The organism is Gloeotrichia echinulata CP02 (assembly GCA_038087035.1).
Lineage (GTDB): Bacteria > Cyanobacteriota > Cyanobacteriia > Cyanobacteriales > Nostocaceae > Gloeotrichia > Gloeotrichia echinulata.
This window is the reverse complement of the sequence record CP051187.1, coordinates 6,726,445-6,841,787: the sequence shown is the minus strand read 5'-3', so window position 1 is coordinate 6,841,787 and position 115,343 is coordinate 6,726,445. Positions and strand designations below refer to the sequence as shown.

Genomic DNA, 115,343 nt, shown 5'->3' with positions numbered 1-115,343 from the left:
ACTAATTCTACAAGGTCTGTTTGTTGATTAATGACTTCCTCTATCGGCTTATAAGCACCAGGAATTTCATCTAATACACCCTCATCTTTGCGGCATTCTACGCCTTTGGTTTGCTCAATTAAATCATCGAGAGTGTAGACATTTTTTGCCTTATTTCTAGACAATAAACGCCCAGCACCGTGACTGCAAGAACAAAAGCTGTCAGCATTTCCTTTACCTTTAACGATGAAAGATTTTGCTCCCATTGAACCAGGAATAATCCCATAGTCTTCTATTTCGGCGCGGACTGCACCCTTGCGAGTCACATACACATTTTCGCCAAAATGTACTTCTTTTTCGGCATAATTGTGATGACAATTTACTTGCAATAAGGGTTTAGCTGCTTTCCCTCCTGCTAAATGTTTTTCAACGATGCGCTTAAATCTCGCCATCATCACATCACGGTTAACACGCGCATAATCTTGCGCCCACTGTAAATCATGCCAGTAAGCTTGAAATTCTGGTGTCCCAGCGACGAAATAAGCTAAATCTGGGTCAGGTAAGTGATTACCTGCCATTTTCGCTAATTCTTTAGCTGTGTGAATGTGGCATTGAGCGAGATTATTACCGATGTTGCGTGAACCAGAATGCAACATCAGCCAAACTTGGTTCTCTGTATCAATGCATACCTCTATAAAGTGATTTCCCCCACCGAGAGAACCCATCTGTTTCATCGCTTTGCCTTGCAAGTCTTGCACCCCTCGATGTAAGTCTGAAAAATCAGCCCAGCGTTGCCAGTTGGTGACGGTTTTTTCAACGTCTTTGTTTTCGTTGAAACCAGTAGGAATTGCTGCTTCAATATCTAAGCGGATTTTCTTCAGTTTACCTTCTAGTTGTTCTGCAGTAAATGGGGTTTTAATGGCACTCATCCCGCAATTATGAACAAATACCCCAGCTTTGAGAGCAAAGTTATGGTATTCCGGTACTGTTAAGCAGTAAACATTTTCCGTGTAATTTAGGGTAATTACTGCTACAACTTTGTGATTGCATTGATGTTCTTTACGGCGGTGGTTGTGCAGTCCAATAGGTGTTTTGATTTCTGCACCACAAATTTCACAGGTGTAGTATCGGTTGGCAATTTCTTTTGATTTTGCTCTCCCTTTTTCACTTGTGTTATATTCCACTAAATATTGCTTACCGCGATTACCATTACCTGCAACTGCATTTTTAAAATGTTCTGGTTGCTGTTGCATATACTGAAGGATATTTTTGGTTCCCCGTTCAGCATAGTACTGATATCCTTCTGGAGTTTTGGCTTTTTGTGCAATGGCAGTAAGTCTTTTTTCTTCAAATTCTGGAGACTGCCAGTGTTGATTATACTCTACTAGAGAACGGTGATAAGCAGAATGATCTGAATTGCCCATAAACTCTAGATTTTCTGGTCGATTATCAGATCCATGAAAGTTCCGATGATGAATTACTGTATTCTGTCCCTCAAATTTAGGAATTTTACCAAGTAATCCAGATCTAGCAATAATCCAATGTGCTTTATGCCATCTGCCGGAATAAGGTTGATTAATTAGTGTGTAGCCATCTTTGTCAATTTTTGAGTAAAAAGGCATCAGGGAAGTCCCAAACTGAAGCAATTGAGCTTCTTTGTATGTTCCATCCCGGAGCATGAATTGGTGGTCTGGAGTACAGGTAATTTCTTCTCCATTATCCAGAATTACTTTCACTAGTGAAGCATTCTTTCTAGTTAATTTGGCAGTTGCTTTTGCAGCGACAATTTTTCCTGTGGGAGTGCAAGCATAAACAATAAATTCTTGACTCGATTGTGCTAAATCTTTAATCGGATAAGATTTACCATCTACTAGCGGAATTAGGGTATCTCCCGTAAAGCAACCCACATCTACACCAACAGCTGCTGGTATAATTGCTTCTTTGGTTGCGAGTACAGAACCGACTAAAGCACCTTTACCAAGATGGACATCTGGCATTAATGCTACATGCTTAAATACAAATGGCAGTGAGGCTACATTCTTTGCCATTTTGGTTTCTTCAGACCCCAAGGGGTGATTCGCCCAAGACAGCACCGGCGCTGGCGTGGTAATTTCTAACTTTTCGTAGGGCATATTCTACTTGATTTTGGGTTTTTGGGACTGACAATTGTATATCCAATTTTTTGGGTGCGCGACTAGGGACGCCCAAACAGGGATATTTATGTTTCGTAATATAGTTTTGTTTTTTCGCGCCGACTTACCTGGGTAAATAACTACTCTTAGGCAGTAGTCTAATTACACTACATTGTACTACATAAAATTTTCAGCGTCAATATTAGGACTTACGCACTGTACAAATTAGCTGTTATGTGCATAAAGATTGGTTAAGAAAGCAAGTGCTTTCGTTACCAAAACAAGTGCCAATACAGGGATGTTAAACTCCAATGGTATACAGTGTAGGGAACATCCAAGAAAGAACAGAATGGTGGGTGACGCCAGAAGTCTGATAACTGTGTACAATATTTATCGCAGCGTCACGCACCCTACGATTATTAATGTGCCAGTTGCGTAAGTCCTATCCTAAATAATTTGGATGGACTAGGGTTCCTGGTTTTTGGCGTAAGGGTGTCAGGAACCTCAGCCTAAAGGCATGAGGCTTGTAAGAGAAATCAAGCAAGCCGTCCTGACCAGCCTATGTCTTAATTGACTACGTTTTTTGAGTCACGACACCCTGGAATCCGTTCGCCCCTGGCGTTGCCGAAGGCTAGCTAGTTCCTCGCTCTGTCACTAGTGGTTAAACAGTTCTAAGGTCACTGGAACAGTGCTGCTAGTCTAAAAAGCTCTTAAAACATTGGCGTTCGCGCAGCGTCTCCCCTTGGGAGAAGCTGACGTTACCCCGAAAGGGAGGGACGAAAGTCCAAACATTATGCGTACAGGATTGCGAGGTTTGAAACGGTAACTGTCCCGTTGAAAGTGCAACACAAAAGCACACCGAACTAACCAATCCCAAGGCGGTAATGGTATCTAAATTTATTCAATATAAAGCCGTCCTATAAGGACGGGGTTTCAGACCCAAAGAGTTCGATGAGTTTAAAGGCTGTTCTGTTTGATTTTAATGGTGTCATCATTAACGATGAGCGAATTCACCTGCAACTGATAGATGAGATCCTGATTCAAGAAAATCTGCAACCCCAAAAGGATAGTGAGCGTCAAGCTTGTTTAGGACGCAGCGATCGCGCTTGTTTTCAAGAACTACTGGCTAATCGTGGTAGAGTCCTCAGTGAGGACAGTTTAACTCAGTTGCTGAAGCGCAAAGCACAAGCTTATGTGCTAGAATTGGCGAAAATCGAAAAACTGCCTTTATATCCAGGTTTAGAAGATTTGATATTTCAGGTGCGATCGCAAAATCTCAAACTAGGATTGGTCAGTGGTGCCATTGGCAAAGAAATAGAATTGGTGCTAGAACGCGCTAAACTGGCAGAATATTTTACAGTTATCGTCGCCGGTGACGACATCACCACCAGTAAACCCGATCCAACTGGTTATTTGCTAGCAGTGGAACGCCTGAATCAGAAATATCCCGACTTGGATCTACAACCACAAGAATGTCTAGCAATTGAAGATACTCCAGCGGGGATAGCAGCAGGAAAACGCGCCGGGATGCAGGTAGTAGGTGTGGCGAATACATACCCATTCCACATGTTACAGCGCTGCTGTAACTGGACTGTGGATTATCTAAGTGATTTAGAACTCGAACGAGTGCAGGAAATTTATTCCCAAAAAGAGTTACAGTCTGCAGCCAGTGAATGATATAATTAGGAATGGTGAAAATCTGTAACCTCAGAATTAATCACTAAAATTTAGGGGAATTAGCTCAGTTGGTAGAGTGCTGCGATCGCACCGCAGAGGTCAGGGGTTCGAGTCTCCTATTCTCCATCAGTTGTTGTCGAGTGTCAAATTATTTGACCGCGTTGACAAATTAATGTCCGTCTTGCCAAATTGTTGTCCGTGTTGCCAAATTAATTGTCACTTTGACTTATTTTTTTCTTTAAACTGGTGTTGACCATCTGTGATAGGTTAAGGTCATGAACAATTTGTCAATGAGTAATAGTGCTTAAAAATCAGCCAAAAATACGGTTTGAAAACACAATCTTTGCCTGGCGATCGCTCACAATTTAAACTGATCATTCATTCAGGCTCTGAAAACTCAGTACAAATGTGAATTAAATACCTCAAATTTCGTCAAATCTTAGGGATAATTACGAATTGACAAAAGTAATTTAGTTCTAACCTGTCACGAATGGGTGTTGACAGATTAATTGTCCATGAACTACCCACAGTTGGCTCCGCCTGAACTGTGGGTTTCTACGTCCCTCAGTTCGTTTCTAGCAAAGCTTTCTGTAGATTTTTGACGCTTCTTTGCCCCTAGTTGCTTCATGCTTCCCGCTTTTTTGCGAGTACATGAAGTAGAGCTAGATGGCTCTGCGCCTACGAGGCTAGTTCCTAACCCCGGTAGAGTGCCTTTTGCCCAGTAAAGCATTACCTCGGCAGCAGCAATATCTCTGTCCTGACGGTATCCACAAACACCACACTCGTGAACTCTAATATCAAGTGTTTTCTTATGTTGATGACCGCACTTTGGACAGGTTTGGCTAGGCCTTACCTTCAGGGTTGGAACTTCTACAAATACACCACCAATTTGTTCTACTTTGTATTTGACAGTATCGCGTAGCATCCCAAAACCTACGTCAAGTATTGACTTATTCAAACCCGATTTTTGCTTCTTGCGCTTACCTTTTTTAGCCTTGCTGGTCATCTTCTTTACTTCTAGTTTTTCAGTTGCAACGAAGCTATTACCGCTGACTATTTCTGCTGCAACTTGATGCACCCAATTCTGTCTTTGATTAGCAACCTTGCGAGTTATCTTGCTAACCTTAGCTTGGGATTTTTTCCATCTTCTAGAAGCTTTAATTTTTTTCTTTCTATTTGGTGCGCGTTTGCGTCTCTTCTCTTTAGACGCTTTTTTTATTTTCTGTTCAGCATTCCTCAAAAACTTTGGCGCTTCAATCTGTTGATGATTTTCGCCATCAGTAATTGACAATGCTGCTTTACATCCTAAATCTATACCAATAGCACCCGTTGGTAAAATTTCTGGCTTGAGAACTTGGTCTAAAGCATCAATTGTGATTGATGCGTACCATTTACCATTTCTGTAAACAATTGTGCAAGTAGTTGGTTTACCCCAATACTTAGCTTTACCCCTCATTTGAATTCGTCCAATTTTAGACAGATTCAAATACCCATTTTCGCCATTAGATTCTACAGAATAACCAGTTTTAGCTGGATATGTCCAACCAGAATAATGGCGAATTGACTTGTATTTAGGGCGTTTACCCAATCCTACAAACCAGCGTTGGAAAGCAAAATCAACACGTTTTAAAGTTGCTTGTAGAGCTTGTGAATTGATTTCTTTATACTCTATCCAAACTTCTTTGAACTCTGGCAAACAATTCTGTTGTTCAAAATAATCAACCTTGTGGTTGAACTTTTGATATTGAGTGAATCTGTTATAAATAGCAGCATTATACAAGTCTTTATGGAGCTTTCGGTGATACCGCAAAGACTTCTCTATCTGCTTATTTGGGTATAACCTGAAAGTCATCCGTCTTGTAGCCACTGATTTATTTGCCTCCTTTTTACATTTATTCTATGATATTACAGTTGACCTATAGGCTTGTCAAAAGAGGCAGGGGAGCAGGGGGCAGGGAGCAAGGGGGAAAACTGAGACGGAGCTTGTACTCCGCCCCAGTAAGAGCGCCCTAGAAGGGCGGGGCTTCTCTTCGAGACGCTCCGCGAAGATACCCATGTTCCGCTCCGCTTCACGGCTTCTCTGCGAGACGCTCCGCGAACGGGACAGGGATTGCTCCCCCTGCTCCCTGCTCCCTGCCCCTCCGCCTCTTTGGTCAAGTTCTTCCCAGAAAAGGCTCTCATTCTGTTTTCTCTATTCGCCAACATTTTGTGTTTGTAACCAAGTACAGACGCAAAACAATAACCGCTTCAATGTTGGAACGGTTGCCAGAAATATTTGCAAATGTCTGTAGAAAAACCAAGTGCAGACTAATCGAGTTTTCAGGCGAAGTGGATCATGTTCATTTGCTAGTTGATTTCCACCCAGATAACAACTTATCCGTTCTTGTAGGTAGTCTAAAATCAGCATCAAGCAGAATTATTCAGAAAGAATTCTCAGAACATCTATCTAATTTTTATCGTCAACCTGTTTTTTGGTCTAGTTCATATTATGTCTCTTCTACTGGCGGCGCACCAATTGAAAAAATCAAGCAATATATACAATCTCAAGAATCCCCAAATGAATGAATGGCTACTCCTCATACATCCATTCCCTTATCAACCTTGCGGTCGATTTTGGTCATAGATGCAATCGTCGCAGCCCGCTATTCATCCCCACCTTGCGAGTACGCTGAAGGTGGGGACTTTCGCGCTACGTTAAAATTCGGATCAGGCTAATATACACACCTAATACTGTGTCCGATCGCAGCACTCCTTTCAACCCACCTTAATTTTAAAAAATAATTTTAATTCATTAGGCTTTGAAACACAATACAAAAATATTATGCCAGCTTTCAACCCGCCCCACTCCGGGAGGGGTGTTGAAACCCTGGTGGCTGTTTCCTTGCTTCCATTGTCATTGTGCTTTCAACCCGCCCCACTCCGGGAGGGGTGTTGAAACTTTAGTCAGAAGTCTACTCAGTTGTTACTTTGATCTTTCAACCCGCCCCACTCCGGGAGGGGTGTTGAAACTTTCGCCGTCCATGTATTTGCTCTCAAAATGCGTCTTTCAACCCGCCCCACTCCGGGAGGGGTGTTGAAACTCCGCCCGACCAAACCCTTACCTAGTGACACTTCCAAAAGCAATTTTGGCGGATGTCCTAAATTTGCTCTTAAATTCCCTTTAAAGGGAACATTATCAAAGCATCTCAACATCTGAAACACAGACTAGACAATGGATTTGGACTTTTGGCAGAACCCCAGGGAAATTGACCTCGCTTATGGTTTGCCAAAAAATAATTAAGGTGGATTCCTCCTTGCTCGGAGGTGATTCGGTAGCCACCACTGCGGTAAACCCGCACCTCTATTACTGGGGGCGCACCTTATTCCTGTTCACTGGGAACAGCAGCATCAAGGTGGGCAGCTACCAGGGTCAGAAAGCACGACTGTCTCACAACAGTCAACCTAACCCGCATTTATCACAGAACAGAGGTTTGGCTCTTGCGTGTGTAGCGTGCTTAATTATTAATGAAAATCGATTAAATTGCTTTAATAACAAGGCTTACAGGCGTTTATAATTTGATTTTTAGTAACAGGATCTCAAATACAAAAAATAATGGCTTTTATCGGAGCCACGCAAGGGTTTCAAACTTATTTTTTAACAAATTCAGCACGCTAAGTACGGAAGAGCCCCTTTTTGTCGCCATGTTTCAAATTCTGGGTGTTTACCAATTTGACTCAGTAGTTCGTTAATTAGTGGGGTGTTTTTCTCTGCCATCAACTGCCATAGCTGTTGACGGGTAGATTCACTGGCTACTAAACGACACTGAATAGTGATTTGGCTCATACCTAATAAACATATTTGTCTAATACTACCATATATGTATAATAGCAGCTTTCTGTAAAATGTTTTTTATGCAAGAAACATTTTTCACAAGTAAGGAAGCGGCTCAAATTACAGGTTGTACTCTCCGCCAGATCCAGTATTGGCGAGAGAAGGGGATTGTTGTACCTGTAATTAGTGATACGGGAACGGGACGCAGTATTTATTACTCCAGATCTAATTTGGTGGAACTGGCAGCTTTGGTATATTGGCTGTCTACGGGGATAAGTTTTGATATTGCCTGTGAAACTCTCAAAAGGCTCAAAGAACAAGAACCGGAGTTGTTTATTTCTGGTAAGGGGAAGCGGTTTATGTTGCTATTATCAGCACAGGATGATTCGGTTTCTCTAGTAGAATTTGATAGGGAAAGAGCGATCGCATCCCTAGATCAAGGTAAGCCTGTAATTCCGGTGTGGTTGGACGAGATTTATCAAAAGTTGGCGCTGAAGTTGGGAAAAAGTTAAAACTTCTGAGATAAAGCGCAAATGGCACTGAGGGCTTCGTGCTACCTTTGGTAAGACAGGAGTGATTTGATGAGCGACTTTAGCAAAGAGACAGACGCACGTATTAATATTGATGACCTTCTCCGCCAAGCAGGATGGAACCCAGCTGATAAATCTCAGGTAATGACTGAAGTTTCGGCTCAAATGGCAGATGGTAGGAGAGGTAGAGCCGATTATCTACTGCTTGACCAAAGGGGTCGTCCCTTGGCTGTGATTGAAGCTAAGAAGCGTGCGATTGAGCCTTATGTTGCTAAAAATCAAGCACTTCCCTATGCTCGGAAGCTGGAAGCACCGTTTATTTTCCTCAGTAATGGCGAACTGATTTATTTCTGGGACTATCAAAATGATGATGCCCGGATTGTCAATTCTTTTTTCTCCCGGCGGGATTTAGAGCGATTGCTTGAAATGCGCTCAACCCGTCAACCCCTAGCTACTATTGAAATTCCTGAGTATTACACTCGACAGGGAGAAACTCGCTTAGTTCGTTCCTATCAAAGGGAAACTATGCAAGCTATGGATCATGCCCTTGAATTGGGCAAACGGCGATTTTTACTAGAACTGCCCACAGGAACAGGTAAAACTGATTTAATTTGCTTACAATTAAAACGCCTAATTCAATCGGGATATGCCGAAAAAATCCTGTTTTTAGTGGATAGAGAACAATTAGCAAAACAGGCATTAGAAGCAATTCAAGATGTTTTAAATCAGTATGGTAGCTACTGGCTCAAACCAAGTGTAATCCGGCAAGAGCAGCAAATTACAGTTTGCTTACTCCAAACAATGATTAGCCGTTATCGGGAGTTTACTAGCGGCTATTTTGATGTTGTTGTGGCTGATGAATGTCACCGTTCGATTTATGGTGTTTGGCAGACTGCACTTACTCATTTTGATGCGTTTCATATTGGTTTAACTGCCACACCAGCAGCTTACATTGAACGCAATACTTTCGATTTCTACAACTGCCGAAATGAGCAGCCAGATTTTACTTACTCTATTCAAACGGCATTTGAACAAAAGTATCTTGTTCCCTATCGGTTTGCTACTGGGATAACTGAAATTATTGCTGAAGGTGCTGAGGTTGATGAGGTTTATTATGACCCAGCAGCCTTTGAACGCAAGTGGACTAATGAGGCAAGTAACCGCCTAATGATGCAGGAATTTGATAGATTGGCTTGGGAGAATTATCAAGAATTAGCACCAGGACAAAAAATTTGTCCCGGTAAATCAATAGTATTTGCTTTGACAAAAAATCATGCAGCACGGTTAACCAAATATCTTAATGAATTACATCCAGAATGTAAGGGGCGTTACGCTGAAGTAATTACAAGTGATGTTGCTAATGCAGATGATTTAATTCGCCAATTCAAATATGAGGATTACCCACAAATTGCAGTCAGCGTTGATATGCTCAATACTGGCTTTGACTGTCGAGAAGTTTTGCATTTAGTGATGTGTCGTACTGTGCGAAGTCCAATTCTTTATCAACAGATTCGTGGACGGGGGACAAGGACTGCGCCACATATTGATAAACGCAAGTTTGTTATTTATGATTTCTTTGGAAATCACCAATATTTTAATGATAGTGATACTGATATTTATGGTTCTTGGGTACTTAGCGTGCTAAAATGTTAAGATATTTTTTAATAATGTTTAATAAAATAAATTATGAAACGAATAATGACTCAACTCCTAAATTTGCCTGAAGTATTAGTAGAATCAAGCCTACAAGAGGGTCAAGTCCTAATTCTATCAGTAGGTAAAAAAGCGAAAAGTGCATCGTGCCCACACTGTGGTCAAAACTCAAGACATTTACATCAAAATCAAAAATGTTTAGTGAAAGATTTACCGATGGGGGATTTTGAAGTAATACTGAATGTCAATAGACGAAGATTCAAGTGTAAAAAATGCCGAAAAACATTTAATGAAAAGCTAGATTTTCTAGGAGCAAGAAAGAGGTATACATACCGATATGCGGAATATATTATCAAACAAGTGATTAATAGTAATGTAAGTAATGTGGCAAGAAATAATGGACTAACTAATGAAGAAGTCATATCAATGCTTGAAGATGTAGCTAAAAATGTGATGCCAATAGATGTCAAAGATTTAAGAAGATTAGGAATAGATGAAATTAGTTTGGTCAAAGGACAAGGAAAATTTATTGTCGTGCTAGTAGATATAGATTCAGGTAAATTGATAGGTTTAGTAAAAGAAAGAAAACAAATTGAAATCAAAAAAACCATGAGAATGTGGGGAGAAAAAGTTTTGTCACAAATAGAAGAAGTAAGTATTGATATGACAGGCAATTATAAATCTTTAATTGAGAAGATTTGTCCAAACGCCCTTGTAACGGTAGATAGGTTCCATGTTACTAAATTAGTACATGAAGAATTAAATCGAGCTAGGATAGCAGAAAATAAAATAGCATCTGAGTTAAATGCCCCGGAAAGAAAAAAAGTATTTGAAAGTTTAAAAGGAAATAAATTTACAATTCTAAAAGCCGAGAATAAGCTCACCGAAAAGCAAAAAGATAAATTAAATAGAATTAAACAAGCTTCTCCTTTAATAGCTAGAATGCATTCATTAAAAGAAGATTTTCACAATTTATTTGAAGACAATAAAAATGTGGTAACGGGAACGCTAGAATTAATCAATTGGTTAAAAAAAGCTGAACCATATTATCAAAGAAGTGTGCAGACAATTAAACGGTGGTTTGGAGAAATAGTCGGATATTTTGAACGAAGGACTACCAGTGGAGTAGTAGAAGGAATAAATAATAAACTGAAGTTAATAAAGCGAAGTGGATTTGGATTTAGAAACTTTCGTAATTTTGAGATTAGAGCTTTACTTTCTTGGCATTATCCTATCAATTTAGCACGCTAAGTACGCAAGAGCCCAGAAATGGAAGAACAAGCAAAAGCCCTCAATTTGACGGATAACAAAGACTCTCAGCAGCTTTCCCTATTGTGACAATACTAGCTCATTAATATTTATATGTCTAAAAAAATTCTCTTAGTAACAGTTGGAAAATCTCCCACACCTATTGTTAAAGCAATTCAGCATATAAAACCGGATCAGGTTGTATTTTTATGTAGCGAAAAGTATAAATCCCAAGTTATAGGCGAAGGGCTTCCTTGCGAAATTATTCACGGAAATGTTGTTAAAAGATACCCAAACATTCCTAAGCTAGTGGAGTTAGGCGATCGCTTTCAGCCAGAGCGCGATCTAAAGATTATTCAAAACCCCGATGACTTAACTGAATGCTATGAAGTGGCAGTAGCAAGCATTATTAGGTTAAAACAGTTACAACCAGAAATTAACCTTTACGCAGACTACACGGGTGGAACTAAAACGATGTCTTTAGGTTTAGCTATAGCATCACTAGAAAATGATGTTTCCCTACAAGTCAATAGCCCTGTGTCTCTCAAGACAGTAACTCACGCCCGTCTGGAACTGGTTGCTAATTCTTATACCACAAAATTACCAAAAAGAAAATTATTAACATCCAACGCCTTAACTGCTCTACGAGTCGGTAACTTCAAAGCTTTCGCTGATCAACAATACATCCTGCTTCGTCCCCTCACCTTGATTTTTGGAGCTAACAGTTCAGGAAAATCCAGCATCATTCACAGCCTTTTGTTAGCACATCACGCAATTAAAAATGGGGAATTGGACATACACCGCACAGAAGCCGGGGGTGATTCTGTTGATTTGGGAGGTTTTGGGCAATATGTTCATAAACGCGATCGCCGTAGTCAGGTAGAGTGGTCAGTAGATATTGACCCTAAACAACTAAATACACCAGATCAAGGTTTAATTGATCTGTTACAACCAATCAAAAAGCTGACTGTAGGTGTTGGGATTGGTACTCGTTTAGGAAAAGGAAGGGTAAGAGTACGGTCTTTCTTTATTGAAGCCGATGACAGACGAGTTTTAAGCATGAGTTCTCGCCCTCAAGGAAAACTTCAGTTAGATCGCCTCGATTACCAACACCCAATTCTCAGCAACTTGATTCAAGCAATTTTAGAGGCGAATACATTTACCCTGAAAGTAACTCCAGAGGATCGGGAGGAAATTGAGAAAGCGATCGATGAACTTGTTCCTGAAATTACAGCACGAGTTTCTCGCTTACTACCAACAAAAATTCAAGTTGGAGATGACGGGGACATATCAATTACCAAACTTAATCCCAAGCCAGGACAACAAGAGGATTTAACTGACACGGTGCGTCTGATTCTCCCTTACAGACTCAGCGAATTGATTGGAGTAATTACCGAGACTGTAGAACGAGATATTGGAAAACTCAGATATTTAGGGCCATTTCGCACCTACCCACCTCGACATTTTGCGTTTTCTCGGCAGCAAGATGCTAACTGGTATGCTGGCGGTGGTTATGCTTGGGACATCCTCCTAAATAATGCTGAAGTTCGTCAAAAGGTGAATGCTTGGCTGGGAGATAGCAACAGGATGAAATCCCCTTATGAGCTAGTAGTGCGTAGTCTTTTACCAGATTCTCAACTTGCAACTGAACTTTACCCGCGCATTGCCAAAAGTTTACACGATTTAACCACTAAGCTGATTGTTCATGCTGCTGGATTTGGGAGTGATATTCAAGAAGAGATTGAACGTCTCAGAGGTGATTTTGAAGCTGCGGATATTGACCTGAATTCTGATAGTGTTCTACCCGAAGTTGAACAACTGGTTTCCATGCTCACTGATACTGATAGCTTATCAGAAACTTGGGTACAGGAGATAGCTTCAGGAGGCGATCGCATTTCAGATTTAGTCCTAATTGACAAAAGAACTAAAACACCAGTTAGTCACCGCGACGTAGGAATTGGTATTAGTCAAGTAATCCCCATTCTCGTATCTTGCTATGGTTTATCTGATGCGTTAGTTGCCATTGAACAACCGGAGATTCATTTACATCCAAAACTGCAAGCAGAACTAGGGGATGTGTTCATTCAGTCTGCACTTGGAGGACAAAAAAATACTTTTATACTGGAAACTCACAGTGAGCATTTACTTCTGCGAATTATGCGACGGATGAGAGAAACCTTTAATAACGAACTCCCAGAAGGTTGTCTACCTGTGCGACCAGAAGATGTTTCTGTGTTGTTTGTAGACACAGATAGTAAAGGTAGTGTAGTGCGCGAAATGCCTTTGAACAAGAGAGGCGAACTCGTTAAGGCATGGCCAGGAGGATTTTTTGAAGAAGGTTTAGAGGGTTCTTGCGTACTTAGCGTGCTAAATATGTTGAAAAATAAGCTTGAACTCCTTGCTGGGATAAGATGACAGCCATTATTTACTGCCTTTTAGGTCTGATGATTAAAATTTTGGCTATAAGCGCCTGTAAGCCTTGATTTTAAAACAAAGTTATCGACTGTAATTAAAAATTTAGCACGTTAAGTACGCAAGAACCACATTTTTTCACCAGCCACTCTCACAGTAGGGTGGCTTTAGTCTTGGAAATCTTTAAACCACCAACTCCAATTCACCAGCTAAATCATAGGTATTGTCAGGAGGGTTTTGTGTCCTACATTGAAAAGTTAAATCCTTGGTGTATTGTCCGCCATTTTCCTAGTATGCAACACCAGATAGTTGCTCGTTTTCGTCGCCGCAGTGACGCAGAGGCTCATTCAAAAGCTCTGCACAGACTCATACCAAGTGCAACTTTCACAATCATTTTTAATCCGGCAGTCGAGGAACCAGAGCAAATTACCCCATAATTCGATCATTCTGGTAGCCAATTTAATTTGTAGTAAATTCTCTTATTTGTTGAAACATAAAATATCCCCCCTTGTTAACTTTTTCCAGTAAAGCAAGGAGGGATTATTAGTGGCTAAAATTTGAATACTATATTGCACAAACTTAGTAATCAATAGACTTTTGATGTTTGACCATATCGGCAAAAGTCAGAAAACATCGCTGACACCAACCATCCACCCACACTGCTGGAACCTTAAATCTTGCCCCACAGTTTGGACATTCTGACAACAAGGTTAAATTGTGGCTCGCGCACCCTTGAATCACCTTAAACTGCCATTCAATTTTATGACATGGTGACTCAGTATAACAAGCAGCACATAACCGAATAGGCTGCATTTTCATTCCTACTTCAGCAGGTGGTAACATCTGTACTAACCTATCGACATCAACCCCCACTACAACAGCCAATGCTTCCAACTGCTGCCGAGAAGGAGGAGGATTAAACCGAAACTTTTCCCATCTGGATATTGCACCCCCAACTCCAGCAGCCTTACCTAAACCAGTAGTTGTTAAATCATTTGCCCGTCGAAAGCGCCCCAAAAAATGACTCAGACTTTCTCCCGAATATGGTTCTACCTGAAATAACCAAGGATTGATTTCCCCAACTTCCATTACTTATACTCCGCCGTTACTTCCTTTAGAGTTTCCAAATCAATCTTTGCTAATCCCTTCTTCAAAGCCCGAATAGCCGACTCCCTGAGAATCATATCCAGCAACCCAATATAACCCCCAGTTGCCTCACCCAAAGTCTTCAACATTGCCTTACTGGAAAGATTAGAAGCAACAGGCAGTTTTAAAACTTGTTTTTCCCAAATCTCCACAGTGCGCTTAAAATCTTCTCCAGAAAACTTACCAAAGCGATGACAGGCACGAAAACGGTTATAAACTTGCTCATCTCGCTTGATTACAGCGTCTAATCGGTCAGTACCCACTAAAATCACCGCAATTTCCAACTTATCAAAAATATCTCGCACTTCCGCAAAAGTCTTGGGTTTAAAACGATCAGCTTCATCAATAATCAGCATTTCCACCCCACACCCTTTGAGAACCCGCAGCGTTCTATCTCTAATCTCTGCAACCGTTCCCTTAGTCATTTGATACTTCAAATGCTCAATAATTGCGGCAAATAACTCCTTAGCACTACATTCTTGCGGTATTTGGATATAAGCAACAGGCACAGTTGGCGGTTTTCCCGGCTCTTGTTTAGGTTTATGCCTGAGTCTGTAGGCATCACAACCCATAGTTTTACCCGTTCTTGACTCTCCTAGCACCCTACCCGACTGCCGTGATTGTCGCTTGCCATCTAACCAATCATGGAGCATTTTCACCTGTTCCAAAGGAATAAAACTCTTCCGATTCAATCGCTGAATTTCTGCTTGTAATTTCTCATCATTTTGGGGAATATCACCTAATTCTTGAGCAACACTTTGGGCTTGTTGTAAAGTCATGATTTACCACCCGTAATCCTCGCGCATTTGTTCATAATCAAAAACCTCTGGCATATCTGGTTCTGAAGCACTTTCCACAGATGCCACTTCTATTTCTTCTACTGGTTCAACAATCACAGTTTTTTTAGCAGTTCGACTTCGCTCACTGCTGGCTTTTTGAACTACAGCTTGTTCTTCTTTTTGGCGTTCTTTTTTCGTTTTCTTTTGCTTAACAAAAGTTTCTCTGTCTCTTACCTCAGCCAAAATCGAACGATTGCTAATCTCTTTACCTGCTTGTCGAATCCTGCGACTCATGGCTTTAGCCTCATCCAGAGACAATTCCTCAGTCTCCAAATCTTGAGCATAAGCACGAGCTAAAAATTCTTCTTGAGAACCTGTTTGGCGATAAACCAAGATAGTTGTAATGTCTTTGGGATCAAATCGCAACACCACGCTTTCCCCCGCGTAACCAGACAGATTTTCACCCCGATAGGTGAGATTTTCAAATTGCAGATATCCACCCCTGTAAATTGAGCGTCGAGTTTGCTTCATCAAACAAATACGCAAATCTTCTTCTGAGATTAAACTGGGGGCAACAATTAACCCAGCTTCCCACCTTTGATAACGAGTTTGATCACCCAAACGAGCATCAATACTTTGGTTATATTTGTCTACGATATAGCGTACTAAAAGACGTTCTAATTCTCGTAAAGTTAGACAGGCTTCTTTCTCAGCTTGCTCTGGACGTTCCTGCACATTTGAGCCTGTGTATCCTGGTAAAGCAGAAAATAAATCAGTATTTAATGTACCAAAGGGACGTTCTACAATACCGCCTTCACTGGGGCGATCTCGTAAATGGCAAGCAAATCCTAACTGCACACCAATCTGTTGCAAATGGTTAGAGCGAAAATCTTTACCCCCATCAGTGAAAAAGTGTTCCGGCTTCCCGTAAGTTCCCCATTCCTCGTGTAGTCCGTATTCTGATCCATATTTTTTGGGTAATATGGCATGACGTAATGCCAAAGCTACAACCTGAGAACTTGGTGCATCAAAACCTAAATTAATTCCGATGATGCAACGGGAGTAAGTATCTATCACCGTTGTCAGCCAAGGACGAGCTAAAAGTTCACCATGTTGATCCACCAGTAAAATATCAGCACGAGTGTGATCACACTGCCAGATATGATTGCTGTGTTCTACTGACAAATCTAGTCCGTCACGGGTTTTCAGTGATAGTCGAGAACCGCGCCAACCACGACTTCTAACACTGGCTTTTTGCTCTTGTTCATCAATAATCGGTTGTAGAACTCGATAAACCGTTCTATAACTGGGATAATTCTCATCACCCGATTCTGCTGCTTTTGCTTGTACTCTGATCGCAACCTGTTGAGGAGTAATTCGTTTACTACCCTTATTTCCTTCCTTATAGGTATTGATAATGAACTTTTGCCACTCAGCATCAATCCGGTGTTTGCCTTTGTCAGCCCGTTCAGTGGTTTGAAGTGCAGCTAATCCTTGTTCTTCCCATTTTTTCACCAGTCTCCGTACTGTTCGCACTGACTTACCCAGTTTGGACGCTATCTCCCTTTGCCTTTGTCCGTAAGTTTGGCGATGGCTACGCCCGCCGCAGGCATCGCATGGTTCGAGTAGTTTTTGGATCAACTCCAATAGTTCTTTATCACTGGCGGATAGTTCAGTGATAATCTCACTACTTTCTATTTTATCGTCATCGAGTTTATCATTTTGTCTTTCTATCATATATGTTTATTACAAACATAGTTGAATTATACTATATTGAAGGACAATTAATTTGTCAAATAAAGTAAGGGTTGGAAAAATCACAAGTTTTAATAGAGGACAACTAATTTGTCAAATATTTAAACTCGGACAGTTATTTTGTCAATTGATGTTGAACAGGCTAAATATAGGCTAAAATAACAAAACCCTTACATAGCAAGGGTTTAGGAGTCAATATTGTTGTGGACATTAATTTGGCAAGTGGTCATTTAATTTGGCAATCGACAAATTTGATAGAAAAAGAGCGATCGCATCCCTAGATGAAGGTAAAGCTGTGATTCCGGTGTGGTTGGACGAAATTTATCAGCAAGTAGCAAGCAATCTGAACCGCTAAATTGCAAAAGTTTCAACTAATTGATCTAATAAGTCAAAATAGATTGTAAATTGGAAGCTCTGAGGCAAGGTAAATTGATATGGCAAGACAGAAAAAACCAGAGCAAAGAGAGATTGAGCAATACAAACACGAAAACCAGCAACGAGTCAATAACCCACCAATTGGGCTAGTTAACCCAGACACAGATCCAGAAGAAGATGCTAAAAAGTATGCCTATGATCCTCACCTCGACCCTCAGTTAGTTTGGGCTGGTAAAGCAGAGCATACCAGTTTTGAAGTGCCTACAGTTTCGCTTCACGTCCATGAACGCATAGATCCGCGCACGATTATTGAGGCAGTGCAGAAGCGAAAGGATGAAAAGGTTAAACAACTTTCATTATTTCAAACTCCAGAAGAAAATCCGCCCATTCGACAAGCTATTGAATTTTATAAGCACAAACATAACTGGACAAACCGCCTAGTTGCTGGGGATTCTTTGGTAGTAATGAATTCTCTACTTGCAAAAGAAGGTATGGCTGGACAAGTGCAAATGATTTATATAGATCCACCCTATGGAATTCAATACGGTTCTAATTTTCAACCGTTTGTAAATAAGCGAGATGTAAAAGATAGAAAAGATGAAGATTTAACTCAAGAACCAGAGACTATTAAAGCATTTAGGGATACTTGGGAGTGGGGAATTCATTCTTATTTAACTTATTTGCGTGATCGTTTATGGCTTGCAAAGGATTTACTCTATGAGCGGGGGTCTATTTTTGTGCAAATAGGTGATGAAAACGTCCATCGAGTAAGGTGCTTAATGGATGAAGTATTTGGCAGTGATAACTTTTGCATGGAAATTGTTCTGATGAAAGCAAGCAGTCAGTCATCTAAATTATTACCAGGTGTCAATGATTTCTTACTATGGTTTGCAAAAGATATCAGCCAGGTCAAGTACAAGGAATTGTTTACAGAATGCGATCCTATAGAAAATCCAAACGAGCGATATATTTGCGTTGAGACAGAAAATGGAGAACTTATTGATCTTTCCCTAGCTCAAAAAACAGGCAAGCAACCATTACCAGCAGGTCGTATTTGTAGACTATGGCCAACATTTTCCCAGCGACGTGGTAATGATAATTCATTCAAATACACATTTAATAATATTGAGTACGAACCGCCTGCAAGATATGGCTGGCAAACTACTCTTACAGGTTTAAGTCGTTTAGCTGCTGCCGGAAGATTATATCCTATTGGTAAATCGCTACGATGGAAAGTATACCATGATGAGTTTCCATACAAGACTTTAAATAGTACCTGGTTAGACTTAAGACCAGGTGGATTTGGAGAACAGAGAATCTATGTTCTACAGACTGATCATAGAGCAATAGAGCGTTGTCTTTTGATGACAACTGATCCGGGAGACTTGGTACTAGATCCAACCTGTGGTAGTGGTACTACGGCTCATGTTGCAGAAAGGTGGGGAAGACGTTGGATCACTTGCGATACTTCTCGTGTAGCTATTACCCTTGCAAAACAAAGGTTGATGACGGCAGTTTTTGATTATTATGAATTGGAAAATCCAAAAGGAGGTGTGGGTGATGACTTCAAATATAAAACAGTATCACGTATTACGCTAAAATCCATTGCCAACAATCAAGAAATTAAAGAAGGAATGACAAGAGCAGAAATTGAAAAGGTGATAAAAAAATATGCTGCTAAGGATAAAGAAACCCTTTATGATCAACCTCTCGTCGATAAATCAAAAGTAAGAATTACAGGGCCTTTTACAGTTGAAGCTGTTCCAGCACCAACGGTTAAACCCCTTGATAATATCGAAGAGGTTGCCGATAAACAAGTTGCAGATCAATCCATTGCTCGTTCTGGAGAAACATTACGACAGCCGGAATGGTGTGATGAACTTCTAAAAACAGGGATTCGGGGCAAAAGTGGTCAATACATTCTATTTTCTAGGGTTGAACCTTTCCCAGGAACCCGTTGGCTTCACGCTGATGCTGAAACTAAACCTAGTAATCAAGAAAATAATATTTCAAAAACCAACAGTGGTACTCAAGAACAGCCAATGCGGGCTGTTATTTCATTTGGCACAAAATATGCTCCTCTAGATCAACGCCAAGTAGAAATGGCAATTCAAGAAGCAGAAAACCAGAAACCCAAACCCAAATTAGTTATTTTTGCTGCCTTTCAATTTGACCCCGAAGCGGCAAGAGACATTGATGAAACTAACTGGCCTGGTGTTACCTTACTAAAGGTACAAATGAATGCTGATCTACTTACAGAAGACCTGAAGAAAAAACGTGCGAGTAATGAGAGTTTTTGGCTTATTGGTCAACCAGATGTTGCACTTCGTCGTATTCATAGAGGAGAAGATGCAGGTAAATGGGAAGTAGAAGTTCATGGTTTTGATTACTACAACACCAAAACTGGTAATATTGAATCTGGCACTGTGGAAAAAATTGCCATGTGGATGCTAGATACTGATTATGACGGTAGAAGCATTTTTCCTTGCCAAGTATTCTTTCCAATGGCTGGAGAGAAAGATGGCTGGTCACGTCTTGCCAGAAATCTTAAAGCCGAGATTGATGAAGATTTAATTGAGTCCTATCAAGGAACTGTTTCATTACCTTTTGAAATGGGTAATTATCAGCGTATTGCTGTAAAAATAGTTGATGATCGGGGAATTGAATCTCTAAAAATCATCCGGCTAACTTGAAAGATTAACCAAGTGAAAGTTACCTATGTTAACTAATATTAAATTAAAAAATTTCCGTGCATTTCAACAAGATATAGATGTTCGTATCAGACCCATTACAATTTTGATTGGTCGCAACAGTGCGGGAAAATCTACACTAATCAAGTTTTTGCTTATGCTTCAGCAAACTCTAGAATCTAGTGAATCTAGTGAAGGTGAATTTTTTTCTACTGAGGGTCGGCACGTCAGTCTTGGTACTTTTAAAGATTTAAAAAATACTAAATCTCGTAACAATGGTTTCCAATTTAGTTTAAATCTCAAAACTAATTCTTTACCCGATCCTAGAATCCAACAAATTAGAAAAGAACTTCAAAAAAGTAAAGCTATACCAAAAATAGAAGATAATAGTATTGATTTTTCAATTAAGTTAAACCCATTTTCAATAGTTACAACTGAAGACCCGCTAGGAGAAACAACTAGCCTAAAAGTTGATTCACAAATCACCGCAGAGGAATCAATAGCTGATTTTTGCATTGCCGGAAGTATTCCTTATAGTGGGAAAAAAGCCAAACACACAGTTACCTGTGAAATAGGAGGAAAAAAAATTCTCCATAAAGAAGAAACAAATCTTAGACGCACTAGATTTCTCAAATTCCCTCTTCCAAATGATCCAGTAGAGATACTAAAATCTGCTTTTGATAATCTCTATTTAGATGTTGTAAAAGATGAAATCATATCTATGCGACATCTCTCTCCAGTTCGTGAAGAATCAGAAAGAAGTGTCATATTAGGTAGTCCACCTCTTGATGATGTTGGACATAGAGGTGAATATGCTATGCCTCACTTACAGCGTTTGCTTACTGATGGTGGAGAAAAAGCAAATTTTGTTTTACGACATATTGAATCTGTTATAGATATTGAAGATGTAAAATTCAAATCTCAAGTAAAGGGTTTTATTCCTGAATTTCGAGCAAAAAACAAATCAACTGGAGCAGAATCTTATCTAGCTGATTTTGGCTTTGGTGTTAGTCAATGTATACCAATATTTGTACAAGGAGCTTTACTTAACAGAGGACAACTACTAATTGTTGAGCAACCAGAAGCGCAAATTCACCCCACTGCACAACTAGCAATGGGTTCTTTTTTTGCTGAATTATGGACGGAAAGAGGTGTTCCATCCATCATTGAGACACATAGTGAGAATATTATTATCAGGCTGCGTAAACTTATAGCAAGAGGACAATTAAATTCAAAAGATGTGACAGTCGCATATTTTTACACCAAAGATAGTTTTGTCCAAGTAAAAAATTTAGACATCAACTCAGATGGTAGTTTTGAAAAAGGACTTCCTATGGAATTTTTTGGAGCAGATATTTTAGAAGCTCTCAGTATTGATATTATGTAGTGGTTTAAAAATGACAGAAAATAATCAATTTATACCAATTGTGATTGATACCAGTGTGTTTATCCATATTCTCAATCCACAAATCAATGTAAATAGGCATATTGACTCCCTACTTGCCAGACTTGCAACCACACATCAACTGCAAATTGACAAAGCAGGTAAAATTGATATTGAATATAAAAGGAAGCTTGATGAGGTAATCAAGAATATGGAGGAGCAAAGGTTTGAAAAACAAATTCTCCAGTTCTGGATTTTAATTAAGGAAAAAAATATAATAGATATTGAACCATCAGAGCAATTAAGGAATGGAATAGAAAAGATTATTAATGATCAAACCAAAAGTGTTGATAGATGTCTTGTAGCTACTGCTGCTTTAACTACTGCTGATTTGATTACTAATGATAGTGTAGACATTTTGAATAATTCTTCAGCCCTCAATAAAGAAATTAAAAAAAATCGGCTAAAAAAAATTCAATTAATGAATTCTGAGTCAGCACATGATACTTATTGCATAAATAGAAATTAAAGATTTAAAATCCTTGTTAGGGAATGTTGAAAGAAGCTATGATATCTCAATCAAAAATTCACCAGCTTATTATAAACTCCCCCTATAATGAGCCAAAAAAATACTGGCAGTACAATCACCAAACTCGTCGTTTTAAACTTGAAGATGGCAGAAGACCCGCAGGTTATACTATCGCTTCTCAAAACTCAAAATCCTTCGATGATCCTGGTAAATTCATTGAAATTCCTCTAGTTAATCAAATTCGTGCGCGTGTCAAAGCTTGGCGTGAAAATGGATATCTCGGTGTTACAGGCGTTACAAAACGTCTCTTAGAACACTGGCACAATCCAGAAGAACGTGAATTTCCCTTCTTTTTCTGTCAATTAGAAGCAATAGAAACCTTAATCTGGCTTATTGAATCTCATCCATCGGAAAAAATTGGTATTGATATTCCTTCTGATGGTGGAGCATTTAAACGTCTCTGCTGCAAAATGGCCACAGGTTCAGGAAAAACCATCGTCATGGCAATGTTGATTGCATGGCAAATCCTTAACAAAGTCACCTATCCTCAAGATAATCGCTTTTCCAAAGCCATTTTTGTTGTAGCACCTGGTTTAACAGTTAAAAATCGCCTACAAGTTCTAATTCCTTCTACTGAAAACAATTACTATGAGATTTTCAATATTATTCCTCTTGGCTTATTAGATAAACTACGTCAGGGTAAAGTTTTAGTTCGTAATTGGCACGTTCTCAATTGGGAAACTGAAGAACAGATTGAGAAAAAGAAGGGAGTAGATAAACGTGGAACAAAAAGTGATGAAGCTTATGTCAGAGATGTTTTAGGTGAACTTGCAAGTTTTAGCAATCTTTTAGTCATTAATGATGAAGCGCATCATGCTTGGCGTATTCCTGCTGAATCCAAAATAAAAGGTCTTAGTAAAGAAGATATAGAGGAAGCAACAAAATGGATTGGTGGACTTGATCGCATCCACAGAGCTAGAGGAATAATCACCTGTTTTGATTTTTCTGCCACACCCTTTGTACCTTCTGGTAAAAGAAGTTCGGAAGAAGCTTTATTTGACTGGATTGTTAGTGATTTTGGGTTAAACGATGCCATTGAATCAGGCTTAGTTAAAACTCCTCGTGTTGTAATTCGTGATGATGGTAGACTTAACCTCAAAGACTTTAAATCTCGTTATTATCATTTATATAACGATGCTGAAGTTAAAGATGATTTCAATCGCAAAGCACAACCAAATGAATCTTTACCAGATTTACTAACTAATGCTTATTATTTGTTAGGTAAAGACTGGTTAGAAACAGCTAAATCTTGGGAGCAAGCGGGACATAAAGTTCCTCCAGTAATGATTTCTGTTGCTAATCGTACTGAAACCGCAGCCCGAATTAATTATGCCTTCAATCATCATAAAATTCAAATAGAAGAACTTTGCATTCCAGAACGCACTCTGCATATAGACTCTAATGTTCTGAAAATGGCAGAATCTCAAGAAGAAACTTCTGAAATACAATACAAAACTACAGATATTAATGAAGACGATACATCTGATGAAGAAATTGCTCCCAAGTTAACTAAACAGCAACAAGCAGAACTTTTAAGACAAAAAGTTGATACAGTTGGTCAAGTTGGTAAACCAGGTGAGCAAATTCAAAATGTTATTTCAGTTGGGATGCTATCTGAAGGATGGGATGCTAAAACAGTAACTCATATTATGGGTATTCGAGCATTCACTAGCCAACTCCTCTGTGAACAAGTTGTGGGTAGAGGCTTGAGAAGAACAGCTTACGATGTTAACCCAGAAACAAATTTACTAGAACCAGAATATGTGAATATTTTTGGTGTTCCCTTCACCTTTATTCCCCATGAATCTAGTGAAGAAACAACACCTCCACCCCCTCAACCTAAAACTGAAGTTAAACCCGATCCCGAAAAGCAACAGTTTGAAATTAGCTTTCCCAATATTATCCGAATTGATTATATTTATAAGCCTGAACTTAAACTGAATTTCAGTCAAATTGAGCCTTTAGAGTTAGATGCTTTTGATAACAGTACACTAGCTGAAGTAGCACCAGTTGTTGATGGTAAACCAGATGTTACAAAAATAAAAGAAATTGATCTAGAAGATTTAGGACGCAAATTTCGGATGCAGAAAATTGCCTTTGAGACTGCTAGGGATATCTTTGAACAAATGAAACCCGGCTGGAAAGGGAATCGAGAGTATTTATTGGGGAACCTGATTAGATTAGTAGAAAAATTTATTAATTCAGATTTAATTCTAATTAATCCTCCACTATTTAACTTAGATGAAATGCGTCGGCGGATTCTGATTACTCTGAATTTAAGAAAGGTAGTTCAGCATATTTGGAACGCTATTTATTTAGACAATACAGAAGCAATTGAACCTGTTTTTGATCCAGATCATCCTATCCGTTCTACTGGTGATATGCGTCCCTGGTATACAGGTAAGCCTCATGAATACACGCGGAAATCACACATAAATTGCTGTATTTTTGATAGTACATGGGAAGCTAGTGAAGCATTTGAACTAGATAGAAATCCCAATGTTGAGGCTTGGGTTAAGAATGATCATTTGGGATTTGAAATTCTTTATATCTTTGACGGAATTGTTCACAAGTATAGACCAGATTTTATTATTAAATTAAAAAGTGGTAGTTTCTTGATTTTAGAAACTAAAGGCAAATATACCCAGAAAGATCAAGCGAAAAGCGCGTTTTTAGCTCAGTGGATTAAAGCGGTTAATCAACATGGTGGCTTTGGTTTTTGGCAACGAGATATATCTAGAAATCCAGCCGATGTTAAAATGATATTAGATAGAGCAGTTTCTCGCTCAAAATAATTCTTGACATCCCACGTAAGCAAATATTATTTAGGGCTTGCTGAATAAGTCTCTAAAGCGAATCTAGAAGCCACACAGGTTGCAAAATGGTTGTTTCATTGCTCAGGTTCCAAATTTACCCAGCGCTCGCTAACGAAAGTGCAAGGGTTTTGAGACTTTAGATGTTATAACCTTGCACTTGCTTGGTGAAAAAAGACTGGAATTCCTTACCTGGGCTGCATTACACCTTTATTCAGCAACCCCTAATTAGGGGTTGCTGAAAAAGCAAAATAAGCTTACATTATTGCTTTTGAGCAACACCAGCGAGTAGGTGGTTGTTGATCGATTTCTGCTTATAGTGCTATTGTAACCCTAACCACCCTAATAACACAATACACCCATTTACCCTAATGACTTGATTTGTCCTTAAAGGGATAATTGCAGGTAGATAAATCTGGTAAATGTGTTGTGACTAAAGAAAAGCTAGTAACCTACAAAATGTTTATGCCTGAATCTTTGAGAGCAAAATTTAAATCCCTCTGCGCTCTCAAGCAGGTCAGTATGAATGAGGTTTTAGTTGAATTGGTAGAAAACTGGATACAAGAAACTGAAAGCGAATCAGGTAAGGATAAGGGAGCAGCATGACAGACATACCACAGCCGCCAAGCAACATTGACCAGCAATTACTAGCAATGCAGTTGCTAGCGATACAAAACACCCAAGCGATCGCGGCTTTAACCAACAAGCTAGATAACCTTACCGATAATGTTGCCAACTTAACCAGCAATGTAAATTCTGTACTAGCTCGTAGCGCCATCTTAGATGATGTGTTGCTAGAGTTACGCGATAGCCACGAACAGCAGCAACGACACTTTGAGCAACATCAGCAAAACTTTGAGCAACACCAGCAAAACTTTGAGCAACACCAGCGAAATGTAGAAGCAAACCAAAGAACTACAAACGCGGCATTAGAAAGGCTTGAAGCTATCTTGATGCAAATTGTCAGGAGGTTTGACTAAGTGCGACCGAGCAATAGGGTGAACAGCATTGGCTCCTACAACCCTTGCTAAAAGCCAATGTAACTAATTGTTACGTAACCCATTTCTGACTTTTTCTGGATTCGGTAAACAATTGTGAAGTCACGCGATCGCAATTTACAACAATCAAACAACCCTAAACTGACAACTGACAGCAAAAGTGCAATCAAGCCGCCCCTACAGTTGCTCACAGGGAGCTGATACTATGACGCTTCATTTGACGATAGTCCAGATAAACGCCAGCAAGACAAGCATTCCAATGCTAAAAATTGGATAGAACCACACTTTGGATCAAAAGCAATGAACCCACAGGGAGGTAAATCGACAGTCCAGCCGCAGGCGTCAGGGTTGGAACCCAGCAGCCATCCCCACGATTGGGGATGGCCGTTTTGGCCTGCTGTACCACTATATCCCTACGGGAAACGGCGATCGCTCTGCACTGAAGTAGTCAAAGATACTATCTGGACAATTGATCAGCTTCAAGGCATTCTCTACACTATCGTACCAATTCGCATGACTGTAGTGAAGCTAGAAGCACGCGGGCTACTGGTCTATGCACCCGTGGCGCCGACTAGGGAATGCATCCGTATGATTAAGGAATTGGTAGCAATACATGGCGATATAAAATACATTATATTGCCAACCAATTCGGGTTTAGAACACAATGACAACTGGGTAATATCAAAATGCCAAAATGGAAACTAACCACAGAATTTACATTTGATAGCGCCCACTACATCAAGGATTACAATGGTCCTTGTGGTCGGATGCATGGGCATACTTATAAAGTCCAAATCGAAGCCAAATCATCAAAGTTGCACTCTTCAGAATATTGCCCACACTCAGTCATGGTTGCTGATTTTAAAACATTACGTTGGGCAAAGCAAGATGTAACCAAAGGAGGGCTAGACCACTGTATTCTTAACGAAGTTTTACCTCCAGAATATGAAACAACTGCTGAGATGATTGCCAAATATATTTATGATGAAACTCGCAAACGAGTACCATCAGGCGTACAACTCAAAGTCAGGGTGTCCGAAACACCTAATAGCTGGGTTGAATATGAAGATGATTAACAATTCGTAATTAAGTCAGTGGAAATAAACAGAATTATATTACGAAACGTAAATATCCTCAAAACCCTGACCAATGACAAATGACCAACTTGTAGGGTGCGTCAGCAGCGAGAATTGTACTGACCCACCCTACGGACTAAATATTGGGTAATTTATTTTTTGGTAGTCCCTTAATTCCTCAATTCAAATTCCAGCACCTGCCAGTTAACCTTGTCATTTCTTGTAGCTATAATAAGTATATCTACCAGCCAATTTAACTAACTCAGCGAGAATAAACCGAACTATATTACGAAACGTAAACAGGACTCAAACCATTACATTACGAATGACAAATGACGACCCTAGCCAGTACGCTTCAATAGCCGACCTAGTTCCGATTGTATTCCAACTAACAATCAATACCAATGCAATTTGTGATCAAACCGCCAATGAATCGAGTGATAGCCTAACTCTCAGGTAAAGTATTAAAATTTAACAATTTAACTTTCCGATTCTTAATGTTCATAAACTTATAAATCAGTTTATTAAGCTTTTAATAATAGTTATCTCAGCTTCTACATTTATGCCTTGATCGGCTGCCAGAATTGTGTAATCTGAAAAGAGCTAACTATTAACTTAGATTGAGGTCGGATGACTCCTATAATTATGCGTCAGCTTTGGTCTGTGGTTGAAACCGCCCACACCAATACACTCTTGCATCTTGATGATGCAAGTTTAGTGCAGTGGTTGGTGAAACAAACCAACACCCAAGCGTTGTTAGATCCCAAGGAAACCGATTTTCTGAGTGACTACATTCAATCTCGACTGGCGCTTATACGTGATCTTGCTTATGAGCGCCAGTCTTAAGGATAAGTAAATTACCAATAATTAGTCGATAGTTGACTGATGACTGATGACTGTTAATATGGGGTTTTTTGGGGCAAATAACCTTCAACTAAGCAGTCAGAACCGACCACGCGCCAACGTACACGTTCTAGAGGTAATGCTTCAGTCATGGAAGTAAAACCCAAATCTCCTACAGGTGTCGGAGCTTGACTACCACCAATAATTTTAGGAGCAATAAAGGCCAGAATTTTTTGCACTGCCCCTTGAGCGATCGCACTGGCAGCTAGATTACCACCACATTCCCACAACACGCTACAAAAACCCCGCTCATACAAGTGAGTCATTGCTATATCTGGTGTGAGTGATGTAAATTCCACTACTTCCACCCCTTGTTTGAGCAACAATTTTTGCAACTCCGGATTAGCCCCCACCTCTGTCAACACTAAGGTGGGAGCATCTGCAGTTTGCCACAATCGAGCATTTTCGGGCAAATTGATCTGGCGACTCATCACCACCCGCAAAGGATTATGAGAGCCTACCTCATGGCTAGTTAAATAAGGATTATCCTGTCTGACCGTATTACCGCCAACAATCACAGCATCGCAAGCAGCCCGTAGTTGATGTACTTCGCTGCGGGCGTCTTGATTTGTCACCCAGGCACTATGACCAGAGGTAGCAGCAATTTTACCATCTAAAGTCATGGCATATTTCAAAATCCCCAAAGGTCGCTTGTAGAGAATGCGATGAACAAAACCTTCATTGATTTGCTGACAGGCTTCTTGTTCCACACCTACCACCACTTCAATACCAGCAGCCCGTAACTTAGCAATTCCACCACCAGCTACCAGTGGATTAGGGTCAACCATACCCACCACCACCTTAGCCACCCCAGCATTAATCAAGCCTTCCGAGCAAGGGGGAGTGCGTCCATAGTGATTACAAGGTTCCAGACTCACATAAATTGTCGCACCACGAGCGCGATCGCCTGCAGCCCTCAAAGCAAAAACTTCCGCATGGGGTTCACCAGCACGGGGATGAAACCCTTCGGCGATAATCTCCCCATTTTGGACAATTACAGACCCCACCAGGGGATTTGGCGAAGTGCGTCCCAAAGCACGACGGGCGAGTGTTAAACATCGTTGCATCATCGCCCGATCAAAATCACTACCGACAACTTCCTTCGAGCCAAGTGCCGTATGATTGGGTAGAGATGCATCTGCTGGCGCGATCGCTGCTGAATTTTCCATAATCTTGGGCAATTCTCTCAATATTTTCCAGACCAGGGCGGGGAAACACCGCCCCTATGACAGATATGTTTCAAATCAATATAGTTCCAAATCACATAGTCAAATATAGTCAGACTTATGCAATTTAGCTTTAAGCAACTCTACTTTCAGCATGGACACGCTTAAATAGTGGAGTTATCCGCCTTGGATGTACTACCAGACACCCCCTATCCCTTAGAATAGACTGGAGACAGTCAAACCCTTCAGGATTACTTTTTCTGCCGATGTTGTAGCCTGCGTTCACGTCAGCATGAATCTTCAAACCATCTTTACTGATATACCACGCACGTTTGACACGTTTTCCTGAGAATACATGCTTGATCTTGTTGTTAGGTTGATAAGTTGGGATGATGTCCCAATCAATCGCTGAAGCCTTACTTGTGTAAGATTCTTCTGCTACCTTAACGGTAATACCGACTCTAACTAATTTGTAAGTCAGCATTTCGATAAATTTAGCATGTGGTATTTGAATAAAGCTTTGGTTTGTACGTTTACCTAAATTAAGACGTGTTTTCCATTGTTCGTTTTTCCCGATTGAGACGTGAGTTACACCAAGAGATAGAAGTTCATCCACAATCATTTTTGTGGATTGATGCAAATATGAATCTATAAATTGATTACGGTTGCGGACGATATTTGCGATTCGCCTTGATTTAGCTTTACCATGAGGCAGAAAACCTCGAAACTTGGCAATCTGCTTGTTATAAAATTGGTTGGCTGATTTTAATGGTTTCCCGTTTACGATAATTGGCTGTTCGCTCAAGTCGTTGAAAACAATCGTCGCTAGATTATCTAAACCAATATCTATCGCCGCATTCAGTTCAGGATTCAAACTACAAAAAAACTCTGACAACTCGGTAATTTCATAGACTATTTCGATAACGAAGCATCCAGTTTTTGGGATAATTCGTACCTCACACAAGTCCTCAAACTTTAGTCCAGGCTTTACCGGGATTCTGATTGGCGACATTGACGGGATAATGAAACCTTTATTAAATTCTCTTTTACCAATTGCTTGATTATTGAATTTCACTAAGTTTTTATCATCAACATAATTAGGTGGTTTTGGTCTACCAGTGAACTTAGTTGGTTCAAGTTTGTAAGCCACTAATGCTTTGTCGTAAGCAATCCACGCATCTGCATTCTGTTTTAATACGAGTTGAGCTACTTTTGCGGGCAAGGCTTTGTAGTTCTCATTTTGTTTAAATAAAGTGTCTAAGCTAGCTTGTGATTGAGTTCCCCAACCATAAAAAAAACCTTGACGCTGAGTGAATTGAGCAGTGTTGTAAAGCTGCCGAGAAATAGTGGTAATGTCACTACAATAATCAAACCAGTCATGTCCTTCTTTGATTATGTGCTTTTCTACTTGACGCATATTTATACTGAGCGTAGTCAAAGTATTGATCAACTTTGGCAATGAAATTAGTATATCATTCAAGATCCAGTAAGATATGCTTGACTAGAAAACTTAATCAATCTGTTGGAGAATTTAAGGCTTCTACAATTTTTTCGGTTTTGCGCTTTGCCCTGATATCTTTTTCGGGTCGTCATCAACAATTACCGTACCCGTGGGAAGTTGTTCTGTTGGATATGGTATTTTACCTGCTTTGTAATGTCGTCAAGCGGTAAGGTAGGAAATCTCCAAGGTTTTAGCATAATCAGATAATTTCATTAGGACTGTCTTTTAGACTATATCTGACTATGCTAGACTATATTTTGTTTAAAGTTTTATCATACTTCCAAATTACAGCAATAGAAGCAGAAAGCCCACGAGCATATAGGTTCCTAAGTCACCATTGCTCAGACATTGAATTTGATATGGCTTGACCCTGGATAAAGGAGAACCAATCAAATCCCCAGAACCCCAATAACCCAGAGGAATAAATGTTCCTTCAGCATTCCAGGTTAAAGTCCGAACCGCTCCCTGTTCGATTCGCCACAGTGTATCATGACGTGCCGGGAACATTTGCCGGCGACTAAATAATCGGTAGGGTATTGATCCTTTGAAGGATGAATTATAAGAAAAATTGGTGGAATACATCATACAAAAATATGGTAAACACGAGTAGTGTTAGATACTTGAGAAGTTATGAAAACTATCGTCACTGCAAGAATTGATTGAGAATTAATTGTTATACCGTTTCTGGATGAAGATGTGCCTAATTAGCCCACATTCGCGGAGCATTCTGCAGGAACGGTGGGCTTTATTTGTCAGCCAGTGGCTTCTAGTGTGAGGGCGAATATAGCGCCACCTCACATAGAATTGGTATTACTTGCGATCGCGTCAGCCAAGGTAGTTTAAACACTCATAGCATCTATCTCTAAATATCGGGATAGAGGGTATGACCACAATTTTTCTTTTTTTGAGGAAATAATCGTAGGGTGCGTGACGCTGCGATAAATATTCTACCTACCCAGTTATAGGACTTGTGGCGTCACGCACCATTGTTTCAAAGTCAGGGGACAGTCGGTTAATAATCGTAGGGTGCGTGACGCTGCGATAAATATTCTACCTACCCAGTTATAGAACTTGTGGCGTCACGCACCATTCTTGATTTAAATGTGACACTAGCGTAAGTCCTCAACTCAGATCTTGCACCTTTACGCATAAACAATGAATCCACAAAAAATATGTGATGCATCTTACCTTACGAAAATACAGTTTTTAGTCCTCTTATAGAGGACTTAAGCTATGAGACAGGGACTTATAGTCCCTGGCGGACTGTGAGAAAAGCGAAAAATTATCAATACTTAGTGATTTTTGTTGTGGATGACATAGTTGGTGCAAGATATCAAGGAGAATCCTAGCCAATGTCTTAAAAGTCAAGCAATCCGCTGGTATAATAGCGAATTCCACTGCCCAGCAAAAACATAAACTGATACATAAAGCAACTACCAAAAGATAGAGTTAACAGCCCCAACCGTGTTGTAAAATGAATAAAGAAGGATTTGGGGGACCATTCACTGGTCATATACGCCTATAGAGACTATCTACGGAAATCTCCAAGGTTTAAAGTCCAGCCAGCTGAAACAACTACAGCGGCTGTACCACCAGCGCATACCGGGCGATACCATCACTACGTCCGATTTTTCTCAGCGTCTGGCAGCAATCAGCACCGAACTAAATCAGCCCGTGTGTGCCTACCTCAACCGACGCGGCCAAGTGATTCGGGTGGGGGTAGGCACACCGCGTCAAACGCAAATTCCACCCTTGGAATTGCCACGTTATGGTGCCGAACGACTCAGCGGTATTCGATGTATTGCCACCCATCTCAAGCCAGAACCGCCTAATGAAGCGGCAATGACAGCGATGGCGATGCAACGTTTAGACGCTTTAGTGGTATTAAATATCACTGGAGCAGGCTTTACACGGAGGGGAGGCGGCGCCACAGGCTACGTCAAAGAAGCTTATTTAGCACACCTAACACCCCAAGAATCTCGCGCCTTGATTACCAGTACTCCTGGATTTAAGGTAGAGTCGGGCAATATCCCATCTCCAAATTGGCGAATATCGTCGCCTATCAGCTTGGATGATCTAGCCCAACAAGACTTTATCGACTTGGTGGAAAACCTAGAAGCAGAATTTCAGCGGGAATTTATTGCCCAGGAAGTAGATGCCGACCATGATCGCGTGCTACTTGTGGGAATAATCACCGATGAAATGACTCCGCAACAATTCCAAGACACCCTCATGGAATTAGCCATGCTAGTGGATACAGCCGGGGGAGATGTACTACAGACAATACAACAAAAGCGATCGCGCATTCATCCCCAGACCGTAGTCGGTGAAGGTAAAGTGCAGGAAATCGCCCTCACAGCCCAAACCTTGGGAGTTAATCTCGTCGTCTTTGACCGCGACCTTTCACCCTCCCAAGTCCGCAACCTAGAAGCCCAAATTGGTGTCAGAGTAGTTGACCGCACCGAAGTCATACTAGATATCTTTGCCCAACGTGCCCAGTCCCGTGCTGGTAAATTACAAGTAGAACTAGCACAGTTGGAATATATGCAGCCGCGACTCACTGGTAGAGGTCAAGCGATGTCCCGGTTAGGGGGTGGTATTGGGACAAGAGGACCTGGTGAAACCAAACTAGAAACCGAACGCCGAGCCATTCAGCAGCGCATTTCTCGACTCCAAAAAGAAGTGAACCAGCTCCAGGCCCATCGTTCCCGTTTACGACAACGGCGACAACATCGGGAAGTTCCCTCAATCGCATTGGTTGGTTATACCAACGCCGGTAAATCCACCTTGCTGAACGCCCTCACCAACGCCGAAGTTTACACAGCCAACCAGCTATTTGCTACCCTCGACCCCACCACACGCCGTCTGGTGATACCCAACGCCGAGACAGCAGAACCCCAAGAGATTCTGATTACAGATACAGTAGGATTTATTCACGAACTACCTGCATCCCTAATGGACGCCTTCCGCGCTACCTTAGAGGAAGTCACAGAAGCCGACGCCCTACTGCATTTAGTAGATTTATCTCATCCCGCCTGGTTGAGTCATATTCGCTCAGTCAGAGACATTTTAGCAGAAATGCCCATAACTCCAGGGCCAGCGCTGGTTGTTTTTAACAAAATTGATCAAGTCACTAGCGAAACCCTCGCCCTAGCACGAGAAGAGTTTCCCCTAGCAGTTTTTATTTCCGCAGGACAACGCTTAGGCTTAGAAACTCTACGCCAGCGCCTCAGCTTGCTGATTCAATACGCCGTTGACGCTCGGTAAACACGAAAACTAAATTGTTAATTTAATCTTAAAAATGCCGTAGTTCTCTTGACTACGGCATTTTCTATATATAATCAATCAAAAACATACAGCAATTTTCGTTTCTTTGAACAACAGATCCTTGTAGGGGCGCAAGGCCTTGCGCCCCTACCACCTGGTCTATTTACCTGAAAATCATTGTAATATCTGTACCTCATTTACCTGCAATCTGCTGTATTCATTATACCAATGCAAAAAATCTTTGCAACACATCTATAATCTGTAGGGGCGCAAGGCCTAGATCCCCTACCCTATCTGTCCCATTCTTTTTTCAAATTGGTATTAGTTCATGTCATGAATTATGAGAGCTAAAACTTATGCAATCAGCCCCGCAGCCACTAGAATCCAAAGATGTCAAAGTTCAGCTTCTTCTAGCTGGAGGACATGAATACACCGTTTATTTAAAATCAGATGCACCTTTACTCCATAATCTATTGAAAATTATTGTAGCTCGTGCTTACAAGCAAGAATCTACTAGTAATGGGTTATTTCAAATTCCCATAAATGCAGGACATTCTGTTTTGTGTTTTGCTAGCGAAAACCTTATTGGCATAGTTACAGAACCACCAATTTTGGTACAGCAAATTGAGGAAGTAAAACCTCAAGCTGAGGATATTATACCTTCTTATTATATCCAAATAGATAATTTTCTCCAACCAGAACAACATCAACGCTTAATCCAATACGTTCTAGAAAAAGAATCGGATTTTATCCCAACTAGCACTTCTACAAACGATGTTGATTATCGTAAATCTTTCGTTCTTTACTCTTTTTCTGAATCTCAGGAACTGATATTAAGTAGAATTCTAGAGACCATTCCTAATGTAATGAGCAAATTAGGGCTACCATCATTTACCATATCTCAAATCGAAAGCCAACTAACTGCACACAATGATGGCAATTATTACAAAATTCATAACGATAACGGTAGCCGAGATACAGCAACAAGAGAACTCACCTACGTTTATTACTTTTATCAAGAACCCAAGCCTTTTTCAGGTGGTGAATTAGTCATCTACGATAGCAAGATTGTCAATAACTTTTATGTAAGTGCTGATACTTTCAAAACAGTGGAACCTCGCAACAACAGCATTGTATTCTTCCTCAGCCGCTATATGCACGAAGTACGACCAGTTAGTTGTCCTCTTAAAGCTTTTAGTGATAGTAGATTTACCATCAACGGCTGGGTGCGTCGATAAGCAAATTCAGCATCAAACTCCTTAAATCTTCAGAGCGCAAGCCTAGGCATAGGTTCCAAGGTCTACCCAAAGGATTCTACTGTTGCCACACAACCTACAGATGTATCAGTTGCTAACTTGCAAGGTGGTTGGCAGTATAAGTCTAATATTATTAGTTCCAGCTTAGGCTTATTTGTTGTGGGTACGCTCAGACTCCTGAAGAAAAAGCCTCGTGTTTAAGATGTATACGGAAAGACACCGAATCGACCCTTTCTAGATTAGATACATTTCTCTAAAATTCATCAAATCAATACATAGCGGTGCTGATTTCGACGAGCTATATCCGACGAAAAAGCGCCGCTTCTTCTGATCAAACCAGGAAATGGTTAATTATCCGCCATATACAACCGTATATTCACTACATATTTTTTAGTGGTAAATACTGAATATTTTTTTGGATGTTAATTTAATCTCAGTGTTATTTCTGAAGTTAATAGTATTCCAAGCTGAATATAATTAATTCGTAAGATGCAAATCAAATAAATATTAGCTAGAGTCACAAATCCATAACTATAGTTAAAAGTCTAGAGTCAAAAAATTATTGATGACGGTTGACTGTTGATTTGGAAGTCCTTTAGACATATCTACTTAGCCGCTTTTGAGGTTGAGAGCAAAAAGGCATCAAGCGGCTATCGCCAGTGCCAAGGTTCTAAAATTAAGAAGTACTAAATCAAGTAGAGGACTTTATGACTGCCAAAGTAGAAATCTACACTTGGAGGACTTGCCCTTTTTGCATCCGTGCCAAAGGTTTGCTGAACAACAAGGGGGTGGAATTCATCGAATACAGCATCGATGGAGATGACGAAGCACGAGCTAAAATGGCTCAACGGGCAAATGGACGCCGTTCAGTACCACAAATTTTCATCAATGATAAACATATTGGGGGTTGTGATGATATCCACGATTTAGAAACTAAAGGCGAGCTTGATGAGCTACTAGCGTCTAAGGCTGTGTAATTTTTTCCATAAAAGCAAGTGTCAATCGGTCAGAACATCAGGAGATAATCTAAAGAGAATAATCATTAACCTTCCTGGTGATTGAGGCAAAAACCGTGAAACTCGCTTTTATCATTGATCCCATCCATCAACTTGACCCATGTCATGATACCAGTGTTGCTCTGATGGAAGCAGCCCAAATATTGGGTCATGAAATTTGGATGACACAGGCAAACCTGCTGTGTGTGGTAGACAGCAAAGCTTGGGCTATCGTACAGCAAGTAGAACTTGTACCAGTTCAGTTGGTGGAGGGACGGTGGAAAGCGGCCAATCCTTGGTATAAATTGGGCGCTAGCTCCTTAATTTCCTTGGAAACAATGGATGCCGTATTCATGCGGACAGATCCACCAGTCAATGATTCCTATCTCTATGCGACCTATATTCTGGATTACATAGACCAAAACAAAACCCTAGTGATTAATAGTCCTAGTGGTATTCGCGGGGCAAACGAAAAAATGTATGCCCTCCAGTTTACCAATGCGATTCCAGAAACCATTGTCAGTGCTGATAAGGAGATTATCCGGCAATTTGTGGCGGCAAAAGGGGCAACGGTTCTCAAACCACTGGGTAACAAAGCTGGAGAAGGGATTTTATTTTTACAATCAGGCGATCGCAATTTCAACTCGATTGTCGAACTCAGTACCTTCCAAGGCCGAATACCAGTCATGGTACAAACCTATTTACCAGCAGCAAAAGAGGGAGACAAGCGGATTATCCTCCTGAATGGCGAACCAATTGGTGCCCTCAATCGCCTGTCTAGTGGTAGCGACTTTCGCAATAATATGGCCACTGGTGGTACTGTCGCTCAAACCGAAATTACGCCAAGGGAGTATGAAACCTGTAGCCAAATCGCTGAAAAATTACGCCAAGACGGCTTAATTTTTGTGGGTATTGACGTTATTGGCGGCTACCTGACCGAAGTCAACGTCACCAGTCCCACAGGAATTCGGGAAATCGACCGACTAGATAGTATTAGTCTTGGTCATCAAGTTATTCAATGGCTTGAACAGACTTTAAAAACCCAAAAATAAAAATAATTTACTTTTTATCGTGTCTTTACACCCTACCAGAAGCCGGTGGTGAGTCTAGGCGATAAAACCAGTTGTTAATTAAAGGTTTGGGCGACATCTATCTATATAATTTTCTGGCATCTTGGCAAGCTTAGATAATGGCAGACAAGTTAGAAATGACAGCAGTAGATGATGCTGATATTCATCTTGCTGCGATGAAATATCGCTATGAGTTCAAAGACCAGCCGAGTCAGGGAAGCGTTAATCTCCAAGGACAGATAAGCAATTCAAAATTCAAAATTCAAAATTCAACTTAGTCAAAATCGAGTAATCACAATGGTTTTAGCCCCGGAATTTATGCAAATTAACTGAACCAAAGCATATACCTGCAAGATACAGATATAGAACGAGAGAGGGCATTCCTAATCAGTCAAGTATTGCTGCTTTTAGGAGAGATATCGATGTATTTCGTACACAACCAAGGGATGAAAATATTTCTTTCCCAATCCCTTTAAGGCTTTTTGTTCCCAGCAAAGCCACTGACATCCAAGCCAGTAGACTCGTGCCCAAATTAATTTTGTTCGTGGTTAGCTTTGAGGAGTGTGATCAACAATGGAGATCTTTGGGGATAACCACAAGCTGACTCCTACCTCAGGTAAAACCCTAGAACTAGCAGATTGTATACAGCATTGAACCTGATCCGAGACTTGAAAATCATCTAAAATCTCAAAACCGAAATCTGGAGATTATTTAGGTGGTGTCCGCCGGCGTTGCAGAAAATCAGGAATATCCAATACAGGTTTATGTTGAGGTTCGGGAATTGGTGCTGGGGGATTAACAGCTGGTGGCTGTGATAGGGGTCGTTTTGGAGGTGGTGTTACCACTCTGGCATTAGCTACGTTTTGTTGTGGTGCTGTTTGCACTTCACCTGTAAACCCAGTAGCAATGACAGTAATTCTTACCTCACCCTGGAGCCTGTCATCAATCACCGCTCCAAAAATAATATTGGCGTTGGGATCAACAACTTCATAAATTGTTTCAGCCGCAGCATTAACCTCATGGAGCGTCAGGTCGCTACCACCAGTAATATTAAATACAACGCCTCTAGCTCCTTCAATCGAACATTCTAGTAGGGGCGATGAAATAGCGGCGATCGCAGCTTCTCTAGCTCTAGATTTTCCAGAACTCACGCCGATGCCCATCAAGGCCGATCCTGCATCTGCCATCACAGCTCGCACATCAGCAAAGTCAACGTTAACCAAACCAGGGATCGTAATGATATCAGAAATACCTTGTACCCCTTGACGTAGTACATCATCTGCATAACGAAAAGCTTCTTGCACAGGAGTTTGTTCGGGGATCACTTCCAGCAACTTGTTATTGGGGATGATGATCAGCGTATCTACCCTACTTTTTAATCCTTCAATGCCTTGCTCTGCTTGGCTAGTACGGCGGCGTCCCTCAAACACAAATGGACGTGTCACCACCCCAACAGTGAGAGCGCCCATTTCTTTAGCTACCTCCGCGACAATCGGCGCAGCACCCGTTCCTGTGCCACCCCCCATACCAGCGGTGATAAATACTAAATCAGCACCTTCTAAAGCTGTGGCTATTTCGTCCCGTGATTCCTCAGCCGCCTTTTGACCAATAGCCGGATTACCACCAGCACCCAAACCCCGCGTCAACTTCTGTCCTATTTGCAATCGACTAGGTGCGCCAGCTAAGGTCAGAGCTTGAGCATCGGTGTTAATTGACCAAAATTCTACGCCACTAACGTCCGACTCAATCATGCGGTTAACAGCATTGCCACCGCCGCCACCGACACCAATCACTTTAATATTGGCGACTCGACCGGGAACAATTTCGCCAATGCGGTGAATGTCAGTAGTAATCTTCTTCCCGTCATGATTTTGGGCGTAGTTCAGCCCAGAGCTATTAAAAGGGTTGGTCGAGTTAACAGCCAGTGAGAATCCTGGTTGCCCGACAGATTGGGAGTTTTTATAGGTAAGCCCTTGGTTATTATCAAGTGTCATTGGATTTGTGAAAGGGTAGATAAACGACTTTTTCAGGTGTAATTCACCTCAGAGCCAACTTGATTTTGACACTGCCACAAGCTATGGCACTGTTTTTTATTGTTCTCACTACTTCCAACCCTAACAGGATTGCCAGTGCGAAAGTTCGTCATGTGATCAGGAGTTAACGCTGCTGATCGCACAACCAATTCTAGAGAAGTATACCGACATTTACCTAAAATAAATCTGTATAACTTCAACCAGAGATTAATATCTTCATTTCCATCTTGCCAATTTAGTTCGGCATCCCCTTGGCATTCCCAATGTCCTCCTATCTCTACTAAAAATTTAGATTTGTCATTAACTTTACAACTAAACAGTGTTGACTTTTTTTCCTTGACCGCCACAAATTCCGTGGAAATTCCGTATAGTTTAAAACATAAATCCCTGGAATATTGCTGAAAAGAAAAATTCTTTCTGGTTTCAGCATTGGCGTCCCAAGACAACTGTGACGGTAATGGTCGATCGGTAATCCCTGTACAAGCCACTCCATACCCAAAATTATGAGCAGATAGTATAACTTGTAAAGACGCGCCGTGGCGCGTCTTGTCTGCCTTAATCATAAGGTTCATAGGTTTTACCATTGGGGATGATTGCACTTTGAAGACAAAAAATCAGCCTTCTACTTACCTATCCTGAAGTTGGACGCAAAGAAAAAGTTGCCTGTCAGTTTATAGAAAACCCTGAATTATTTGCCGTTTAATGTACCTTAAAGGATACTTGGTTGGAGCAATATTTTACCCTATAGGAACCCTTATTAGTGCCGTTAACAAACCAGGTGTGCCCAAGATGCTTGACAACTCCATAAGGATAGCTGCACCCTGAAGTCAGCATCGACCTGCCAACAGCAGCCCTTACAGAAATTGTAGCCGCGTTTCCCGTTACGCCCAGAAACTGAGCCAGACCAGCATTGGAAGTATCTTCGAGGCACAATTGATCACAACGAAACCCGTTGTTTCTACAGGAAGTTACTCTTCGCGAATCTACACCAGTGACCTCAACACAGAGGTTGTGGCGGCACAAACCCTCCACCTCCTAGAAAGCCGCCCGGAGAGCGTCTATACTAGTTTCTTCTCCTTGTGAACCTCTGAACTAGCGCTTTTACACGCAAGCAACGAATAGAAAAAACTTCTCATTCCCTTCTATTCCGTTAAGAGTAACCTGTACCCTGTGTTTATTAAGAGTTAAATTTTCATGAAAAACAAAATTTTCTCTTTTATACTCTGGGTTCAGTCGAAGATAGGGTAGACAAAAGACCTTTTGGGCTGCAGATGCCATCCATCATCAGATTGTCTAACATTTTGCACCCCATCACTAGATGTCAGGGTAACAATTAAGTATTATTTCCTTCCAAAGGAGCTTTTTTGAGTCATTGTCCCATTTTAATTAGAAGTTAACGCCGACTTTTGTCTGGGTTACGGAAAAACTGACAATCATCAGAAAAATGGGTCCCAAACCCCGTCCTTCTAGGACGGCTTTACATGGTATAATCAGCACAGCCACTAGGTCCTTAATTGGTGGGTGAAACTCCCAGTGGCGGGACGTTCTGGTTAAAAGGCTGTTACTCTACATGGGTAATTCGGTACTCTGTACTCCAGTCCCAGCCCCCACAAGCAAGGACAATTAAGTGAGTGAGTAACAAGCATACGATAAGTAGACCCAATGGGCAGTTTACGCACTGCTTGGAGGGAGTAGGCGCAATTGACACCGCGCATCGCATGACACCGGGATACGGGTAAACGGTTCTGGGAGTTGTGGTACGAGCAATGCCATTCCTGGTATCTCCTTTTAAAGAATCTCCTCGCCTAAAGGCAGGAGAGTGTCAAAAATATATTTATCAGCATAAAACTTCTGGATGCGCTTGGAGCTTGAGATACATTGCCTGATATTTCTAAAGATTGCGGGAGTTTATTTTTTGGTTTTTTGGTTCATTTGTACTAATGGAGTTTGCGGATTTTTGAGATCAATGTACTCTATTTGACTAGAATTTAGTTTCGTGGGTAAATATCGCAATTGGGCGAGTACCTTGATTTGTTGAGGCAACTGGGAACTCATAGCACCAAGATGCACATTCCCTAGTTCTGTTTTAAAAATTACATTCGTTGGATCTTGGTAATCAATTTCGGTGACTTTTACGGAACTTTGACTGACAGCTTCATAAAGTTTAGTCCAGTAGGGTCGGTATTGTTCCGGGGAACCAATAACTTTGAGAGTGGGTAATTTGACAGTGGGATTAAGTGACGTGTATTTTTCTAACGGCATCCAAACCCCACTTGCATCTAGTAAGCCGGTAGATACTTGTTTATTGCTAGGATTTCGCTCCTTGCTCATTTGAGCCATTGCTACAGGTACTCGTTCCTGAATTTCGATGATTAATCCAGGCGGAAACAAGCGACGACTAACGGTTGCTTGAGCAATAGTCGGTTGTTGCTTCAAAGAGTTGGCGATCGCCGACGGTTCAATCCGCCATAATGACTGGGGATAGGATAACACTAGCAGTGACTTGATCGCCTCTTGTGTCAGTAATTGATTGCCTGATTTCATCACAATTTGTTTGGGAGCATTTAGCACCCACATGGGCTGGATAGCCACCCACAACAAACCACCCGCCAAACCACTAATGGCAACAGTTCGCCAAATAGCTTGAAGAATTTTCATCTGCCGCTGCTGTCGTAATTTTTTCCGACGCTGGGCTAAATCCATGCGGGAAACTGATACTATGTCAGCCATTTAAACCCCTTTCTGGTTTCAGTCCGAAGTGACTTAATTTTATTAACACTCCCACCCCTATGAGGATACCAATGACGAATAGGGAGTCTGACCCATTTTATCCGTAATCTGATGATGATCGTTTTTTGGGTAGAAGGCAATAGTCCGATCCAAAAAAGCTAACAAATGCGGCTCTTCCGTACTTAGCGTGCTGAATTTATTAAATAATCAGCTTGAAACCCTTGCAGAGCTAAGATAATAGCCATTATTTTCTGTATTTTATATCATATTGCTAAAAATTAAATTATGAACGCCTGTAAGCCTTACTTTTAAAGCAAATTTATAAACTTTAATTAATAATTAAGCACGCTAAGTACGCAAGAACCGTAAATCTATGGCTGTAGGAAATTTAATTTTCTCATCAGGGTTTGTCCGATTATGTATGAGTACCTGTTGACATAATGCTAAACCTTGATTCCACGCGTGTCTGGCTACTCCTGCGTGTTGTGCCAGCAGTAGACGTTGTTGTTTGTTTACCTTCAGTTGTGTCTTGAATCCTAGTATCATGATTGTATTTTACAGCCAAATGCCAAAGTAGTTACTCATAGCAGATGACTTGGCGTCGGAGCATAAGTGATTAATTGGTAGCAATTGTTAGCTTTTCAGTTACTGTTGATTAACCCTACTGTCCCGCAAATGACGGCAAAAACCCTGATTTTACCGTGCGATAATGACAGTTTAGAGCAAGCACACTAGGATTTTGGCACTACTAATTTTGCATTTAACAATTGGCTGTGTTGATTGTGAATCGAGTGTAGCCTGTTTTTTGTGGGCTGAGATCTATTACCTGTGAATAAAGCTACATCAAAGGTATTGACGAATCAAAGTGAAGCCAGTATAGTTTAAGCTGATATTTTCCAGTGATGGCACTGATACAAAACTGTATTGACCCTGCCAATTTTAGATTTTAAATTTTCGATTTTGGATTGTTCTTTCGGTAGCTTGCAGACCCCTTGTGAACCGAACAAATCTAAAAGACTCTCTACGTTAAGTGCAGGACGCTACGCGAATGCGGAGCGCGTCGTAGACAGACACGCAAGGGAGGAGGACTCGCGCTTCGCTTAGTAGGTTATGTGAAGTACTCCGGCAAGATCCGCTGAAGCCGGAGCTTCAAAAGAAACAACCATCATCGTTTCGCGTCTCGTTCGCCGTTGCTCTGTTGGGCGTACTCATTACTGAGGAAGCGGAACCAAATCCGGTCTAAGTCTTACACAGCGTCTCTGGTATTTCTACCTTTATCTTCTCAAGAGAGAACCCGCGCAGCTATCCGCCTTCTATCGACAGTTTGATTACTTTTCGTCTTACTCGCCTTGGATTTACGACAATGGTCAACCAGCTAGGTTTTCAGCTTAAGCGATCTCTGCCGAGTACATACTTTATACCCCAAGGGTGGCCTCTTAGTCATTCGGGTGGGTCAACAACCATCAATATTGTCTCACAAACACTGACGATTCCTCAACCATCCCGATCTCTAATCAACCAGGCGGTTGATGTCGGCTCAAGATGTTTTCGTCATCGTCCACTGTCCATCCCCACCTTACTTCGTTGAAGGTGGGGACTTCCGTGATTCCGTTAAAATTTTATCTGATAATTACCAAAGAAATGGGTTTAAAGCCTCGCCCTTCTAGGGCGACTTTGATATAATATTGCCATGATTACACTAAAGTTTAAGCTGTACGAACACAAAAGGAATAGACACCTGAAACGCATGATCAACGCCGCAGGGATAATCTATAACCATTGTATTGCTCTACATAAACGGTACTATCGCATGTGGGGCAAACACTTAAACTGTGCAAAACTCCAGTCTCATATTGCCAAATTGAGAAAACGTCATCAATTTTGGCAATCAATAGGTTCTCAAGCGGTGCAAGATATCTGTCAACGCATAGAGAAAGCCTACCAATTATTTTTTAAACATAATAAGAAAGGAGTCAGACCACCGAATTTTAAAAAGTTTAAAAAATACAAATCATTCACTCTTAAACAAGCAGGTTATAAACTCTTAAGTGGGAATAGAATTAAAATTGCCAATCGAGTTTATCAATTTTGGAAATCTAGAGAGGTAGAGGGCAAAATCAAAACATTAACCATTAAACGCACTGCACTAGGTGAGTTATTTATGGTGATTGTAGTTAATAATGAGTTAGAACCAGAAATTAAATCAACGACTGGTAAAATAGCGGGGTTTGATTTCGGATTGAAGACATTTCTAACTTGCTCTGATGGAACTTTAATTGATTCTCCACAATTTCTCAAGCAATCTTTGAATGCTATTAAGAAAGCTAGTAAGAACCACTCCAAAAAGGTAAAACGGTCAAATAATCGTGAAAGAGCTAGAAAAAATTTAGTTCGTCAACATGAAAATGTTTGTAACCGCCGACGTGATTGGTTCTGGAAATTAGCTCATGAATTGACAGACAAGTTTGATGTTTTATGTTTTGAAACCCTAAACCTCAAAGGTATGCAACGTCTTTGGGGTAGAAAAATATCAGACGTGGCTTTTGGAGAATTTCTCCAAATATTGTCATGGGTAACTAAAAAGAAAAACAAACAACTTGTTTATATAGATCAATGGTATCCATCTAGTAAAACTTGTTCTCATTGTGGGCATATTTTAGAAAATCTAGATTTATCCATAAGACAGTGGCGTTGTCCGTCTTGTCAATCAATTAATGGACGTGATGAAAACGCCGCGAGAAATATTCAAATGGTTGGGGCATCAACCATTGGGTTAGGTGATGTTAGACTGGCAAGAGCCAGCAATTGCTGTTTGACTCCAGAATCTCCGCCCTTTTAGGGCGGGGAGTATGTCAAAAACTATTAATTTAACCAGTTGATAATACTATTGTATCTTGACATAAATGACGTAAAATGATAACAAAGCATGAACCAATAGCTAAGTATGTTGCTAGAATTAATACAATTATTAGTTAATAAACCCCTATACAGGCTAAAAAATCTAATATCTAGTAGCTTTTTTTTACATCAAAACCAAGACATAAAGGTTTAGACGAGATCAGGTAAAAGCTATACATTGTCAAAAGCTCAATAGCAGGTGTAAAAAGGACAGATACGCTCAACGTATAACGGACAATTAATCTCTACCATAGTACTTTTGGTTACTAACAGGTATTCCGCAGCTAGTGATCTCCTACGCAACATCCAAATTGCGAGAGAATTATTGACTGAGACTTTTGGTAGAGAAAGTTTCTATATAAACAGACCAACAACAACTGCATCTACATCTACATCTACATTTACATGAGAACGACACTGAATTTGTCACGTTTTTATAAAGCATGTAACCCTAGCTACACACTGAATATGGGTGACGTGCTGGATCGGCAGTATTACATAGATTTTGCTGATGTACGTGGTTGCAAAATTGTGGAAGAATTGCAACGTACTATCAGCCGGATTTCTCCAGATGAGCCAACTTGCCAGTTATTTACGGGTCATATTGGCTGTGGTAAATCCACCGAATTACAACGCCTCAAGGCAGAACTGGAATTAGCGGGATTTCATGTAGTTTATTTTGAATCCAGTCAAGACCTGGACATGGCCGATATTGATGTCAGCGATATTTTGCTGAGTGTAGCCCGTCAAGTCAGTGTGAGTTTAGAAGGAATTGGCATCAAACTGAAACCGGGTTACTTTACGAATTTGTTTAAGGAAATTGGGGACTTTTTGCAAACCCCGATAGAATTATCAGGACAAGCGGAATTGTCTTTAGGTATTGCGAAAATTACTGCCAAAACCAAAGATAGCGCTCAAACCCGTAATCAACTCAGACAATATCTAGAACCACGTACCAATAGTATCTTGCAAGCGATTAACGAAGAGATATTAGAAAAAGCGGTCGAACAGCTAAAGCAGCGTGGTCAAAAAGGTTTGGTAGTCATTGTAGATAACTTAGATCGAGTGGATATGCGTCCTGTAGCATCTGGGCGTACCCAACCAGAATATCTTTTTATCGACCGAGGCGAACAGTTACGCCGACTGAAATGCCACTTAGTTTACACAATTCCCCTAGCCCTAATTTTTTCTAATGAATACGAGACACTCAAAAATCGCTTAGGCGGAGGGATTGCGCCCAAAGTTTTGCCAATGGTACTAGTGCGTCAAAGAGACGGTAGCGATCACGAACCCGGAATGTCACTATTGCGCCAGCTAGTGCTAGCCAGAGCTTTTCCACAAATTCCCTGGAATGAGAGGCAGTTTTTAATCACAGATTTATTTGATCAGCCCGAAACCTTAGATCGAATATGTCGTGTCAGTGGTGGTCACATCCGTAACTTATTAGGCTTGCTTTATAGCTGCTTGCAACGCCAAGATCCACCTTTTGCCAGGGATTGCTTAGAAGCTGTAATTAAAGACTACCGCGATGATTTGCTATTAGCTATTGATGAATATCAGTGGAAATTACTATTTGAAGTAGTGCAGCAGCAAAGTGTCAAAGGCGAGTCTGACTACCAGAGCTTACTACGAAGTATGTATCTGTTTGAATACCGTGATCCTCAAGGGCGTTGGTTTGGTATCAGTCCAGCATTAGCAGAAACAGAACAAGTCCTCATTTGGCAGCAAAATAAGTAGCCTTCATGAACTGGGGACACTTCGGCAAGCTCAGTGCATCGCTGGGGATTGGGGATTGGGGATTGGGGACTGGGGGGTAGTATTTTTTACGTAGAACTTCAGCGGAAGCATCAAGCACTTTTTCAAATCAGTTAATCACGGGAAAATCCCACAACCAAAACAACCAAACATGAAAATCTCTTGGATAGTCCTCAGTGATGCACTGAGCTTGCCGAAGGGTCGAAATGTTCCCAACCCCCAATTCCCGGTCTCTATTTTCGAGCTATTAGTCTGTCAATTTTGTTTTGAGGGATTTTTGGTAGTGTGAGCGTCTCGCTCACGCGGGCAAGATGCCCGCACTACAGTCCATCATTTTTATCTTGACAGAGTACTATTACGGTCAGAGTCTGAGGCTAATCAAAATTTAAACTTCAATAATTTCTGGAAATTTGAATTTATAGTAAAGAATTTTGATTTCCAGTTTAGATACTTTGAGGATAGTTACCAATTTTCTTAGCAACATGTCTGCTGATCTTCACAACATTTGAACAATGACACATTAAAATTGAAAAGACTTCCCACACCTTTTTAATTTTCAGGTGTAATTTTTATTTATTTCTAGCCTGGGTTTGAGTTATGACAAAGTGGCAATTCACAGCAGCGATCGCCAACGACAATCAGCAGGCTCTGCAAAGGCTAATTCGGGCTATTAAGCTCTCCAAAGGTCAATTTGCTCTGATTTTAGTCCGGTGCAACTATGGGCAATTACGCGGGAAAATGTTGGAAAATCTCCGCTTGCTGACCAAAGACATAAATTTACGAGAACTAGTTCTCCAGCCATCAAGTACGGCCTTACACACCACAATAGTCACAGAACTATTTCTCGATCATCCTGCCGTTATGACAGATGCTTTACCATCGGCTGTGATGGTTTTTGGTCTAGAGTCAATTATCGCCCTCGAAGACTTACTGACTGGCATTAACCAAGCACGAGATATCTACGCCGCAACTTTTACCTTTCCACTGGTGTTATGGTTACAAGATGACGTGGCTTCAATGCTTTCGCGATTAGCACCTGATTTTAAAAGCTGGGCTGCAACCACGATCAAATTTGAACTGGCACAAGAATATTTAATTGCTTTGATCCGGCAAGAAACAGATTCTCTATTTGCCAAAGTGATAGAAGCCGGTGCTGACAAGTTTTTATCTAATGCTGCTCTTGATTTAGCTCCCCAGTCCCAACACCGGCGTGAAATTGAGTCAGCCCGTAATGATTTGTTACGGCTATATAATATCAAGTTAGAACCAGAATTAGAAGCAAGTTTAGAATTTGTTTTGGGTCGTGATGAATACGCCAACGATCAAATTAATGATGCTTTAGCTCATTATCAAAGAAGTTTAGTGCTTTGGCAGCAAGTCGGTTCACCAAAGAGTGGGTTTAGCGGTTTAGTAGCGAATCTGGAAATATATTCTCCTAACCCCCCGATGCTCCCATCCCCCCCACTGCTGCGGCAAGCAGTAGTAATATTCCACCTGGGGTTGTGTTATCGGCGGATGGCGGATTTATCTCAAGGGGCGAACAGCAGGTACTGGCAAGATGCACTTTTGTGGTTTAGGAAATGCCTTGAGGTCTTGGAAGCAGCACAAAGGCAAGACTTAGTTGCCAAATTCATTTCCCCTGCTTGTGAAATGCTACAACGTTTACAAGGTTGGGAAGACTTAGAAGAATTAGCCCAAAAGTCCTTGCGATTGCACGAAACTTATGGTAATCCAGCGCAAGTAGCCCAAGATTATGGCTTTTTAGCAGCGGTAGCGGCTTCTGAATCGAATTGGGTACTAGCTCAGGAATTAGCGAATATGGCACTTTCTATTGCTGAACTAGCAACAGAAGTTTCGCGACAGCAGGAAAGTTCATATCTTTTATTATTAGCACGTACCCAGCGACATTTAGGTGAGTGGGAAGAAGCGATTAATAACCTGGAATGGGCGAGGGTAGTATGTGAGCTACAGTACGAGCCTTCACTGTATTTAGAGATTTTAGAAGAGTTGCGATCGCTCTATTTTTGTGATCGGCATGACTATACAGAAGCCTTTAGCCTCAAGCAAGAAAAAATTCAAATAGAACATCAGTATGGCTTTCGTGCCTTCATTGGGGCAAGTCAATTGCAGCCACAACGTTACAGAATTAACCCGGTCTTAGACATACAAAAAATACCATTTATTCATGAGGAAGTTGCCCAGGAAATAGCAGCATCTGGACGGCAACAAGATGTCAATCGTTTAATTGAACGAATTACCCGTGCTGACTATAAACTTACAGTTATTCATGGACCATCAGGTGTTGGCAAGAGTTCCATTCTCAAAGCTGGGTTAGTTCCAGCTTTGAAGGGAAAAGTAATTGGTGAACGCATCCCGTTGCCGATAGTTTTATCTATTTATACTGGTTGGGTTACAGCCTTGGGGCGCAGTGTCAACCAGGCACTTGCACAGACGGAAATATCGATAGCTATAGACATTACTCCCACGATACTTATCGAAAAATTTCGATTTGCGGCTGAACGAAATCACACAATAATTCTGATATTTGACCAATTTGAAGAATTTTTCTTTATCAGTAGTTCTCCTGCCCAAAAAATTGAATTTTATAAGTTTTTTAGCGAATGTTTAAATATTCCCTATGTAAAAATAATCCTTTGCTTAAGAGAAGACTATTTACATTATTTATTAGAATTTGAGCGCTTAAGCAAAAAACATAGCGATGGATTATATGATTTAGGGGTGATTAATAAAAACATTCTAGATAAAGATATTCGCTACTATTTAGGTAAATTTTCTCTTGAGGATGCCTGCGGAATAATCCACAGCCTAACTAAACGTTCACACGATGAATTAAGTGATGCATTAATTAATCAATTAGTAGATGATTTGGCAGAAGATCAAAAGGAAGTACATCCGATTGAATTACAAATAGTCGGCGCTCAACTGCAAGCAGAAAACATTACCACCCTCGAACAATATAAGCTGTGCGGTGGCTCAGAAAAACTCGTAGAGCGGTGGCTGGAGGAAGTGATTAAAGATTGTGGTCAAGAGAATGAAGAACGGAGTTGGAAATTATTATTTGAATTAACTGATGAAAAAGGCACACGGCCGCTAAAAACAAAAGCTGATTTAGCAGTAGCGCTGGGGAATAACCAGGAAATAATATCGAATTTTGATGCCGATTGGGAATTAATTTTAGAAATTTTGGTAGGTTCAGGGTTGGTATTACGAGAGCGAGAAGAATTGGGCGATCGCTACCAACTGGTTCACGATTATTTAGTGGAACCGATTCGCCAAAAAAATAATTATGGCATAGTTGCCGAATTAGAAAAAGTCAGATTTGAAAAAAGCAGAGCTGAAGTGGCCCAAAAACTATCTCAAGAGCATCTAAATGTCGTTTTGCAACGGCGATTGCGAGAAGCACGTCTAGTAGGTTTAGCCCTGGCAGTCATGGCCGGAACCATAGCGACATTATGGTGGCAAGCCGACCTACAAAAAAGAGATGCTCTTCGCCAAACTCAAAGAGCTGAACGCAGTGAAACTAACTTTAAAATTAGTGCTATTACTGCCACAAGTGAAGCTCTGTTTGCTTCTAATAAAGAATTTGATGCCCTGCTGGAAAGTTTGCGGGCTTGGCGAAGACTTCAACAGGCAGATGGTGTTCAATCAGACACGAGGATGCGGGTGGTAACAGCCCTACAACAGGCAGTTTATGGGGTAAAGGAGTTAAATCGCTTAGATGGACACCGTGATATTGTCTGGAGTGTCACCTTTAGCCCTGATGGTCAATTAATAGCATCAGGCAGTACAGATAAAACGGTGAAACTGTGGCGTCCTGACGGCACCTTAATCCAAACCCTCAAAGGTCATACTGATGGTGTAACTAGCCTGAGTTTCAGCCCCGATGGTCAGACCCTAGCCTCTGCCAGTCTTGACAAAACCGTGCAAATGTGGCATAAGAACCCGATTACGGGTATCTTTGATCCACAGCCATACACAACCCTAGAAGGACATGGAGACTGGGTTTATAGCGTCAATTTCAGTCCTGACGGCGAGTTGCTGGCTACTGGCAGTAAGGATGCAACTATCAAGCTCTGGCGCAAGGATGGTAGCCTAGTAAAAATACTTAGGGGACATCAAGGGTGGGTTAACTGGGTAACTTTCAGTCCTGATGGTCAATTTTTAGCCTCAGCCAGTGAAGACAAAACTGTAAAAATTTGGCGGCGAGATGGTAGCTTAGTAACCACTTTACATGGGCATCAACGCGGTGTTACCGCTGTAGCTTTCAGCCCCAACGGTCAAACCTTGGCGTCTGGGGGTAGAGACAGAACGGTGAAACTTTGGCAGCGCCAACCCAATAGTAGTAAAAACAGGATTGATTTTCGTCCCACAAAAGTGCTACCACAGCATAGCAAGACAGTTTGGAGCCTAAGCTTCAGTCCTGATGGTGAAAAGTTAGCTTCTGGAAGTGATGACAACACGATCAACCTTTGGAGTACCACCGGCTCCTTACTCAATACCTTCAAAGGACATAGCGATGCTGTTGCGAGTGTAGCTTTTAGCCCAGATAACAAACTGCTGGCTTCGGCCAGTTATGACAAAAGCGTCAAACTGTGGCGTCTAGATGCCTCAACATTACCGATCCTCCAGGGGCATAAGGATCGAATTTTTAGCGTCGCCTGGAGTCCCGATGGTCAGATGTTGGCTTCTGGTAGTCGCGATCGCACCGTCAAACTCTGGCAACGATATGATATGGACGGCAAGGTGGAAACCCGACTTTACAAAACTTTACTGGGGCACACAGATAAAGTTTCTAGTGTCAGTTTTGACCCCAAGGGTGAAATGCTGGCATCGGCAAGTTATGACAAAACTGTAAAACTTTGGGGGCGTGATGGGACTTTACTCAAGACCCTCGACGGACATAGCGATAGTGTCATGAGTGTCAATTTCAGTCCTGATGGTCAAATTTTAGCTTCAACTAGTAAAGATAAAACAGTAAAACTCTGGAAACGTAATGGTCAGTTGTTAAAAACCTTGGTGGGACATCAAGGTTGGGTGAATAACGTTAGTTTCAGTCCCGATGGTCAAATTTTAGCTTCTGCTAGTGATGACCAAACAGTCAAACTGTGGCGACGGGATGGGACTTTGATCAAAACTTTTTCACCCCATGAAAATTGGGTGTTAGGCGTCAGCTTTAGTCCAACTGACCAGCTGCTAGCTTCCGCCAGCTGGGATAACACCGTCAAGCTGTGGCGGAGGGATGGGACATTGTTAAAGACATTGTTAAAGGGTTACAGCGATAGCGTCAACGCTGTGACTTTCAGTCCTAATGGAGAAATGCTAGCAGCCGCCAGTTGGGATAGCACAGTTAAACTCTGGAGTCGTGAGGGTAAATTGATTAAAACCCTGACTGGACATCGCGGTGCAGTATTAAGTGTCAGCTTTAGTCCCGATGGTAAAACTTTGGCATCGGCGAGTGATGACAACACAATCATTTTATGGAATTTGGATCTTGATGATCTACTGCTTCGTGGTTGTAACTGGGTGGGTGATTACCTCAAGCACAACCGCAACGTTGATCAGCGCGATCGCCTTCTTTGTGATACTATCACCCACAGCTAACATATTTTTGTTAGTTTCAACCTGCCTATAGCTGGGATAATTCAGCGATTGTCAGTAGCTTCTTCTGGCAATTTTGCGATGAAAGCTTGTAATCTCATGCGCTCAATATAAGGCCAGCCGCCCTCAGATTCAATGTCTTTCAGTAGAGAGTAGAGTTGCTGGCGGTTTTCTGGCAAACTGTCTTGAAAAGAGCCATCACGAATTTCTCGATGTAACTGCTCCAACTTCCGTAGTAAGGCTAAAAGCGCTATAGAATCGCCAAGACTGTCCTCAGCTGCATCATATACCGTAGTGGCGATCGCCTCTAGTTTATCAGACAACTTCCCTGATGCGAAATTTCGGTCGTTGTTCATCCAGTTTCCTCCGTGTTAATCAGGTCTATTCAAATTTAACTTTACACCGTAAGTCCCCCACTGAACCTGTACCCAGGTCAGTGGCGGGATATAAGGTGGGCAATGAGGAATTGACCAACAAGCGACAATAACCGCAGGTTATTCAGAAACGTTGGTCGATGACGAATTGCCAATCTTCGTATTTGGAAGTGAATCAATATATTCTTCTATTAGTTGGGTCAAGGTCTTATCTTGATTTACTGCATAGTTCCTGAATTTACTCATTCTCCTAATGGAAATTCTCAAGCTTATTCTACATTCTTTCATTTAGTCCACCCAATCGACACACGTTTATGTTATCCTATTTTTTAGGAGGAAAAACAAATGATAACTTCATACCAGTATCGATTGCGCCCCACAAAACAACAAATAACTCAGATTGATAGATGGCTAGATATGCTTCGCTGTCAATATAACTATTTGTTGGCTGATCGTTTTCGCTGGTATGAAGAAAATAGATGCTCTATCAATTCTTGCTCTTTATTTGTTTGTCACTTGCCAGAATTGCGAGATAATCCTGACTACTACAGCCAGCAAAACTCATTACCCCAACTAAAAAAAGATAGACCGTGGTACAAAGAAATTCACTCGCAGGTTTTGCAAAATGCAGCCAAACGAGTTGAGTTAGCTTTTGATAGATTTCTAGGTGGAGATGGCAAAGGAAAACGAAGCGGAAGACCTCGGTTTAAAGCTCCTAACCAATACAAAACTTTTACCTATCCATCCATGAAAGCCGATTGCATCGATAAAAGTTTCATAACTCTTCCCAAGATTGGAAAATTGAAGCTGACACTACATCGTGCAATACCCGACGGATTCAAAATCAAGACTTGCTCTATCACAAGAAAGGCTGATGGATATTATGTAACTCTTAGTTTAGAAGATAAGACTGTACCTGCAATTAAGTCTGACTTCAATCCCGATTCTATAACTGGGATTGATGTTGGCTTGAAAGAATTTTTGACTACTTCCAGTGGAGATGTAGTCAAAATCCCGCAGTATTATCGTCAATCTCAGAAACGGTTACGGGTTATCCAAAAACGAGTATCCCGTAGAAAAAAGGGGAGCGTTGGTAGGCAAAAAGCTATCAAGCAATTAGGTAAACAGCACAAAAAAGTTGCAGACAAAAGGAAGGATTTTCATTTTAAAACTGCAAACAATCTATTGAAAAAATACGATGTTATAGCGGTTGAAGATTTGAATGTAAAAGGACTTGCGCGTACTCGATTAGCAAAATCTATACTTGATGCTGGATGGTCAAGCAATAGTCGATACTACAAATCAAAGCCGAAAACGCTGGATTATGTGTTATCTCAGTTAAAGCATCTAGCACAAGTCAAGATTGCTCTAGTTGTGGGGTGAAAGTTCCCAAAAAGCTGCATGAAAGATGGCATGACTGCCCTAGTTGTGGGTGTAGTCTTGACCGCGATCATAATGCAGCGATAAACATAAGAAAAAGGGCGGAGGGTCATCCCGTCCTCAAAAGCCAATAGCCTCCTAAGCGATAGCCGGATTGTATTGGAAGCCCCCACTGAAACGGTACTCCGTTCAGTGGTGGGAGATGTCACTAGTGGAGTCCTTTGATTTTGAGTTTCAAAAAATCGTATGATCTGGCTAATTTCCCTATCAACAAAATAGGTTGTATGTAGTGGCGACACATACATAATACAAAACGACTTGAGCGGCGCCGCTGTTTCCTATGGGAACAGCATGGCACGAAGACTGCCGACCGAGATTTAAATACATGTGGTAAATCTCGAAAAATATGCACGGAAGGCTAAACCGTGTCTGGAGGTTAAAGCCTCCCAGCAGGACGCACTCGCGTTCGACTCCGCTCGGCTTTAACCTGGAACGTTTGTGCAGCGTACCGTTCGCGGTAGGGTTGCCAAGCAACGGGAAGCAGAAGGGTTAGGGGATAACTGCTACCATACTCCCATTGAAATGTCAAGTAATATCTAGCTTTGTCTAGATTTTATGTAGCAGAAGTCAAAACTTAGATATTAATTTTTGAAATTGAGGTTGACCATGAGGTATCGCGCTTTAATTGTTGCATTTTTGGCATTGTGCCTGGGACTAGTAACTGCTTGTAGTGATGGTCCATCGTCTAATAGCACGGATATACTGACTTACGAACAAATTCGGGGTACTGGGTTGGCTAATAAATGCCCCCAACTGTCAGAAACAAGCCGTGGTTCGATTTCTATCGATTCTACCCAGTCCTACGCCATCAAAGAACTTTGCTTGGAACCGACTCAATTCTTTGTCAAAGAAGAACCCGCCAATAAACGCCAACAAGCAGAATTTGTTGCTGGTAAATTGTTGACCAGATACACCTCCACCATTGACCAGGTACAAGGCGATCTGAATATCAATCCAGATAGTAGCCTCACCTTTGCCGAAAAAGATGGTCTTGACTTCCAAGCTATCACCGTGCAGCTTCCTGGTGGTGAGCGAGTACCTTTCCTCTTTACCATCAAAAATTTGGTTGCTCAAACACAACCTGGCTTAACAAGTCTGAATACCTCCACCGACTTTGAAGGCACATTCAAAGTACCTTCCTATCGTGGTGCTGCTTTCCTAGATCCTAAAGGTCGTGGTGTCGTCAGTGGCTATGATAATGCTGTGGCTCTCCCCGCCCAAGCAGATGATGATTCACTCACCCGCACTAACGTCAAGCGTACTGATGTTCTCAGTGGCAAAATCTCTCTGCAAGTAGCCAAAGTAGATAACATTACTGGCGAAATTGCTGGAACTTTTGAGAGTGAACAGCCCTCTGATACTGATTTAGGCGCAGGCGAACCGAAGGAAGTCAAAATTCGTGGTCTGTTTTATGCCAAAGTTGAAGCAAAAAAGGCGTAAATTGGCTTGAATATCGTAGCTAACTGGCATCCTATAATTCTGGATGCATGAGACTTGAAGCTAAAAATTAACCCACATACCCATCTTGTTTGATTAAGGTATGTGGGTTTTTTACGGGGCACTGCCGTACCCTGATGACAGATGTGTTGCAATTATAGCAGGTGACACAACGACCGCTCAGTGCATCGCTGGGGACACAACGACCGCTCAGTGCATCGCTGGGGACACAACGACCGCTCAGTGCATCGCTGGGGATTGGGGACTGGGTTACAAGTCTGATTGTGTCTAGGTTTTATCATCAGTTAATGTCCTAAGCACTTTGGCGGTTGCTATAATTCAAAACTTTTGACTATTGACTATTGACTCTTGACTCTTGACCAGAATATCAACGGCGAGCAAGCCCCTGCTTTCAAGCATGGGGGCTAGCCGTTGGCGATTTTAATCGCCGTCCCCATTCCTCGATTAATTCACTAGCACTCAAACCTCTGCTTTGTGCTTCTAGTTTAATATTCTCCCAAGCCGTAGGTGTTAGAACTACGGTTCTTTTGGCTTTAACTTCATCGTGCAATATTGGTATATTCTTTAATCTTTTTTGTCCTTTTTTAGTTGTCATTTTTAGATATTCCGTGTATACTAGATATAGTATAGGCGATAAAAAGGGGGTGAGGCAAGAGTGTTGGTACTAGAATATAAAGCCGTTGTCAAAAAAGCCCAATCAACAGCAATAGATGAGGCTATTCGTACAAGTCAATTTGTGCGAAATAAAGTGCTTAGATACTGGATGGATAATTGCGGCGTTAAGCCTTCGGCATTAAAATGCGGTAAAAAAGAACTGTATCAGTACAACACTCAACTAAGAGCCGAATTTAAATTTGTTAATGATTTAAATAGTCATGCTTGTCAGGCATCAGTAGAAAATGTAGAACGAGCTATCAACAGGTTTTTCGATAACTGCAAGAAAAACAAGCCTGGAAAGAAAGGTTATCCCAGGTTCAAAAAGCATAGCCGTTCAGTTGAATACAAGGTGTCTGGGTGGAAACTACATCCAACAAAACGTCGTATAACGTTCACTGATAAAAAAGGTATTGGCGAACTCAAGCTGTTAGGTAAATGGGATATTCATCAATACCCTATTGAACTAATTAAGCGAGTGCGAATTGTGCTTAGAGCCGATGGTTGTTATGTGCAGTTTTGCGTCAAAATTGATAATCAACAAGATGCACCACCAACTACATCTGAAATCGGTATCGATGTGGGGCTAGAATACTTCTACTCTGATAGCAACGGCAACCATGTTCGCGAAGCGTCTCGCAGAGAAGAAAACCCGCGCTTTCTCCGCAAGGCTGAAAAAGATATCAAACGGGTTCAACGTAACATTTACAAGAAAAAGAAAGGGTCATCTGGCAGAAGAAAAGCACGTGGTGTTTATGCTCGGAAACATTTAAAAGTAGCTCGACAAAGGAATGAACACGCCAAGAGACTGGCGCGTAACTTAACCCTGGCTAACGCTAAGGTAGTCGTGGAAGATTTAAATATTTCCGGCATGGTGAAAAACCACAAACTTGCTAAGAGTATTTCTGATGCATCTTGGTACAACTTCTGTCAGTGGCTCGACTACTTTGGAGAGAAGTTTGGGAGAGAAATTATTGCAGTTCCTCCCCACTTCACTTCGCAAGAATGCAGTAATTGTGGTGCAAAAGTACAAAAATCTCTAAGCACTCGAACTCATTCTTGTCCACATTGCGGATACGTTGCACAACGTGATGTGAATGCAGCCAAAGTAATTTTAAGTCGTGTAAACGCTAGGGGTGGGCAACCCCAAAGTAACGCCAGTCGAGATGTTCCCTCTACTTCTATTGGTTGCAAGACCTGTAAAAGCAAGGAACGTCAGTGACGCTGGAATCCCCCGGATTTATCCGTGGGGAGTGTCAACCTTGAGCATCTAGTACTCTGTCAAGATAAAAATGATGGACTGTAGTGCGGGCATCTTGCCCGCGTGAGCGAGACGCTCACACTACCAAAAATCCCTCAAAACAAAATTGACAGACTACTAGCCTAAACAAAGTCATATTTGCATATCTACGTATATTTATAGCTACATGCTTGTTAAACATAAAAATTGTATGAATTTATGGCATTTATATACGTATTTTTGCTGAAGATATAATTTTTGATAATACGGTAAAAACCTAAATACTTTATTATATATCTCTATAAGATAAACTCATAATTAATTACTGAAATTAAGTACAATCGCGGTTTCAAAATTAGCCAAAAATTTAATATTTTGGCATTATGCGGTTTACAAATACCGCAGATAACTCTCAAGTTAAAACACAAAAAAAATCCTGATTTTGCTGATTGAGTTTTTGTCTGCTAGATTGTCAATCCAGTTATGGCTTTTTTTGAGGGAAAAGTTGTTATCTGCCATAGAATTTGTTGGGTAAAATGGCGCGATATTTGCTTTGATATCGCGCAAGTTTAAATTTGATTCAAAGCGAGTATTTGACGATTGATTTGCTCAATAAACGCGGTGCTATGTCTATTACAGTCACCAATGAACTGAAGCATGAAATTTGGCAGTTGCTGCGAGAATATCAGCAATCGCGCTCCGAAACTGTTCGGAATCAACTAGTAAAAGTTAATTTTGGATTGGTGAGAAAAGAAGCTCACTACTGGATGAATCAATGCCATGAAAGCTACGAAGATTTGCTCCAGGTAGGCTGTTTGGGTTTAATTCGGGCTATTGAAAGATTTGAAATTTCTAAGGGACATGCTTTCAGTTCTTTTGCTATTCCCTATATTCGTGGTGAAATTCAACACTACCTGCGAGATAAAGGTGTAACGGTACGAATTCCCCGCCGCTATTTAGCACTGCAACAACAGGCGATTGGAGTTGCGCGTTCTTTGCGCGAAAAATACAATCGTCAACCTACAGATTCTGAATTAGCAGCAGCATTGGAAATTTCTCCGAATGAATGGCAAGAAATCAAATTAGCATGGATCAATCGTGCGCCTTTGAGTCTAGATGTCCCTGTACAAGATGGGGAAGAAGGTTCTACAAGTTTGGGCGAATTGGTTCCCGATCCTCACTACCGCAGCTTTCAATTGGCGCAAGAAGACCAACTACGTCTACAGCTAGCATTGGTTCAGTTAGAACAACGTACTCGTGATGTCTTAGAATGTGTATTTTTGCATGATTTGACACAAAAACAAGTTGCGGAACACTTGGGTATTAGTGTAGTCACAGTTTCCCGTAGAGTCAAGAAAGGGTTGGACTTGTTGAAACATCTGATGGGTGTGGTTGAGAATTAACTGTCAATCAGTTATATACGGATTTATGCTGATATTCCAGTACCAAAAATGACTAATTAATGGAAAAAGTAGGTTATAACGGGAACAAAAAGCAAATTTTTTATCGCTTTTGAGAAGGGCTAATGAGCAGAAGAAATTTAACAATTGCAAGTGCAGCCATTTTAAGTTTAGCGATCGCTGGATGTGCCTCAGAAGCTACTCCAGAGGCTGCTAATCCGACTCCGAGCGCAACACCTGCAGTACAGCCAGTTGTAGCAAAGTCGCCTACAGCTGTTCAATCCTTTAATAATCCAGTGGTGGCTGCTAAGAAAGATCCACTAGGTATATCACCAGTGTCTTTGACAGCTTCTAACTTGATTCAACCAACTAATGCTACAGAGCGGGTAGTTGTGGTGTCTCAAGGGCGACCAGACCCATTTGGCCAAATTGTTGGGCAGATGTTACCCGGAGTGGTTAATATCAATAACCCAGTTCCTAAGTTACCTCTTTTGCCTACTCTCAGGACAGTAGCCGCGAAAGGACAACAACAGAAAAGTCAGGTCAAACAAGTCGGTATAAACCCACAAACGCCTAAAATCCACAAAGGGGCGATCGCCAGTGCTGCGACATCGACACCGAGAGCAAAGCCTAAACCTGGCTTGATTTCAGTCTTACCTAAAGTTTTACCCCTAGTTGTCGTCCCCTCAAATCTCAAATCTGTATTACCACCAGCGCCTGATCCCGAATTAGCCAGGACGGTGCTGGTAAGCGGTGTAGTTATGCTAGGTAATCAACTCCAAGCAATTATTAAACTACCGGATGAGCCGACAAGTCGCTATGTTGAGGCCGGACAGCGACTAGCAAACGGTCTGCTGATTAAACGGATTGAAATGAATGAAGGCGACAACCCGGTCGTGATTGTGGAACAATACGGTATTGAAGTAGCCAGAATGGTAGGAGAAGCGCCATCAGCTAAAGCGCCTGTCGCCAATCCTGTTTCTGGAACAACACCGTCCCAAAATCCTGCTAATACCGGAGCTTCATAAAAGATGGAGACTAAGGAAAAAATTGAATTTGCTGGTTTACCTTTAGCTGTTTATCACGAGATAGCAGCTCATTTGCGTCAAGTTGAAGGGGTGGAAGTAGGTTTAATTCCCCAGTCGTCTTTGGAGTTTGATTATGATCAAAGTCAAATCCAAAGTTTGTGGATTGAGTGGGGAGAAAATTCTACATCACAAAGTCGGCAGCGTGTTCAGCAAATTTTGGCTTATTATCAAAATCGTTACTGCAATACTTTAAACTGACCGTTTTCAACCTGAATTAGAATGGGTTGACTCTGACGTTCTCCGTTTTGAAACTGGAGTTTATCCCCTGATGTTTCTGTAGGTGACAGATTTATCTGCGGTAATTTTTGCAGAACTGTTCAATAGTTGAGACTAAAAAGCGCCCCCCAGTAGATATTTCTGACAATCAATGTAGAGACGTTACGTGTAACGTCTCTACAAAGGTTTAAGGTAACGCATAATTAATTTCCCGTCTAATAAGCAAAATGTTGTTCCTTCGCAAAGAAGTTATTGCTTGTATCTCAGACAATTAACCGTTGATAGCCGGATCTCTAAAAGCAACAGGAATAACAACACCTGTAGAAAGGTCTAAGGGAAAGTTCTGAGTGTTAGGCTCATGCATTACTTCTATACCCAGGTTAGCGCGGTTGATCACATCAGCCCAAGTACTGATAACGCGACCAGTAGAATCAATCACAGACTGGTTGAAGTTAAAACCATTCAAGTTGAACGCCATTGTGGTGACGCCCAATGTGGTAAACCAAATACCGATGACAGGCCAAGCTGCTAACCAGAAATGCAGAGAACGGCTATTGTTGAAGGGAGTATATCGGAAGATGAGGCGACCGAAGTAACTGTGAGCAGCTACGATATTGTATATTTCTTCTTCGTGACCGAACTTGTAACCGTTGTTTTGCGATTCGTTTACAGTGCTTTCACGTACCAAAGAGGAAGTTACCAAGCTTCCGTGTATTGCAGAAAAGAAAGAACCACCGAATACACCAGCCACACCTAACATATGGAAGGGATGCATCAAGATGTTGTGTTCTGCTTGGAATATGATCATGAAGTTAAAGGTTCCAGAGATACCCAAAGGCATACCATCACAGAAGGAACCTTGACCAATGGGGTAAATTAAAAAGACTGCGATAGCTGCTGCTACAGGAGCAGAAAATGCTAGGCAAATCCAAGGACGCATACCTAAGCGGTAGGACAATTCCCACTCACGACCGAGGTAGCATAATACGCCAATTAAGAAGTGGAAAATTACCAATTGGTATGGTCCACCGTTATACAGCCACTCATCTAAGGAAGCAGCTTCCCAAATGGGGTAGAAGTGTAAGCCTATAGCGTTAGAGGAAGGAACAACTGCACCAGAGATGATGTTATTTCCGTAGAGTAAGGAACCTGCTACTGGTTCGCGCATACCATCAATGTCTACAGGAGGAGCAGCGATGAAGGCGATGATGAAACAGGTGGTTGCAACTAGGAGGGTGGGAATCATCAGGACACCGAACCAACCAATGTATAGACGCTTGTTGGTGCTGGTAATCCAGTTACAGAACTGCTCCCATATGTTAGCGCTTTGCCACGGCTGTAAGGTGGCTGTCATAGATTTATGATTGCGGTTAAATTTTTTATATAAATTTTCCCAAGCGGTATTTAAAATATTATCTCCTATAATCATAAAAATGCCTAAGATTGTTATCACAACTCCTATAAATTGATTTATTTCTAATTTTTCATTTAAAATTGTATGGGCAGCTAGTAAAGTGATTGCCGGACCAATCATACTAATAATTGCCGACTGTGAAGAGCCAATACGCTTTATACCTTCAAATAAAATAAAGAAAGGTATAACAGTACAAAAAACTGCAATTATAGTAGTATAATAATATTCATTGAAATTAATATTAAATTCCGGCCATACACCAAAGCATAAAGCGTATATACATAAGCATAAAAATGTAAATGTATTAGAAATAGTTGTGAATTTAATAGAACCTATGGATTCAATAATAGATTGGCTTTTAATAAGATAAAGTGCATAGGAACTAGCTGCCATAATTGCCCAAACACTACCTTCAAGATTGTTGATGAATATAGACCATTTGCTGGTAATTCCCACAATGATACCAATTCCAATGTAAGTAATTATAAAAGCACCTAAATGATTTTTGGCAGGTAATTTACGGCTGGCTATTGCAGTAAAGATAAGAATCATAGCAGGATAAGTAAAGAAAATAACTCGCTCAACACTGACATCAAGCAACGATATTCCTGTTAAGTCTGTTAGTATAGATAAAAAATATAAAAAACCTGTCAAAAAGCACTCTATAAGATGTTTTAGTTTTATGGGAATATTATTACGTCGTTGGACTGCAAGAAACCCTAGCCAAAATAATGGTGCAGATATTGCATTTCTTAATAACAATAATGCAATAACACTGATACCTTCTTCAAAAGCAAGTTTTACAAAAATTCCTTTCAAGGCAAATGCAGATGCGGCAATAATAACAAGCAATACTCCAACGGCTTTAAAATTGAACGAATACTCAGTATTATCATGCTTTTTTTGATTTTCTTTATCATTAATCAAGTCTTCATTTTTATTTTTCATTGCTTCGCTTGATGGTTGTGGTGGTTAGTTTTTAGACATATAAAAATACTGCTTGTGTTAAGGGTAAAAAATGTGTAGATTGGATTTTTTTCAAGCAAATCTACAAATATTCTTCACCGAACCGAGCAGTATTAAGACAGAATATGTAACAGAGAAAGGATGTCACTCTTCGTATCGAATTCAATAATAAATAAAAATTAGATATAACCTGAGTGACTCGTTTCCTAAACTAATTGTGCTGTTTTGTGTGAACTATTAAATTGTGCCTCAGTTACCGCTAAATCAAATTTAAGAGTGATTAGCTCCTGTGATAACGCTGGTAGGCTAGTATATTGTGCTAGAGCTTCTACAATTGTGATGTCTTGCTCACATGCTATGGTAATCAGATCACTCACACCTTGTTTTATTTGTCTGTATACAATTTCATGCCCTAAACGCTTATAATAGGCAGGTGTTTCTTCACATTCCATCGCCTTGGTGATACCCCCATTTGTCGTTGCTCTAAAAAATATTTCTACTTTAGAATTCCCAGCTCCGCCTGGAGTCATCGTTTGACCTGGCAAGGTGATAATACCTCTAAGCTTGAGATTTCTTGCTATTATCACTCCCCTATCACCAGAAGGAAGTGACCAGTTTTCTGACAGCAATAATGTTGAATTATCTGGAATAGCGTTAAGGTTGGAATTCTCCAGTGCTTTGCCAAATGTAGTTGCAATAATTACCCTAGGTCTTCCATTTTTACCTAAAGCTTCATCAGTGAATTTTCCAGATTCTGCGGGGACAACATCCCAACTAACAGGAATTCTCTGATATTCTTCACCATTCATACGGTATCTCTCGTTTTCTAAAATAGGAACGAGCTTTTCTTTTGTTTCAGTGTCTATCTTGATAGATTTGGTATAGTCATAAGCGATATCTGACACTAATACATTATTAAATCCTTGCTCTGCTAGTCGTCTAGCTAAGTCAGACCCCATTGCGCCTGCAGATCCAATAAGCGATATGGGAAGATTTTTATCAGAAGCATCAAATAACCCATACTCACTAGCTGCATCAAACCCACCTAAAAGTCCAGTGACTGTATAGGCTGCTTTACCACCTCCACCACCAACAGATGCATCAACACCCAAAACTTGTGGTGTATGTTCGTGTGCATAATCAGCCAATTTCTTATTTGGGCCAAAATCAGGCGTAATAAATAAGGCTCCAGCAGGTATGTAAGAGTTTTCTTCTACAATATCTCCCTTGTTATCTACTTTTGTAGCCCCTCTCCGTCCGTTCAGAAATGCTCCTACTTGCTCAAAAATCATAGTGTACACTTCATACGCCTGTGGATGATTTGCATTCACAATAATCTCGTGGATTTCGTGATTATTTGCTAGAATTACCGCTCTACCACCTTGAAATTCCAGCCTCATAAAATCTCTGGAAAACTGGTAGCCATCAGGAATATCTGTTTGTGCTTCATTTTGAGCTTTCAAATATTTTAAAATTCTACCTTGCGCTGAAATTAATTCATCCAATGCACCCTTACGAGTAGCTGTACTCAGGTAATTGTGTTTGATATGACTTTCATAAAACGCCAGTTTAACTATGGAATTTAGCGCATTGAGACGGCTTTGTTTGTCGTCACCTTTTACTGGAGGTTCTGCACGTGTACCTCCATAGGAAGAATTAAAGTTTAAAACTGGTTTTAGGTTTTTCGGATCAACTATTTTACTATTGTCAGGGTTTATAAACGCTTGAGGATTATCTACTGATTGCCGGTTAACAGCTAAAAAAACTGTGGCAACATCGGGTATCTCAATCTCATAAATGTATATATTTAGATTGATGTATTCTTTAGCGTTGATGAAAAAAAGATTGGTTTTAGGCTGCATTGTGGTTGACATTTGATAGATAGCTCCTTGTTTGGTTAGTTTTTAGGACTAAAGTCCTAAAAAAGCGATAAATCGTTGATTACATACCCCGAAAATTTCTGTGGTGGACTACTAGTCCCGCCATTTAAACAGAACCATCAGATAAGCATCGAACTGCTTATTGATGCCTCAAACAATAGCTAGAAGTTTTTTGAAAGTAAAGTATAAATAAATACAAATAGTTTCTCCTGACATTAATTTGCAAATGGTATAATTTTTGCTAATCTATTTCTCACTAGTCCGACGACAAAAGTGCTGTCAAGGGGAGTAACTGTGCTATGAGCGGTTAAATCCACCATTTGCCAACAGTATCCTTGTAAGCGAGAGCAATGGAAGCGAGGTTTTCCAGATCCCGTGAAAAATCAGATAGTTTACCAACTAATATTTTGCACATCCCAAAACATGATTTTGGGTTACGGAATTATATATCGTTGAGGTAAACTTGCAAGCAAGTAATGCAAAATATAACTTTGCTGGTTTTTGGTCTGGGCATCACTCACAATGGAACAGTGGCAATTTCTGATACAGAAACAGGGCGATCGCACTTGGCGTCCTTTAGAATCGCCAAAAGGAGAAATTTTGGCTGGTCGGTATAGGGTTTTGGCTCGCTCTCACCGTCCAAATACGGATGTGGATGTGCGGATAACATACTTCTCTAGCCTTGAGGTACCACCAAAGCGGCGAATTCACAAGCGATCGCGCCGTACTAATTCTGAAGGTTTAATGGCGGTGATTCCTTACACCAACTTTAAGCCGGGAATTTGGGAGTTGCAATGTTCTGGCGATTTGATGTCAGATATTCTCGGTCAATCGTGGAAATACACTGTCCATTTGCAAGTCTTGTCCCCGGAACTAGATGCTGAGGTAGATCCTAACGGTGAAGAATCTGATTCGCTCCCGCAAGCAGATACTCTGATTGAGAGTAACGATTCATCACATACCCATGCGTCCGTCAATATTTCCGTAGATACTACTAATTCTGTCACTGCTGAATTCGCAAATGAGACTGAAAGTATCCCCACTACTGAACTGCAAACTCAACCAGAAGATGGTCTGATTGATCAACCTGTCAGCCCGGTTTGGCTCAAAGGTGAGACTGCAGAGCAAATTTTACAACATTTAATAGATTTAGCTTTACCTAGTTCTGAACGCCTGCTAGAGGATGAAACGGTTGAAGATGCAACCGCAACACCAGCAGCGCTACCGCTATTGCTAACTCTAGATCAGCAAACCTATGTGGCTCGTTGGGGGGAAGTTCTGGTCATTCACGGGCGCGTGGAGCTAACACAAATAGGATACCGACCAAGTTTTTCTAGTCTGGAATTAGGTATTGATTTGCGCTCACCTGTGCAATTGGAAATCTTGACCCAGATTCGGCAACCCTTAGCGAATCAAATGCTACCCTTGATTATCAATTCGCCAATTCTGATTCCGGCTGAGTGTGAATCTAAACTGATTTTAGCAGACATCAGTTTATATGGTGCCGTCGGTGATATTCCTGAAGTCAGACTGTTAACTAGTCACTCGTTCACAATCACTGCAGATGTAACCCAATTGCTGGCGATTACAGCCGCAAAACCGAGTACAGCAAATTTGTTAGATGACCAGAGTACAGAATCGGCTCCAGCTGCCAACCAAGAACCACAGCCAACTGTTAGCATTGGTTTAGAATTGTTTAATCTGGTCAAAAGTATCAAACCAAACCAGACTCTGCTGCTCAATCCATCGCCCAATCAACCCCTACCACCGGAAATTAAACGGCGATTGCTACCAGCAGCTTCTCTGGAGGCGTCTACCCTCAAGAAATCAGCAGATTCCCGTGCGCCTCAATTACCTAATTTACCTCCCCTCCCAGCTAAGGTCGCCTCAACTGTGGCTATTGCCGAACCGCCGACAATCGAAGAAGATTTAGATAAAGTGGAGGCGATCGCCCCCATCAACTTGGAGGAATTGGTCATCAGACAGCGGCGATTACCGATGATCAGCAGTACTTTTCCTTACTTGAAACAGCTATTGCCGGCTAGTGAACAGTCTGCAGTACAAACTACAACGCCTGATGCATCGGTATCTCAGGCTGATGAACCATTTGAACCGCTGGATCTAACCGTCTTTGAGGATGATAATATACCAGGATTGACCGCAGATAAAGTACAATTACCAAATAAATCGGTTGCAGAAGTAGCTACTCACCATCAGTCAAAATTCATCGATGCTGATGTTGCAGAAGTAACTCCATCGTCGGGGGAATTAGTTGATGAATCTACTGCAGAAGTAACTCCCCCACCTACAGAATTAATCACAAATTATAATCCTTACTCATCTCCTTTAATTAGGAAGTGGTTGTACAATCAAGGATTTTCTTTACCGGAACCGATCTATTTACCAGACCAAGACTACGATACCGATTTTCCACTTGAGCAGATAATTACTGAGCAACAGGTTGATGTGGCTGATACTCCTGAAACTCCGACCTTGGAGATGGATTTGCTACCGTTCAATCTAGATGCTGTTGGGATAGAGGAAGAGACGGAAGCAGTACCACAAGAAGATACAACCACATTAGAAGATCTCAAGCCTGTATCACCGCTTCCGGTACCACCCCCTCCCCCTTATTTCAAAACAGCATCAGCTTGGTTAGCCCAAGAAATTGTCGTAGATGATACATACAGCGAACCAGAACCCATTCCCGAAGAAAAGCCACCAGTTCAACAGCAGCCATCAGGAGCAGATTTATCATATTCCCTAGGAATGATCGCAGCAAACATCGAATCTTTACCAGTTCCCCAAATGCATGTACCAGAGGGCGAATTGATTGCCGGGAAGTCTGTCAAAGTGCGTGTAGAATTACCTGATGTATCTGCTGAAGTTGTGGTAAAATTTTGGGTAGAAGATTGCCAAACTCGGTGGTTGGTAGACGGTCCCCATTTGCTGAAAATGGTACCCAATCCTTTTGGCAATTTTGAAGTGATTACTCAATTAAACATACCCTTTGGCTGTTTAGAAATTCGCCTAGAGGCGATCGCACTCGATACAGCAACCCTACAGGAGAGTCACAAAGTCAGCATCACGCGCACTGTGATTCCGCCAAACTTGCCGGCTTTGCATATAGATGAACTACTCTGGATTTGACGGTTGACGGTAAAATCAGGGTTTTTGGCGCCGAAAGATGATCTTCCGGGGCGCAGGGCCTTGCGCCCCTACCCCCTATCGTCCTCACATAGCTGATAAAATGGGTTTCGGGAATAGTCACCAAAGTCCTCACTTCGTGACGCTACGCGAACGCGCCTTACCCCCCTGCATTTATGCATGGGGGTAAGGCGCAGGCGATTTTAATCGCAGTCACATTATACGGGGGTTGCTGCATTCGGTGTACCTTTGTTTTGTACTTTCAACGGGACAATTACCGTTTCAAACTTTACAACCCTGTACGCATAATGTTTTGCTCCATTCGCGCAGCGTGGCGCAGCCAAGAGCCTCCCTTGCGGGGTGATGTGAGCTTCTCCTAAGAGGAGACGCTGCGCGAACGACAATGTTAGAGGTCGGTAACTATCCAAACGACACTGGTTTAACCCCATTAAGCCTGTTTAATCGTTCAGTTCTAGAGCAGGGAACTAGCTACGCATTCCTTGGTAGGTCTTTAACTCTTACCTCTAACGTAGTTCAGTTAAGAACTTAGTCTGGTCAGGTTAAGGCTTTTTCAAGCCCCCGCCTTTAGGCGTGGGGTTCCTGACGGTTGTTAAAAATCTTGAGAATTTCAAAAATGAGGCAAAATTTGCAGTAAGCTCATTTTGAATTGTAGTTTGATTTAACAGGACTTTTAACTATGGCATCTCAATTTTTGCCTCAAATCTTGGCTAGCACTTCCTACTTACCCGCTCTGTTCGTTCCCATCATCGGTTGGGGTGTACCTGCAGCAGTGATGGCATTTTTGTTTTTATACATTGAAAAGGAAGATATCGCTTAATTAGCGGTTAGCAATGTTACAGCGATTTTCACCCAATAACCACAGATCTTCGTAGGGGCGCAAGCCCTTGCGCCCCTAATTAGAACACCGCCTATCTTTGAGAGATAGGCGGTTTTTTTATGGTGATTTCTAAACAAGTGCTAGAAAATTCACAGGATTTATGGTATAGGTATCAGTCCAGTCTTATATTGAAGAACCGATGCCGGCGTAGGCTCCATAAAAGAAAATACCTAAAACAGTAATTATGCCTAACCCTGCGATTGTAGCGACAACCCACAGGGGAATTCTCCCACTTCCAGACACAGTTTTTCTCCTCGCTTAATAATAAATCAACACAAGTCTATCGATATAGGCAGTATTTCCACAGTGGAATACTTTTGAAATTGCCTACCTATGCTTAACAGCATCATACTAACACCACCAAGGCAGGATAAATGCCAATAGTGTTATGGCACCCCTGGTTGTAACCAGGGGTTTTCAAGCTACTTTTTGATAAACAAAGATTAACAACAGCGTTTCCAGTTAGTTAAAGAAGTAACTAGAAAACAGAATACCCAGGACAAAAACTAGTAGTAGTCCTAGATACAGCGAAGTGCGGTTTAGTTCAACCGGTTGATTATTGGGATTGGGTGATCTTTCCATGAGTTGCTCCTAACGTTGAATAAACTGCATTGCGGCGATCGCGCCCAAAAAGAAGACACTAGGTACACCTAAGGTGTGAACTGCAAGCCATCTAACCGTAAAAATGGGATAGCTAACTGGTTGATTGATGTTATTACCGCTACTCATGATTTCAAATTACTTTCCAATAAATTGTTCAACTTGCTGTTTGGCGTCAAAACGATCCTTCACAATTGGCACTTCTTGCCGCGCTTCTGTGAAATACTGATTAGGGCGGGGTGTGCCAAAGGCATCATAAGCCAGTCCGGTGCTGACAAACAACCAACCGGCAATAAATAATGCGGGGATGGTGATGCTGTGAATTACCCAGTAACGAATACTGGTAATAATGTCCGAATACGGACGTTCTCCAGTGGTACCTGACATTTAAATCCCTACCTTCGCAAAGACTACTATTGACTTTATTATCCTACAAACTTAAGAAACAGTAACAAGTTGCAACGACCTTCTCAGAAATACGGTTGACCCTCCGAATTTTAGATTTTGGATTTTGGATTTTGGATTTTAGATTTTTGGGGTACGAGCAAGACCCAATCCCCAATAGTAAGGAGTAAGGAGTAAGGAGTAAGGAGTAATGAGTAATGAGTAATGAGTAAATTAATCCAATCCCCAATCCCCAATCCCTGGTAACAGAGCGGAGCCGAAGTGCAATCCCCAATCCCCAATCCCCAATCCCCAATCCCTGGTAACAGAGCGGAGCCGTTCGCGTAGCGTCTCGCAGAGAAGTGCAATCCCCAATCCCCAATCCCTGGTAACAGAGCGGAGCCGTTCGCGTAGCGTCTCGCAGAGAAGTGCAATCCCCAATCCCCAATCCCTCTTAAGCCGCTTCTGGCTGGGGAGTTGTTTCCAGATTGGGTTGGTATTTTAGCAATACGCCGCGATCGCCAATGATAAATCCCTGATCGGGTTTAAAAAAGACAATCTTGTAAAAATTAGCCGCTACTTGTTCGACCTCTCGGTCTTTTTCCCAGGTTTTACCACCGTCGGCGCTGTGTAGCAAATTACCACTACCGCCACCAACCCAAATATCATTGGGTGTGCGATATGCCAAATCTAGCAAGCCCCAGCTAGTAGAAAACTCAGGATTTTGTGCTTCTAGCCACTCATCAGGTTTACTAGGGTCACCAAATTGTACCTGACCCCCCCGTGCTAGCAACCACAACTGACCATTATCAGTAAAACCCATATTTTCTACCCGCCGAGAGCTGTTGCGGTTATGGGGTTCCCAAGCCGTTTTTCCTGGTTCCCAAATCGAGTAGAAACTACCCTTAGCGGAAACAGCAACATATTTACCATCTACAGAACGTTCTAAGTTCCGCACCACACCCACAGCCGCTTCTACCTGGGCTTTCCAGTTTTTACCGCCGTCTATGGTCTGATAGATTGCTCCCACATCCGTAGCCATTTCCGCCGAATTTTCTGCCAGTGCGGTGATGTTGATGGGATTACCAGGTAACTTGGAACTTAGGGCAATGCGTGACCAAGAACGACCTTCATCAGTAGTGTGTAGTAGCAATCCAGGCTCACCCACAATCCAGCCTTCTTCCCCGGCAAAACTGATCGAGTCAAAGCGATACCTAGAGTCATCTAGAGCCAATTCCAAGGGTTTCCAAGTATCCCCACCATCATTGGTTTCCAAAAGGGTGGCATTGCTGCCTACTAAGTAACCATGCTGAGGGTTGGCTGTAAAGGCTATATCCAGTAACTTCGCATCCGTGGGGACATTAATCACCGCCCAGGGATTGTAGCTACTGGAGGGGATTTTGCTACAACCTATACACATTAAGACAACTATTAACAAGGCAAATATTCGTTGCCAGCTTTTCAAAATTCGATGCATCAGTATTTCTGAGTTTTTGCTAAATTTGTGTAGAGGTTATCTAAAAGGTTTACCTTAAAGGCAATGGTTGCCCTACGGACTGGGTAAAAAAGATAGCGGGTATTATTGTAAGCCGTAGAGACTGAGAAAAAACAAAAACCCAAGTCCCAAAGCCCCAAAAATCAGGATATTTTTTTGGGCTGGTGTCAGCTTGTTGACACCTAAACCATAACCAAGATTTTCTCGGAAACCAGATGCTTGTCCCGCAGGACCGATGTTGGCGAAAGCTTGCTTTTTGGCACTACACACCGGACAGCGCCAATTTATGGGCAATTCGGCAAAAGGTATCCCTGAAGGAATATCATGTTTGTCGTCTCCCTTGTCTGGTTCATAAACGTAACCGCAGGCGCGACACTCGTAACGGTCTAACTCTTGAGTTTCAATAGTTTGTTCGCTTTGTTCGCTCATAGCCTAGCCTCACAGAGTGACAAATATTAAATATACGTTACAAATTATGACATAACCTTTAGACTTTTCTATCACCGACGCAAACGAATCAAATACCTGAGATCCGTCTGTTTCCCAGATTTCAGAAAAATCAAAAAGATATAATGTAAAAGAAAGTAACGTAATTGAGGGATTGGGCATGGGGCATAAGGCATGGGGCATAGGGTATTGGGGATTGGGCATTGGGGAGAAATTTTTCTAGTACCTAATCCCCAGTCCCCAGTCCCCAGTCCCTAATCCCCAGTCCCTAATTCCAACTTGAAATAGTCCATAAGCGGTAGATATCCATTGTGTTTGTCCTCAGCGGTTACGAGTACCTTCTAGGCTTCCTAATCATCTGTAGCCTAGTCCCTGCACTGGCGCTTTCAGCGTCTAAACTCCTAAGACCTAGTGGTAACAGCGGTGAAAGACGCACCACTTACGAATCTGGGATGGAACCCATTGGGGGAGCCTGGATTCAGTTTAATATCCGCTACTACATGTTTGCGCTGGTTTTCGTCGTCTTTGACGTAGAAACTGTATTCTTGTATCCTTGGGCAGTGGCTTTCCACACCCTGGGGCTATTGGCATTTATTGAAGCGCTCATTTTTATCGCAATTCTTGTAGTCGCCTTAGTTTACGCATGGCGTAAAGGAGCTTTGGAATGGTCTTAAATTCTAACTTAACAGCTCAGGACAAAGAGCGCATCATCAACCCAATTGAGCGTCCCAAGGTCACGCAAGATCTTTCCGAAAACGTGATCTTGACCACAGTTGATGACCTCTACAACTGGGCGCGGCTATCTAGTCTGTGGCCGTTGCTATTTGGTACAGCTTGCTGCTTTATTGAGTTTGCAGCTTTAATTGGCTCCCGCTTTGACTTTGACCGCTTCGGACTTATTCCCCGTTCTAGCCCCCGCCAAGCTGATTTAATTATTACAGCCGGGACAATTACCATGAAGATGGCGCCGCAGTTGGTGCGTCTTTATGAGCAAATGCCTGAACCAAAGTATGTAATTGCTATGGGCGCTTGTACAATTACTGGGGGAATGTTCAGCGTTGATTCTCCTACCGCAGTACGTGGAGTTGATAAACTAATTCCTGTAGATGTGTACTTGCCTGGTTGTCCTCCCCGTCCTGAAGCAATTATTGACGCGATCATCAAGCTACGGAAGAAGATCGCCAATGATTCTATCCAAGAACGGGATCAAATCAAGCAAACCCACCGCTACTACAGCACAACTCACAACCTCAAGCCAGTTGAGGAAATTTTAACTGGTAAATATATGCAGTCAGATACTCGCTTCACACCACCGAAGGAATTGGTGGAAGCAATGGGTTTACCAGTACCACCTGCACTACTGACTTCCCAAACCCAAAAGGAGCAAACTAACCGTGGCTGAAGAAGAATCTAAAGTAGTACCAGCAGCTGAAGGTCTGGTTGTATCCGGTCAAGTTTCCCAGTGGTTGACAGAAAATGGCTTTGACCATGAGTCTTTAGCACCCGATGTCAACGGGGTAGAAATAATTAAGGTAGAGCGAGATTTCTTGCTCCCCACCGCTACAGCTTTGTATGCTTATGGGTTTAATTGTCTCCAGTTTCAAGGTGGCGTTGACCTAGGTCCAGGACAAGATTTGGTCAGCATATATCACTTAATTAAAATTGGCGATAATGTTGATAAACCTGAAGAAATCCGCCTCAAGGTGTTCTTACCACGGGAAAATCCCACGGTGCCTTCAGTCTACTGGATTTGGAAAACCGCAGACTGGCAAGAGCGTGAGTCTTACGATCTATTCGGCATTGTATACGAAGGACACCCGAATTTGAAGCGGATTTTAATGCCAGAAGATTGGGTGGGTTGGCCTTTGCGTAAGGATTACATCTCTCCTGATTTCTATGAGTTGCAGGATGCTTATTAAGTAGTGCTGATTTTTGAGTTTCATCTGTGATTAACCCCTTTCCGGTGGCGGAGAGGGGGTAAATGCAGTTCCTGAAAATCTACCTAATTCTGCTCAATACTCCTCATTTTTATAGCTAGAGGTGAATAATGAGGAGGTTTTTCGGTAAGTTTTTTTAACGCAGAGGGCGCTGAGGAAAGCGCAGAGGTACGCAGAGGTACGTGAATATAGAGATGATGGATACAGATCAGCTATTTAGAAATTACCTTTTAACAATACAGTGAATACATTCTCATTTGTCCCCAACTGATTAACAGAGAGAAGTTTACCATAGTCGTACTCATTATTTTTCCAAGACAAGCTGAGTATGGGACTATTTTGATTGTCACCAAGTATAAATCTCGCTCCAGCACCATAGACAGAACGAGCAGCATTTTCATTGATAGGGGCATAATATGCTGATAATGCAAAATGCTTGTTAAATTTAAACGCCACATTTGTAACGAGCATATTATTAACAGAATCGGGTAAAATATCGCCAAAATAGTTGGTTAACCCAAAGGAAAAATTTCCTAGATTCACTTGTGTTTTCAGTGTAAGTGAATTCACATAATCATCTTCAGTGTTGAAGTAGGCTTCTTTATCAAAAGCATAATTAACCCCAGCAGACACAACTAAGTTGCTATTTTTACTAAAGGGAATACGTTTAGCAACGCTACCTACTGCTTGACTGTAGTAGTCAATATCTGGGTTAATATAAGCTAAAAACCCGCCAGAAAAAGTCCATCCATTGGAGGTTTTTTTGGTAAAATCCATACCACCATAAGCTTTAATTTCTTCTGCACCGATGACACCAGTGTAATATCTAAAGACATCTTGAGAACCAGTAATATTGCCAGTGAAACTAATGTGTGGGACATAATTAGTTTCTTCCTTATATTTGTGAGTCGTTACAGAATTAACCTCTTGATTGGACATACTCAGATAGACTTGAGTATAGAAATCTTGTAAATCTGCTGTCGCAAAAGTTTGATTATTAATACTAGAGACAAAGCTGACATTAGAACTATATCCCCCTTCTCCACCACCAGCAAATAAAACTTGCTGAGGTCCAATGATTTGATTACGAGTCTGAATTTCATAACTGCGTTTAATCACAGGTGATACACCCAACCAAATACCATTAAAACTAGCAGCAGGAACTTGATTTAAGTTGGTGGCTTTTCGCGGTAAGCTTTGAGCGTGTCCGATACCTCCATGATAAGCAGTAAAACTATTAGCAGGTAGTCTGACATTATTAGCAGCTAAAAATAAATTGTTATTTACATTTGAGTTCACTGGTTTAGATGAACCTGCAATACTAGGAAATATATCTGGCAATAAACTAGAGCCAAGTTGTAAGACTGTATTTAGTAAAGTATTATCGTCATTTAAGATAAATCCAAAACCGCGTATTGTTCTCGCCATGACGGCTTCACGGTCATTGGCTTTGACAATTTGTCTAACTGTAGAATAAACTATACTAGGGGTATTTTCAATTTCTTCTCTTCTACTGACATCTAGTTTATCCCCAGTACTATTACCTGCAAATGAACCTATATTAGGTAATAATAAATCTATGCCAACTTTTTGACCATTTGCCCCAGATTGAAACCCAGGCTGACGAATTGCAGCTAGTGTTGCTGGTGTTAATACTTCACCAACTTTACCAGTTTGAAAAATCCGTTTTGGCATGAGAGTATTAGGATTAATATCCCCAGTTGCCAAACCAGGAGTATAGCTACAAATTTCGTCTGGATTACGACCCGGAAATATACAGGAACCAGCCATACTTAATTGTATATGTTGACCCATTACAGTCCGGGGTTCTGTGAAATCAGTGATGATTTCTCTACGTTTTCTCACAGTTTGTAGTTGTAAATAATCCCCATTTTGGTCTACTGTGAATATATTATTTTTTGTTAAGCTTTCTTGAACTTGACTGTTAAAATTGACAATTCCATTAACATCAAGAGTAGAATTTCGACTATCCCCAAAGCCTGAAGATAGGCTTAATTCTGTTTTGGTTAAGTGATTAATTATTGTCCCATTGAGCGGTATGCTAGTTGTGAAAGTGCGAATTTTTTTGTGATCACCAATTGTGGGCGGAATGATATAATCTGGTTCAATTGGAGGAGTTTTGTCTGGTGGATATATTTGGTCAACGTCAAATTCATCAACCCTGGGCTGTGGATCTATTTGTTTGGAATTAGCTTCTGCTTGTTTAATGATAGTAGGATTACAATTCGGAAGCTTTGGATTTTTGGCTTCTAAATCTGCTACTTTTGTAAATTCAAGTTGTCCTATATTGTTGGGAGTGCAATTCGCCAATTTTGAATTTATTTGTTCTAAATCGGCAACCTTTGGTTGCTCAACAAAATCAGGCACATACCCTAAAAGGTTATTTTGTGAATCTGGCAAATTTTTTAAAGATTCTAAATTAGCAATTAATAGAGGAACAGATGGTAATAAGTCAGTGTTTTTCTCCCTTGGAGGCTTTTGTGAAAAGTCTAAATTTTTATAATTATCTGATACCTGAGCAAAGGCTGTTTGGCAAAAAAATATTGTTCCCGAACTCAACCACAAGAAAAGTACAATCGTTAAGTTTCTCTGAAGAAGTATCATAATTAATATCTGTAATAAGATTTGCAGAGATAGTTTGCAGCTTCAGATTGTCACCCAATTCAAGTACGGGGTTTTTGCGTTGACTGTTGACCGAATTGTAGATTTTAGATAATAGAATTGAATTATTGATATTTCCCAATCAAAAAAATTTTCACAGCTACCAGTTTGAACTAGGGAATAAATCTAAAATCTATAATCCAAAACAGATTTTTAACATCCTAGGTTTGTAGTTGCGGAGCGCGAAAGTAGGGGCGCAAGGCCTTGCGCCCCAGACGCCTGGTCTATTTACCTGAAAAACGCTGTAATTTCTGAAAGTCCCTAACCGATAAAGACAAAAGGTTTAGGGTGGAGAAAATCTTAGCTAAATAACAGTTTGATCACTGTTATTTAGCAGTATAAATTTCCGACACCCTAATCATCTTCTGGGACTTATACTTTGGCAAAAACTAAGCGAAACACTCACTGACTCAAGCAGAAAAAACAGAAACACTGCTTTGAATCAAACAAGCAAATGATGATTAGTTTGAAAATCCAGTCTCAACAGACCCGATGGGAGTTTCTGAGAAGGTAGAAATAGAGTTAGCTTGGTTAGTTCCTAAAGCAGTATCTGCACTACCTTTAAGTGTATTATTGCTGAAAGTCTCAGTGGAAGTAGCATCTGTGAATGATCCAGCATCACTAAGTAATTCGATCACTCCAGCACTTCCTAAAGCAGTGGCTGTGTTGATACCGTTGTTAGTAGTTGCTAAAGCGCCTGCATCATTTTTACCTACAGCACCAGCAGCAGCCATGCTAGTTACATTACCGCTAGCGTCAAGTGTAGCTGATACAGCACCAGCAGCAGCACCTTCACCAGCAGAGGCCATAGAACCAAAACTAAAAACACTAGCAGAAGCAGTAATCAAAGCGATCGCAATTTTGGTGTGGAATTTCATGGAAGTCTCTTCCTAATTATGTAAACACAAACAAAGATTCAGGCAATTAGTTATTTTTAGAGGCGATCCTCAATGAATCTGCCTCTACGAGATATCACTAGTAGTCTGTCAATTTTGTTTTGAGGGATTTTTGGTAGTGTGAGCGTCTCGCTCACGCGGGCAAGATGCCCGCACTACAGTCCATCATTTTTATCTTGACAGAGTACTAGATAAAACTGTGTTTACAGTCCACCAATGATACCGCCGTCATCGCGGGTAATGACGACCGTTGCAGAGCGGGGGCGTCCTTGGAGGCCATAACCTTGACTGAAAGGCCAGTTGCTGGTTAGAGTCGGATTTGCAGTAGTTCCACCATCACCAGGGTGCTGGATATTAATGAACATGGTTTTGCCATCGGGTGTACTAGTAACACCAGTTACCTCGCAGTCTGTTGGGCTAGTCAGGAAGCGCCGAATCTGCTTAGTGTTGGGGTCAGCACAGGACATGGTATTACCACCAATGTTTGTCCAATCACCTTTACCATCACCTGCTTGGTCGGTTTGAATCCAGAGGCGGCCGAAGTCGTCGAACCACAGACCATCTGGTGCGCCAAGGTCGTCGCCGTTAATGTTACCCTTATGATTGGTATCTGGGTCGAGTTTGTCGCCGCACTCAACGAAAAGATCCCAAGTAAAGGTGGTAGCTGTAACGGTGCGTCCATCTTCACGCCAGCGGATGATGTGACCGTAAAGGTTATTAGCACGTGGGTTAGCACCATCCACAGCCGGACGTGCAGAACCTGCAGATGTTGTACCGTCTTGATTGTTTGAAGAAGCTGGGGTTGTACCGCGACGACTATTGTTTGTTAACGTGCAGTAGACCTCAATCTCATTGAATCCATTGATCCGAGGACGTACAGCAGTCCACTCTGGGCGGTCCATCATGGTTGCGCCAACTCGATCTGCTGCTTGTCTGGTCTTGATCAGCACTTCCGCCTGGTTATTGAAACCATTCTGAGGTGTCAAACCGTTCTGACCATAGACTAGAGGAATCCACTGACCGGTGCCATTGTCATTAAATTTGGCAACGTATAAAATACCATCATCCAGTAGGTCACGGTTAGCGCTAATAAATCTGGTATTGAAGGGATTGGTGCAAACGAACTTGTAGATGTACTCGTTGCGCTCGTCGTCGCCCATATAGATAGCAACACGGTTGTTGTCATCCAGCACATACTGAGCGCTTTCATGCTTAAACCGACCTAGCCCAGTGCGCTTAACTGGTTTGCTGTCGGGATTGTATGGGTCAATTTCCACCACCCAGCCGAATAAATGAGGTTCGAGGGGGTTGTTAAAAGCATCAAAACGTGCATCAACAGTAGGCCAGCCATAGCCAGACCCTGAACCGATGCCGTATCGTCTCTGTGAAGCCCGGATATCAGCAGTCTTGCTCTCCAGACCTGGGGTGGCAACTACTTCTGTAGCATTAGAGTTGGCGAAGTAGGCGTTCCAGTTTTCTTCACAAGTCAGGTAAGTACCCCAAGGGGTATAGCCATTAGCGCAGTTGTTGAGTGTACCGTAGGCAGTGAAGCCATCATTTACACCGATTTCTACTGAACCTGTGGGTGTGATGTTAAACTTCTTCGATTTCAATAGTGCGTCGCCTGCTGCTGGTCCAGAAACTCGCATCTCGGTATTAGCTGTGATGCGGCGACCATAACGGGAATTGCGCTCAACACTCCATCTGTTGCCAAATCTTGTCTTGGATACTTCAAAAACAGACACGCCGTGAGCAGCCTGAGATTTGCGTACCTTGGCAATTGTGACTGGGCTGAGACCTTGGGAACCATGAAGGATCGATTCTTCGGTGTACTCATGGTTGACGCACAGCAACCCACTATTATATGTCGGTCCTGGCGCCGATGTTGTTGATGCCCGGTTTAAAAACTGGCGTCCAGGAATTGGGAAGAAGTGCATACCATCAGAGTGCATACCATACTGCTTCTCCTGGGCTGCAGCGTCCTGGGAAGCATCTGAAGCCCAGTTGGGAGCGCCTGGCATAATTGGGTCTCCCCAAGCAACCAGTACCTCAGCCTTGTAACCTTGAGGAACACTCACAAGGTCTTTTTGCAGGAGTCCGGTAGCTGGGTTGAGCAAATTCGGTGGTATGCTTTCAAAGCCAATGCCACGAAATCCTGGTCCGGCGGGAATTGGGGCGGCCTCGACAGTTTGCAGGAAGCCATTGATGGAAACATCACCTAGGACAGTGAGTACTGAAGTACCCACAGCCGTCATAATGAAGCGCCGACGTTTGATACCGACACGCTCAATCACATCACGAATTGACTCGTTACCGGATGGGTTGATTGTGACATCATTCTTGGGATGATGTGAACCTTTCATTCTGGGTACTCCATTTGATGGTTACGAAATTACTTTTGGTTAATCTCTTAATGACAGGAGCAATCTAACGAAAGAAAAACCCTACAGATTTACAGAAATCACCCAAATAATGATTGAGCATTTCTACATCTTTTAACAGCCTATAAGCTACATATAATAAGCAGTTACGGCTGAATTTATTCTGCTCAAACTACACAAGTAATGAAGTTTTCATTAATCTAGGCAATGAGGATTAACGTTAGGTTATACAGTGGTTAATTGAAATCAATAAATATTTTTTTTCAAAAAAAAATATGTTTTTTACAACATGAAGATATATACCTAAATTGAAAATAATAATCAAATTTTGTAATACGTTTGATACAAATTTGGGCTAAAACTTAACACTTGAGGCGATGGGGTGGTAGCAGTAACCAGAGTAGCGCCAGGAACCGTGCCAAGCTCCCGACTGTCCTATCCTGGAAATGGGTAATATTTTATTGTTGTGGGTGAGATTGTGTATTTTAGCGTTGTAATACCGACTTATAATCGTCTACCGATTTTGGAAAAATCTCTCCGCGCCTTAGAGGTGCAGGAGTTGGCAACTAATACTCCAATTACTGGTTATGAAATTGTCTTAGTCGATGATGGTTCTACTGATGGCACATTGGAATGGTTAGCCGAACACAAAGAAGAATTTCCCCATCTGCGGTGTTTTGAGCAGGATCTTCACATCTTGCACCTTTACGCATAAACTACGACTCAAACCAAACAATATGATATTTTTGACCTCAAAATAATTGGGCTTTCAGTCCTCTTAACCAGAATCAAAGCCATTTAGTCAAAGATTTACCGATGGGGGATAAAGAAGTAATAGTAAAGAAGGCAGGAGGCAGGAGGCAGAAGGCAGAAGGTTGCAATACAGTGTAGGCTTCTCCCAAGGGGAGACGCTCCGCGAACAGACCTACACTGATTGCGGGACACCAAATCAGAGATTTTGGAGTGGGGCTTAAACCCTTGCTCCCTTTGGTCGCGGCAGAAGGCAGAGGGCAGTATTCCTTCTGCCTCCTGCCCTCAATACTGCGTAGGATTTGCAGGGGAGGCATGGGAGGCAGGGGAAGCAGGGGAGGCAAAACTCAACGCCAGCCTCCATTTCTCCCCCTGCTCCCCCTGCTTGCCTCAACCAAGAAATTCGTTAACCGAGCAGTATTGCTCCTGCCCTCTGCCTTCTGCCTTTCTTGCTAACGCAAATTGCGATCGCCTGATAGATTGTGTAGGGGATCTAGGCCTTGCGCCCCTACAGATAACGCAAATTGCGATCGCCTGTCTTCTTTTTCAGTTCTTCCCATTTTTGTCGCAGTTGCTTTAAGTCTGGTGTATGACCACCATAACGCCAGCTAACATAGGCTTGGCTAATCTCGTCTATGACCTCGGCGGTTGCTGGTGAATGATGCTGATATGATACTCTGGCATATTCTAAAGGTGTTTGGGCTTGATGTTTAGCCAATCCCTTTTGGGCTACCCATTGCAGCATTTGTTGATACAGGCTTTCCATTGGTGGTAATTTCCGCAACCGCCTTTGGTTGCGCCAGTTTCGCCACTGTTCCCAACCCAGCCAACTAAAGAAAGCGGTGGTCGTTCCTACAATTAAGCCAGTTAATACACCTAGCCAACCCTGCGTGAATAACGCGAAAAACCAAGCGATCGCTCTGGTTATCCAGCTAAATATTGTCCCAAATACATTATTCAGCAACCCTGTGACTGGTGAGGGTAGCCATCCAGCCACCCAGTGCCAAAATTGACGCAGGACGCTAAAGGTTTGAGTATCTTCGATAGAGGGGGGTATTAGCGGATGTCCGGGAATTGGGTCAAAGGTAAACCAGCCATTATCGGGAAAATATACTTCGGTCATCGCGTAAGCGTCGGTGTTGCGGACAACATACATCCCCGTAAATGGATTAAACTCGCCAGGACCAAATCCGGCTACTAACCGCGCTGGGATACCAATGGAACGCAGCATCACTGTGAGAACTGTGGAGAAGTGGTCTGCATATCCGCCTTTATACTTAAACAGAAACGCCTCTACCAAGTCATCTTTATCACTCAAAAAAGGCAGTTCTAAGGGATTTTGGGGGAGTGAATAATGTTGCTTCAGGTACTGAGCCAGATAAAGCGCCGTTTCATAGGTTGAATTCAGGGTTTTGTCAGATTTCCATACCAGTTGTTGATTGTAGTCAGCGAGGATTTCTTTGGTACGTTGTCTGACTTTTTCCGCAATTTCTGGAGGGATTTGTAAATAATGATTTTTAATGTTTGAGGGATATTTAGTAGAAACTTGGCGTAACAAGGTGCGATCGCGGTATGGTACTTCGGAAATGATTGTGTAGGTAAGGTCTTCAGATAATTCTACAGGCGATCGCAACCCGTCTTCTTGATCTACAGCGATGATTGGTGTGGGAAAGTAAATTTCCTTGGGAGCAGCCATTGCGGGAATCAGGTTAGGCAAATCTGACACTATTGTATAAGTTTGCACTACTTCTTGGGTTTTACCAGCTATGGGTGGTGGGGAAAGATAAATTTGGTAAGACCAAGGCGCTCGCTTGAGGGTCGTAACCTGCTCATTGCGCGAAATTTCCCATCCTTTACCAGTATAGCGGTCAAATGCCAAAACTCGCCAAAAACCTTCTGCCTGCGATCGCACCCGCATTACTACCTTGGGTTTCATCTCTCCCCGCAGGTTTTGATTCATCTGGCTATTAAAGCCGTAATAAAAGCTATTATCTAGACTTCCTGGTTTGCCTGCTGGGCTTTGTCCATTTTTACCACTACCTTGATTATTGGCATTACCTTGGCGGACATAACCTGGATTGATGATGCTACGTCCTGTAAACCCCCCTTTGACTTGAATTGGAGAACTTACGGGAAATGTCCGTAGTTGATAGCCAGGGAATCGGGGCAGAATCGCAAAAATTGCCAGTCCCAGACTAATTATAACAGTAAACAGTAACAAATAAAAAGGTAAAAGAGAAGATAACTTTGTTTCTTTTACCTTTTGTTGTTTGACTTTGAGCTTGTCCAAGCCGAGTCGTGAGCGGTAATCTAGAACTAAGGTTGGTAGGGCGATCGCTAAAAATAACAGCAGCACAGGTGCAAATCCTAACGTTTGACTCAGCGTGGCTGCGACCCCTAGTAAAATCAGCCCAATCACAATTGAGTACCCCAAATCTTTGCGCCGGGGTGTATCAAAACTGTGGAGTACCTGTAGTTGAATTAATAACTCTGCTAGACCCAGGCGTGTATCATTCAATTCGCCGAATATCCGCCCAAAGAAAGCACCCAGTGCTACTAACATTCCTAGGGCGATGCAAAATTTGATTGTCACATTGGCATCGCGACGACGGTAATAACTCCAAATCGCACCCCCCATACTCAGTGGTATTGCCCAAAGACTGAATAGAGTCTGTGCAGCAATATCCGTCGCCACAATCCCCATGATTACCAACGCTAGCACTAGCAAACGTAAGGTAATTGAGTCTTCTACTTCTATTAAAGGCGATCCCTGTCTACTTTGTCGCCAGTAATGACCCTCAGGTAGACGCCAAATCCGATTCATCCTGGACAAGTTCAACATTTCAACTGTAAGCAAAGCGGTAATTGAGACGTTTCGGACATCATGCTAGGGATAAAACCCTACTGCCCTGTCTTGTGCTGCTACTTTAGCCTACTCTGCGAGAAACCTTCATCCGCAAGTGTACGGGAATACCCTGATTCTCTGGCAATTCCCTGAATAAGGTAGTAATATACCTGCCGGATATCTATAGGAGTAACCTCCTAGTTAAGTATTTGCTGGACTTCCACGGACATTTATTTACAAACCGTACCATAAACCTTATGCGCGTATGGTGCAAATCCTATGCGCTCTGGGGGCTTCTGTCACCACATGTTTCAAGAAAATTTACATAAACCTTCTAGACCCACCTGTACTATTTATGTGATGATTTGAAAAGCTTGCCTTACAAGTAAATTTGTGTTACTGACTTCCATCAAAACCAAGTTAAAATTGACTGCTGACCAGAAAATTCTGATGTCAAAACACGCTGGCATATCCCGATTTACATACAATTGGGGACTCGCGACATGGCAAGCATTGTATCAATCTGGATATCAACCCAATCACTTGATTTTGAAAAAGTTCTTTAATAATCAAGTCAAGCCAGTTTTGACTTGGATTAAAGAACCAGGTATTTGTCAAAAAGTCACGGAATTTGCTTTTGATAATTTAGGGAAAGCTTTTAAGAACTTCTTTTGTAAACGTGCAGAATATCCCAAGTTTAAAAGAAAAGGCAGAAATGAGAGTTTTACAATTAATGCGGGTGGTAAACCAATAAATATCGGTGGTAACCGCATTAAATTACCCACCATTGGCTGGGTTTCAACTTATGAATCTTTACCTCACACCACGACCACAAAGGTTACTATATCTCAATCGGCGGGAGATTGGTATATTTCTTGTTCTTATGAAATCTCCCCCGAAATCACTCCTAAAGAACATGATTATATCGGGGTTGATTTAGGGATAAAAACCTTAGCTACCTTATCAACAGGAGTGATTTTTGTTAATCCGAAAGCTTTAAAAAGTGCCAGGAGCAAGTTAACAAGATTACAACGTCAACTTACAAGGAAAATCAAAGGGAGTAATCGTTATAAAAAACAAAAGTTGAGAATATCTAAACTGCATCGACGTATTACTAATATACGGAAAGATGCGACTCATAAAGCAACTACATTTATCTGCAAAAACCACGCAGTTGTTGCTTTGGAGGATTTGAATACTTCGGGGATGTTGAAAAATCATAAATTAGCCGGTGCTGTCAGCGATGCCAATTTTTATGAATTCCGCAGACAAGTAGAATATAAAGTAATTAGATATGGTGGAACTGTCATATTTGTCGATAGATTTTACCCATCTAGTAAAACTTGTGCAAATTGTGGAGAAATTCAAGAAATTAGTCTATCACAGCGGGTTTACGAATGTAAAAAATGTCATCATACCCAAGACCGAGATTTAAATGCGTCTAAAAATCTCGAAAAATATGCACGGAGGGCTAAACCGTGCCTGGACGTTAAGGGATAGCCGCTCCCATGCTCCCGTTGAAACGTCAAGTAATGTCTGGATTTGTCCAGCTTTTATGTAGCAGTCTACACATCTTGTGCAGCTATCGTCCTGATAGTGGGTGATCGCAGACGCCCTAATGACCGCTTATTAAAAAAAAGGATTAGCGAAAAAACCAGGATAATCTTCTTCATCTCATCAGCGTTTATCTACATCAAGTGCTAGCGATGGTAATCTCGCCTACATCCTGAGATTAATCACGAACAACAGCGGTTCCTGATCTATTTCGGGAAAATCTACGGACAGAGTATAAGTGTGATTAAATGCGGTGCAATCTAATTCTACACTCATGCTTCCTGCACCGAAAGACTGTGCTGTTGCTTGAGTCCCATTGCCCTGAAGCTTCAAAATCCCTTGAGTGGGTAATTGAGCCTGAACACAGAGTTTCTTGTCCTGAATTTGAGACTGGTATTCTACTTTTATCGTCAAATCACCCGCGCTCGTGAGCCATTGTCTTTCAGCCACTGGATTAACTGGTGAAAGTCGCAAAGTCAGGGTTTCTAGTAGTTGTTTAGCAGCTAGCAGCGACAACGCCATTTGTTGACGTTGTTGTAAAGACGAAAAATCTCCCTGAAGATTAGGCATAGCTTCCAGCCCATCTACAGAGCGATAAGTACTTCTTAGCACCAATCCAGCTAGGTCGTTGAGAGTTTGAGTTTCGTTAGGGAAACAGCTATCCACCACCTGAACTAATTTTGCCCCTAATGGTAGCGAAGATGTAATCATATCTTGACATTTTTCCAGCAATTGCCGAAAAATTCTTTCCGGTAGGGTAATTGGCAAATTCAGTTTTGACTGTTGTGCCATCCACCCCCAGGTACGAACTAATGTCATCGATGGCTCATCTACGTAGTCAGGGTATTCTATTAATTGTGTTTCCCAAGGAAACAAAGGCGGGTGGTTTTGAATTTGGACTTGTAACCGACGTTTGAGGACGGCTTGGAAACGTTCTTGCACAGTAGGAATTTCTCCCAGTTGAAAGGTTTGGGGTTTCCCTCCCAACTCATGCTCGCCACTGGTTGATGCGGCTGCTTTCTTGAGAGGGTTGTTTACCCCGTCAATTTCCTCACAGTCTACCGAGGGCCGCTCGTAGTTTGTGACATCATCTGTCAAAAACCAACTAAGTAACTGGTGTTGTAAGGATTCTGAGTCACTATTCATGAGTAGATGCACCTGATCCGGACACTAAAGAGTTACGAATTTCCCAAGCCTGTTCAAGAATCTTAAACCACCTTTTTTGAAGTTGTGCTATGGATAATCCTAAAGTTTTCGCTATTTTTTCGTCAGCTAGTCCTTGTTGCTTCAACTCTAGTAAAGACCGCTGTTTATCATCTAGCTGCGCTGTGTATGTTTGCCATTGCTGGGGAGTCAAGCCCAAATTACTGTGCAGAGAGGCTTCCAGCCACTCGTGAACCAATTCCCAGCGATGTAATAAGGCAAAGCGAATCAAATGATATTTAAAGCGCTGCTGTAAATAATCCCTTTGGCGGGGGGTTAAACCCAAAACTGACTCAATTTCCTGCGCCGACATATCCTGAAGACGGAGAGAGAAGTAATCAGCGCAGTCGGTTTGTTCGCGTTTTTCAAGATAATCCAATAATTCCGCAATCACCACCGAACGCAATGTGTCCTCTTCGAGTTCAGGTTCTGGTTGTGTCGCCATCGCTGAACGCAATTGGTGAACTGCTGGTTCTTCCCAGGAACCGTCGGCTTCGTTACCACTACCTTCTGCAGCTTGTTCAATGTCTACGCTAGTTTCTGGAGGTTGGTGTTGCGAGAAAGTTTGTGCCCGGAGAATAATCAGCTGCTGCTGACGACCTGGTAAGGGAATCCGGCGTTTACCATAGCGTTCAGTAAAGGCCATGTACTCTGCCAGTTCCAGCAGACTCTGGGGACAATAGGTTGGGACTAGTTCGTTTTCTCGTCGGAAAGCGTTTAAGGCTTCCAGATAAAAACTCTGGAGGAAATCCTCGATTATGGTCAACCTTCCTTGATAGCTCAACTGCCGCTGAGGAGGATTAATATAACGATAGATTATAGCGCTTAGAGTACTGTGTAATTCTATCCGGCCGCGATTTGAACCCAACTCATAGTACCTGAGACATTGTTGCAGCCGATGTCGGGCTAAACTCATAGCCGAACTTTCCACAGCACCGGAAGCTTGGATACGTTTACTCTCACTGCAAATCCGGTTGACTTCGGCAGCAATACGTGTTGCCACATCGTGGCAATTTTGTTCCGAAGCTTTGGTTGACTGTTTAAGCTCCTTGAATAGGAGTTGAAATATCACCTCCACGCCGATAGAATTTTCTCCCTGAAGATTTGCGGTTACGGCTGAATTCATAGTCTCGGTTTTAAAAAGACCCTAACATACTCAATTAAAACCTGTACGACCGTGGGTTTTGGCTGGATCGGTTTTGCGTATAAGCTAAACGCAGGTCAATCCTCATTTAAGTATTTGACTGATCTTATCTTTCCCAAATTTATTGGGATTGTTCACACTTGATCTTGATTTTGATGTTTTAGCCATTACCCAGGAGCCGTTGACAAGTCATTATGGATTTAGAAGCACAGATTCAATTGTTGATTGATAATGCACCTCACGATGGTATAACACCACAACTTGTCACAGCAATCGCCCCTGCGCTGATTGCGATCGCCCAAAAGTTACGCTTCCCCCAGTACTATATCCTCCAGAACTTAGAGTCAGATTGGGTTTTAACTACGTTGAGTAGCCGTGCAAATCCAGGATTAGAAAAAAGCGTCATTTACGCTTACCCTACATTACAGGATGTCCCACTCAGTTCATCTGCTGGGCTTGACCCTCAACTAATAGCTACACCGATTCCTGTTACTCACATTTTGTTCCAACTGCTCGCATTAGAACCCGTCGAGAGTCTAGTTTTCTTTGAAACTCCCACAACCACGACCAACGCTATCGAAGTACAGCGGTCTGACCTGCAAAACCTGATTCAACAACAACTACAACAAAAACAAAAGCGATCGCCAGGTCGAATACCCCCAAATATCGCTTGAGGCGATTGGGGATTGGGGATTGGGAGTAATGAGTTAGGAGTAATGAGTAATGAGTAATGAGTAATGAGTTAGGAGTAATGAGTTAGGAGTTATTATTCTCCCCATCTTCCCCAGTCCCCAGCGATGCACTGAGCTTGCCGAAGTGTCCCCAGCCCCCAGCGATGCACTGAGCTTGCCGAAGTGTCCCCAATCCCCAGCGATGCACTGAGCTTGCCGAAGTGTCCCCAATCCCCAGCGATGCACTGAGCTTGCCGAAGTGTCCCCAATCCCCAATCTCTAATAAAGCCGACTCAATACATAGTCCGCCATATTAATCAATGCTTGACGAGATTCTGAGGGTGCCAGAATTGCCAGGTTTTCCGCTGCTAACTTAGCATGGTGAGCAGCTAATTCCCTCGCCTGCTGTATTCCTTGACTATCTTCAATTAAAGACAGTGCTTGCTCTAAGTCATCTTCTTGGGCAAACTCTCGTTCAATCAGCACTTCCAAGTATGGTTTTTCTGCTAAAGCAAATAAAACTGGTGCAGTCAGATTACCACTTTTGAGATCTGATCCAACTGGTTTGCCTAAGGTATCTGTAGAACTGGTGAAATCTAAAATATCATCTACAATCTGGAAGGCTAGACCAAGATGACGCCCGTAGCTATACAGATGGTCAGTAGTCTTTTGTGATACACCGCTCAACACGCCAGCAGCTTTAGAACTGTTGGCAATTAATGAGGCACTTTTGTAATAGCTTTTTTTGAGGTAAGTTTCAATTGATGTGGTGGTATCAAAGCGATTTAGTCCCTGCTGAATTTCTCCAGCCGCCAAATCCATAATCACTTCACTAAGCAGTTTAACTACTTCTAAATTGTCCAAGTTTGCCAAATACCAGGACGATTGAGCAAAGAGAAAATCTCCTGCTAGTACCGCAATCCGGTTCCCAAACAAACTATGAACCGTGGGAACACCACGTCGGAGTTCTGATTCGTCCACCACATCGTCATGTACCAAACTGGCTGTGTGAATCATTTCCGTGATCTCAGCCAAGCGTCGGTGACGGTGGGTTATATCTTGTTCTAACATTGTCGCCCGCGATATCAGCAAGACAATTGCTGGTCTGATACGCTTTCCCCCAGCTCCAAATAAATGTTCGGCAGCTGCATAAAGTATGGGGTGGCGATTTCCTACTAGCTCTTTGAGATTATCTGCTAGTATTCGCAGGTCTGCTTCCACAGGGGTAAACAGGGAGGTGGCTGGGGTCATGGATAGGCGGACTATGGCTTAGGTTAAGAAAGGTTACATATCCTATACTCATTTTAATATATCCTAAGACCACCACAAACGTTTGATCGGCTTAATCTTGGTCATTGATTGTTGCTCATGATTCATTGGTAAGGATTTCCGGCATATTTACGTTTCGTAATATAGTTTGCTTTATGCTCATAAAATTAGTGAGTTTTAAATTATACTGGTATATATCAGTAACTAAATTCTTCCAGGGAAATTTCTGGCTCAAACAATAAATTTGGTGTTGCCAATAGACTTAATATGTAGCCCTCATTACAAAATTTCCACATGGCTCTTATTCCTTTGAGACATTGGCTATTGAGGGGCCAGACTCATTGAGCCAAGCCTTGCTCAAGCTATCTAGAAAATTTTAAATTTAGCCAGAAAGTTGGCTTAAAAGTCTTAGTCCTTGTGTTACGCTAAAATCTAGGGATTTTAAATTTTTGAGATATCCACAACCGAAAGATAAATACCCTTTAGGTATTTTTACTCTCTAGGTTTTGTAAGTCTAAAATAACTAGTCGTGGGTTGAATCAAGGGAATATTTACTGAGTTTCGTCCCGCGACAAGCGAAGCTCTTGGGTTTGAAGTATACGCCGCCCTTTTGGGAAGCCGCTACGCGTCTTTAGCGCTCATTGAGCCTAGGCGTTAGTTCTGACGTACAGATTTTCGCGAAAATAATGCAGACTGGGTAGACTGCTGAGGCGCGTAGTTAACAATTGCCGAATGGCAAGTTAACTGTTGTCGGATGTATGGTCTGCGAAAAATTAAATTCAATAATTAAGTTCGTTAACCGTAGAAGATTATAACTCTACGGAGTAATTTAGCATAGCAAACTACAGCCATCAAGCATGAACTTGTGAGGCTGAAGTTCTACTAATGCTATGGATGTAGTTTTCATATTTGTTTGACAAAGGTGCTGGTAGAACAATGATTTACGGGAATATGCCTATGATGATTTTTATTTTAGCTGCGGGGTATTTATTCACAGTCTACTTATTATTAGCACTAGCAAAGCGAACTGGTAAAAATACTGCTCCTAAGAATACCTCGTCAAACAACAAAAGAAAACACAAGCAACAGCTATCGGTAAGGACCTAAGTTACTGAAGCCGTCAAGGGTCAAGGGTCAAGGGTCAAGGGTCAAGGGTCAAGGGTCAAGGGTCAAGGGTCAAATAAATGACTTTGGACTTTGGACTTTGGACTTTGGACTCTTGACCCTTGACTAATTAACCAACAAAGTCTTGTTGAAAGTGAGGGAATGTAGCATCAGTAAAAGATACCTCTTCAACCATTGGGGTATAGCCTAACCAGTTTACTGCTGATTGGGCGAATTGCTGTGAACAGCCGCTGACGGCGAAGCGAGTTGGTAGTGGGGGGTGGGTATTTTTTAAGCCGAGTAGGTCTAATTCTTGGGAACAAGCTGTGGCCACGTAAACAGCGGGGTCAACCAAAGTTACCTGAGAGGGAAGGAGCGATCGCAGTACTGGTGCAAGGTGGGGATAATGGGTACAGCCGTAGACTAAAGTGTCAATTTCTTGCTCTAGTAAAGGATATAAATAAGAACGTGCTACTTCAATAGTGTAGGGATCGTGAATGCGGTTCTGCTCAATCAGGGGTACAAATTCGGGACAGCCGACTTGCCAGACTTGGACATGGGGATCAATTTCGAGTATAGCATGACGATAGGCATTGCTTTTGGCAGTCGCTGGGGTAGCAATCACACCAATCCGCTTTCCTTGCTGTACAGCTGCTTTTGCTCCGGGGAGGATAACACCAAGAATCGGCTCTGGAAATTCCTCACGCACGGTTTCTAGTGCTAGAGCAGAACTGGTGTTACAAGCCATAATCACCATTTTTACCCGTTGCTGTTGCATCCAGGTAAGGATTTCGCGTACATACTGTAAAATTTCTGCTTGTGAACGAATCCCATAAGGAAGTCGAGCTGTATCACCAAGGTAAATAAATGATTCGTTGGGGAGTTGTCGATAAAGTTGACGTAGTACCGTCAGACCACCCACACCACTATCAAAGATACCTATTGGGGCTCGTTGAGGTTCTTGATCAGAAAAATGGTAAAAATTACTTTCAAAAATAGAAGATGAATACACAGGTAGATAATAGATATTGGTTGAGGTTTTTGGGACTGGGGACACTTCGGCAAGCTCAGTGCATCGCTGGGGACACTTCGACCGGCTCAGTGCATCGCTGGGGACACAACGACCGGCTCAGTGCATCGCTGGGGACTGGGAGATACCTGTGATTAACTAGCTTGAAATTATAGATGCTAGGTGACAGATTGTCAAAGTTAATTTTCAACCTGTAACTTTTTTAATATGTCCTGGTGTAGGTTGGGATATGGGTATTTCCTCTGTTGAGTCACTAATCCCCTATTCCTAGTTCCCTATCCCCAGTTCCCTCTTTAATTAAGAATTTGTACTACATTTTTACCTTTGTTGTAAGTACCTGAGGATACCACGGGCAATTGATTCTGCCATGCGATTTTGATATTCTGGGCTTCCCAATCGGGGATTGTCCTCTCGTCCAGTCATGTAGCCTGTTTCTACGAGAATAGCAGGCATAGAATTTTTTCTGAGGACATAGAATCGGGCTTTGCGTGTGCCTCGGTCTTTAATGGTGCTGATATCTTGGAGAATAGTTTTGCGAACTACTTCTGCTAGGGCGTAACCACTACCGTAATAATATACTTCTAAGCCATTAACATCTGGGCGATTATCAACGGCATTAGCGTGGATGCTGACAAACAAAGTCGCATTCACTCGTTGTGCGATGTCTACCCGTCCCTGAAGTTCCACGAAAAAGTCAGCATCCCGCGTTAGCACTGCTTGGACGCCATTTTGCTCCAAGATAGAGGCTATCCTTTTACCTATAGGTAAGATGACATCCTTTTCTAGCAGTCCGCCTATACCTGGTGCGCCAGAGTCTTTACCGCCGTGTCCGGGGTCAATCACTACGATCAATTTACCGCGAGGCACAGATGGGCGGGTGTTTGGCTGTGGTACAATGGGGGGATTGTCTGTGGTGGTGTCGGGCAATTGTCCCCGGTCTGGTCCTGGTAAGGGAGGTAAGACAACGGGAGGTATTCCAGGGCGTGTGATTCGAGAAGAGCGTTGTAATTGTAAAGCCAACAGCTGATTGCCGATCTGGTTGAGTTCACCAATTTGCACACCTGCGGCTGGTTGGACAAAAACGACTACTGTATTTGGTTCTTGTGGCTGCAGACGTATCCGCAGGACGGGACTATTAGCATCAAAAGCCGGTCCTGTGACTTTGGGTGCTAATTTAGCATTAGTGATAGTAATGCGGAACAGACCAGAAGTTCTATCCCAGCCACCGCTAGCAGATAAAGCTTGGTCGGCTCTAATCAGGAGTTGGGTGCCATTTTCTGCTAGTTCCACAGACTGAATGGTTGCTGGTGAATTGCTAGTAGCTGGTATGGGGGGAGAACTCCCATCTGGCGATTTTACCGCACTTAGATTACGTAGAATCACCACACCACCACCAATAGGGCTGGTGATTGCTCGCCAATCGGGGCTATTTTTGTCTACCTGTAAAGTCAGGCGAACAACAGATGGTTGAGTTTGCTGTTGGGTGAATTGGATACGACTGACACCAAAGCGATTAACCAACATCTCCCGTTGCAAACTGGGCGATAAAGATGCGCCGGAAATGTCGATGTTAATTGCAGTTTTGTCTTCTGTGCGATTTATCTGAACTTGCGGACGAGTACTACCACTGGTACGGAGGAAAAACCCATCGCCTGTGACTCGTAAGTTCTCAATTTGAGTCGCTGCTTCTGTGGTGTTGACAGATGTTCTATTGTTAACTGGGGGGACAGAGCCTGGTCTGACCACATTGTAAATATTCCTGGGGGGTGGTTCAATAACAGGTGTCCGCACAGAGGGTTCCCCCTGAGCGAGTTCTGTTGTTGGAGCTGCGGCTTCCGTTTGTGGCTGGGGTAATTGTACAGTCCAACGACTAGCACTTGTGCCGACAAATTTCACCTGATTGGGGTCTAGGGTATAACCAGGAGTAAGTTCAACGACGATGCGCGTTGTTTTTTCATCAAACTGCCCAACACGGATCGAGCGAATTCTACCACCTACTGGTTGCGTGACTTGCGATCGCCCAAAGGTGGTTTCTGGCAAATCTATTACCAGACGAGTGGGGTTAAATATCAGTTGTGCCGTAGGTTGAACAGCGCCTGCTGTATTGATTTCCAAGCGGTTTTGATTGACATCAAAACGCCAAGATTCCAGTCTCGCAGCCATTGCTGGGGACGATAGCAAGAAGATAGTTCCAAAAGTACCGGGTAGTAACCAGTGTAGTTTCACAGTCAATTCTCCTGATTCGCATTCATGGGAGCCGTTAGGCTTTGAAAATATTGGCAAATCCTCACACCGTCACCGCCCAAACTTTAGCTTTGAAGCCGCAAAGGAATTTTGCGCTCGGATCAAGACACACCTGATGGCGTAAAATTCTAGCACGCCCCTCTGATTTTGCCATGTGGTTAGTACCTAAAAACTTGACTTGTAAAGCATTAGGTTACACCAACGGAGGGTTGTCATTTGTCATTTGTCATTTGTCATTGGTCATTGGTCATTTGTCATTTGTCATTGGTCATTTGTCATTTGTCAACTTAACGGTTAACGGTTAACGGTTAACGGTTAACCGTTAACCGTTAACTGTCAGATGTCTAATTATCTTTGTCTGAGGTACTGGAGGATACCGCGAGCGATCGCCTCGGCCATTTGATTTTGGTAAGCGGCGATTTGCAGTTTGGCTGCATCTTCTTGACCAGTTACATAACCTGTTTCTACGAGAATGGAGGGCATAGAACTTTTTCTGAGGACATAAAATCTGGCTCGTCGCACTCTCCTGTCTCTGACATTCACAGTTTGAAGAATGCTGTTATGGACAATTTGAGCTAGACTCAGACCACTGTCGTAATAATACGTTTCCAAGCCACTCACTTCCGGACGACTAGCACCGGCTGAATTTGCGTGAATGCTGACAAATACAGCAGCATTTGCTCGGTCGGCTATGTCTACTCGCCCTTGGAGCGTAACGAAATAGTCAGCATCTCGTGTCATAATTACTTGTACGCCATTTTGCTGCAAAACTTCTGCCACCTTTGCACTAATTGGCAGGATGACATCCTTTTCGCGCAATCCGCCAATCCCAATCGCGCCTGGGTCTTTACCGCCGTGACCGGGGTCTATAATCACTACTCGTCGCCCATTGGGGATTGGGGGACGTGGCTGTGATATAGGATTGGGATTGGGATTAATGGGATTGGGTAATTGATCTCCCTTTGGGATTGGTAGAGGCGGTAAAGCAATGGGAGGTGTGACGCGAGAAGAACGCTGCAATTGTAAAGCTACAACCTGGTTCTGTCCCTGGTTGAGTTGACCAATTTGCACACCTGCGGCTGGTTGGACAAAGACGACAACCGTATTCGGTTCTTGTGATTGTAGGCGTATCCGCAGGAGGGGGCTATTCGCATCAAACCTAGGACCTGTGACGTTGGGTGCTAACTTAGCATTGGCTATAGTGACGCGGTACAGACCAGTGGTTCTATCCCAGCCACCCGTAGCTGATAAAGTTTGATCGGCTGTAATCAGCAGTTGGGTGCCATTTTCTGCCAATTCCACAGACTGAATTGTTGCAGGTGAGTTGGTAGGTGGTGTGGGGCTGGAACCATCATTTTGATTTTGGGGGAATTTGACTAGACGACTAGGCAGAACTACCACACCACCAGTACCCAGACTAGCCCGCCAGTCAGGACTATTTGCATCTACGCGCAAACTTACACGGACTGCGGGTGGTCGTGTTTGTAGTTGGGTGAATTGGATGCTACTAAGACCATGTTGGTTGATGGGTTGATTATTCTGCTGTGGGAGAGTGGGTGATAAAGTCGCGCCTGAGATGTCTAGAAAAATGGTAGAGCGATCGCGGCTCCTAACTAGCTGCAATTTAGGATTACCACCACTGGTGCGAATGAACAAACCATCGCCTGTGACTTGCCAGTTATCAATTTGAGTTCCCCCTTCAGAGGGATTGACAATTTGAGCTAACTCAGGTTTACTGTCAGAGTTGATGGGAAGTATCCTCAAAGGATTGTTGCTAGAAGACTGGACTTTCTCGACTTCTGGGGTGGGTAATTGTACCGTCCAACGATTGGCAGATGCCCCGACAAATTTAACTTGGTTAGGGTCTAGGGTATAGCCAGGAGTGAGTTCAACAACAATGCGCGTTGTTTGTTGGTCAAACTGCCCAATACGGAGCGAACGAATTCCACCACCTACTGCTTGAGTTAACTGTGGACGCCCAAATGTGGTTTCTGGTAAATCAATGACCAGACGAGTCGGGTTAAAAATGAGTTGTGCCTTGGGTTGAACAGCGCCCACAGTGTTAATTTCTAAGCGGTTTTGATTGGTATCAAAACGCCAAGATTCTAGTCTCGCAGCTATTGCTGGGGACGATAGCAAGAAGATAGTTCCAAAAGTACCAGGTATTAACCAGCGTAGTTTCAAAGTGCTTTCTCCTGATTCGCATTTATGGGAGCCGTTGGGCTGTGAAAATATAGATAAATCGTCACAGCTTTACCACCGAAAGTTTGCCTTTGATGGATTTTTGACTGGGGGCTTTGGTATAAAAACATAAGCAATGCCATAGCATTTTACAGACTTTTCTGATTTTGCCATGCTATGAGCGCCTCAGACAGCAACTTGCAAACTATTCAGATGACAACAAAAAGATAAGCAGAATTCACTATACTTAGTCAATCCCAGTTAGTTACAGTTATTAGTTTTAGTTTTAAGTAGGTCGGCGCAAATAAAACGTACTAGCTAGGGTGTCATTTGTCATTGGCAAGGGATTGGGACATATTTATGTTTGGTAATATAGTTAGGTTTATTCCTAGCAAATTACTTGTGTGCGATCGCTAGTCCTAATTGCAAAAATATCTCCTAGGGCTTCCACAGCGCGAACGCGCAGAGCGTCACGAAGTGAAGACTTTGGTGAAAACTGGAAATAAATAACATTGCAAATCCTGGCGTCATCAGGGAAAACTCAACCTTTTGAATAATCTCAGAGGACGGAAATTTAAAGATAGAAGTTTCCGCACCAGCTTCTAGTAGTCTGTCAATTTTGTTTTGAGGGATTTTTGGTAGTGTGAGCGTCTCGCTCACGCGGGCAAGATGCCCGCACTACAGTCCATCATTTTTATCTTGACAGAGTACTAGTCATGCGGATTAGGGATTAGGGATTAAGGATTAGCGACAAAATTTTCCCCCAGTCCCCAATCCCCAATCCCCAATCCCCAATCCCCATCACCCTAAGACTGTGATTAAGTGAGCGTCTCGCTCACGCGGGCAAGATGCCCGCACTACAGTCCATCATTTTTATCTTGACAGAGTACTAGTCATGCGGATTAGGGATTAGGGATTAAGGATTAGCGACAAAATTTTCCCCCAGTCCCCAATCCCCAATCCCCAATCCCCATCACCCTAAGACTGTGATTAAGTTTCTTGAGAATCTGCAGCCGGTTCTAGACTCGCACCATCATTTGATAGTGAAACAATTGATGGTGGTTCTGTTACCAGGGCTGTAGTTGTAGAAGGGTCTAAAATTAGTGGGTCTGAATCTGTCGCCCCGGTTTTTGGGTCGGGAAATACCAACCGTAATAAGGGCGGGGCTAAAAAGGTAGTGAGAATTACCATGATAATAATTGCTGCTCCTAGTGGTTTAGAAAGCACGCCACTGGCGGCGCCCACACCAGCAAATACCAAGCCAACTTCACCCCGGGGAATCATCCCTACACCAATTGCTAAACGGTTGATTTCGGGTTGACCAAATACCGATAGACCTGTGATGACTTTACCGAGGATGGCTACTCCAATGAGAAAAGTAGCCATAATTAGACCTTCGCGATTGCTGGGAATGGCTGGGTTTAAGACTCCCAAATCAGTTTTTGCTCCGACAGTGACAAAGAAAATTGGGACCAACAAATCCGCAATGGGTATCACTTGCTTTTGCAGTTCCTTGCGTTTATCTGTCTCTTCTAAGACTAAACCAGCGGCAAAAGCACCGAGAATCGCTTCTAACTGGATAGCGGCGGCTAGGTATGCCATCACAAAGGCGAAGATGAATGCTGGTATTACCAATGAGCCGCGTGTTTTGAGTGTATCGACAATTGCCACAAAGGATTTATTGAAAATATTGCCCAGTAGGATTGCACCTAGTAGGAATCCAGTGGCGCTGATAATCAGATAAATGACTTTGGTCACATCCACCGCGCCATCTTTAGCCAGACTAGCGACTACTGCTAGGACGATGATTCCCAGTATGTCGTCAATTACGGCAGCACCAATAATTATCTGTCCTTCTTTAGAATTGAGTCGCCCCAATTCTGACAATACCTTAGAAGTGATCCCAATACTAGTGGCAGTTAAAGCTGCCCCAGCAAAAATCGCTGGTACAGTATCGATACCAAACAAAGTCATTAATCCCACCGTACCGGCGGTAAAAGGTGCTACTACCCCCACCACGGCGACGACGGTGGCTTGGATACCAACAGCCATGAGGTCTTTTAAGTTGGATTCCAAACCAATTTCAAATAGCAGGATGATCACACCCAATTCTGCCAAAACCGAAACCACCTCTGACTGGGCTGCAAAGACGCCATCAGCGGCTTGTGGAGTTAACCCAGCAGTGATTTGGAGAAAGGAAATAATCAAAGAACTAGAACTGTCTGTACCACCTTCTGGAAACACCAGCAGATGCAAAACCGAGACGCCTACTAAGACACCTCCTACGAGTTCACCCAGGACGGGCGGTAAACCCACTCGATTGGATAACTCTCCACCGACTTTGCTAGCGAGGTAAATTACCACTAAACTTAGCAGCACTGCTGCTATGACCATTGAACTGTCTGCGGCTTCTGTGGCGCTGGCCAGCAGGGGAAAAGAGAAGTCGATTGCATCTAAAAACTGCATTGGTTCTGCGAAAATGCTTCTCTTTATTTTTACCTTAAACAGCAACAAGGCTCACACTGAACCCAAAAAATACATTTTATCTATGGTCTGAAGATTGTGGATGGAGTTTTTTATACAGACAAAGACTAAGTTTACATTGCTTGACTAGGTATTGCATCCCAGCGTAACACCAAGGATATTAAGTTAGAAAGCACCAAATCTCATTTTCAGGCTGCTGATGTATATCTTCTCAAAATATACAAAATTAACTCGCCGAAAGTTGAGTAATGCTGAGTGGCAATCTGAAAATTTTTCTTCTCATACAGTATTTTGTGACAATTTTGTTGGCGATTTGCGGTTAAGAGTTGACTGTCATCTGTTAACGGAACTCCAGGAAATAAAAACAAGCGCTCACAAATATTATTGTAGCTGCTTAACAGTCAGCAGTTAACCATCAAGGTTGGCGTTTGTGTATTTTTTTATTTAGATGTCCCTAATTTCAAGGTAATTGATATTCTAAGTGTTAATAGCAAAGCCTAGCTAAATTGTACTTGGACAAAGGATTTTATCTCATAGTGTGTATCAAATTAAACTATTTTATAGCGATAGAGTGAATTAATATTACATCTGAGAGATTAAGTAAGTTGGAGGAGATCAACAAAACTATATTACAAAACGTAAATATGCCCCAAACCCTTACCAATGACAAATTACAAATGACAAATCACAACCCTCTCCAATACGGTTTATTTACGCCGACCTCACTTGAAAATCAGACCACACCCCTAACCCATCCCCGCAAGAGAGGAGGGGAAGCGCGAAGTTTTTTCATGTTTCCTGGTGTACGCCAGGAATGACGGCTACTTATATCTGACTTGGGCATCACAGAGGTAATGTAACTATTGAACTTGAGGTAATTTATGGGTAATATCTCTGACTGATCTGCATGTTGACTTCTGAGGGTTCGATCTTGCTTGAAGCTAAATTTTCTCAGTCAGATTTTGCTTAAGTGCAAATACCTAAAAAAATAAATTTTGTTTACAAAGGAGCATGATCGCTGTAACCTTTATGCAAAGGTTACTCAACCCTTAATGACTTAACTTAGTCTTTACATTTTTTTGACTTATTCTCTAAAGATGTCTGGTAATCTCAGTATAAGTAAGTAAACTAACAGGAAGTTACGAATTGACTGAGATTTTATAATCTGTAAATAAGGCGGCCGTTGAGTTGAACCACAAACTGGAATCAAGTTTTTGTATGTTATGCTACTTAGCACCAATATCTCATAATTTGATGAGTGTTGTGGAATACCTTGTCTAATTATTTAGCTCACAAGTATTGAATTTAGCTGAAGTAAAAGCAAAATGAGCACAACTCCTATAGGTAGCTACAGGTTGTTCCAGAAATTACATCCGCTATCTCTATTGGCACAATTAACCAGTCGCCATGCTACAGGTCGTATAACTGTATACACGGATACAGTATCTTGGTCAATATATCTGGAGGACGGTAAACTTACTTATGCGTCCTATTCAGATAAGCTGTTTGAGAGGCTTGACGGTCACTTGCGGCGCTTAAGTCAGCAAATTCCGGCTCTCAACAGCGCCACTCGTGTGCAAATGCGGTTGATGTTTGAAACTAAGAATGAAAATCCGTCAATCCCAAATGCTGATTATCAGGCTATTTGCTGGTTGGTCGATCAGGAACATCTCTCAGCTTTACAGGCCGCAACCCTCATAGAAGAATTAGCCAAAGAAGTGCTGGAGTCATTTCTGGCTGTAAAAGAAGGAAGCTATGAATTTAATCCTGAAACTTCTTTGGATGAATTACCAAAGTTTTGTCGTTTGGATTTACGCTTACTAGTCGAACACTGTCAAAGACTGCTCCGAAATCGGCACAATATCCCGTCACCAGTTGCGACTGGTGGGGGTTCTCAAGTGCTACCAACCACGAATCGGGAGAAAAGTCAGTCAGCGCCCACCATCAAGGTTAGCCACCCGTTAGCAAGGTCAACTAATTTTGAGAATTCTGATGATAGGGATAACATAATTCCGCTCAAATCTCCGAGGAAAAGCCTATATACAATCGCATGTATTGATGATAGTCAAACTGTGTTGAATTCCATCAAAAACTTTTTGGATGAAAGCACATTTTCTGTTGTAACAATCAACGATCCACTAAAAGCTTTGATGCAAATACTGCGGAGTAAGCCAGACCTAATTTTACTAGATGTTGAAATGCCAAATTTAGATGGGTACGAGCTATGTTCTTTACTACGAAGGCATTCAAATTTTAAAGATACACCCATCATTATGGTGACAGGTAGAACAGGCTTTATTGACAGAGCTAAAGCGAAGATGGTCAGGTCATCTGGGTATTTAACCAAGCCTTTTACGCAATCAGATTTACTGAAAATGGTGTTTAAGCACATTGGTTAAAACCGGAATATTGCTTTGGGGAACCAGTAGCAGATTTAGTAGTAGTAATTTATTTTTTTTCTTTTGAGGAAATTTAGAAATGAGTCTTACTTTACTTGGCACAATTCTAATTGTCGAAGATTCCCCCAGCGAATTGAAATTAATGAGTCATTACCTGCAGGAGAGTGGCTACAACGTCATCGCAGCTACTACTGCAAAAGAAGCAATAGAACAAGTTCGGTCACAACAACTAGATGTGATTGTAACTGATGTAGTCATGCCTGGGATGAGTGGATTTGAGTTATGTCGTTCTTTGAAAAAAGATGCGGCGACAGCAAAAGTACCGATTGTGATTTGCAGTTCCAAAAATCAGGAAATTGACCGTTTGTGGGCGACAAGACAAGGTGCTGATGCCTATATAACTAAACCTTACACCCGTGACCAGCTGCTGCGCGTAATTAAATCAGTGACGATTTGAGATGAATAATTCAAACATTACCCTTTCGGACAAACCTATCGCCAACAATTTCGGAGATGGCTATCTGAGGTTTCAGCTAAATCAACAGACTGCTGCTGTTTTGTCAATGAGGCACACACAAGAAGCGATTATTGTACCTGTTGATGCTGTCACCTCGATGCCAAATATGCCCAATTGTATTCTCGGCTTAACCAATTGGCGGAGTCGGATAATTTGGGTAATTGATCTACCGAGGATGCTAAATTTAGAATTTATAGACCATAGACTCCGGCAATACAATGTGATTGTTTTGCGGGTGGAATCAATGCTTTTGGGTTTAGTTGTACAAGAAATCAAAGGTACAACTAAATTCATAGCTGATGAAATTCGTTCTCCTGTAGGACAAGTGGCATCTAGTTTGGTACCATACTTACGTGGATGCATTGTCCAAGAAAAGGAAATATTGCTGGTATTAGATGCACAGGCTATTGTGCAATCTTCTATTCTGCAGAGTAATTAGGGCAACAACTAACCCCCCCGGATTTTTAGTCTTATTATTCACCTATTCAGGCGAATTACTTTATGTTTAATAAAACTGACACTGCTAAGAGCAGTGATGCTCAAAAACCGGCGGCGCCGATTAGATCTCAACAAGTCACTAATAGTATAGTACAACTGCCAAATAAGCCTACTAATGCAACTGCGGATAATTCTTTGGTGAATCGTGTAAACTTATATTTTCAACGCCTCAGTTTAGGAACGAAAGCGACAATGTTGGCGATCGCCATCGGCACAGTACCAGTAGTGGTAATTGGAGCGATCGCCTATAATTTGGCTAACAAATCGATAACTCAGCAAATTACCCAAACCCAAGAATCGGAAGCCACTAGTTTAAGCGATAAAGTCAACCGATTCATGTTTGAACGGTATGGCGATATTCAAGTGTTATCTAATCTGCCAGTTTTGATTAACTCTAAAGTTAGGGATGTCACAACTCCTGAAGAAAAGCAAGCAATCATAGGTCGCTTTACACAAAGTTACAAAGTTTACGATAGTATTGTCGTCCTTGATCTCAATGGCAACCCTCTGATTACTACTACTACAGGAGAAGAGATTTCTAACCAAAAAGATGAGGATTATTTTCAAACTACCCTACAAAAAGATAGTGTAATTATCACTCAACCTCAAATCTCAAAAGGTACAGGAAAAGTTAATATTTACATTGCTTCACCTGTGAAAGACAGCGTTACAGGTAAAACAATTGCTGTGGTAAGAACGCGATTGCCTGTAACATCTGTAGATGAGCTGATCAAAAACTATGCAGCCAATGGACATGAATACCATTTAATTGATGAATCTGGGAAATTTTTCGTAGCGGCGGAAAAGAATCACATTGGTAGAAGTGTCCAAAAAGACTTTCCCGGCTTGGATAGACTACAAGCGGTAAAAAAAGTCAATAGCTTCATCACAGTTGACCAAATCGACAACCAACCCCAATTAGTCAGCTATGTGCCATCGCGAAAACTGGAAGGTTTGCCAGATTTGAAATGGGAGGTAGTTGTTGCGACTGATACAGCAGTTATATTTGAACCGCAAAGACAATTGTTGCAGACCATAGGATTGGGAACTGCAGTGACGGCATTAATTGTAGCAGCGATCGCCGCTTGGTTAGCAAAGCGAGCCACTACACCAATTTTGCAAGCCACTGAAACGGTGACAAAACTGGGAGAAGGTCAACTCAATACCCGTCTAGAGATTCAAACAGAAGACGAATTAGGGGTTTTGGGGACAAATATTAACCAGATGGCCGACCAATTGCAGGTGTTAATTAACGAGCAAGAACTGGACGCTGAACGGGCGAAATTACTAGCAGATATTACTCTCAAGATTCGGCGCAATCTCAAAACCGAAGATATTTATAAAACAACCGTTAGAGAACTGCGCCAAGCGCTGAAAACAGACCGGGTAATCATCTATAAGTTTAATCAAGATACCTGGGATGGAAAAGTTGTTGCTGAATCGGTAAGTGGTGGTTGGCCAAAAATGCTGGGTGTGCAAATCGACGACCCCTGTTTTCGGGAACGCCACGTAGAAACTTATAAAGATGGAAGAGTCAGGGCGATCGCTAACATTTATCAAGAACCAAGCCTAGCCAATGCGGCTTGTTACATCAAAATATTGGAAGATTTTGCAGTTAAAGGCAATTTAATTGCACCAATTGTTACCCATGAGCAGCTTACAGGCTTATTAATTGCTCATCATTGCGATAGCCCCCGTATTTGGGAACAGCCAGAAATTGATTTCTTTAAACAAATAGCCATTCAAATCGGCTACGCCTTAGAACAAGCCAACTTACTAGAAGAAGTTGAACAAGCAAGGGCGAATGCGGAACAAGACACAGAAGACGAACGCCGTCAAAAACAATCATTGCAAATGCAACTTCTAGAACTACTCAGTGATGTAGAAGGCGCAGCTAGTGGCGATTTGACCGTGCGTGCTGATGTGACAGCAGGAGAAATTGGCACTGTTGCGGACTTTTTCAACTCCATTGTTGAAAGTCTCAGAGATATTGTTACCCAAGTAAAAGTTGCTGCTACCCAAGTAAATGCGGCGATTGGCTCGAACGAATACGCCATCCGTCACCTAGCAGATGAAGCACTCTTGCAAGCTGCGGAAATCAACCGCACCCTAGATGCAGTTGACCAAATGACCTATTCGATTCAAGCCGTAGCCAAAAACGCTCAACAAGCTGCTGTAATTGCCAACCATGCCGCCCAGACTGCCACCAAGAGTGGACAAGCAATGGATTTGACAGTGCAAAACATCTTGTCTTTACGAGAAACAGTAGGTGAAACTGCGAAAAAAGTCAAGCGTTTAGGAGAATCTTCCCAACAAATTTCCCGCGTGGTATCTTTGATTAACCAAATTGCCATGCAAACCAACTTGCTAGCCATCAACGCTGGGATTGAAGCGGCGCGTGCAGGTGAAGAAGGTCAAGGTTTTGCTGTAGTCGCTGAAGAAGTAGGCGAACTAGCAGCCCGTAGTGCAGCAGCCACCAAAGAAATTGAACAAATTGTTGAGAACATCCAGAGGGAAACCAGCGAAGTAGTCCAGGCGATGGAAGTGGGTACAACCCAGGTAGTCGAAGGTACTCGTATTGTCGAAGATGCGAAAAATAGTCTCAGTGAAATATTGGAGGTATCGCGCCAAATTGACGACCTAGTACAAACAATTTCCATAGCCACCACCTCTCAGGTGGAAACATCACAAGCCGTTAGCCATTTGATGAAAGACATCGCTGCTGTATCACAACGCACTAGCGATTCTTCGCGTCACGTTTCCGAATCTTTGCAACAAACCGTTGAGATTTCCCAAGAATTGCAAAAGACTGTGGGTACATTCAAGGTTAGTTAATTGTTAGTTGTCCGTTACTAATGACCAATGACAAAGAGTAATGAGTAATGAGTAATGAGTAATGAGTAATGAGTAATGAGTAATGAGTAATGAGTAATGACCAATGACAAAGAGTAATGAGTAATGAGTAATGAGTAATGAGTAATGAGTAATGAGTAATGAGTAATGAGTTATGAGTAAGGAGTAATGAGTAATGAGTAATGAGTAATGAGTAATGAGTAATGAGTAATGAGTAATGAGTAATGACAAATGACAAATGACAAATGACAAATGACAAATGACAAATGACAAATGACAAATGACCAATGACCAATGACCAATGACCAATGACCAATGACTATTGACTAAAAACAAAAACCATGTCAAAAGACAAAGAACAAGAAATCCAGATGCAATTTCTGGAAGAAGCCGTTGATTACCTAAATACTCTAGAAGGAGTATTGCTAGAAATTAACACGATTAACCGCATCGATTTGGATAAAATCAATGCAGCACTCAGAGCGGCTCATTCCATCAAAGGTGGAGCGGGGATGATGGGATTTCGGACGCTGAGTGATTTGGCACACCGTCTGGAAGATTCCTTTAAAGTCTTAAAAACCCGGAAAAACTCTTTAGAAATTGACACTCAATTACAAAGTTTACTACTATCTGGTGTGGATTGGCTACGTCAGATAGTAGAATTGCTTTCAGAAGGGAATGTAATTGAAGAGGAATGGTTAGCAACTTTTTGTTACCCAGTTTTTGACGATTTGCATCGGCGTTTGGGCGACCCCACCCCAGAAGACGCTTCCACCATGCTTTCACCAGAAGATGGGCAAGATATTATACCATTGCTCTTTGAAACAGAAGTGGAAGGGTGTTTGCAGCGCCTAGAATCTGTATTGTTAGATAGCGAACAGCCGTGTTTGCAAGAAGAAGTGGCGATCATGGCGGCGGAATTGGGCGGTTTGGGGGAAATGCTGCAGTTGTCGGCTTTTACCAAACTTTGTGAGTCAGTAACCCATCACTTAGAAACCGCACCGGCTGATCAAGTACCAGAAATTGCCCAGTTAGCCCTGGAAGCATGGCGGCGATCGCAAGCGTTAGTGCTGACAAATCAACTCGATAGCTTGCCGATAGATATTGCGTTTGGCATTCCAATAGAATTAAATTATACCGAAACAGAGCAACTGTCAACAGCAGCAGCGATCGCCGAATTTCTCGCCTCAGATCCCGCGACAGCGGAATGGGGAGAAGAAACAGAGAGCATATCTACAGATTTCGTAGTCGAATCAGCATCTGAGGCAGAAACGTGGTTTGATGATGAAATAATTGCTGCCAATTTTGAATCCTTAGAAGCCGAATTTGCTAATGATATCCCCCAAGAAATCGAAATCCCAGTAGCCAGATCTACTAGAGAATTTTCGGCGACAGATTACAGATTTGTCGAACGCAAAACCGAGTCATCTGGTGTTGGTAAAGAACGCGAAAATCAGGAAAATACAGTCCGAGTTCCCAGCAAACAACTAGAACAAATTAACGATTTATTTGGGGAATTAATCATCCAGCGCAATGGATTGAACTTGCAATTAGAAAGATTACGCAAACTCGTTCGCGACCTCAACCAGCGTGTACAAGTTCTCGACCGAGAAAACCAGGAATTACGTGCAGCTTACGACAAAATAGCCACTCAATCGATGCTCCCCACTAGTGTGTCATCACTAGCAGATAATTACCTTGAACATCACTTGAACGCAGGCTATAGCCACCAAACACAAGGCATAGATAACCGATTTGATGCCTTAGAAATGGACCGCTATAACGAATTAAACCTGCTTTCGCAGGAAGTTATGGAAACCATTGTTCAGGTACAGGAAGTGACAACAGATGTGCAATTGAGCGTTGATGATACAGATCAAATTGCGCGGAAGCTGAACAAAACATCGAAGCAGTTGCAGAGAAAACTCACACAAGTGAGGATGCGCCCTATATCCGATATAGTTGAGCGCTTTCCCCGCGCCTTACGCGACTTGAATGTCGAGTATGGCAAAAATGTGCAGTTAAAAATTGAAGGTGGTAACACCTTAATTGAACGCAGTATTTTAGAAGCTTTAAATGAGCCTTTAATGCACCTGGTCAGGAATGCCTTTGATCATGGTATCGAAGATCCAGCCACCCGCCGCGCCCAAGGTAAACCAGAACAAGGATTAATTGAAATCCAAGCCTCTCACCGTAATAATCGCACGATTATTACAATGCGTGATGATGGACAGGGTATTTCTTTAGAGAAAATTCGCACCCGCGCCCTAGGAATGGGTTTAGATGCTTCACTATTGGCTACTGCTAGTGATGAGGAATTGTTATCGCTAATTTTTGAACCAGGGTTTACGACTTCCGACCAAGTAACAACATTATCAGGTCGCGGTGTCGGCATGGATGTGGTTCGCAACAACCTGAAACAGGTTCGGGGCGATATCAAAGTTGATACCAGTCCAGGTGTGGGAACTACATTTACACTGTCAGTTCCATTTACACTTTCAGTAGCCAGAGTCCTGCTGGTAGAAAGCAATAGACTGCTATTGGCATTTCCTACAGATGTAGTTTCGGAAATCTTCTTACTCGAAAATGAGCAAGTTTTTCCAATTGCTAGTAGCGAAGTCATCAATTGGCAAGGAACGATGCTGCCATTGATTCGCCTTGGTCGCTACTTCGACTTTAACTGCCCACGCTATGATAACCCAGATTTAGAAACTGCACCAGCGATTAATGCTAGCAGTGTGTTAATTGTCAACAGCGGTAATCAGCCAGTGGCTATCCAAGTAGACCGTTGCTGGGGTGAGCAAGAAGTTGCTATTCGCCAAATTGAGGGGAATATACCTCTACCTCAAGGCTTCAGCAATTGTACAATTCTCGGTGATGGTCGAGTAGTAGCACTAGTTAACAGCAACGAATTACTGTATTGGATTGCGAGTAATCAGCGCACTCCCAGAAGCAATCAATTACCATCTGCGAGATTAAAAACGGCGTTCCTTGTCTCCCAGGAGCAAAAACCAGCAGCGCCTCCAGCCAATGAAAAAGGTACGATTTTAATTGTAGATGACTCGATAAATGTTCGACGCTTCTTAGCTCTAACTCTTGAAAAAGGAGGATATCAAGTAGAACAAGCTAAAGATGGTCAAGATGCTTTAGATAAACTTCAAGGTGGCTTGGAAGTTCAGGCTGTAATTTGCGATATTGAAATGCCTCGTCTTGATGGTTATGGCTTTTTAGGTCGGGTAAAATCCCACAGGGAAATTCAAAATATTCCAGTCGCTATGCTGACATCTCGTAGTAGTAATAAACATCGCCAACTCGCAATGCAATTGGGTGCTAGAGCTTACTTTTCTAAACCTTACAATGAGCAAGAATTACTCCGAACCCTCGAAGCAATAATCTTTTCTGTACCAGAATCTGCGACATCGAATAATTGAGTAAGTAGCCGTCATTCTCGGCTTACACCAGGACGGATGAAAATGGGCATGGGGCATCTGTATTCTACATTGATCACAAGCAAGGAGATCTTAGCAGGGAGCAGGGAGCAGGGAAAAGGTACAAACCGGATTAAGTCCCTTATAGCGGTCGCCCCTAATTAGTTAACTGTTAACTGATTAGGGGCGCAAGTCCTTGCGCCCCCGATGCGTGGTTTATTTACCGAATCTTATTGTGTTATAACCCAATTTTTATCAAAAAAAGTTTTTCATGCGTTATTTTATATACATATAAATTTGTGATTTCAGTGTAAATTGATAAAAAAACTAGTTAATTTTAGTTCTGATGCTCCTCTGGGACAATTCGCATCCAAATATATTTTTATATTTCATTGGATGTGATGTGCAAAAACAAAACTTTGACAGGGATTACAGCAACTTTCAGGTAATAACCACAGATCCTTTTAGGGGCGCAAGTCCTTGCGGACAGGATGCGTGGTTTATTTACTGTTGACGGTTGACTCTTGTTAAATGCATATCATCTCAGGGAAATCTACTGTAGTTCGATTATTGATTAGGGTACACCACAATAAGTTTGGCATTTGTATTATTTACTTACGAAACCAGAGGATTTGCATGATGAATAATGGATTTAATCGGACTAAAAAAAAGCAGAAAATTGGCTTACCGAATTCTAAAATATCATTACCTCAAAACAAAATATTGCCACCTAATATAACAAATACTCCTGCTTCTCCAACAGAAAAAACATCCTTACTCCAAAGATTTTATAATCTTCCTATTAGCCGCAAACAATGGATTGCTTTGCTGGCTTCGGAATTGGTATCTATTCTCGGCATAGGTATTGTAGGCACATTGGTTATTACCAGCGGTTTACGCACTCAATTGCTCGAACAGGCAAAATCAGAACTCGCTGTTACCGATATTAATTACAATATCAAAGTCAATCAAATGGGCTTTGGCTTTCGTGGACAATCAGATAATCCCTCAATTATTAAAGCAGCAGTTATTCATGCTTCAGGTAACGCTTTAGGTTTTGGATTTAGGGCGGAAGTGAAGCAGATTTTTGTTAACGAAATTAAAGCTAGAAAAATTGAGTATGCTACCCTTGTAGGCAAAGATTTAAGAATTATTGTTAATGCCAATTCTGACCGGAGGGGTGAATTTTTTAATCCCGACAACTTGGTAAGTGAGGTGTTAGCTAATCCTCAACAAATTAAAGCTACTAGAATTGTCAGTTCGTCAGAATTGAGTCAAGAGTCACCCCCTTTACCAGATAGTTTCAACAAGCAAGATGCTTTGATTCGTTACACGGTAACACCTGTCAAAGATTCCCGCACAAAAGAAGTGATTGGGGCGTTAGTTTCTGGTGATATTGTCAATGGTAAAGACCCAATTGTTAAAAGCACATTAAAAGCGACTGGCGGCGGTTACAGTGCTATTTATTTTCGTAACACTAAGGGAGAATTTACCTTAGCTACAGCTTTAGATCAAGGACAATCTGAAGAATTAAATCAAGCTACATCTAATTTAGAGTTACCCAAAGAAGCAGGTAAATCTTTATTGGAAGCCGCAGCCAAATCTCCTGAAGGAAAAATAGTGAGTGAGCGAATACTGATAGGAGACACAACCTATACAGTCGCCGCTAAGGCTGTACCCAATAAAATTGTTGAAGAAGCAGATAAACAACGAGTTGAGTTTAGTAAACAGCCCATCGCTATTTTAGTGCGGGGAACTCCAGAAAGGGCTGTGAATAAATTGCTCGAACAAAGTTTATTCGTAGAAATATTTACAGTTTTTCTAGCGTTAGCGATCATTTTTATCTGGGCGTTACTTCTCAAGCGAGCAATTATTACACCGATTGAGCATTTACAGCAAACCACCCAAAAATTTGCAGCAGGCGATCGCACTGCGCGATCTGAGGTATTTTCTACTGATGAAGTAGGACAATTAGCTGTTGCTTTTAACGAAATGGCTGACAGTATTACAGTCCAATCTCGCCGTCAAGAACAGGAAGCCAAACTCGCATTGCAACTCAATCAAATCACAGGGAGTCTGCGGGAAACACTCAACAGCGAAAAAATCTTAAAGACTGCAGTCAGTAACCTCAGAGAAGCTTTAGAAAGCGATCGCCTACTTTATTATCGTTTAAACCAATCCGGGGAAGGAACAATAATTGCTGAATCTGTTGGCTATCAATTTTCGGCAATTTTAAGCACCACCATTGCTAACCCCTATCTAGTTGCGGAGGAATCAGATGAATATGAAATAGGTACTGTCAAAGCAATTGACAATATTTATGCAGTTCGTTTGAGCCAATCTTACCTCAAGCAACTCGAAGCATTTACCATCAAGGCGTATTTACTAGCGCCGATTTTCGTTAACAAAAAGTTAGATGGTTTATTCGTGGCTCATCAATGTTCTAGTCCCCGTCAATGGCAAGATATAGAAATCAATTTGTTTAAACAGGTAGCAATTCAAGTTGGTTACGCTCTAGAACAAGCAGATTTGCTGCAAAAGGTAGAACAAAGTCGTCAAACTGCAGAAACAGTTTCCGTGGAAGAACGACTTCAAAAAGAAGCCTTACAACTGCAACTTTTAGAACTGCTGAATGATATTGAAGGTGTCACCCAAGGGGATTTGACGGTGCGTGCTGAAGTCAAGGAAGGAGAAATTGGTACTGTTGCTGACTTCTTTAACTCTATCGTCGAAAGTCTGCGCGCAATTGTGACTAAAGTCAAAACATCAGCGAGCCAGGTTAATAGTGCGATCGGCTCGAATGAAGACGCCATCCGCCAACTAGCAGAAGAATCACTGACTCAAGCTGCGGAAATTAATAGTGTTTTGGATGCTATTGAGCAAATGACCGATTCCATTCAAGCCGTAGCCCAAAGCGCTCAACAAGCTGCCACAGTAGCACAAAATGCTTCACTTACCGCTACCGAAAGTGGAGAAGCAATGGATTTGACCGTAGAAAATATCCTGTCTGTGCGAGAAACCGTTGGCGAAACTGCCAAAAAAGTCAAGCGCCTAGGAGAATCTACCCAAGAAATTTCTCGTGTAGTATCCATAATTAACCAAATAGCCCTGCAAACCAACTTATTAGCCATCAACGCCGGGATTGAAGCTGGACGTGCAGGTGAAGAAGGTCAAGGCTTTGCTATAGTTGCAGAAGAAGTCGGTGAACTAGCAGCCCGCGCCGCTTTCGCCACCCAAGAAATTGAACAGATTGTCGCCAATATCCAACGGGAAACCAGCGAACTAGTGGAGACAATGGAACAGGGAACCACCCAAGTTGTCGAAGGTACCCGCATCGTCAAAGATGCGAAGCAGAGTTTAAGCCAGATTTTGGATGTCTCTTACCAAATTGACTACCTAGTGCAATCGATTTCCACCGCAACCGCATCTCAGGTACAAACATCTCAAACTGTTAGCCAATTGATCAAACATATCGCGGCCATCTCACAACGTACCAGCGACTCTTCCCTTCTAGTTTCCCAATCTCTGCAACAAACTGTCCAGATTTCCCAAGAGTTACAGGAGACTGTGGAGACGTTTAAGGTGAGTTAAGCGGCGCGGGTCGTCATTGTATCTCGTTCCTACTCCCTAGTCCCGCGATTTCAAAGTCTTATACAATACCACTAAAACGCTGACACATGTAGATTTCGCGTAGGGGCACGGCATTGCCGTGCCCCTACAGCTGGTATCATATCGTGTGGATTTAGGGGTATCTAAAAATTTATCCGCCTAAACAAATAGTTCTGAGATAACATTAGTCTCGCACGTATCTCGTTCCTAGTCTCGGACGTATCTCGTTCCTAGTCTCCGACTAGGAATGTATTATTGAGGCTCCGCCTCTGAGATAACATTACCATAACGAGAAAATCGCCATCGCTTCACCGCTGTCTGTAACTCACCTGTCAACCAATGATCAAATTGCGGATAAACCGGCAAACGCGGCACCAATTCCCAGCCTGCAGGTTGTAAAATTTCTCTTAATGCCTGTTCCTGCAGATGGGGATAATCAGGATTCACTTCATCTTTTGGACCGATTCCGCCTAAATCTGTTGCGCCTGCGGCGATACAAGCAAGTAACCATTGGTCATCTTTGACTAAGTTTGGCGGAATTTGAATTGTCATATCTGGCGGTAAAATTTGCCGTGCTTTAGCAATTACCTCTGGTAGTTGATGGGGGTTAAAAGGTGGTGCATCAAAGGTTTGTTGAAGTCCGGGGCTATGGGGTTGCAAAATAACTTCTTGAATGTGATGGTAACGTTGATGGATGTGTGATATGGCTTGTAATGTTTCCCACCAATCATCTTCTGTTTCGCCAATTCCTAATAATAAACCTGTGGTGAAGGGTATCTGTAATTCTCCCGCCCATGCTAATTGTTGTAACCGCACTTCTGGTATTTTGCTGGGTGCGTGTCGATGAACAGTATTTAATAAAGTTGGTGTTAATTGTTCTAACATTAGCCCCATTGAAACATTGACATTTTTCAGCTTTTGTATTTCTGCAAAACTGAGTGATCCGGCGTTTGTATGGGGAAGAAAACCCATTGTTAATGCTAATTGACATAAATCATAAATTCGCTCAAACCACTCTAGGCGCTTTGGTGAATGGGGATGAACTTCACCACTAAGGATGAGGATTTCACAAATATTTTGGTTTTGCAGTTGGTTAAAAATGCTTTCGGCTGCTGATAATGTCATCCAAGGACTTTTACCTGGGTCGGTGCGAAAGTTACAGTAGGTACAGCGGTTAAAGCATTCGTAGGTCGGGACGATGGTATAGGCGGGGCTGTAAGTTATTGTGGGGGAATTTTTAATTGACCGTTCACTCATTTCTCAACTGTCTCAGCTTCTCTTGAAGAGGAGAGGAATGATTTTGCTTTAGCACCTCAACTATCTCATCCTCTTGTGCTGTGCGCTGATCAATCTCTTCTCGGTGATCAAAGTAATAAGCCATTGCTGCATAAACAGATGCGAGTGACAGGTCATATTTACCAGCAATCTCTACTAAGGAATACCCCAGCTTTAAATGCATCATCGCCACATCCTCTACCGCAATACGAGTACCAACAATGCACGGTTTTCCACTCCGCACATCAGCAGCGATTTCGATATACTCACGACTGACTAATTGCATTGATGAATCTCCCACATCGGTTTGATAATTTTATCTCAATACAGTTCAGTTAAGGAAAATTGTCGTAGGGGCACGGCATGAATAAAATTGTCATTAGAAGAAAAGATTTTGGATGCCGTGCCCCTTCAGGTATACCAAGTGCAATGGAATATCTGCTACCCAAAATTCACCGGCTTGGATAATCATCATAAAGTCCTTCGTCTTCTGGTGCGTAACCTTGCAAAAAGGCATCATGGCGACGAGTATCTACAGGTAATTTTGCCTTTTTTTGGATGGTAATTACCCAACTTCCTGCTCCGACGCTTTCGAGTAATGTTTCTGGGATATTTAATTTTTCTCCTGGTTGTAGTTCAATTTCGTAAGTCAGAGTAATCAGTTTATTTTCCATAGTTTTTGGTTGGTATTGTCATTATTATACTTATCGGTGAAAATTTTAGGCAATGTAGAGAGTGTATTGTACAGTTCAGTTAAGGAAAATTGTCGTAGGGGCACGGCACGAATAAAATTGTCATTAGAAGAAAAGATTTTGGATGCCGTGCCCCTACTGTATACTATTCTTGAATCAACGCCTGAAACCGCTCATCATCGCGAATGCTATCAAAATCTGAGTCAGTTTTTGCCAATTCACGATATCTTTGAGGATTTAAATTAATTGCAATTTGCAGGTTTTCAATTGCTTGATTAATGTTACCTTGAAGGGCGTAACAGCAAGCTTTGTTGTACCAAGCATAGTAGTAATCAGGTTGAATGGACAAGGCTTTGTCATAACAAGCCATCGCTTCTTCATCGCGTCCTAAATTTACTAGCGCAATCCCCCGGCTGTTCCAAGCTTCGTGGTAATCAGGTTGAATGGATAAGGCTTTGTCATAACAAGCCATCGCTTCTTCATTGCGTCCTAAATTTCTCAGCGCATTCCCCCGGTTGTTCCAAGCTTCGTGGTCATCAGGTTTAATAGATAAGGCTTTGTCATAGGAAGCGATTGCTTCTTCATCGCGTCCTAAATTAAATAGCGCATTCCCCCGGTTGTACCAAGCATCCTGGTAATCAGGTTGAATTTCCACCACTTTGTCATAGGAAGCGATCTCTTCTTCATCGCGTCCTAAATTCCCTAGCACAATCCCCCGGTTGTACCAAGCATAGTGGTAATCAGGTTTAATAGATAAGGCTTTGTCATAGGAAGCGATTGCTTCTTCATAGCGTCCTAAATTTCTGAGCGCATTCCCCCGGTTGTTCCAAGCATAGTGGTAATCAGGTTGAATGGACAAGGCTTTGTCATAGGAAGCGATTGCTTCGCAGAAATTCGTTAACGCTTCTTCATAGCGTCCTAAATTTCTGAGCGCATTCCCCCGGTTGTTCCAAGCTTGGTGGTAATCAGGTTGAATGGACAAGGCTTTGTCATAGCAAGCGATCGCAGCTTCATATTCATTAGCAGAATCTAACAGTCTACCGAGTTCACGTAGTAACCTAGCTTTATGACTTTCTGTCTGATGTTGCTCTGCTAGTAAGTCTTGAATTTCCAGTATTTTCTCTATTTTTTGTTCTTGGCTCAGTTTCAAGTATTCATCATAATCTGCTTCATCTAATAAACGAGTTGATTCTTTTTCTACCAATTCTGGCGTAGTGGGTAATTCAAATACTCCCGAACGCCAATCAAAAAAATCGGCGGCGCGGTGAATTAAATAGTTGAGGGAAAATGAACGCAACAGAAATACAAAACAAAACGGTAAATCATCTCTATACCGTTCTCGGTGTTGATTGAGATGATTTAAAATATGCGGCACACTCTCTAAATTACTAAATCTATTTTCGGTGATTGCGCCATAAGTTCTTTTTTCATATTTATATAAAGAATATTCCAGACCTTTAATCAATAAAATATCAACTTGCTTATTTTTGACAAACTCAGCTACACGCTCATATAAATTATCAATCGATTCAACTAAGCGCAAAACTTCTATCTGCTTATGGGGAATATCATGAGGAAGTTTGACAATTAAATTGTCTGCTTCCACGGGTGTACATTGGACAAAATACAAGCCAAAGCCTGTTCTGCGCTTGAGTGCGCGGAGTAAGTCTTGATAGGCTGCTTGTGGTTCTGGGGGTAAATCGTCATCCCAATTATCTAGATTTGCGTTCATGGACGTTTTGCTATTTTCAATTAGTCTCTTAAACCCAGGTACACCCGTAGGGGCACGGCATTGCCGTGCCCCTACACGTCACGATAGAATGTTGTAACGCATTTGGATAGGAAACGCTATATATATTTTTACAAAAGCGATAAAAAATATCAGGTTCATGGAAGTTTTGCGACTGCTTCTTTAAATTCCGGTACGCCTTGAATTAAGGGATGGATATCATACCAACGCTGAATTTCATCATTATCATCCAAATATCGATATTCTAACAAACAACGGTTATACATTAAGCTGCGATATTGGTCAGCATTAATAATGCGCTTGGTACGGGAAACTTCTGCTAATAAACCCCATTGACTTTCTTCGACGGCGCGGCGATAGGTATCTCTGGCTTGAGTAATTGCTCGTTTCACCGCTTTTTCTGTAATCGGTAATTCGTCAATTCTGCCTATGGCGTCTTGTGTTAACAATAGCAAATTCCTGACGTGACCTCCACTCATTAAACAGAGTCCTTCTAAGGTGTGGGAATTCTCAAATATGTCTTTTTCTAGTGATAATTCCGGTGCTATTGGTCGAATTCGTTTGTAAATTACTTCTTTAACTTTCTTCAGTCCTGGCTGATAAATC

General features: G+C 41.9%; 87 protein-coding genes, 1 tRNA gene, 5 pseudogenes and 1 CRISPR repeat array (2 of these 94 only partly in view). Of the genes and pseudogenes, 49 read left to right on the top strand and 44 right to left on the bottom strand.

Features of this window, described 5'->3' with window-relative positions; translation table 11 throughout:
- Positions 1 to 1,886: the 5' portion of an RtcB family protein gene (locus tag HEQ19_30450; GenBank protein ID WYM03149.2), read on the bottom strand. Its footprint begins 37 nt before the window's first position; the window shows 1,886 of its 1,923 coding nt (coding positions 1-1,886); its start codon is at positions 1,884 to 1,886; its stop codon lies off the left edge, out of view.
- Positions 1,878 to 2,111: pseudogene (locus HEQ19_31545) on the bottom strand (RtcB family protein). The gene HEQ19_30450 and the pseudogene HEQ19_31545 overlap by 9 nt, the downstream one beginning before the upstream one ends.
- Positions 2,112 to 3,062: 951 nt before the next feature.
- Between HEQ19_31545 and HEQ19_30445 the strand changes: the two are divergent.
- A complete protein-coding gene (locus tag HEQ19_30445) occupies positions 3,063 to 3,788 on the top strand; it encodes an HAD family phosphatase (GenBank protein WYM03148.1) in 726 nt (241 codons plus the stop codon).
- 53 nt (positions 3,789 to 3,841) lie between these two features.
- A tRNA-Ala gene (locus HEQ19_30440) sits at positions 3,842 to 3,914 on the top strand.
- A 394-nt stretch (positions 3,915 to 4,308) separates the two neighbouring features.
- On the opposite strand, the gene HEQ19_30435 is transcribed toward HEQ19_30440, so the two are convergent.
- On the bottom strand, positions 4,309 to 5,640 hold the full coding sequence (locus HEQ19_30435; protein WYM03147.1) for a transposase: 1,332 nt from the start codon (positions 5,638 to 5,640) through the stop codon (positions 4,309 to 4,311).
- 281 nt (positions 5,641 to 5,921) lie between these two features.
- Between HEQ19_30435 and tnpA the strand changes: the two genes are divergently transcribed.
- Positions 5,922 to 6,353, top strand: a complete 432-nt coding sequence (gene tnpA / locus HEQ19_30430) for an IS200/IS605 family transposase (protein WYM03707.1) — start codon at positions 5,922 to 5,924, stop codon at positions 6,351 to 6,353.
- A 263-nt stretch (positions 6,354 to 6,616) separates the two neighbouring features.
- A CRISPR array of direct repeats spans positions 6,617 to 6,869; the repeat unit is 38 nt; unit sequence CTTTCAACCCGCCCCACTCCGGGAGGGGTGTTGAAACT.
- 562 nt (positions 6,870 to 7,431) lie between these two features.
- On the opposite strand, the gene HEQ19_30425 is transcribed toward tnpA, so the two are convergent.
- Entirely contained in the window at positions 7,432 to 7,611 is a 180-nt protein-coding gene (locus HEQ19_30425) for a hypothetical protein (GenBank protein WYL98146.1), read from the bottom strand.
- Between the two features lie 68 nt (positions 7,612 to 7,679).
- Here HEQ19_30425 and HEQ19_30420 point away from each other — a divergent pair, with 68 nt between their 5' ends.
- The 5 genes from HEQ19_30420 (at position 7,680) to HEQ19_30400 (ending at position 13,879) form a co-directional block, all read left to right on the top strand.
- Positions 7,680 to 8,111, top strand: coding sequence for a MerR family transcriptional regulator (locus tag HEQ19_30420; protein ID WYM03146.1), 432 nt, complete (start codon positions 7,680 to 7,682; stop codon positions 8,109 to 8,111).
- Between the two features lie 69 nt (positions 8,112 to 8,180).
- Positions 8,181 to 9,782, top strand: a complete 1,602-nt coding sequence (locus HEQ19_30415; protein WZI67073.1) for a DEAD/DEAH box helicase family protein — start codon at positions 8,181 to 8,183, stop codon at positions 9,780 to 9,782.
- A 45-nt stretch (positions 9,783 to 9,827) separates the two neighbouring features.
- Positions 9,828 to 11,033 carry an ISL3 family transposase gene (locus HEQ19_30410; protein WYM03145.1) on the top strand — a complete coding sequence of 402 codons (1,206 nt, stop codon included), beginning with the start codon at positions 9,828 to 9,830 and terminating at the stop codon, positions 11,031 to 11,033.
- Positions 11,034 to 11,144: 111 nt separating this feature from the next.
- On the top strand, positions 11,145 to 13,445 hold the full coding sequence (locus HEQ19_30405) for an AAA family ATPase (GenBank protein WYM03144.1): 2,301 nt from the start codon (positions 11,145 to 11,147) through the stop codon (positions 13,443 to 13,445).
- Between the two features lie 236 nt (positions 13,446 to 13,681).
- The gene (locus HEQ19_30400; protein ID WYM03143.1) at positions 13,682 to 13,879 is read left to right on the top strand and encodes a hypothetical protein; all 198 of its coding nucleotides are present in this window, start codon (positions 13,682 to 13,684) and stop codon (positions 13,877 to 13,879) included.
- Positions 13,880 to 14,021: 142 nt separating this feature from the next.
- Here HEQ19_30400 and HEQ19_30395 read toward each other — a convergent pair whose 3' ends face one another.
- From HEQ19_30395 to HEQ19_30385, 3 genes are read right to left on the bottom strand one after another with little or no spacing between them, the layout of a single operon-like run.
- Positions 14,022 to 14,531 (bottom strand): TniQ family protein, encoded by a 510-nt coding sequence (locus tag HEQ19_30395; GenBank protein ID WYM03142.1) that lies wholly within the window; start codon positions 14,529 to 14,531, stop codon positions 14,022 to 14,024.
- The gene (locus HEQ19_30390; GenBank protein WYM03141.1) at positions 14,531 to 15,367 is read right to left on the bottom strand and encodes a TniB family NTP-binding protein; all 837 of its coding nucleotides are present in this window, start codon (positions 15,365 to 15,367) and stop codon (positions 14,531 to 14,533) included. Before HEQ19_30390 ends, HEQ19_30395 begins: the two co-directional genes overlap by 1 nt.
- Positions 15,368 to 15,370: 3 nt before the next feature.
- Positions 15,371 to 17,104 (bottom strand): Mu transposase C-terminal domain-containing protein, encoded by a 1,734-nt coding sequence (locus HEQ19_30385; GenBank protein WYM03140.1) that lies wholly within the window; start codon positions 17,102 to 17,104, stop codon positions 15,371 to 15,373.
- Positions 17,105 to 17,556: 452 nt separating this feature from the next.
- Between HEQ19_30385 and HEQ19_30375 the strand changes: the two genes are divergently transcribed.
- The 9 genes and pseudogenes from HEQ19_30375 to HEQ19_30335 all read left to right on the top strand — a co-directional run bounded on the left by HEQ19_30375 (position 17,557) and on the right by HEQ19_30335 (position 27,893).
- The gene (locus HEQ19_30375) at positions 17,557 to 20,190 is read left to right on the top strand and encodes a site-specific DNA-methyltransferase (GenBank protein ID WYM03139.1); all 2,634 of its coding nucleotides are present in this window, start codon (positions 17,557 to 17,559) and stop codon (positions 20,188 to 20,190) included.
- A 25-nt stretch (positions 20,191 to 20,215) separates the two neighbouring features.
- On the top strand, positions 20,216 to 21,574 hold the full coding sequence (locus tag HEQ19_30370) for an AAA family ATPase (GenBank protein WYM03138.1): 1,359 nt from the start codon (positions 20,216 to 20,218) through the stop codon (positions 21,572 to 21,574).
- 10 nt (positions 21,575 to 21,584) lie between these two features.
- On the top strand, positions 21,585 to 22,100 hold the full coding sequence (locus HEQ19_30365; protein WYM03137.1) for a hypothetical protein: 516 nt from the start codon (positions 21,585 to 21,587) through the stop codon (positions 22,098 to 22,100).
- Between the two features lie 23 nt (positions 22,101 to 22,123).
- Positions 22,124 to 24,955 carry a DEAD/DEAH box helicase family protein gene (locus HEQ19_30360; protein ID WYM03706.2) on the top strand — a complete coding sequence of 944 codons (2,832 nt, stop codon included), beginning with the start codon at positions 22,124 to 22,126 and terminating at the stop codon, positions 24,953 to 24,955.
- 447 nt (positions 24,956 to 25,402) lie between these two features.
- Complete coding sequence (locus HEQ19_30355; GenBank protein WYM03705.2) at positions 25,403 to 25,579, top strand: plasmid partition protein ParG; 177 nt, start codon at positions 25,403 to 25,405, stop codon at positions 25,577 to 25,579.
- On the top strand, positions 25,576 to 25,953 hold the full coding sequence (locus HEQ19_30350) for a hypothetical protein (GenBank protein WYM03136.1): 378 nt from the start codon (positions 25,576 to 25,578) through the stop codon (positions 25,951 to 25,953). Before HEQ19_30355 ends, HEQ19_30350 begins: the two co-directional genes overlap by 4 nt.
- Before the next feature lie 318 nt (positions 25,954 to 26,271).
- Positions 26,272 to 26,634, top strand: a pseudogene (locus HEQ19_30345) (DUF4336 domain-containing protein).
- Between the two features lie 23 nt (positions 26,635 to 26,657).
- Positions 26,658 to 27,047, top strand: coding sequence for a 6-carboxytetrahydropterin synthase (locus HEQ19_30340; protein WYM03135.1), 390 nt, complete (start codon positions 26,658 to 26,660; stop codon positions 27,045 to 27,047).
- A 630-nt stretch (positions 27,048 to 27,677) separates the two neighbouring features.
- Positions 27,678 to 27,893, top strand: coding sequence for a hypothetical protein (locus tag HEQ19_30335; GenBank protein ID WYM03134.1), 216 nt, complete (start codon positions 27,678 to 27,680; stop codon positions 27,891 to 27,893).
- A gap of 53 nt (positions 27,894 to 27,946) precedes the next feature.
- Here HEQ19_30335 and ribD read toward each other — a convergent pair whose 3' ends face one another.
- Entirely contained in the window at positions 27,947 to 29,119 is a 1,173-nt protein-coding gene (gene ribD / locus HEQ19_30330; GenBank protein WYM03133.1) for a bifunctional diaminohydroxyphosphoribosylaminopyrimidine deaminase/5-amino-6-(5-phosphoribosylamino)uracil reductase RibD, read from the bottom strand.
- 130 nt (positions 29,120 to 29,249) lie between these two features.
- A complete protein-coding gene (locus HEQ19_30325) occupies positions 29,250 to 30,533 on the bottom strand; it encodes a transposase (protein ID WYM03132.1) in 1,284 nt (427 codons plus the stop codon).
- An 80-nt stretch (positions 30,534 to 30,613) separates the two neighbouring features.
- Here HEQ19_30325 and HEQ19_30320 point away from each other — a divergent pair, with 80 nt between their 5' ends.
- The gene (locus HEQ19_30320; GenBank protein ID WYM03131.1) at positions 30,614 to 30,787 is read left to right on the top strand and encodes a hypothetical protein; all 174 of its coding nucleotides are present in this window, start codon (positions 30,614 to 30,616) and stop codon (positions 30,785 to 30,787) included.
- Positions 30,788 to 30,902: 115 nt separating this feature from the next.
- On the opposite strand, the gene HEQ19_30315 is transcribed toward HEQ19_30320, so the two are convergent.
- Complete coding sequence (locus HEQ19_30315; GenBank protein ID WZI67072.1) at positions 30,903 to 31,202, bottom strand: hypothetical protein; 300 nt, start codon at positions 31,200 to 31,202, stop codon at positions 30,903 to 30,905.
- Between the two features lie 936 nt (positions 31,203 to 32,138).
- Here HEQ19_30315 and hflX point away from each other — a divergent pair.
- The 5 genes from hflX (at position 32,139) to HEQ19_30290 (ending at position 37,483) form a co-directional block, all read left to right on the top strand.
- Positions 32,139 to 33,884, top strand: a complete 1,746-nt coding sequence (hflX, locus tag HEQ19_30310) for a GTPase HflX (protein ID WYM03703.1) — start codon at positions 32,139 to 32,141, stop codon at positions 33,882 to 33,884.
- 356 nt (positions 33,885 to 34,240) lie between these two features.
- On the top strand, positions 34,241 to 35,122 hold the full coding sequence (locus tag HEQ19_30305) for a 2OG-Fe(II) oxygenase (protein ID WYM03130.1): 882 nt from the start codon (positions 34,241 to 34,243) through the stop codon (positions 35,120 to 35,122).
- A gap of 725 nt (positions 35,123 to 35,847) precedes the next feature.
- Positions 35,848 to 36,117, top strand: a complete 270-nt coding sequence (grxC, locus tag HEQ19_30300; protein ID WYM03129.1) for a glutaredoxin 3 — start codon at positions 35,848 to 35,850, stop codon at positions 36,115 to 36,117.
- A gap of 95 nt (positions 36,118 to 36,212) precedes the next feature.
- Positions 36,213 to 37,187 carry a glutathione synthase gene (gshB, locus tag HEQ19_30295; GenBank protein WYM03128.1) on the top strand — a complete coding sequence of 325 codons (975 nt, stop codon included), beginning with the start codon at positions 36,213 to 36,215 and terminating at the stop codon, positions 37,185 to 37,187.
- A gap of 137 nt (positions 37,188 to 37,324) precedes the next feature.
- Positions 37,325 to 37,483 carry a hypothetical protein gene (locus HEQ19_30290; protein ID WYM03127.1) on the top strand — a complete coding sequence of 53 codons (159 nt, stop codon included), beginning with the start codon at positions 37,325 to 37,327 and terminating at the stop codon, positions 37,481 to 37,483.
- Positions 37,484 to 37,912: 429 nt separating this feature from the next.
- On the opposite strand, the gene ftsZ is transcribed toward HEQ19_30290, so the two are convergent.
- The 4 genes from ftsZ to HEQ19_30270 form a co-directional block, all read right to left on the bottom strand.
- Positions 37,913 to 39,199 (bottom strand): cell division protein FtsZ, encoded by a 1,287-nt coding sequence (ftsZ, locus tag HEQ19_30285; GenBank protein WYM03126.1) that lies wholly within the window; start codon positions 39,197 to 39,199, stop codon positions 37,913 to 37,915.
- A gap of 32 nt (positions 39,200 to 39,231) precedes the next feature.
- Entirely contained in the window at positions 39,232 to 39,810 is a 579-nt protein-coding gene (locus HEQ19_31540) for a hypothetical protein (protein ID WZI67071.1), read from the bottom strand.
- A 1,336-nt stretch (positions 39,811 to 41,146) separates the two neighbouring features.
- Positions 41,147 to 41,968, bottom strand: coding sequence for an FtsQ-type POTRA domain-containing protein (locus tag HEQ19_30275; protein ID WYM03125.1), 822 nt, complete (start codon positions 41,966 to 41,968; stop codon positions 41,147 to 41,149).
- A 348-nt stretch (positions 41,969 to 42,316) separates the two neighbouring features.
- On the bottom strand, positions 42,317 to 42,514 hold the full coding sequence (locus HEQ19_30270) for a helix-turn-helix domain-containing protein (protein ID WZI67070.1): 198 nt from the start codon (positions 42,512 to 42,514) through the stop codon (positions 42,317 to 42,319).
- A 1,144-nt stretch (positions 42,515 to 43,658) separates the two neighbouring features.
- Between HEQ19_30270 and HEQ19_30265 the strand changes: the two genes are divergently transcribed.
- The 3 genes from HEQ19_30265 (at position 43,659) to HEQ19_30255 (ending at position 52,243) form a co-directional block, all read left to right on the top strand.
- Positions 43,659 to 44,807 (top strand): transposase, encoded by a 1,149-nt coding sequence (locus tag HEQ19_30265; protein ID WYM03124.1) that lies wholly within the window; start codon positions 43,659 to 43,661, stop codon positions 44,805 to 44,807.
- A gap of 464 nt (positions 44,808 to 45,271) precedes the next feature.
- On the top strand, positions 45,272 to 46,603 hold the full coding sequence (locus HEQ19_30260) for a P-loop NTPase fold protein (GenBank protein ID WYM03123.1): 1,332 nt from the start codon (positions 45,272 to 45,274) through the stop codon (positions 46,601 to 46,603).
- A gap of 615 nt (positions 46,604 to 47,218) precedes the next feature.
- On the top strand, positions 47,219 to 52,243 hold the full coding sequence (locus HEQ19_30255; protein WYM03122.1) for a hypothetical protein: 5,025 nt from the start codon (positions 47,219 to 47,221) through the stop codon (positions 52,241 to 52,243).
- Between the two features lie 41 nt (positions 52,244 to 52,284).
- On the opposite strand, the gene HEQ19_30250 is transcribed toward HEQ19_30255, so the two are convergent.
- Positions 52,285 to 52,596 carry a hypothetical protein gene (locus HEQ19_30250; GenBank protein WYM03121.1) on the bottom strand — a complete coding sequence of 104 codons (312 nt, stop codon included), beginning with the start codon at positions 52,594 to 52,596 and terminating at the stop codon, positions 52,285 to 52,287.
- 363 nt (positions 52,597 to 52,959) lie between these two features.
- Between HEQ19_30250 and HEQ19_30245 the strand changes: the two are divergent.
- From HEQ19_30245 to HEQ19_30235, 3 genes and pseudogenes are all read left to right on the top strand, one after another.
- A pseudogene (locus HEQ19_30245) lies at positions 52,960 to 54,219 on the top strand (transposase).
- Between the two features lie 441 nt (positions 54,220 to 54,660).
- Positions 54,661 to 55,494 (top strand): photosystem II manganese-stabilizing polypeptide, encoded by an 834-nt coding sequence (locus tag HEQ19_30240; GenBank protein WYM03702.1) that lies wholly within the window; start codon positions 54,661 to 54,663, stop codon positions 55,492 to 55,494.
- 100 nt (positions 55,495 to 55,594) lie between these two features.
- Complete coding sequence (locus HEQ19_30235; GenBank protein WYM03120.1) at positions 55,595 to 55,783, top strand: hypothetical protein; 189 nt, start codon at positions 55,595 to 55,597, stop codon at positions 55,781 to 55,783.
- A gap of 120 nt (positions 55,784 to 55,903) precedes the next feature.
- Here the strand turns inward: HEQ19_30235 and HEQ19_30230 are convergent, their stop codons facing one another.
- A complete protein-coding gene (locus tag HEQ19_30230) occupies positions 55,904 to 56,107 on the bottom strand; it encodes a hypothetical protein (GenBank protein ID WYM03119.1) in 204 nt (67 codons plus the stop codon).
- A 60-nt stretch (positions 56,108 to 56,167) separates the two neighbouring features.
- On the opposite strand from HEQ19_30230, the gene HEQ19_30225 reads away from it, so the two are divergent.
- The 4 genes from HEQ19_30225 (at position 56,168) to HEQ19_30210 (ending at position 60,092) form a co-directional block, all read left to right on the top strand.
- Positions 56,168 to 57,388, top strand: a complete 1,221-nt coding sequence (locus tag HEQ19_30225; protein WYM03118.1) for a transposase — start codon at positions 56,168 to 56,170, stop codon at positions 57,386 to 57,388.
- A 644-nt stretch (positions 57,389 to 58,032) separates the two neighbouring features.
- Positions 58,033 to 58,809, top strand: a complete 777-nt coding sequence (locus HEQ19_30220) for an RNA polymerase sigma factor SigF (GenBank protein WYM03701.1) — start codon at positions 58,033 to 58,035, stop codon at positions 58,807 to 58,809.
- 122 nt (positions 58,810 to 58,931) lie between these two features.
- Positions 58,932 to 59,834: a hypothetical protein gene (locus HEQ19_30215; protein WYM03117.1), complete on the top strand. Its 903-nt coding sequence runs from the start codon at positions 58,932 to 58,934 to the stop codon at positions 59,832 to 59,834.
- 3 nt (positions 59,835 to 59,837) lie between these two features.
- Positions 59,838 to 60,092, top strand: coding sequence for a hypothetical protein (locus HEQ19_30210; protein WYM03116.1), 255 nt, complete (start codon positions 59,838 to 59,840; stop codon positions 60,090 to 60,092).
- Positions 60,093 to 60,381: 289 nt separating this feature from the next.
- On the opposite strand, the gene psbA is transcribed toward HEQ19_30210, so the two are convergent.
- The 3 genes and pseudogenes from psbA to HEQ19_30200 all read right to left on the bottom strand — a co-directional run bounded on the left by psbA (position 60,382) and on the right by HEQ19_30200 (position 64,364).
- The gene (gene psbA / locus HEQ19_31535; GenBank protein ID WZI67243.1) at positions 60,382 to 61,464 is read right to left on the bottom strand and encodes a photosystem II q(b) protein; all 1,083 of its coding nucleotides are present in this window, start codon (positions 61,462 to 61,464) and stop codon (positions 60,382 to 60,384) included.
- 126 nt (positions 61,465 to 61,590) lie between these two features.
- A pseudogene (locus HEQ19_31530) lies at positions 61,591 to 61,917 on the bottom strand (DMT family transporter).
- Between the two features lie 779 nt (positions 61,918 to 62,696).
- A complete protein-coding gene (locus HEQ19_30200) occupies positions 62,697 to 64,364 on the bottom strand; it encodes a hypothetical protein (GenBank protein WYM03114.2) in 1,668 nt (555 codons plus the stop codon).
- A gap of 528 nt (positions 64,365 to 64,892) precedes the next feature.
- Here HEQ19_30200 and HEQ19_30195 point away from each other — a divergent pair.
- Both HEQ19_30195 and psaI read left to right on the top strand, forming a co-directional pair.
- Entirely contained in the window at positions 64,893 to 67,520 is a 2,628-nt protein-coding gene (locus HEQ19_30195; GenBank protein WYM03113.1) for a hypothetical protein, read from the top strand.
- A 694-nt stretch (positions 67,521 to 68,214) separates the two neighbouring features.
- Positions 68,215 to 68,355: a photosystem I reaction center subunit VIII gene (gene psaI, locus HEQ19_30190; GenBank protein WYM03112.1), complete on the top strand. Its 141-nt coding sequence runs from the start codon at positions 68,215 to 68,217 to the stop codon at positions 68,353 to 68,355.
- Between the two features lie 183 nt (positions 68,356 to 68,538).
- Here psaI and HEQ19_30185 read toward each other — a convergent pair whose 3' ends face one another.
- The 7 genes from HEQ19_30185 to HEQ19_30155 form a co-directional block, all read right to left on the bottom strand.
- Positions 68,539 to 68,658 (bottom strand): photosystem II reaction center protein J, encoded by a 120-nt coding sequence (locus tag HEQ19_30185; GenBank protein ID WYM03111.1) that lies wholly within the window; start codon positions 68,656 to 68,658, stop codon positions 68,539 to 68,541.
- Between the two features lie 219 nt (positions 68,659 to 68,877).
- The gene (locus HEQ19_30180; protein ID WYM03110.1) at positions 68,878 to 68,997 is read right to left on the bottom strand and encodes a photosystem II reaction center protein L; all 120 of its coding nucleotides are present in this window, start codon (positions 68,995 to 68,997) and stop codon (positions 68,878 to 68,880) included.
- Between the two features lie 9 nt (positions 68,998 to 69,006).
- On the bottom strand, positions 69,007 to 69,144 hold the full coding sequence (gene psbF / locus HEQ19_30175) for a cytochrome b559 subunit beta (protein WYM03109.1): 138 nt from the start codon (positions 69,142 to 69,144) through the stop codon (positions 69,007 to 69,009).
- Between the two features lie 9 nt (positions 69,145 to 69,153).
- A complete protein-coding gene (gene psbE, locus HEQ19_30170) occupies positions 69,154 to 69,402 on the bottom strand; it encodes a cytochrome b559 subunit alpha (GenBank protein WYM03108.1) in 249 nt (82 codons plus the stop codon).
- Positions 69,403 to 69,633: 231 nt separating this feature from the next.
- Positions 69,634 to 69,840: a hypothetical protein gene (locus HEQ19_30165; protein ID WYL98145.1), complete on the bottom strand. Its 207-nt coding sequence runs from the start codon at positions 69,838 to 69,840 to the stop codon at positions 69,634 to 69,636.
- A 13-nt stretch (positions 69,841 to 69,853) separates the two neighbouring features.
- Entirely contained in the window at positions 69,854 to 70,876 is a 1,023-nt protein-coding gene (locus tag HEQ19_30160) for a photosynthesis system II assembly factor Ycf48 (protein ID WYM03107.1), read from the bottom strand.
- 102 nt (positions 70,877 to 70,978) lie between these two features.
- Positions 70,979 to 71,323: a rubredoxin gene (locus HEQ19_30155; protein ID WYM03106.1), complete on the bottom strand. Its 345-nt coding sequence runs from the start codon at positions 71,321 to 71,323 to the stop codon at positions 70,979 to 70,981.
- Between the two features lie 329 nt (positions 71,324 to 71,652).
- Between HEQ19_30155 and ndhC the strand changes: the two genes are divergently transcribed.
- Genes ndhC through HEQ19_30140 form a run of 3 tightly spaced genes read left to right on the top strand, consistent with a single transcriptional unit; the run spans position 71,653 to position 73,260 of the window.
- Positions 71,653 to 72,015, top strand: coding sequence for a photosynthetic/respiratory NAD(P)H-quinone oxidoreductase subunit C (gene ndhC, locus HEQ19_30150; protein WYM03105.1), 363 nt, complete (start codon positions 71,653 to 71,655; stop codon positions 72,013 to 72,015).
- Positions 72,006 to 72,743 carry a photosynthetic/respiratory NAD(P)H-quinone oxidoreductase subunit K gene (ndhK, locus tag HEQ19_30145; GenBank protein ID WYM03104.1) on the top strand — a complete coding sequence of 246 codons (738 nt, stop codon included), beginning with the start codon at positions 72,006 to 72,008 and terminating at the stop codon, positions 72,741 to 72,743. The genes ndhC and ndhK overlap by 10 nt, the downstream gene beginning before the upstream one ends.
- A 34-nt stretch (positions 72,744 to 72,777) precedes the next feature.
- Positions 72,778 to 73,260 (top strand): NAD(P)H-quinone oxidoreductase subunit J, encoded by a 483-nt coding sequence (locus tag HEQ19_30140; protein WYM03103.2) that lies wholly within the window; start codon positions 72,778 to 72,780, stop codon positions 73,258 to 73,260.
- Positions 73,261 to 73,494: 234 nt separating this feature from the next.
- Here the strand turns inward: HEQ19_30140 and HEQ19_30135 are convergent, their stop codons facing one another.
- From HEQ19_30135 to HEQ19_30125, 3 genes are all read right to left on the bottom strand, one after another.
- Positions 73,495 to 75,903, bottom strand: a complete 2,409-nt coding sequence (locus HEQ19_30135; protein ID WYM03700.2) for a hypothetical protein — start codon at positions 75,901 to 75,903, stop codon at positions 73,495 to 73,497.
- A 518-nt stretch (positions 75,904 to 76,421) separates the two neighbouring features.
- Positions 76,422 to 76,838: a hypothetical protein gene (locus HEQ19_30130; GenBank protein ID WYM03102.1), complete on the bottom strand. Its 417-nt coding sequence runs from the start codon at positions 76,836 to 76,838 to the stop codon at positions 76,422 to 76,424.
- A gap of 221 nt (positions 76,839 to 77,059) precedes the next feature.
- Positions 77,060 to 79,219 carry a PhoX family phosphatase gene (locus tag HEQ19_30125; GenBank protein WYM03101.1) on the bottom strand — a complete coding sequence of 720 codons (2,160 nt, stop codon included), beginning with the start codon at positions 79,217 to 79,219 and terminating at the stop codon, positions 77,060 to 77,062.
- Positions 79,220 to 79,715: 496 nt separating this feature from the next.
- Here HEQ19_30125 and HEQ19_30120 point away from each other — a divergent pair.
- A pseudogene (locus HEQ19_30120) lies at positions 79,716 to 79,925 on the top strand (glycosyltransferase).
- Positions 79,926 to 80,495: 570 nt separating this feature from the next.
- On the opposite strand, the gene HEQ19_30115 reads toward HEQ19_30120, so the two are convergent.
- The gene (locus HEQ19_30115) at positions 80,496 to 82,811 is read right to left on the bottom strand and encodes a DUF3488 and DUF4129 domain-containing transglutaminase family protein (GenBank protein WYM03100.1); all 2,316 of its coding nucleotides are present in this window, start codon (positions 82,809 to 82,811) and stop codon (positions 80,496 to 80,498) included.
- 414 nt (positions 82,812 to 83,225) lie between these two features.
- Between HEQ19_30115 and HEQ19_30110 the strand changes: the two genes are divergently transcribed.
- On the top strand, positions 83,226 to 84,332 hold the full coding sequence (locus tag HEQ19_30110; GenBank protein ID WYM03099.1) for an RNA-guided endonuclease TnpB family protein: 1,107 nt from the start codon (positions 83,226 to 83,228) through the stop codon (positions 84,330 to 84,332).
- Positions 84,333 to 84,551: 219 nt separating this feature from the next.
- Here HEQ19_30110 and HEQ19_30105 read toward each other — a convergent pair whose 3' ends face one another.
- Both HEQ19_30105 and hetZ read right to left on the bottom strand, forming a co-directional pair.
- Positions 84,552 to 85,532: a PatU gene (locus HEQ19_30105; protein WYM03098.1), complete on the bottom strand. Its 981-nt coding sequence runs from the start codon at positions 85,530 to 85,532 to the stop codon at positions 84,552 to 84,554.
- Positions 85,525 to 86,715 carry a heterocyst differentiation protein HetZ gene (hetZ, locus tag HEQ19_30100; GenBank protein ID WYM03097.1) on the bottom strand — a complete coding sequence of 397 codons (1,191 nt, stop codon included), beginning with the start codon at positions 86,713 to 86,715 and terminating at the stop codon, positions 85,525 to 85,527. The genes HEQ19_30105 and hetZ overlap by 8 nt, the downstream gene beginning before the upstream one ends.
- A gap of 212 nt (positions 86,716 to 86,927) precedes the next feature.
- Between hetZ and HEQ19_30095 the strand changes: the two genes are divergently transcribed.
- Positions 86,928 to 87,407 (top strand): hypothetical protein, encoded by a 480-nt coding sequence (locus HEQ19_30095; protein ID WYM03096.1) that lies wholly within the window; start codon positions 86,928 to 86,930, stop codon positions 87,405 to 87,407.
- Positions 87,408 to 87,440: 33 nt separating this feature from the next.
- Here the strand turns inward: HEQ19_30095 and HEQ19_30090 are convergent, their stop codons facing one another.
- From HEQ19_30090 to murI, 3 genes are all read right to left on the bottom strand, one after another.
- Positions 87,441 to 87,680, bottom strand: a complete 240-nt coding sequence (locus HEQ19_30090; GenBank protein WYM03095.1) for a hypothetical protein — start codon at positions 87,678 to 87,680, stop codon at positions 87,441 to 87,443.
- A 3-nt stretch (positions 87,681 to 87,683) separates the two neighbouring features.
- Positions 87,684 to 88,655, bottom strand: a complete 972-nt coding sequence (gene sds, locus HEQ19_30085) for a solanesyl diphosphate synthase (GenBank protein WYM03094.1) — start codon at positions 88,653 to 88,655, stop codon at positions 87,684 to 87,686.
- Between the two features lie 1,252 nt (positions 88,656 to 89,907).
- Complete coding sequence (murI, locus tag HEQ19_30080) at positions 89,908 to 90,789, bottom strand: glutamate racemase (protein ID WYM03093.1); 882 nt, start codon at positions 90,787 to 90,789, stop codon at positions 89,908 to 89,910.
- On the opposite strand from murI, the gene HEQ19_30075 reads away from it, so the two are divergent.
- On the top strand, positions 90,780 to 90,941 hold the full coding sequence (locus tag HEQ19_30075; GenBank protein WYM03092.1) for a hypothetical protein: 162 nt from the start codon (positions 90,780 to 90,782) through the stop codon (positions 90,939 to 90,941). The two genes, murI and HEQ19_30075, sit on opposite strands and share 10 nt — an antisense overlap.
- Positions 90,942 to 91,125: 184 nt before the next feature.
- Here HEQ19_30075 and HEQ19_30070 read toward each other — a convergent pair whose 3' ends face one another.
- Positions 91,126 to 93,033 carry an N-acetylmuramoyl-L-alanine amidase gene (locus tag HEQ19_30070; GenBank protein ID WYM03091.1) on the bottom strand — a complete coding sequence of 636 codons (1,908 nt, stop codon included), beginning with the start codon at positions 93,031 to 93,033 and terminating at the stop codon, positions 91,126 to 91,128.
- A gap of 170 nt (positions 93,034 to 93,203) precedes the next feature.
- On the opposite strand from HEQ19_30070, the gene HEQ19_30065 reads away from it, so the two are divergent.
- The gene (locus tag HEQ19_30065; protein WYM03090.1) at positions 93,204 to 93,356 is read left to right on the top strand and encodes a hypothetical protein; all 153 of its coding nucleotides are present in this window, start codon (positions 93,204 to 93,206) and stop codon (positions 93,354 to 93,356) included.
- A 43-nt stretch (positions 93,357 to 93,399) separates the two neighbouring features.
- Here the strand turns inward: HEQ19_30065 and HEQ19_30060 are convergent, their stop codons facing one another.
- Both HEQ19_30060 and HEQ19_30055 read right to left on the bottom strand, forming a co-directional pair.
- Positions 93,400 to 95,235: an N-acetylmuramoyl-L-alanine amidase gene (locus HEQ19_30060; GenBank protein ID WYM03089.1), complete on the bottom strand. Its 1,836-nt coding sequence runs from the start codon at positions 95,233 to 95,235 to the stop codon at positions 93,400 to 93,402.
- A gap of 987 nt (positions 95,236 to 96,222) precedes the next feature.
- Positions 96,223 to 97,698, bottom strand: coding sequence for a cation:proton antiporter (locus HEQ19_30055; protein WYM03088.1), 1,476 nt, complete (start codon positions 97,696 to 97,698; stop codon positions 96,223 to 96,225).
- 1,343 nt (positions 97,699 to 99,041) lie between these two features.
- Between HEQ19_30055 and HEQ19_30050 the strand changes: the two genes are divergently transcribed.
- The 4 genes from HEQ19_30050 (at position 99,042) to HEQ19_30035 (ending at position 103,965) form a co-directional block, all read left to right on the top strand.
- Positions 99,042 to 100,115 (top strand): response regulator, encoded by a 1,074-nt coding sequence (locus HEQ19_30050; GenBank protein WYM03087.1) that lies wholly within the window; start codon positions 99,042 to 99,044, stop codon positions 100,113 to 100,115.
- A 79-nt stretch (positions 100,116 to 100,194) separates the two neighbouring features.
- Positions 100,195 to 100,572 (top strand): response regulator, encoded by a 378-nt coding sequence (locus tag HEQ19_30045; GenBank protein ID WYM03086.1) that lies wholly within the window; start codon positions 100,195 to 100,197, stop codon positions 100,570 to 100,572.
- Position 100,573: 1 nt separating this feature from the next.
- Positions 100,574 to 101,071, top strand: coding sequence for a chemotaxis protein CheW (locus HEQ19_30040; GenBank protein WYM03085.1), 498 nt, complete (start codon positions 100,574 to 100,576; stop codon positions 101,069 to 101,071).
- Between the two features lie 62 nt (positions 101,072 to 101,133).
- Positions 101,134 to 103,965 (top strand): methyl-accepting chemotaxis protein, encoded by a 2,832-nt coding sequence (locus tag HEQ19_30035; GenBank protein WYM03084.1) that lies wholly within the window; start codon positions 101,134 to 101,136, stop codon positions 103,963 to 103,965.
- A gap of 3 nt (positions 103,966 to 103,968) precedes the next feature.
- Here the strand turns inward: HEQ19_30035 and HEQ19_30030 are convergent, their stop codons facing one another.
- On the bottom strand, positions 103,969 to 104,319 hold the full coding sequence (locus HEQ19_30030; protein WYL98144.1) for a hypothetical protein: 351 nt from the start codon (positions 104,317 to 104,319) through the stop codon (positions 103,969 to 103,971).
- A gap of 5 nt (positions 104,320 to 104,324) precedes the next feature.
- Here HEQ19_30030 and HEQ19_30025 point away from each other — a divergent pair, with 5 nt between their 5' ends.
- Positions 104,325 to 107,414: a hybrid sensor histidine kinase/response regulator gene (locus HEQ19_30025; GenBank protein WYM03083.1), complete on the top strand. Its 3,090-nt coding sequence runs from the start codon at positions 104,325 to 104,327 to the stop codon at positions 107,412 to 107,414.
- Positions 107,415 to 108,047: 633 nt separating this feature from the next.
- Positions 108,048 to 111,002: a methyl-accepting chemotaxis protein gene (locus tag HEQ19_30020; protein WYM03699.2), complete on the top strand. Its 2,955-nt coding sequence runs from the start codon at positions 108,048 to 108,050 to the stop codon at positions 111,000 to 111,002.
- A gap of 270 nt (positions 111,003 to 111,272) precedes the next feature.
- On the opposite strand, the gene cofG is transcribed toward HEQ19_30020, so the two are convergent.
- The 5 genes from cofG to HEQ19_29995 form a co-directional block, all read right to left on the bottom strand.
- Positions 111,273 to 112,277, bottom strand: coding sequence for a 7,8-didemethyl-8-hydroxy-5-deazariboflavin synthase subunit CofG (cofG, locus tag HEQ19_30015; protein WYM03082.1), 1,005 nt, complete (start codon positions 112,275 to 112,277; stop codon positions 111,273 to 111,275).
- Positions 112,270 to 112,581: a DUF433 domain-containing protein gene (locus HEQ19_30010; protein ID WYM03081.1), complete on the bottom strand. Its 312-nt coding sequence runs from the start codon at positions 112,579 to 112,581 to the stop codon at positions 112,270 to 112,272. The genes cofG and HEQ19_30010 overlap by 8 nt, the downstream gene beginning before the upstream one ends.
- Positions 112,582 to 112,747: 166 nt before the next feature.
- Positions 112,748 to 112,969, bottom strand: a complete 222-nt coding sequence (locus HEQ19_30005; protein ID WYM03080.1) for a hypothetical protein — start codon at positions 112,967 to 112,969, stop codon at positions 112,748 to 112,750.
- 163 nt (positions 112,970 to 113,132) lie between these two features.
- Positions 113,133 to 114,719 (bottom strand): tetratricopeptide repeat protein, encoded by a 1,587-nt coding sequence (locus tag HEQ19_30000; GenBank protein WYM03079.1) that lies wholly within the window; start codon positions 114,717 to 114,719, stop codon positions 113,133 to 113,135.
- A 155-nt stretch (positions 114,720 to 114,874) separates the two neighbouring features.
- Positions 114,875 to 115,343 carry the 3' end of an ATP-binding protein gene (locus HEQ19_29995; protein WYM03078.1) on the bottom strand. Its footprint extends 857 nt past the window's final position, so 469 of the gene's 1,326 nt are visible here — the last part of the coding sequence; its start codon lies beyond the right edge, outside the window — the gene reads right to left on this strand; it ends in the stop codon at positions 114,875 to 114,877.

Coding starts and splice junctions, on each gene's coding strand:
- HEQ19_30445 (WYM03148.1), top strand. CDS start 3,063: ATGAGTTTAAAGGCTGTTCTGTTTGATTTTAATGGTGTCATCATTAAC.
- HEQ19_30435 (WYM03147.1), bottom strand. CDS start 5,640: ATGACTTTCAGGTTATACCCAAATAAGCAGATAGAGAAGTCTTTGCGG.
- HEQ19_30425 (WYL98146.1), bottom strand. CDS start 7,611: ATGAGCCAAATCACTATTCAGTGTCGTTTAGTAGCCAGTGAATCTACC.
- HEQ19_30420 (WYM03146.1), top strand. CDS start 7,680: ATGCAAGAAACATTTTTCACAAGTAAGGAAGCGGCTCAAATTACAGGT.
- HEQ19_30415 (WZI67073.1), top strand. CDS start 8,181: ATGAGCGACTTTAGCAAAGAGACAGACGCACGTATTAATATTGATGAC.
- HEQ19_30410 (WYM03145.1), top strand. CDS start 9,828: ATGACTCAACTCCTAAATTTGCCTGAAGTATTAGTAGAATCAAGCCTA.
- HEQ19_30405 (WYM03144.1), top strand. CDS start 11,145: ATGTCTAAAAAAATTCTCTTAGTAACAGTTGGAAAATCTCCCACACCT.
- HEQ19_30395 (WYM03142.1), bottom strand. CDS start 14,531: ATGGAAGTTGGGGAAATCAATCCTTGGTTATTTCAGGTAGAACCATAT.
- HEQ19_30390 (WYM03141.1), bottom strand. CDS start 15,367: ATGACTTTACAACAAGCCCAAAGTGTTGCTCAAGAATTAGGTGATATT.
- HEQ19_30385 (WYM03140.1), bottom strand. CDS start 17,104: ATGATAGAAAGACAAAATGATAAACTCGATGACGATAAAATAGAAAGT.
- HEQ19_30375 (WYM03139.1), top strand. CDS start 17,557: ATGGCAAGACAGAAAAAACCAGAGCAAAGAGAGATTGAGCAATACAAA.
- HEQ19_30370 (WYM03138.1), top strand. CDS start 20,216: ATGTTAACTAATATTAAATTAAAAAATTTCCGTGCATTTCAACAAGAT.
- HEQ19_30365 (WYM03137.1), top strand. CDS start 21,585: ATGACAGAAAATAATCAATTTATACCAATTGTGATTGATACCAGTGTG.
- HEQ19_30360 (WYM03706.2), top strand. CDS start 22,124: ATGTTGAAAGAAGCTATGATATCTCAATCAAAAATTCACCAGCTTATT.
- HEQ19_30350 (WYM03136.1), top strand. CDS start 25,576: ATGACAGACATACCACAGCCGCCAAGCAACATTGACCAGCAATTACTA.
- HEQ19_30340 (WYM03135.1), top strand. CDS start 26,658: ATGCCAAAATGGAAACTAACCACAGAATTTACATTTGATAGCGCCCAC.
- HEQ19_30335 (WYM03134.1), top strand. CDS start 27,678: ATGACTCCTATAATTATGCGTCAGCTTTGGTCTGTGGTTGAAACCGCC.
- ribD (WYM03133.1), bottom strand. CDS start 29,119: ATGGAAAATTCAGCAGCGATCGCGCCAGCAGATGCATCTCTACCCAAT.
- HEQ19_30325 (WYM03132.1), bottom strand. CDS start 30,533: ATGCGTCAAGTAGAAAAGCACATAATCAAAGAAGGACATGACTGGTTT.
- HEQ19_30315 (WZI67072.1), bottom strand. CDS start 31,202: ATGATGTATTCCACCAATTTTTCTTATAATTCATCCTTCAAAGGATCA.
- HEQ19_30305 (WYM03130.1), top strand. CDS start 34,241: ATGCAATCAGCCCCGCAGCCACTAGAATCCAAAGATGTCAAAGTTCAG.
- grxC (WYM03129.1), top strand. CDS start 35,848: ATGACTGCCAAAGTAGAAATCTACACTTGGAGGACTTGCCCTTTTTGC.
- HEQ19_30290 (WYM03127.1), top strand. CDS start 37,325: ATGGCAGACAAGTTAGAAATGACAGCAGTAGATGATGCTGATATTCAT.
- ftsZ (WYM03126.1), bottom strand. CDS start 39,199: ATGACACTTGATAATAACCAAGGGCTTACCTATAAAAACTCCCAATCT.
- HEQ19_31540 (WZI67071.1), bottom strand. CDS start 39,810: ATGAACCTTATGATTAAGGCAGACAAGACGCGCCACGGCGCGTCTTTA.
- HEQ19_30275 (WYM03125.1), bottom strand. CDS start 41,968: ATGGCTGACATAGTATCAGTTTCCCGCATGGATTTAGCCCAGCGTCGG.
- HEQ19_30270 (WZI67070.1), bottom strand. CDS start 42,514: ATGATACTAGGATTCAAGACACAACTGAAGGTAAACAAACAACAACGT.
- HEQ19_30265 (WYM03124.1), top strand. CDS start 43,659: ATGATTACACTAAAGTTTAAGCTGTACGAACACAAAAGGAATAGACAC.
- HEQ19_30260 (WYM03123.1), top strand. CDS start 45,272: ATGAGAACGACACTGAATTTGTCACGTTTTTATAAAGCATGTAACCCT.
- HEQ19_30255 (WYM03122.1), top strand. CDS start 47,219: ATGACAAAGTGGCAATTCACAGCAGCGATCGCCAACGACAATCAGCAG.
- HEQ19_30250 (WYM03121.1), bottom strand. CDS start 52,596: ATGAACAACGACCGAAATTTCGCATCAGGGAAGTTGTCTGATAAACTA.
- HEQ19_30240 (WYM03702.1), top strand. CDS start 54,661: ATGAGGTATCGCGCTTTAATTGTTGCATTTTTGGCATTGTGCCTGGGA.
- HEQ19_30235 (WYM03120.1), top strand. CDS start 55,595: ATGTGGGTTTTTTACGGGGCACTGCCGTACCCTGATGACAGATGTGTT.
- HEQ19_30230 (WYM03119.1), bottom strand. CDS start 56,107: ATGACAACTAAAAAAGGACAAAAAAGATTAAAGAATATACCAATATTG.
- HEQ19_30220 (WYM03701.1), top strand. CDS start 58,033: ATGTCTATTACAGTCACCAATGAACTGAAGCATGAAATTTGGCAGTTG.
- HEQ19_30215 (WYM03117.1), top strand. CDS start 58,932: ATGAGCAGAAGAAATTTAACAATTGCAAGTGCAGCCATTTTAAGTTTA.
- HEQ19_30210 (WYM03116.1), top strand. CDS start 59,838: ATGGAGACTAAGGAAAAAATTGAATTTGCTGGTTTACCTTTAGCTGTT.
- psbA (WZI67243.1), bottom strand. CDS start 61,464: ATGACAGCCACCTTACAGCCGTGGCAAAGCGCTAACATATGGGAGCAG.
- HEQ19_30200 (WYM03114.2), bottom strand. CDS start 64,364: ATGTCAACCACAATGCAGCCTAAAACCAATCTTTTTTTCATCAACGCT.
- HEQ19_30195 (WYM03113.1), top strand. CDS start 64,893: ATGGAACAGTGGCAATTTCTGATACAGAAACAGGGCGATCGCACTTGG.
- psaI (WYM03112.1), top strand. CDS start 68,215: ATGGCATCTCAATTTTTGCCTCAAATCTTGGCTAGCACTTCCTACTTA.
- HEQ19_30180 (WYM03110.1), bottom strand. CDS start 68,997: ATGGAAAGATCACCCAATCCCAATAATCAACCGGTTGAACTAAACCGC.
- psbF (WYM03109.1), bottom strand. CDS start 69,144: ATGAGTAGCGGTAATAACATCAATCAACCAGTTAGCTATCCCATTTTT.
- psbE (WYM03108.1), bottom strand. CDS start 69,402: ATGTCAGGTACCACTGGAGAACGTCCGTATTCGGACATTATTACCAGT.
- HEQ19_30160 (WYM03107.1), bottom strand. CDS start 70,876: ATGCATCGAATTTTGAAAAGCTGGCAACGAATATTTGCCTTGTTAATA.
- HEQ19_30155 (WYM03106.1), bottom strand. CDS start 71,323: ATGAGCGAACAAAGCGAACAAACTATTGAAACTCAAGAGTTAGACCGT.
- ndhK (WYM03104.1), top strand. CDS start 72,006: ATGGTCTTAAATTCTAACTTAACAGCTCAGGACAAAGAGCGCATCATC.
- HEQ19_30135 (WYM03700.2), bottom strand. CDS start 75,903: ATGATACTTCTTCAGAGAAACTTAACGATTGTACTTTTCTTGTGGTTG.
- HEQ19_30130 (WYM03102.1), bottom strand. CDS start 76,838: ATGAAATTCCACACCAAAATTGCGATCGCTTTGATTACTGCTTCTGCT.
- HEQ19_30125 (WYM03101.1), bottom strand. CDS start 79,219: ATGAAAGGTTCACATCATCCCAAGAATGATGTCACAATCAACCCATCC.
- HEQ19_30115 (WYM03100.1), bottom strand. CDS start 82,811: ATGAATCGGATTTGGCGTCTACCTGAGGGTCATTACTGGCGACAAAGT.
- HEQ19_30105 (WYM03098.1), bottom strand. CDS start 85,532: ATGAATAGTGACTCAGAATCCTTACAACACCAGTTACTTAGTTGGTTT.
- hetZ (WYM03097.1), bottom strand. CDS start 86,715: ATGAATTCAGCCGTAACCGCAAATCTTCAGGGAGAAAATTCTATCGGC.
- HEQ19_30095 (WYM03096.1), top strand. CDS start 86,928: ATGGATTTAGAAGCACAGATTCAATTGTTGATTGATAATGCACCTCAC.
- sds (WYM03094.1), bottom strand. CDS start 88,655: ATGACCCCAGCCACCTCCCTGTTTACCCCTGTGGAAGCAGACCTGCGA.
- HEQ19_30075 (WYM03092.1), top strand. CDS start 90,780: ATGAATACACAGGTAGATAATAGATATTGGTTGAGGTTTTTGGGACTG.
- HEQ19_30065 (WYM03090.1), top strand. CDS start 93,204: ATGTGGTTAGTACCTAAAAACTTGACTTGTAAAGCATTAGGTTACACC.
- HEQ19_30055 (WYM03088.1), bottom strand. CDS start 97,698: ATGCAGTTTTTAGATGCAATCGACTTCTCTTTTCCCCTGCTGGCCAGC.
- HEQ19_30050 (WYM03087.1), top strand. CDS start 99,042: ATGAGCACAACTCCTATAGGTAGCTACAGGTTGTTCCAGAAATTACAT.
- HEQ19_30045 (WYM03086.1), top strand. CDS start 100,195: ATGAGTCTTACTTTACTTGGCACAATTCTAATTGTCGAAGATTCCCCC.
- HEQ19_30040 (WYM03085.1), top strand. CDS start 100,574: ATGAATAATTCAAACATTACCCTTTCGGACAAACCTATCGCCAACAAT.
- HEQ19_30035 (WYM03084.1), top strand. CDS start 101,134: ATGTTTAATAAAACTGACACTGCTAAGAGCAGTGATGCTCAAAAACCG.
- HEQ19_30025 (WYM03083.1), top strand. CDS start 104,325: ATGTCAAAAGACAAAGAACAAGAAATCCAGATGCAATTTCTGGAAGAA.
- HEQ19_30020 (WYM03699.2), top strand. CDS start 108,048: ATGATGAATAATGGATTTAATCGGACTAAAAAAAAGCAGAAAATTGGC.
- cofG (WYM03082.1), bottom strand. CDS start 112,277: ATGAGTGAACGGTCAATTAAAAATTCCCCCACAATAACTTACAGCCCC.
- HEQ19_30010 (WYM03081.1), bottom strand. CDS start 112,581: ATGCAATTAGTCAGTCGTGAGTATATCGAAATCGCTGCTGATGTGCGG.
- HEQ19_30005 (WYM03080.1), bottom strand. CDS start 112,969: ATGGAAAATAAACTGATTACTCTGACTTACGAAATTGAACTACAACCA.
- HEQ19_30000 (WYM03079.1), bottom strand. CDS start 114,719: ATGAACGCAAATCTAGATAATTGGGATGACGATTTACCCCCAGAACCA.